The sequence below is a fragment of the Streptococcus cristatus genome (assembly GCF_003943815.1).
Lineage (GTDB): Bacteria > Bacillota > Bacilli > Lactobacillales > Streptococcaceae > Streptococcus > Streptococcus cristatus_F.
Genome location: NZ_RJNA01000002.1, coordinates 1 through 115,343 on the forward strand (window position 1 = coordinate 1; position 115,343 = coordinate 115,343).

The 115,343-nt window shown below is 43.6% G+C and carries 114 protein-coding genes, 1 tRNA gene, 3 pseudogenes and 1 riboswitch; of the genes and pseudogenes, 19 read left to right on the forward strand and 99 right to left on the reverse strand.

What is annotated here, in order from left to right; translation table 11 throughout:
• Nucleotides 1-185: IS110 family transposase (locus tag D8872_RS01195; protein WP_142999572.1), on the reverse strand; the 185-nt coding region annotated here is incomplete at its 3' end.
• A gap of 439 nt (nucleotides 186-624) precedes the next feature.
• Between D8872_RS01195 and D8872_RS01205 the strand changes: the two are divergent.
• Nucleotides 625-810 (forward strand): annotated as a pseudogene (locus D8872_RS01205) (transposase); the annotation flags it as partial.
• 92 nt (nucleotides 811-902) lie between these two features.
• Here the strand turns inward: D8872_RS01205 and rpsI are convergent.
• The 5 genes from rpsI to D8872_RS01230 all read right to left on the reverse strand — a co-directional run bounded on the left by rpsI (nucleotide 903) and on the right by D8872_RS01230 (nucleotide 4,636).
• Nucleotides 903-1,295 (reverse strand): 30S ribosomal protein S9, encoded by a 393-nt coding sequence (gene rpsI, locus D8872_RS01210; RefSeq protein WP_002902303.1) that lies wholly within the window; start codon nucleotides 1,293-1,295, stop codon nucleotides 903-905.
• 18 nt (nucleotides 1,296-1,313) lie between these two features.
• Nucleotides 1,314-1,760, reverse strand: a complete 447-nt coding sequence (gene rplM / locus D8872_RS01215; RefSeq protein ID WP_003026230.1) for a 50S ribosomal protein L13 — start codon at nucleotides 1,758-1,760, stop codon at nucleotides 1,314-1,316.
• Nucleotides 1,761-1,943: 183 nt separating this feature from the next.
• Nucleotides 1,944-2,807, reverse strand: a complete 864-nt coding sequence (locus tag D8872_RS01220) for a DegV family protein (RefSeq protein WP_125389675.1) — start codon at nucleotides 2,805-2,807, stop codon at nucleotides 1,944-1,946.
• A 157-nt stretch (nucleotides 2,808-2,964) separates the two neighbouring features.
• Entirely contained in the window at nucleotides 2,965-3,696 is a 732-nt protein-coding gene (gene rlmB / locus D8872_RS01225) for a 23S rRNA (guanosine(2251)-2'-O)-methyltransferase RlmB (protein WP_125389676.1), read from the reverse strand.
• Nucleotides 3,697-4,267: 571 nt separating this feature from the next.
• On the reverse strand, nucleotides 4,268-4,636 hold the full coding sequence (locus D8872_RS01230) for a hypothetical protein (protein ID WP_185761363.1): 369 nt from the start codon (nucleotides 4,634-4,636) through the stop codon (nucleotides 4,268-4,270).
• 215 nt (nucleotides 4,637-4,851) lie between these two features.
• Here D8872_RS01230 and D8872_RS01235 point away from each other — a divergent pair, with 215 nt between their 5' ends.
• A complete protein-coding gene (locus D8872_RS01235; RefSeq protein WP_125389678.1) occupies nucleotides 4,852-5,742 on the forward strand; it encodes a helix-turn-helix domain-containing protein in 891 nt (296 codons plus the stop codon).
• Between the two features lie 174 nt (nucleotides 5,743-5,916).
• Here D8872_RS01235 and tig read toward each other — a convergent pair whose 3' ends face one another.
• From tig to truA, 5 genes are all read right to left on the reverse strand, one after another.
• Nucleotides 5,917-7,200 carry a trigger factor gene (gene tig / locus D8872_RS01240; RefSeq protein ID WP_048763290.1) on the reverse strand — a complete coding sequence of 428 codons (1,284 nt, stop codon included), beginning with the start codon at nucleotides 7,198-7,200 and terminating at the stop codon, nucleotides 5,917-5,919.
• A gap of 428 nt (nucleotides 7,201-7,628) precedes the next feature.
• Nucleotides 7,629-8,192 carry a TIGR01440 family protein gene (locus tag D8872_RS01250; protein WP_125389679.1) on the reverse strand — a complete coding sequence of 188 codons (564 nt, stop codon included), beginning with the start codon at nucleotides 8,190-8,192 and terminating at the stop codon, nucleotides 7,629-7,631.
• Nucleotides 8,193-8,204: 12 nt separating this feature from the next.
• On the reverse strand, nucleotides 8,205-8,687 hold the full coding sequence (locus tag D8872_RS01255) for an ECF transporter S component (RefSeq protein ID WP_125389680.1): 483 nt from the start codon (nucleotides 8,685-8,687) through the stop codon (nucleotides 8,205-8,207).
• Nucleotides 8,677-9,438 (reverse strand): bifunctional hydroxymethylpyrimidine kinase/phosphomethylpyrimidine kinase, encoded by a 762-nt coding sequence (locus tag D8872_RS01260; protein ID WP_125389681.1) that lies wholly within the window; start codon nucleotides 9,436-9,438, stop codon nucleotides 8,677-8,679. The genes D8872_RS01255 and D8872_RS01260 overlap by 11 nt, the downstream gene beginning before the upstream one ends.
• Nucleotides 9,428-10,177 (reverse strand): tRNA pseudouridine(38-40) synthase TruA, encoded by a 750-nt coding sequence (gene truA, locus D8872_RS01265; RefSeq protein WP_125389682.1) that lies wholly within the window; start codon nucleotides 10,175-10,177, stop codon nucleotides 9,428-9,430. The genes D8872_RS01260 and truA overlap by 11 nt, the downstream gene beginning before the upstream one ends.
• A gap of 121 nt (nucleotides 10,178-10,298) precedes the next feature.
• On the opposite strand from truA, the gene D8872_RS01270 reads away from it, so the two are divergent.
• Complete coding sequence (locus tag D8872_RS01270; protein WP_221760744.1) at nucleotides 10,299-10,790, forward strand: NUDIX hydrolase; 492 nt, start codon at nucleotides 10,299-10,301, stop codon at nucleotides 10,788-10,790.
• A gap of 146 nt (nucleotides 10,791-10,936) precedes the next feature.
• On the opposite strand, the gene D8872_RS01275 is transcribed toward D8872_RS01270, so the two are convergent.
• The 7 genes from D8872_RS01275 to D8872_RS01305 form a co-directional block, all read right to left on the reverse strand.
• Complete coding sequence (locus D8872_RS01275; RefSeq protein ID WP_125389683.1) at nucleotides 10,937-12,088, reverse strand: FtsX-like permease family protein; 1,152 nt, start codon at nucleotides 12,086-12,088, stop codon at nucleotides 10,937-10,939.
• A gap of 3 nt (nucleotides 12,089-12,091) precedes the next feature.
• Nucleotides 12,092-12,772, reverse strand: a complete 681-nt coding sequence (locus D8872_RS01280; RefSeq protein WP_125389684.1) for an ABC transporter ATP-binding protein — start codon at nucleotides 12,770-12,772, stop codon at nucleotides 12,092-12,094.
• Nucleotides 12,769-13,347, reverse strand: coding sequence for a TetR/AcrR family transcriptional regulator (locus tag D8872_RS01285; protein ID WP_125389685.1), 579 nt, complete (start codon nucleotides 13,345-13,347; stop codon nucleotides 12,769-12,771). Before D8872_RS01285 ends, D8872_RS01280 begins: the two co-directional genes overlap by 4 nt.
• 279 nt (nucleotides 13,348-13,626) lie before the next feature.
• Nucleotides 13,627-14,982: a bacteriocin secretion accessory protein gene (locus D8872_RS01290; RefSeq protein WP_125389686.1), complete on the reverse strand. Its 1,356-nt coding sequence runs from the start codon at nucleotides 14,980-14,982 to the stop codon at nucleotides 13,627-13,629.
• A 14-nt stretch (nucleotides 14,983-14,996) separates the two neighbouring features.
• Nucleotides 14,997-17,150 (reverse strand): peptide cleavage/export ABC transporter ComA, encoded by a 2,154-nt coding sequence (comA, locus tag D8872_RS01295; RefSeq protein ID WP_125389687.1) that lies wholly within the window; start codon nucleotides 17,148-17,150, stop codon nucleotides 14,997-14,999.
• Between the two features lie 352 nt (nucleotides 17,151-17,502).
• On the reverse strand, nucleotides 17,503-17,727 hold the full coding sequence (locus D8872_RS01300) for a hypothetical protein (RefSeq protein ID WP_223367933.1): 225 nt from the start codon (nucleotides 17,725-17,727) through the stop codon (nucleotides 17,503-17,505).
• Between the two features lie 68 nt (nucleotides 17,728-17,795).
• The gene (locus D8872_RS01305; RefSeq protein ID WP_125371132.1) at nucleotides 17,796-17,969 is read right to left on the reverse strand and encodes a class IIb bacteriocin, lactobin A/cerein 7B family; all 174 of its coding nucleotides are present in this window, start codon (nucleotides 17,967-17,969) and stop codon (nucleotides 17,796-17,798) included.
• A gap of 225 nt (nucleotides 17,970-18,194) precedes the next feature.
• Between D8872_RS01305 and rnhC the strand changes: the two genes are divergently transcribed.
• The 3 genes from rnhC to recD2 all read left to right on the forward strand — a co-directional run bounded on the left by rnhC (nucleotide 18,195) and on the right by recD2 (nucleotide 22,177).
• Nucleotides 18,195-19,079, forward strand: a complete 885-nt coding sequence (rnhC, locus tag D8872_RS01310) for a ribonuclease HIII (RefSeq protein ID WP_125389688.1) — start codon at nucleotides 18,195-18,197, stop codon at nucleotides 19,077-19,079.
• Between the two features lie 3 nt (nucleotides 19,080-19,082).
• Nucleotides 19,083-19,715, forward strand: a complete 633-nt coding sequence (gene lepB, locus D8872_RS01315; protein WP_125378937.1) for a signal peptidase I — start codon at nucleotides 19,083-19,085, stop codon at nucleotides 19,713-19,715.
• A gap of 77 nt (nucleotides 19,716-19,792) precedes the next feature.
• Nucleotides 19,793-22,177 carry an SF1B family DNA helicase RecD2 gene (gene recD2, locus D8872_RS01320; RefSeq protein WP_125389689.1) on the forward strand — a complete coding sequence of 795 codons (2,385 nt, stop codon included), beginning with the start codon at nucleotides 19,793-19,795 and terminating at the stop codon, nucleotides 22,175-22,177.
• A gap of 100 nt (nucleotides 22,178-22,277) precedes the next feature.
• On the opposite strand, the gene dinB is transcribed toward recD2, so the two are convergent.
• Nucleotides 22,278-23,342, reverse strand: coding sequence for a DNA polymerase IV (gene dinB, locus D8872_RS01325; protein ID WP_125389690.1), 1,065 nt, complete (start codon nucleotides 23,340-23,342; stop codon nucleotides 22,278-22,280).
• Nucleotides 23,343-23,734: 392 nt separating this feature from the next.
• Here dinB and pflB point away from each other — a divergent pair, with 392 nt between their 5' ends.
• From pflB to D8872_RS01340, 3 genes are all read left to right on the forward strand, one after another.
• Nucleotides 23,735-26,050 (forward strand): formate C-acetyltransferase, encoded by a 2,316-nt coding sequence (gene pflB, locus D8872_RS01330; RefSeq protein ID WP_005591101.1) that lies wholly within the window; start codon nucleotides 23,735-23,737, stop codon nucleotides 26,048-26,050.
• A gap of 118 nt (nucleotides 26,051-26,168) precedes the next feature.
• Nucleotides 26,169-26,942 (forward strand): threonine/serine exporter family protein, encoded by a 774-nt coding sequence (locus D8872_RS01335; RefSeq protein WP_125389691.1) that lies wholly within the window; start codon nucleotides 26,169-26,171, stop codon nucleotides 26,940-26,942.
• Between the two features lie 4 nt (nucleotides 26,943-26,946).
• The gene (locus D8872_RS01340) at nucleotides 26,947-27,405 is read left to right on the forward strand and encodes a threonine/serine exporter family protein (protein ID WP_045498515.1); all 459 of its coding nucleotides are present in this window, start codon (nucleotides 26,947-26,949) and stop codon (nucleotides 27,403-27,405) included.
• 16 nt (nucleotides 27,406-27,421) lie between these two features.
• On the opposite strand, the gene D8872_RS01345 is transcribed toward D8872_RS01340, so the two are convergent.
• The 22 genes from D8872_RS01345 to fabM form a co-directional block, all read right to left on the reverse strand.
• Complete coding sequence (locus tag D8872_RS01345; protein ID WP_125389692.1) at nucleotides 27,422-28,702, reverse strand: hydroxymethylglutaryl-CoA reductase, degradative; 1,281 nt, start codon at nucleotides 28,700-28,702, stop codon at nucleotides 27,422-27,424.
• A complete protein-coding gene (locus D8872_RS01350; protein ID WP_125389798.1) occupies nucleotides 28,699-29,877 on the reverse strand; it encodes a hydroxymethylglutaryl-CoA synthase in 1,179 nt (392 codons plus the stop codon). Before D8872_RS01350 ends, D8872_RS01345 begins: the two co-directional genes overlap by 4 nt.
• 288 nt (nucleotides 29,878-30,165) lie before the next feature.
• Nucleotides 30,166-31,476 carry a ribosome biogenesis GTPase Der gene (der, locus tag D8872_RS01355; protein ID WP_125389693.1) on the reverse strand — a complete coding sequence of 437 codons (1,311 nt, stop codon included), beginning with the start codon at nucleotides 31,474-31,476 and terminating at the stop codon, nucleotides 30,166-30,168.
• Between the two features lie 42 nt (nucleotides 31,477-31,518).
• Nucleotides 31,519-32,235, reverse strand: coding sequence for an NADPH-dependent oxidoreductase (locus D8872_RS01360; protein ID WP_125389694.1), 717 nt, complete (start codon nucleotides 32,233-32,235; stop codon nucleotides 31,519-31,521).
• Entirely contained in the window at nucleotides 32,232-33,131 is a 900-nt protein-coding gene (dnaI, locus tag D8872_RS01365) for a primosomal protein DnaI (RefSeq protein ID WP_125389695.1), read from the reverse strand. The genes D8872_RS01360 and dnaI overlap by 4 nt, the downstream gene beginning before the upstream one ends.
• Nucleotides 33,132-34,286 carry a replication initiation and membrane attachment family protein gene (locus tag D8872_RS01370; protein ID WP_125389696.1) on the reverse strand — a complete coding sequence of 385 codons (1,155 nt, stop codon included), beginning with the start codon at nucleotides 34,284-34,286 and terminating at the stop codon, nucleotides 33,132-33,134. It lies immediately after the preceding gene.
• 6 nt (nucleotides 34,287-34,292) lie between these two features.
• The gene (gene nrdR / locus D8872_RS01375; RefSeq protein ID WP_005591110.1) at nucleotides 34,293-34,766 is read right to left on the reverse strand and encodes a transcriptional regulator NrdR; all 474 of its coding nucleotides are present in this window, start codon (nucleotides 34,764-34,766) and stop codon (nucleotides 34,293-34,295) included.
• 148 nt (nucleotides 34,767-34,914) lie between these two features.
• Nucleotides 34,915-36,246, reverse strand: a complete 1,332-nt coding sequence (locus D8872_RS01380; protein WP_125389697.1) for an alanine/glycine:cation symporter family protein — start codon at nucleotides 36,244-36,246, stop codon at nucleotides 34,915-34,917.
• A gap of 90 nt (nucleotides 36,247-36,336) precedes the next feature.
• Nucleotides 36,337-36,426, reverse strand: a riboswitch (glycine riboswitch).
• Nucleotides 36,427-36,854: 428 nt separating this feature from the next.
• Nucleotides 36,855-37,403, reverse strand: coding sequence for a carboxymuconolactone decarboxylase family protein (locus tag D8872_RS01385; RefSeq protein WP_009659051.1), 549 nt, complete (start codon nucleotides 37,401-37,403; stop codon nucleotides 36,855-36,857).
• Between the two features lie 183 nt (nucleotides 37,404-37,586).
• A complete protein-coding gene (locus D8872_RS01390) occupies nucleotides 37,587-38,357 on the reverse strand; it encodes an acetyl-CoA carboxylase carboxyl transferase subunit alpha (RefSeq protein WP_062003937.1) in 771 nt (256 codons plus the stop codon).
• The gene (gene accD / locus D8872_RS01395) at nucleotides 38,354-39,217 is read right to left on the reverse strand and encodes an acetyl-CoA carboxylase, carboxyltransferase subunit beta (RefSeq protein ID WP_062003939.1); all 864 of its coding nucleotides are present in this window, start codon (nucleotides 39,215-39,217) and stop codon (nucleotides 38,354-38,356) included. The genes D8872_RS01390 and accD overlap by 4 nt, the downstream gene beginning before the upstream one ends.
• A 65-nt stretch (nucleotides 39,218-39,282) precedes the next feature.
• Nucleotides 39,283-40,650: an acetyl-CoA carboxylase biotin carboxylase subunit gene (locus tag D8872_RS01400; RefSeq protein WP_125389698.1), complete on the reverse strand. Its 1,368-nt coding sequence runs from the start codon at nucleotides 40,648-40,650 to the stop codon at nucleotides 39,283-39,285.
• An 18-nt stretch (nucleotides 40,651-40,668) separates the two neighbouring features.
• A complete protein-coding gene (fabZ, locus tag D8872_RS01405) occupies nucleotides 40,669-41,091 on the reverse strand; it encodes a 3-hydroxyacyl-ACP dehydratase FabZ (RefSeq protein WP_008809611.1) in 423 nt (140 codons plus the stop codon).
• The gene (accB, locus tag D8872_RS01410) at nucleotides 41,088-41,585 is read right to left on the reverse strand and encodes an acetyl-CoA carboxylase biotin carboxyl carrier protein (protein ID WP_125389699.1); all 498 of its coding nucleotides are present in this window, start codon (nucleotides 41,583-41,585) and stop codon (nucleotides 41,088-41,090) included. The genes fabZ and accB overlap by 4 nt, the downstream gene beginning before the upstream one ends.
• Nucleotides 41,586-42,818 carry a beta-ketoacyl-ACP synthase II gene (gene fabF / locus D8872_RS01415; protein WP_125389700.1) on the reverse strand — a complete coding sequence of 411 codons (1,233 nt, stop codon included), beginning with the start codon at nucleotides 42,816-42,818 and terminating at the stop codon, nucleotides 41,586-41,588.
• A 51-nt stretch (nucleotides 42,819-42,869) separates the two neighbouring features.
• Entirely contained in the window at nucleotides 42,870-43,604 is a 735-nt protein-coding gene (fabG, locus tag D8872_RS01420; RefSeq protein WP_125389701.1) for a 3-oxoacyl-[acyl-carrier-protein] reductase, read from the reverse strand.
• A gap of 12 nt (nucleotides 43,605-43,616) precedes the next feature.
• Nucleotides 43,617-44,537: an ACP S-malonyltransferase gene (fabD, locus tag D8872_RS01425; RefSeq protein WP_061422234.1), complete on the reverse strand. Its 921-nt coding sequence runs from the start codon at nucleotides 44,535-44,537 to the stop codon at nucleotides 43,617-43,619.
• A complete protein-coding gene (gene fabK, locus D8872_RS01430; protein WP_005591707.1) occupies nucleotides 44,530-45,504 on the reverse strand; it encodes an enoyl-[acyl-carrier-protein] reductase FabK in 975 nt (324 codons plus the stop codon). The genes fabD and fabK overlap by 8 nt, the downstream gene beginning before the upstream one ends.
• 130 nt (nucleotides 45,505-45,634) lie before the next feature.
• A complete protein-coding gene (locus D8872_RS01435; protein WP_005591706.1) occupies nucleotides 45,635-45,859 on the reverse strand; it encodes an acyl carrier protein in 225 nt (74 codons plus the stop codon).
• Between the two features lie 53 nt (nucleotides 45,860-45,912).
• Nucleotides 45,913-46,887, reverse strand: coding sequence for a beta-ketoacyl-ACP synthase III (locus D8872_RS01440; RefSeq protein WP_125389702.1), 975 nt, complete (start codon nucleotides 46,885-46,887; stop codon nucleotides 45,913-45,915).
• Complete coding sequence (fabT, locus tag D8872_RS01445; RefSeq protein ID WP_005591704.1) at nucleotides 46,887-47,321, reverse strand: fatty acid biosynthesis transcriptional regulator FabT; 435 nt, start codon at nucleotides 47,319-47,321, stop codon at nucleotides 46,887-46,889. Before fabT ends, D8872_RS01440 begins: the two co-directional genes overlap by 1 nt.
• 117 nt (nucleotides 47,322-47,438) lie before the next feature.
• Nucleotides 47,439-48,230, reverse strand: a complete 792-nt coding sequence (fabM, locus tag D8872_RS01450; protein WP_125389703.1) for a trans-2-decenoyl-ACP isomerase — start codon at nucleotides 48,228-48,230, stop codon at nucleotides 47,439-47,441.
• A 247-nt stretch (nucleotides 48,231-48,477) separates the two neighbouring features.
• On the opposite strand from fabM, the gene D8872_RS01455 reads away from it, so the two are divergent.
• Entirely contained in the window at nucleotides 48,478-49,845 is a 1,368-nt protein-coding gene (locus D8872_RS01455; protein WP_125383417.1) for an aspartate kinase, read from the forward strand.
• 66 nt (nucleotides 49,846-49,911) lie between these two features.
• Here the strand turns inward: D8872_RS01455 and D8872_RS01460 are convergent, their stop codons facing one another.
• The 10 genes from D8872_RS01460 to D8872_RS01505 all read right to left on the reverse strand — a co-directional run bounded on the left by D8872_RS01460 (nucleotide 49,912) and on the right by D8872_RS01505 (nucleotide 59,938).
• Nucleotides 49,912-50,823 carry a DMT family transporter gene (locus tag D8872_RS01460; RefSeq protein WP_125389704.1) on the reverse strand — a complete coding sequence of 304 codons (912 nt, stop codon included), beginning with the start codon at nucleotides 50,821-50,823 and terminating at the stop codon, nucleotides 49,912-49,914.
• 103 nt (nucleotides 50,824-50,926) lie between these two features.
• Complete coding sequence (locus tag D8872_RS01465; protein WP_260471658.1) at nucleotides 50,927-51,139, reverse strand: hypothetical protein; 213 nt, start codon at nucleotides 51,137-51,139, stop codon at nucleotides 50,927-50,929.
• A 128-nt stretch (nucleotides 51,140-51,267) separates the two neighbouring features.
• A complete protein-coding gene (locus D8872_RS01470) occupies nucleotides 51,268-51,624 on the reverse strand; it encodes a hypothetical protein (protein ID WP_125372541.1) in 357 nt (118 codons plus the stop codon).
• 90 nt (nucleotides 51,625-51,714) lie between these two features.
• Nucleotides 51,715-53,148 carry an Asp-tRNA(Asn)/Glu-tRNA(Gln) amidotransferase subunit GatB gene (gene gatB / locus D8872_RS01475; protein WP_005591698.1) on the reverse strand — a complete coding sequence of 478 codons (1,434 nt, stop codon included), beginning with the start codon at nucleotides 53,146-53,148 and terminating at the stop codon, nucleotides 51,715-51,717.
• Complete coding sequence (gene gatA, locus D8872_RS01480) at nucleotides 53,148-54,614, reverse strand: Asp-tRNA(Asn)/Glu-tRNA(Gln) amidotransferase subunit GatA (RefSeq protein WP_125389705.1); 1,467 nt, start codon at nucleotides 54,612-54,614, stop codon at nucleotides 53,148-53,150. Before gatA ends, gatB begins: the two co-directional genes overlap by 1 nt.
• Complete coding sequence (gene gatC / locus D8872_RS01485) at nucleotides 54,614-54,916, reverse strand: Asp-tRNA(Asn)/Glu-tRNA(Gln) amidotransferase subunit GatC (protein ID WP_005591696.1); 303 nt, start codon at nucleotides 54,914-54,916, stop codon at nucleotides 54,614-54,616. The genes gatA and gatC overlap by 1 nt, the downstream gene beginning before the upstream one ends.
• 202 nt (nucleotides 54,917-55,118) lie before the next feature.
• A complete protein-coding gene (aspS, locus tag D8872_RS01490) occupies nucleotides 55,119-56,855 on the reverse strand; it encodes an aspartate--tRNA ligase (protein ID WP_125389706.1) in 1,737 nt (578 codons plus the stop codon).
• A gap of 311 nt (nucleotides 56,856-57,166) precedes the next feature.
• Entirely contained in the window at nucleotides 57,167-57,724 is a 558-nt protein-coding gene (locus tag D8872_RS01495) for a cysteine hydrolase family protein (protein ID WP_125389707.1), read from the reverse strand.
• Nucleotides 57,724-58,512: a GTP-sensing pleiotropic transcriptional regulator CodY gene (codY, locus tag D8872_RS01500; protein ID WP_005591692.1), complete on the reverse strand. Its 789-nt coding sequence runs from the start codon at nucleotides 58,510-58,512 to the stop codon at nucleotides 57,724-57,726. The genes D8872_RS01495 and codY overlap by 1 nt, the downstream gene beginning before the upstream one ends.
• A gap of 211 nt (nucleotides 58,513-58,723) precedes the next feature.
• The gene (locus tag D8872_RS01505) at nucleotides 58,724-59,938 is read right to left on the reverse strand and encodes a pyridoxal phosphate-dependent aminotransferase (protein ID WP_125389708.1); all 1,215 of its coding nucleotides are present in this window, start codon (nucleotides 59,936-59,938) and stop codon (nucleotides 58,724-58,726) included.
• A 258-nt stretch (nucleotides 59,939-60,196) separates the two neighbouring features.
• Between D8872_RS01505 and D8872_RS01510 the strand changes: the two genes are divergently transcribed.
• Nucleotides 60,197-60,652, forward strand: coding sequence for a universal stress protein (locus D8872_RS01510; protein WP_048763464.1), 456 nt, complete (start codon nucleotides 60,197-60,199; stop codon nucleotides 60,650-60,652).
• 113 nt (nucleotides 60,653-60,765) lie between these two features.
• On the opposite strand, the gene uvrA is transcribed toward D8872_RS01510, so the two are convergent.
• Nucleotides 60,766-63,591, reverse strand: a complete 2,826-nt coding sequence (gene uvrA / locus D8872_RS01515; protein ID WP_125389709.1) for an excinuclease ABC subunit UvrA — start codon at nucleotides 63,589-63,591, stop codon at nucleotides 60,766-60,768.
• A 122-nt stretch (nucleotides 63,592-63,713) separates the two neighbouring features.
• Here uvrA and D8872_RS01520 point away from each other — a divergent pair, with 122 nt between their 5' ends.
• Together D8872_RS01520 and D8872_RS01525 are read left to right on the forward strand one after the other, a co-directional pair.
• Nucleotides 63,714-64,658 (forward strand): magnesium transporter CorA family protein, encoded by a 945-nt coding sequence (locus tag D8872_RS01520; protein ID WP_125383408.1) that lies wholly within the window; start codon nucleotides 63,714-63,716, stop codon nucleotides 64,656-64,658.
• Nucleotides 64,659-64,676: 18 nt separating this feature from the next.
• Nucleotides 64,677-65,351, forward strand: coding sequence for a DUF1129 domain-containing protein (locus D8872_RS01525; RefSeq protein WP_125389710.1), 675 nt, complete (start codon nucleotides 64,677-64,679; stop codon nucleotides 65,349-65,351).
• 31 nt (nucleotides 65,352-65,382) lie between these two features.
• Here the strand turns inward: D8872_RS01525 and D8872_RS01530 are convergent, their stop codons facing one another.
• The 11 genes from D8872_RS01530 to gla all read right to left on the reverse strand — a co-directional run bounded on the left by D8872_RS01530 (nucleotide 65,383) and on the right by gla (nucleotide 73,981).
• Nucleotides 65,383-65,892, reverse strand: coding sequence for a GNAT family N-acetyltransferase (locus tag D8872_RS01530; protein ID WP_125389711.1), 510 nt, complete (start codon nucleotides 65,890-65,892; stop codon nucleotides 65,383-65,385).
• A gap of 97 nt (nucleotides 65,893-65,989) precedes the next feature.
• Nucleotides 65,990-66,229, reverse strand: a complete 240-nt coding sequence (gene rpsR / locus D8872_RS01535; RefSeq protein WP_000068664.1) for a 30S ribosomal protein S18 — start codon at nucleotides 66,227-66,229, stop codon at nucleotides 65,990-65,992.
• 40 nt (nucleotides 66,230-66,269) lie between these two features.
• Entirely contained in the window at nucleotides 66,270-66,764 is a 495-nt protein-coding gene (locus D8872_RS01540; RefSeq protein WP_125389712.1) for a single-stranded DNA-binding protein, read from the reverse strand.
• Between the two features lie 11 nt (nucleotides 66,765-66,775).
• Complete coding sequence (rpsF, locus tag D8872_RS01545) at nucleotides 66,776-67,066, reverse strand: 30S ribosomal protein S6 (RefSeq protein WP_002896497.1); 291 nt, start codon at nucleotides 67,064-67,066, stop codon at nucleotides 66,776-66,778.
• Between the two features lie 176 nt (nucleotides 67,067-67,242).
• Nucleotides 67,243-68,247 carry a type 2 isopentenyl-diphosphate Delta-isomerase gene (fni, locus tag D8872_RS01550; protein WP_125389713.1) on the reverse strand — a complete coding sequence of 335 codons (1,005 nt, stop codon included), beginning with the start codon at nucleotides 68,245-68,247 and terminating at the stop codon, nucleotides 67,243-67,245.
• On the reverse strand, nucleotides 68,231-69,250 hold the full coding sequence (locus D8872_RS01555; protein WP_125389714.1) for a phosphomevalonate kinase: 1,020 nt from the start codon (nucleotides 69,248-69,250) through the stop codon (nucleotides 68,231-68,233). The genes fni and D8872_RS01555 overlap by 17 nt, the downstream gene beginning before the upstream one ends.
• Nucleotides 69,240-70,187 (reverse strand): diphosphomevalonate decarboxylase, encoded by a 948-nt coding sequence (gene mvaD, locus D8872_RS01560; RefSeq protein WP_125389715.1) that lies wholly within the window; start codon nucleotides 70,185-70,187, stop codon nucleotides 69,240-69,242. The genes D8872_RS01555 and mvaD overlap by 11 nt, the downstream gene beginning before the upstream one ends.
• Nucleotides 70,169-71,047, reverse strand: a complete 879-nt coding sequence (gene mvk, locus D8872_RS01565) for a mevalonate kinase (RefSeq protein ID WP_125389716.1) — start codon at nucleotides 71,045-71,047, stop codon at nucleotides 70,169-70,171. Before mvk ends, mvaD begins: the two co-directional genes overlap by 19 nt.
• Nucleotides 71,048-71,226: 179 nt before the next feature.
• Nucleotides 71,227-72,159: a serine hydrolase domain-containing protein gene (locus D8872_RS01570; RefSeq protein ID WP_125389717.1), complete on the reverse strand. Its 933-nt coding sequence runs from the start codon at nucleotides 72,157-72,159 to the stop codon at nucleotides 71,227-71,229.
• Entirely contained in the window at nucleotides 72,156-72,893 is a 738-nt protein-coding gene (locus D8872_RS01575; RefSeq protein ID WP_125389718.1) for a CppA N-terminal domain-containing protein, read from the reverse strand. The genes D8872_RS01570 and D8872_RS01575 overlap by 4 nt, the downstream gene beginning before the upstream one ends.
• 191 nt (nucleotides 72,894-73,084) lie before the next feature.
• Entirely contained in the window at nucleotides 73,085-73,981 is an 897-nt protein-coding gene (gene gla / locus D8872_RS01580) for an aquaglyceroporin Gla (RefSeq protein ID WP_048764115.1), read from the reverse strand.
• Nucleotides 73,982-74,084: 103 nt separating this feature from the next.
• Between gla and D8872_RS01585 the strand changes: the two genes are divergently transcribed.
• The gene (locus D8872_RS01585) at nucleotides 74,085-76,376 is read left to right on the forward strand and encodes a Xaa-Pro dipeptidyl-peptidase (protein ID WP_125389719.1); all 2,292 of its coding nucleotides are present in this window, start codon (nucleotides 74,085-74,087) and stop codon (nucleotides 76,374-76,376) included.
• 36 nt (nucleotides 76,377-76,412) lie between these two features.
• Here the strand turns inward: D8872_RS01585 and D8872_RS01590 are convergent, their stop codons facing one another.
• Nucleotides 76,413-76,826: a glycosyltransferase gene (locus D8872_RS01590; protein ID WP_185761364.1), complete on the reverse strand. Its 414-nt coding sequence runs from the start codon at nucleotides 76,824-76,826 to the stop codon at nucleotides 76,413-76,415.
• 169 nt (nucleotides 76,827-76,995) lie between these two features.
• Here D8872_RS01590 and D8872_RS01595 point away from each other — a divergent pair, with 169 nt between their 5' ends.
• Nucleotides 76,996-77,295, forward strand: a complete 300-nt coding sequence (locus D8872_RS01595; protein WP_125378975.1) for a YbaB/EbfC family nucleoid-associated protein — start codon at nucleotides 76,996-76,998, stop codon at nucleotides 77,293-77,295.
• Nucleotides 77,296-77,412: 117 nt separating this feature from the next.
• Here D8872_RS01595 and purH read toward each other — a convergent pair whose 3' ends face one another.
• The 22 genes and pseudogenes from purH to rsgA all read right to left on the reverse strand — a co-directional run bounded on the left by purH (nucleotide 77,413) and on the right by rsgA (nucleotide 102,553).
• A complete protein-coding gene (purH, locus tag D8872_RS01600) occupies nucleotides 77,413-78,960 on the reverse strand; it encodes a bifunctional phosphoribosylaminoimidazolecarboxamide formyltransferase/IMP cyclohydrolase (RefSeq protein ID WP_125389720.1) in 1,548 nt (515 codons plus the stop codon).
• A gap of 41 nt (nucleotides 78,961-79,001) precedes the next feature.
• Nucleotides 79,002-79,714, reverse strand: a pseudogene (locus D8872_RS01605) (suppressor of fused domain protein).
• A gap of 60 nt (nucleotides 79,715-79,774) precedes the next feature.
• The gene (gene purN, locus D8872_RS01610; protein ID WP_125389721.1) at nucleotides 79,775-80,326 is read right to left on the reverse strand and encodes a phosphoribosylglycinamide formyltransferase; all 552 of its coding nucleotides are present in this window, start codon (nucleotides 80,324-80,326) and stop codon (nucleotides 79,775-79,777) included.
• On the reverse strand, nucleotides 80,323-81,345 hold the full coding sequence (gene purM / locus D8872_RS01615) for a phosphoribosylformylglycinamidine cyclo-ligase (protein WP_125389722.1): 1,023 nt from the start codon (nucleotides 81,343-81,345) through the stop codon (nucleotides 80,323-80,325). The genes purN and purM overlap by 4 nt, the downstream gene beginning before the upstream one ends.
• A 32-nt stretch (nucleotides 81,346-81,377) precedes the next feature.
• Nucleotides 81,378-82,820, reverse strand: coding sequence for an amidophosphoribosyltransferase (gene purF, locus D8872_RS01620; RefSeq protein WP_125389723.1), 1,443 nt, complete (start codon nucleotides 82,818-82,820; stop codon nucleotides 81,378-81,380).
• Between the two features lie 12 nt (nucleotides 82,821-82,832).
• Entirely contained in the window at nucleotides 82,833-86,558 is a 3,726-nt protein-coding gene (locus D8872_RS01625) for a phosphoribosylformylglycinamidine synthase (protein WP_125389724.1), read from the reverse strand.
• 55 nt (nucleotides 86,559-86,613) lie between these two features.
• A complete protein-coding gene (gene purC / locus D8872_RS01630) occupies nucleotides 86,614-87,321 on the reverse strand; it encodes a phosphoribosylaminoimidazolesuccinocarboxamide synthase (protein WP_125389725.1) in 708 nt (235 codons plus the stop codon).
• A 184-nt stretch (nucleotides 87,322-87,505) separates the two neighbouring features.
• Complete coding sequence (gene glnA / locus D8872_RS01635; RefSeq protein ID WP_005591666.1) at nucleotides 87,506-88,852, reverse strand: type I glutamate--ammonia ligase; 1,347 nt, start codon at nucleotides 88,850-88,852, stop codon at nucleotides 87,506-87,508.
• A gap of 30 nt (nucleotides 88,853-88,882) precedes the next feature.
• Entirely contained in the window at nucleotides 88,883-89,248 is a 366-nt protein-coding gene (locus tag D8872_RS01640; RefSeq protein WP_005591665.1) for a MerR family transcriptional regulator, read from the reverse strand.
• A gap of 76 nt (nucleotides 89,249-89,324) precedes the next feature.
• Entirely contained in the window at nucleotides 89,325-89,849 is a 525-nt protein-coding gene (locus D8872_RS01645) for an FUSC family protein (protein WP_005591664.1), read from the reverse strand.
• A gap of 430 nt (nucleotides 89,850-90,279) precedes the next feature.
• A complete protein-coding gene (locus tag D8872_RS01650; protein WP_125389726.1) occupies nucleotides 90,280-91,479 on the reverse strand; it encodes a phosphoglycerate kinase in 1,200 nt (399 codons plus the stop codon).
• 244 nt (nucleotides 91,480-91,723) lie between these two features.
• A complete protein-coding gene (gap, locus tag D8872_RS01655; RefSeq protein ID WP_125389727.1) occupies nucleotides 91,724-92,731 on the reverse strand; it encodes a type I glyceraldehyde-3-phosphate dehydrogenase in 1,008 nt (335 codons plus the stop codon).
• A gap of 239 nt (nucleotides 92,732-92,970) precedes the next feature.
• Nucleotides 92,971-95,049 carry an elongation factor G gene (gene fusA / locus D8872_RS01660; protein WP_125389728.1) on the reverse strand — a complete coding sequence of 693 codons (2,079 nt, stop codon included), beginning with the start codon at nucleotides 95,047-95,049 and terminating at the stop codon, nucleotides 92,971-92,973.
• A 278-nt stretch (nucleotides 95,050-95,327) separates the two neighbouring features.
• Nucleotides 95,328-95,798, reverse strand: coding sequence for a 30S ribosomal protein S7 (gene rpsG, locus D8872_RS01665; protein ID WP_005591659.1), 471 nt, complete (start codon nucleotides 95,796-95,798; stop codon nucleotides 95,328-95,330).
• 19 nt (nucleotides 95,799-95,817) lie between these two features.
• Entirely contained in the window at nucleotides 95,818-96,231 is a 414-nt protein-coding gene (rpsL, locus tag D8872_RS01670; RefSeq protein WP_005591658.1) for a 30S ribosomal protein S12, read from the reverse strand.
• A 303-nt stretch (nucleotides 96,232-96,534) separates the two neighbouring features.
• A complete protein-coding gene (locus D8872_RS01680) occupies nucleotides 96,535-97,152 on the reverse strand; it encodes a hypothetical protein (RefSeq protein ID WP_125371182.1) in 618 nt (205 codons plus the stop codon).
• Nucleotides 97,153-97,167: 15 nt separating this feature from the next.
• A complete protein-coding gene (gene purR / locus D8872_RS01685) occupies nucleotides 97,168-97,983 on the reverse strand; it encodes a pur operon repressor (RefSeq protein WP_005591656.1) in 816 nt (271 codons plus the stop codon).
• Between the two features lie 200 nt (nucleotides 97,984-98,183).
• Entirely contained in the window at nucleotides 98,184-99,128 is a 945-nt protein-coding gene (locus tag D8872_RS01690; RefSeq protein ID WP_045500508.1) for a 3'-5' exoribonuclease YhaM family protein, read from the reverse strand.
• Nucleotides 99,118-100,374 (reverse strand): DNA recombination protein RmuC, encoded by a 1,257-nt coding sequence (locus D8872_RS01695; protein ID WP_125389729.1) that lies wholly within the window; start codon nucleotides 100,372-100,374, stop codon nucleotides 99,118-99,120. The genes D8872_RS01690 and D8872_RS01695 overlap by 11 nt, the downstream gene beginning before the upstream one ends.
• 1 nt (nucleotide 100,375) lies before the next feature.
• Nucleotides 100,376-101,008, reverse strand: coding sequence for a thiamine diphosphokinase (locus D8872_RS01700; RefSeq protein WP_125387284.1), 633 nt, complete (start codon nucleotides 101,006-101,008; stop codon nucleotides 100,376-100,378).
• Nucleotides 101,001-101,660 carry a ribulose-phosphate 3-epimerase gene (rpe, locus tag D8872_RS01705; RefSeq protein WP_125387283.1) on the reverse strand — a complete coding sequence of 220 codons (660 nt, stop codon included), beginning with the start codon at nucleotides 101,658-101,660 and terminating at the stop codon, nucleotides 101,001-101,003. The genes D8872_RS01700 and rpe overlap by 8 nt, the downstream gene beginning before the upstream one ends.
• Nucleotides 101,661-101,674: 14 nt before the next feature.
• Entirely contained in the window at nucleotides 101,675-102,553 is an 879-nt protein-coding gene (rsgA, locus tag D8872_RS01710; RefSeq protein ID WP_125389730.1) for a ribosome small subunit-dependent GTPase A, read from the reverse strand.
• 99 nt (nucleotides 102,554-102,652) lie between these two features.
• Between rsgA and D8872_RS01715 the strand changes: the two genes are divergently transcribed.
• Nucleotides 102,653-102,735 (forward strand) — tRNA-Leu (locus D8872_RS01715).
• 119 nt (nucleotides 102,736-102,854) lie between these two features.
• Here the strand turns inward: D8872_RS01715 and rsmA are convergent.
• The 5 genes and pseudogenes from rsmA to D8872_RS01740 form a co-directional block, all read right to left on the reverse strand.
• The gene (gene rsmA, locus D8872_RS01720) at nucleotides 102,855-103,727 is read right to left on the reverse strand and encodes a 16S rRNA (adenine(1518)-N(6)/adenine(1519)-N(6))-dimethyltransferase RsmA (protein ID WP_125389731.1); all 873 of its coding nucleotides are present in this window, start codon (nucleotides 103,725-103,727) and stop codon (nucleotides 102,855-102,857) included.
• Between the two features lie 12 nt (nucleotides 103,728-103,739).
• Nucleotides 103,740-104,500: pseudogene (locus tag D8872_RS01725) on the reverse strand (dimethyladenosine transferase).
• A gap of 121 nt (nucleotides 104,501-104,621) precedes the next feature.
• Nucleotides 104,622-105,476: an SDR family NAD(P)-dependent oxidoreductase gene (locus tag D8872_RS01730; RefSeq protein WP_125389732.1), complete on the reverse strand. Its 855-nt coding sequence runs from the start codon at nucleotides 105,474-105,476 to the stop codon at nucleotides 104,622-104,624.
• An 11-nt stretch (nucleotides 105,477-105,487) separates the two neighbouring features.
• Nucleotides 105,488-106,084, reverse strand: a complete 597-nt coding sequence (gene rnmV / locus D8872_RS01735; protein WP_125389733.1) for a ribonuclease M5 — start codon at nucleotides 106,082-106,084, stop codon at nucleotides 105,488-105,490.
• Nucleotides 106,050-106,820, reverse strand: coding sequence for a TatD family hydrolase (locus D8872_RS01740; RefSeq protein ID WP_125389734.1), 771 nt, complete (start codon nucleotides 106,818-106,820; stop codon nucleotides 106,050-106,052). The genes rnmV and D8872_RS01740 overlap by 35 nt, the downstream gene beginning before the upstream one ends.
• Before the next feature lie 234 nt (nucleotides 106,821-107,054).
• Here D8872_RS01740 and D8872_RS01745 point away from each other — a divergent pair, with 234 nt between their 5' ends.
• From D8872_RS01745 to D8872_RS01755, 3 genes are read left to right on the forward strand one after another with little or no spacing between them, the layout of a single operon-like run.
• Entirely contained in the window at nucleotides 107,055-107,531 is a 477-nt protein-coding gene (locus D8872_RS01745; RefSeq protein WP_125389735.1) for a DUF2975 domain-containing protein, read from the forward strand.
• A gap of 8 nt (nucleotides 107,532-107,539) precedes the next feature.
• A complete protein-coding gene (locus tag D8872_RS01750) occupies nucleotides 107,540-107,758 on the forward strand; it encodes a helix-turn-helix domain-containing protein (RefSeq protein ID WP_005591644.1) in 219 nt (72 codons plus the stop codon).
• Between the two features lie 2 nt (nucleotides 107,759-107,760).
• Nucleotides 107,761-109,179 (forward strand): DUF4153 domain-containing protein, encoded by a 1,419-nt coding sequence (locus D8872_RS01755; protein WP_125389736.1) that lies wholly within the window; start codon nucleotides 107,761-107,763, stop codon nucleotides 109,177-109,179.
• A 424-nt stretch (nucleotides 109,180-109,603) separates the two neighbouring features.
• Here the strand turns inward: D8872_RS01755 and rpmH are convergent, their stop codons facing one another.
• The 8 genes from rpmH to gltX all read right to left on the reverse strand — a co-directional run bounded on the left by rpmH (nucleotide 109,604) and on the right by gltX (nucleotide 115,274).
• Nucleotides 109,604-109,738, reverse strand: coding sequence for a 50S ribosomal protein L34 (gene rpmH, locus D8872_RS01765; protein WP_000831905.1), 135 nt, complete (start codon nucleotides 109,736-109,738; stop codon nucleotides 109,604-109,606).
• Between the two features lie 139 nt (nucleotides 109,739-109,877).
• Nucleotides 109,878-110,510, reverse strand: a complete 633-nt coding sequence (locus tag D8872_RS01770) for a ribonuclease P (RefSeq protein WP_125389737.1) — start codon at nucleotides 110,508-110,510, stop codon at nucleotides 109,878-109,880.
• Nucleotides 110,511-110,561: 51 nt separating this feature from the next.
• Nucleotides 110,562-111,572 carry a Jag family protein gene (locus D8872_RS01775; protein WP_125389738.1) on the reverse strand — a complete coding sequence of 337 codons (1,011 nt, stop codon included), beginning with the start codon at nucleotides 111,570-111,572 and terminating at the stop codon, nucleotides 110,562-110,564.
• An 18-nt stretch (nucleotides 111,573-111,590) separates the two neighbouring features.
• Nucleotides 111,591-112,406: a YidC/Oxa1 family membrane protein insertase gene (locus tag D8872_RS01780; protein WP_005592102.1), complete on the reverse strand. Its 816-nt coding sequence runs from the start codon at nucleotides 112,404-112,406 to the stop codon at nucleotides 111,591-111,593.
• On the reverse strand, nucleotides 112,390-112,749 hold the full coding sequence (rnpA, locus tag D8872_RS01785; RefSeq protein WP_005591639.1) for a ribonuclease P protein component: 360 nt from the start codon (nucleotides 112,747-112,749) through the stop codon (nucleotides 112,390-112,392). The genes D8872_RS01780 and rnpA overlap by 17 nt, the downstream gene beginning before the upstream one ends.
• 328 nt (nucleotides 112,750-113,077) lie before the next feature.
• Nucleotides 113,078-113,512: a DUF6287 domain-containing protein gene (locus tag D8872_RS10970; protein WP_514132999.1), complete on the reverse strand. Its 435-nt coding sequence runs from the start codon at nucleotides 113,510-113,512 to the stop codon at nucleotides 113,078-113,080.
• 21 nt (nucleotides 113,513-113,533) lie between these two features.
• Nucleotides 113,534-113,719, reverse strand: a complete 186-nt coding sequence (locus tag D8872_RS10975) for a hypothetical protein (RefSeq protein WP_260471660.1) — start codon at nucleotides 113,717-113,719, stop codon at nucleotides 113,534-113,536.
• 97 nt (nucleotides 113,720-113,816) lie between these two features.
• Entirely contained in the window at nucleotides 113,817-115,274 is a 1,458-nt protein-coding gene (gltX, locus tag D8872_RS01800) for a glutamate--tRNA ligase (RefSeq protein ID WP_125389739.1), read from the reverse strand.
• Between the last annotated feature and the right edge of the window lie 69 nt (nucleotides 115,275-115,343).

The window sequence follows — 115,343 nt, forward strand, 5'->3', positions numbered from 1 at the left end:
CGAGAATAGACGCCTGTAGCCTCAAATATAATCTCAGGGTTATGAACAGTTTTCAAGTCGCCCAACAGGCGATTGAATCCAATGGCATCATTGAGTATGGTGTAGCCATGAACCTTCTCACCGTTGACTAAAATGGCCACCTCAGAACTTGTTTTACTGCCATCAATTCCAAATACTACACGCATGACATTACCTCTTTTGTCTTGAATAATTCCATGTTTTAGTGATTTTATTTTCAATACGCGACGTTTAGCGTCCCACATACTTTGATCAAACTCCACCTAAAACAAGGTGTCTTGCCAGTTTGTCAAACGACGTCTAGCGCCATAGAGCCCCACGACTTTACAAGACACCACTACTTTAACATAAAGAAAAAGTAGTGAGTACTCTCTCGCGTCGGAGATTTCTTCACTACTAATCTTAGTATGTTTTCTACAACAAAATAGACTCTATAATTCCTATGGTGGCTTTACCTACTACAGAAATTATAGAGCCAAGAACTTTAGCTTGCATACCCAATAGCTAAAGTTCTTTTGGTAGTGTAAAATAAGTTGTGTAAACACAAAAAGGAAGAAATCCGTTATAGTAGAGTTACGAAACATTACTAGAACGAGGTTTATTCCTATGACTCAGTTTACCACAGAACTACTTAACTTCTTAGCCCAAAAGCAAGATATTGATGGATTTTTTCGTTCATCCCTTGAAACAGTTATGAACGATCTGCTTCAAGCAGAGTTATCAGCCTTTTTAGGGTATGAGCCTTACGATAAAGCTAATTATTTTAAAGCCAACAGTCGTAACGGAACGTATTAAAGGAAATTCAAGGTTCAAATATTTGGGGTGAACAGAAAAAGCATCCCGTATTTTTGATACGAAATGCTTTCAATAAGTGTAAATAAGTTTTAACGTTTACTAAATTGTGATGCTTTACGAGCTTTCTTCAAGCCTGGTTTCTTACGTTCTACCATACGAGCATCACGAGTAAGAAGGCCTGCGCGTTTCAATGAATCACGGAAGTCTGGGTCTACTTGAAGAAGGGCACGAGCGATACCGTGACGGATAGCTCCTGATTGACCAGCGTAACCACCACCATCAACGTTTACAAAAACGTCGTATTGACCAACAGTTGAAGTAACTGCGAATGGTTGGTTGATAACCAAACGAAGGTCAGCGTGTGGGATGTACTCTTCAACATCTTTTTTGTTTACAGTGATTTTACCAGTTCCTGGAACAAGGCGAACGCGTGCAACAGCGTTTTTACGACGTCCAGTACCTGCATATTGTGCTTGTGACATACTTTATTGTTCCTTTCCTTAGATAAGTCCTGAAATATCAAGAACTTCTGGTTGTTGTGCAGCGTGAGTGTGCTCAGCGCCTACAAATACTTTCAACTTCATACCTTGAGCGCGGCCAAGAGTATTGTGTGGAAGCATACCTTTAACTGATTTTTCGATCAAACGAACAGCGTTCTTAGAGCGAAGTTCACCAGCAGTGATAGACTTCAAACCACCTGGGTACATTGAGTGAGTGTAGTAAACTTTATCAGTTGCTTTTTTACCAGTCAATTTAACTTTTTCAGCGTTGATAACGATTACGAAGTCACCTGTATCAGTGTGTGGTGTGAATGTTGGTTTGTTTTTTCCACGAAGTACGCTTGCTACAACTGCAGAAAGGCGTCCAAGAGGTACATCAGTAGCGTCTACTACATACCATTTGCGTTCAACTTCACCTGGCTTAGCCATGTATGTTGTTTTGTTCATGATTTCTCCTATATGAATATCGTTTTTGTTTACAGGGCGGATGTTCCGGTCCGCGGGTTATTTGAAAGGTTCCGGGGCCTTACAAATGGGGTAAACAATACCGCCTACTATCATACCAAATTTTCTAACCAAAAGTCAATATATTTGATGCAATTATTTATAAAATAACGATTTCATTTCTATTTAGTCTGAAAGTTCACTGCCAATGCTAAAGAGTCCTAGAGTACCTGGGCCGGTATGCGTAGAAATAACCGGACCAAGAGGCAGGATAAGGACTTCTGTGACCTGTCCAGAAGCTAAAAGTTGCTCCCTGACATTTTCAGCGACTTCTTTATCGCCTGCATAGGCAATGACTACAAGTGGCTCAGAAATGGTCTCTAGAGTCATCCGAACCACCTCAGCCTGCGCCTTCTTCTTGCCTCGCACCTTAGCGACCGAATCCAGACTTCCATCAGCTGTCACCGCGATGATGGGCTTGATATTGACCAAGCTTCCCATGAGAGCCGCTGCCTTGGAAATACGGCCACCCCGCATAAGGTGGTTGAGGTCATCCACCAAGAAATAGGTCTTTACTCTAGGCACTAGACTTTGAAGCAAGTCTGCCGTCTGCTCTAAGCTTTGACCTGCTGCTCTCGCTTCTACAGCCTTCATGACCAAGAGCCCTTCACCCATCGAAGCTGCCTTGGTATCAAGGATGGTGATGATCGCCTCAGGATAATCCTCTAAGACCATCTCCCGCGCCATGACTGCACTTTGGTAGGTTCCAGACAAGGCTGAAGCAAAAGCCACATAGAGAACTGCTGTGCCCTCCTGAGCATACTGGCGGAAAACATCTTCAAATTGGCCAACATTGATCTGGCTGGTAGTCGGCTTGCTGCCCGACTCCATCTTGGCTAAAAGCTGCTCACTGGTCAGCTTATCCGATCCGACAGTCTCGTAGGTTTGCCCGTCCAGCTGAATGGTCAAGCCCAGAACCTGCACATCATGTTCTTGGGTCCAGCTTTCTGGCAAGTCTGCTGTCGAATCCGTTAAAATTTTAAAGGTCATTATTTTTCTCCATCATTTTTCAGTTCCCACAGAGAGGTTACCTCCATGGACATAAGCGGGTTAGTAGTGGTGCTTTGACTGCCACCATATCGGGACTGGCTACTGGAAATTGCTTACTTCTTAGGAAAGCTATTTCGCTCGGTCAGTCTAGGATACATTAGCCCACCCGATTTCTAAAGACTTCATACATGAGAATGGCTGCTGCGACGCTGGCATTGAGGCTTTGGACATGACCATTCATGGGAATGGTCAACATCTCGTCCACCTGCTTCTTGATGTTGCTGGAAATGCCCTTACCTTCGTTGCCGATGATGAGGGCTAGCTTACCTGCCGTATTCCACTTATGAACAGGCGTTCCCTGCATATCCGTCCCAAAAATCCAGAAGCCAGCTTCCTTGAGCTTGTCCAGGGTCTGGCTGAGATTGGTCACACGGGCAATGGGAATGTGCTCGATAGCGCCTGTAGAGGTCTTGGCCACAACTGGTGTCACGCCGACTGCTCGGTGCTTAGGAATGATCACTCCCGTGACATTGGTCGCGTCAGCCGTGCGCAAGATAGAGCCTAGATTATGCGGGTCTGTCAAGCCATCCAAAATCAACAGCAGAGGATTCTCTTCCTGCTCCGCTTTTTTCAAAACATCCACCAAATCTGCATAGGCAAACTCCGATACCCGCAAGACAAAGCCTTGGTGAACGGCTCCATCCGTCATCTCCTGCAAGGTTTTCTTGGGGGTCCAAGAGATAGAGACCTTCTTTTCTGCAGCTAGATCTTTCAGCTTGCTCACGTTTTTCCCACGCAAGTCGTCCTGAATGTAAAGTTTATTTCCCGTATTGGCCATCAAGGCCTCGGTCACAGCATGCACGCCGTAAACAATATCATTTTTTTCCATACTAACAGTATATCACAAGCTCCCCAAAAAAATCTGTCTAAAAACTAAATATCTCTCTATGACAGCCGAGCATTTCTCAGCAATCAGCTAAAAACTGCATTTTAGTATCCTATTTATTTTTGAAACAATTCCTTATCTGAGACTTAGAAACCAGCTAGACTAGCCAGTTCCGCTAGCCGTTTTCCAAACAAGAGATATCCCTTCTCGTCAAATACTTACTTTTGGCCAATAGTTAACAAAAAGTATCATTTACCTCAAAAACTAAAGGAAAGTAACCGGCCGAGGCCTAGATTGCCACGAATCTATAGGAAAAGTGACCAGCCGAGGCCTAGGTTGCCATGAATCTATAGGAAAAGTGACCAGCCGAGGTCTAGGTTGGCATTAATCTATAGGGAAAGCGATTAGCCGAGGCTTAAGCTAGACATACTTCCTCTAAGCGGTCACTCCAATAGGTCAAGCTTTTTATCATAGAGCCCAAAATCTAAACATGCAACAAAAAAAGTTCCACTTTTCAGTGGAACTTTTCTCTCTAATTCAGCAACTAGCAATTAACATCAGCAAGTTGTCTGATTTAGTTATTCTTAAGTGCTTCTTTGATTTCACCAACTGTTGCAGCAACACTTTTATCTTGGAAAGATTTTAATTCTTTATTGCCATTCTCATCAGTTGTCTCTACTGGATTACTGTAGTCATCTGTAGAGCTAGTTGTAAAACCACCTGATTTGTCTGCAATGATCAGTTTACTGTCTGATAAACCTGAAAAGTAGTCATTAATTTCTTTTTCAGATTTACCTTTTAGTAAATTCTTATAAATTGAAATCGTCTGATTTTCGTTTGTTTTACCGATTGTTGTTTCTGCAATAACTGGTTTCAGCAAAGCATATGAAGCAATTCCTAATGCTACGACTGATAAAGTTAACAGCATCTTTTTCTTAGCCATTTTTTGACCTACTTTCTTATTTCTAAGTTCTATATTCTACACAGTTCTCTAGCCTAACATAGAGTTTAGTAAGAATATATAAGAAAATGACACAACATAATTTACGACTTGAAATTTTTATATTTCTTTGCATTCCTCCTTACTAAATTATATAATGTAGTCAGAATCATGTAGTATTGTTTTAACTATTTTCAAGTTTTTTTGGAGATTATGATATGAGATATGATTTTGGAAAAGTTTATAAAGAAATTAGAAAGTCTAAAAATCTCACTCAGTCAGATGTGTGTGGCAATGTACTGTCTCCTACAACACTCTCTAAAATAGAGAATGGACTTGNCGTTCCAAAGTATGAGAACATGGCTTTTTTACTTCAGCAAATTAATATGAGCTTTGATGAATTTGATTATATTTGTAATCTTTACCATCCTAGTGAACATACCCAACTATTAAATCAAATCAGCAATATTCATTCAATTAGTGGAGTAGGAGAACTTGAAACTATTTATAAAAAATGTGAATCTTATCTAAAAACTCATTGGGATATCTCTATCCAAAAATTGCACCAATCCTTGACAGTCATACTTCAAGTCAGAAAGAATGGAATTTCAAACAGAGATAAGGTGACACAAGATATCGTTGACATTTTATGGAACAATCTAAAACACCATGACACCTGGTATGCATCAGATTTCAACATTTTAAACTCCATTCTTTTTGTCCTTCCTACGGAGACTATTCTAGATACCACTCAATTAATTCTTCACAGACTAGAAAAATACTCTGATTTCCAAAATATCCTTCCCATAAAACTAGCCCTCCTATCAAATTTATCCACCTTTTATTTTTATTACAAACACTTTCCGATGTGCAGTCATATTTGTTCGATTGTTATTAAAACAGCAAAATTACTTAAACGATATGATGCAATTGCATTTCATTCGGCCAGAATCGGAATTTGTGATGCTGATGAAGAGCTAATACAAAAGAATCTTGAAATATTACGTTTACTAGAGGAAGATGAGTTATTAAAAATTATTGAAAACGAAATAGCTGCATTTCATGCTACTAAAGCATCAAACGAAATGGGTATTCCATGGATGTTGTGATATGAGCTCTATAATTTTTACAGTGGTTCACTCCTTGTAGGAATTGTAGAGCTTATTTTAATGTAGAGATTAGTTTTCCTATTTTTAAACTATCCCTCCAACATCAAAAAAGAGAGAACAAATCGTTCTCTCTTGTGCTTGCATTTGTCATCCACTAGGGCTGACTAGAAGCTATTATTTTACTTTAGCAGTGCTTGTGATGACTTCAACTGCTTTTTTAACAGCGATATCATGTTTAAGCATTTCTTCTGAAAGCAATTGGCGAACGCGGTCTGCTTCCATGTTGTAGTCTGTTGCCAATGAAGTGATTTCTGCTTCAACTTCTTCAGCGCTAGCTTCAAAGCCTTCTGCTTTCGCAACTGCTTCTACAACAAGGTTCGTCTTAGTGCGTGCTGCAGCATCTGCTTCATATTGTTTGTGAAGGTCTTCTTGAGTTGTACCAGTGATTTGGAAGTACATATCAGGAGAGATACCTTGACGTTGCATGTTGCCGAGGAATTCGTTCACAGCGCGATGAACTTCTTCGTGAATCATTTCTTCTGGAAGGTCAACGATTTCTGCGTTTTCTACTGCAAGGTCAATCGCTGCTGCTTCAACTGCATCGTTGTAAGCTGCTTCTTTCGCTTCTGCTAATTCTTTACGGTATTTTTCTTTCAATTCAGCAAGAGTTTCAACTTCTTCGTCGATGTCTTTTGCAAGTTCATCATCAAGAGCTGGAACTTCTTTTTCTTTTACTTCATGGATTGTTGTAACGAATTTTGCTTCTTTACCAGCAAGGTCAGCTGCTTGGTAGTCTTCTGGGAAAGTTACAACAACGTCTACTGTTTCACCAGCTGAGTGACCAACCAATTGGTCTTCGAAACCTGGGATGAATTGACCTGAACCAAGTCCAAGTGAGAAGTTGTCACCTTTTCCGCCGTCAAATTCAACACCGTCAACAGAACCAACAAAGTCGATGACAACTGTATCACCTTCAGCTGCTGCTCCATCTTTCAGAACCAATTCAGCCAAGTTGTTGCGTTCACGCTCAATGCGCTCATCAACTTCAGCATCAGTCACTTCCTTAGAAACTTCTACAGATACTTCAAGGTCTTTGTAAGCACCCAATTTCACTTCAGGTTTTGTCACAACTTCAGCAGTGATCACCCATTCTTGACCTTTTTCCATTGAAGTCACATCAATTTTTGGTTGTGCAACCACTTCAAGACCAGCTTCTTTTACAGCTGCTTCATAAGCTGCTGGAAGCAATGCATTCAAGACATCTTGATAAAGTGATTCTTCACCAAAACGTTGGTTGAAGACTGGACGAGGAATATGGCCTTTACGGAAACCTGGTACAGCGATATTTTTCTTAACTGCATTAAAAGCACGATCCAAAGCAGGTTTGATTTGGTCTTGACCGATAGTAAAAGTCAATACTCCACGATTTGTTTCTTTGTTTTCAAATGATACAGACATTCTGTCAGTTCTCCTTCAAATTTTTTGCATACAATCCATTATAACATAAGTAGCAGTTTTTTCAAGCGACACCTTTTATTTTTCGCCTTTTTCCCCTTTCATACGCTGAAATCCAAGCTACTTTTTACTCTTTTTTGACCATTGACCAGCTCTTAGCAGACAATATTCTCCTATCACTGTGGGTTTATTTCCCTCACCAGCACGAGAATCAACTGGCAAAGTATGCCATTTGGGAAAAGAGAGTGAGACAGAAATCGGTCATTCGTTAGAATTCGATTTCGTCGTCCCACCTCCGCACAGTTGAGTAGGGCTGTAAAAGCTTATGAAATCAGCGTAGTAGAGCCCACTCAACCACTGCGTCTTGCTCGACATCTCAAAGACAATTGAGAGGCTAGGACTTTTGTCCCAGCCTCTCCTCCTCTATCCTACTAGGATTTTCGAATTCTATCTTCGATATAAGACGCTCTAGCTCCACCAATCAACTTAGGACGACTGGCAAGGGCGGTAACGTGAGCCTGACCCAAACTGCGTAGCTGAGGGCGAATCGGAACCTGAACATGCTTGACATGCATACCAATAGCCGTATCTCCCACATCCAAGCCAGCATGGGCTGTGATGAACTCAACTTCCACAGGATCTTTCATATAGTCAAAAGCCGCTAGCTGGCCACTCCCGCCTGCATGTAGACTGGGCAGGACATTGACAATCTCTAGGTCTTTCTTTTCTGCCAATTCTCGCTCCACGACTAGGGCACGATTGAGGTGCTCACAACCTTGAACAGCCAAGTAAATCCCCCGAGCTTGCAGAATATCCAACAAGGTCTTGACAATGACCTGACCGACTTCCCTACTAGAATGCTGGCCAATGTGTCCCCCCATGACTTCACTAGAAGATAGACCTAGGACAAAAATATTTCCCTTAACCAAACCCGCCTTGTCCAAGACATCTGTAGCGATCTGTCTGGTCTCCTTTTCAAGCTTCTCTAAATCCATCTCTTACCTCACTTACTCTGGCTGAACGGCTCTTTTCAAGACAAAGGGAAAAGCTCTGTAAAGGGCATAGCCAACCACCAAGCCAAAAATATTTTGCATGACATTGCCCCAAATCGCTGCGATAGCTGCACCCGGTCCACTCAAAATGCTACCAAAGAGAGCATAGCCGCCGACCATGGCAAGTCCAGCAAAGAGCAAGCCGATATAACGCTGCTTGCCAGTGAAGCCGGCAAAGTAGCCTTGAAGGCCATGACAGATGAGGCTAAAGACCATCCACTGAGGATAGCCCGCCACCAAGTCAATCAAGAGACCGGACAAGCCACCAACCAAGGCTCCTTCCTTACGACCAAAATAAAATGCGGTAAAGTAAATCCCTGCATCTAGCAAGGTTAGAAAACCAGTGGGCGTAGGGATTTTGAAAAAATTCCCTAAAACAATGGATAGGGCTGTAATGACAGCCAGCAAAGCGATTTTTCTTGTCTGATTATTTTTCATATTGAATAACTCCATACTGATCTGAGCGCTGGATAGCGCGGTAAACAAAATCTTTTGAATAGTTGACGGCTTCAAGAGGTGATTGACCTGTCAAAAGCTGACTAGCTATGCTAGAAGCAAAGGTACAGCCGGCTCCTGTATTATTATTTGGTAAAACAGGGCTTTCCAACAACACAAAGTCTCTGCCATCGTAAAATAAATCAAGGGCCTGATCTTGGCTGAAACGATTTCCTCCCTTGATGACGACATTTTGAGCTCCTAGTTCATGGAGGGTCACAGCCGCAGCCTTGAGGTCATCCAGACTCTTGATCTCTGACCGGGTCAGGATCTCTGCTTCTGGTAGATTGGGCGTGATAATGGTCGTATAAGGGAAAAATTTGATCAATTCATCTCGGAGGGCCGAAACTTCCACATCGTGGGTTTCCTTGCAGACTAAGACAGGGTCTAGCACGACTGGTATGCCCGCTTGCTTTTTGATGAAGTCCAGAGCCTGATCTGCAATGGCAACCGTTGGTAACAAGCCCAACTTGATAGCCGAAAACGGCACATCTTTGAGCGAAGAGAGTTGCTGCGCAAAGACCTGCTCGTCGGTCGGAAGAACTTCAAAGCCCTTGTCCGTCATCGCAGTCAAGCAAGTCACCGCTACAAAGCCATGCAGGCCATGGACCGTATAAGTAGCCAGATCCGCATGAAGACCACCACCACTAAAAATATCATTGCCAGAAAGGGCTAAAATCAGCTTATTCTTCATAGATAATCTCCTTTAGATAAAGACCATTAGGTGCTGCGGTTGGCCCTGCTAGCTGCCGATCCTTTTCTTCTAAAATCCGTTCGATTTGATTGACTGGCATCCGCTTATTTCCAATCTTGAGCAGAGTTCCCACCATGTTGCGGATTTGCTTATAGAGAAAGCCATTGCCCGAAAAAGTAAAGACTAGAAAATTACGCTGCGCATCAAAGGTCAGACGAGCCTTTGTAATCGTGCGAACCTTATTTTCCACACTGGTACCTGAGGCTGTAAAGCCCGTAAAATCATGCGTTCCCTCCAAAGCTTTAATGGCCTGCTCCATCAGAGGAATTTCCAAAGGATAGGGATAGTGGGTCGCATAGTGGCGCATCATCGGATTTTTTGGACGACCAATATCTACCAGAAACTCATAGGTCTTGCTGTGCGGCTTGTAACGGGCATGAAAATCTTCCGTCACTTCCTCCACAGAAATGACATCTATATCCTCTGGCGTCTGGGTATCCAAGGCAAAACGCAGCTTTTCTTCATCCCTAGCTGACGGGAGGTCAAAGTGAATGACCTGCCCAAGCGCATGAACGCCGCTGTCGGTCCGACCAGCTCCGTGGATGACAATGGGCTGGCCTTTGTTAATACGAGTTAAGGTTTTTTCAATTTCTTCCTGAACGCTCCGAGCATGAGGCTGGCGCTGAAAGCCAGCAAAGTCATGTCCGTCGTAGGAAATAAGGGCTTTATAACGAGTCATGCCACTATTTTAACAGGAAAAAAAGCCTGTCGCAAGAGAGAAAGAATATAACTGTCTGGGTACAGAAAGCATTGACAGAAAGAGCGAAATCAAGTAAACTAAAAAATGCAAGGAGGATACTATGGCAAAGGATATTTCTTATAGGCAAGGGCAGGAGCGCTTTCGTTATCGGGCTGCTGCACTCATCATTGAGGAGGAAGCCCTCTGTGTCATATCTTCTCCTAGCGAGGATTATTTCTATTCAGTGGGAGGGGCAGTCAGATTTGGAGAGACTTCTAAAGAAGCTGTCCAGCGAGAAGTTTTCGAAGAAACCGGACAAACGTATGAGATTGAAAAGCTGGCTTTTGTCCATGAAAATTTATTTTCAAACTCAACCGGCGTCCTCAAGGGACTAGAATGTCATGAGATTTGCTTCTATTACCTGATGAAGTCTCACGGCAAGCAATTTGACTACCAACATAACCAAGAACAAGTCTATTGGATTCCCCTGACAGACTTGGAGAACTATAAAGTTTTTCCAAAGGACATCACACACATCCTCAAGCACCTCCAGATAGGCATCCAGCATATCATCAGTAAAAAGAGAGTGGGACAGAAATCGGTCATTCGTTAGAATTCGATTTCGTCGTCCCACCTCCGCACAGTTGAGTAGGGCTGTAAAAGCTGATGAAATCAGCGTAGTAGAGCCCACTCAACCACTGCGTCTTGCTCGACAATCCAAAGACAATTGAGAGGCTAGGACTTTTGTCCCAGCCTCTTTTATTCTCTCAACATGACTTGCTTAATAGTCAGTTGATCTAGCCTCCTGTTGGATAAATAGATTAAACTTTCATAGACTAAGACAAAGACTAGCAAAGTCATCAGGCAGACTCCAAAATCAAAATCATAGTCAACTTTCTGAGCTATGGATTTTTCCATCAATCTGAGTAAAAGCTGCATAATCCCGTATTGATAGCCCGTTCCTAAGACGAAGCCCAAAAAAGCAAGAAAGCGGTAGGGAGCAAACAAACTCTTATGGCACTCATTTCTGCTATAACCAAAAACCTTCATAATAGCTAGGGTTTCTTGATTTTCCTGCAGGAGTACTCCCAGAGACAGATAGAGGATTGCTACTGATAGGACAGTACCGATTGACATCATCATGATCTGAATGGTCTCATCTGTCAATTCTTTCATACCAAATGATAGTTGAATCATAGCTGAAAAGCACATGGAACCGAAAACGACAAAGAATATTAATAATTTTCTAGACCAGAGCAGGCTGGCAGAAAGGTCTGTTAAAAAGGGGCGGTCTTTCCTTATTTGCTTTACTGTTTTTCTTTTTGGTGACTTTTTACGAGAGCTGACCCGCTTGAGCAAGTCTAGAGCAGGCAAACGTAGACAATAACTAGCGTAGAGAACGGCTAAAACAGCAAAGGCAAGAGTCGGCAAGACAACGAGAAACAAGAAGAGGGGCCAATGTTGCCGGATGGTAATTTCAGGCAAAACTCCGCTTTGATTACGCAACTGATAAAAATGTGGCATCATGACAAACGAAGAGAAATAGCCAATGCTCGTTCCCAAACCAATTGGAAGACTAAAAAGCCAAAACTTTCGAGCAATTTCCCAGTTTTTATAGCCTAGAGCCTTTAAAACTCCTAATTCTGGCTTATGCTGGTCAATAAATTGCCGAATGTAAAAGAAGAGGAGGAGTATCGATGTTAGGGATAAAACAGCTCCGCTAATTGATGCAATCAACCAAGAAATCGCAACTTGAGCATCGTAAGCAGCTCGAATCTCAGGCAACCAATTTGTTTGATCTAGTAAACGGATATCCAGATAAAAATTTAGGAAGAGATTGGTCACAAAGACCGCGCAAAAGCTAATAATTGATACAACGACTAATCTATACAAATCTTTTATTGAAAACATAGCTTACCATCCAATCTCATAGGCTGTCTTGGGCTGGCTATTTGTCTCTAAGCTTTGAATCTGACCGCTATTGATATGAACCACAGTCTTAGCCATCTGAGCAATATTTGCATTGTGGGTCACCATGACCAGCGTAAAACCTAGCTCCTCTTGAAGACTTGAAATATAGGCTAGAATCTGACGACCTGTTGCTTCGTCCAAGGCTCCAGTCGGCTCGTCCAAAAAGAGGACACGCGGTCTTTTAGCTAGGGCTCGTGCAATAGCCACCCGTTGCTGCTCACCACCTGACAGCTGACTTGGATAATGCTGAAGTTTATCACCTAAACCTAAAGCCTCCAAAATACGGACATAATCTTGATTGCCTGCTAGATTAGCACCCATTTTGACATTTTGCTCCACTGTAAGATTTGGAAGTAAGAAATACTGCTGAAAAATAAAGGCAATCTTCGCTCGACGAAAAGCCGTCAATTGAGCTTCTGTCAGCTGAGATAGATCTTCCTCACCGTAGTATACATGACCACTGTCTGGTTTTTCTAGGCCTGATAAAACGTTGAGCAAGGTTGACTTTCCAGATCCAGAAGCTCCCAAAATGACCAAGTAATCTTGGTCAGCAATCTCCAAGTCGATCCCTTTTAAAACTTCTCTTCCATTGTAGGACTTACGAATTCCCTTTAATCTAATCATTCTTGCTTTCCTTTCATTTCCTTTAAGAAGGCAGTAAATACTTGCGTTAAGCGTTCTGTCACTTCCTCCTGACTAAAAGAATAAATACCCGATGCTATCATGCTAGCCAAACCATGAGAATAGATAAATAAATGCTGATAAACAAACTCTGCACTCTCTATGGACATGGGATAGTCCTCCACAATCGACTCTAATATCTGCTGATAACTATGGTCTTTCTGAGGTAAAAAGTCCTTGAAAGACTCAATGGGGTGCTTGTGAGGATTTAGATAGAGAATTTTAAAAAGCTGAGGTTCCTGACTGGCAAAAAGGATATAGGCCATGCCAACTGCTCTGAAAGGCTTGGCTCGCTCCAAAGCCGAACGGATATATTGGACCAGAACGAATTCAGCCGCCCGAACAACCGAATGACTTAGATCCTCCATATTTTCAAACTGACCGAAAATAACCTTGGGGCTAGACTGTAATCGTTCCGCCAGAGAACGAGCAGTCAAACCAGTCAAACCGTCTTCTCTGACAATCCCTAGAGCTGCTTGGATAATTTCATCACGAGTAAATTTATTTTTAGGTGGCATCAAAACTCCTTTTAGATACAATTGTTGCGCAACATTTGTTTCTTAAAATATAATATCACACAAAACATTAAAAAACAAGTATAAAAAGAAGCCTTTCGGCTTCGATTTTTTATATGATAAATCGCCAAATAAAACGGGATCCTCATTTAGTCAACAAGAGGGTAACAAACAAACTCTTTTCCTCTATCTTTTAGGGATCTGTAAAAACCATGGTTGTACTTTGGTTTTTCATGTTTACGAGATAATAACTTCAATCAAAACTTATTGACCATTCTTTCTTTAGTCTCTTCTCAAGAATTGATCCAAGTAGTAGTCAAAGTAGGTTTTGCTTCCTGTGATGACTACTGCACGACCTTCAATACCGTAACGTATTTTCTTGGCTTGGGCATCCGTTAAGCTTATTTCAGCTTCCACCTTAAAGAAGTTGCCTTTTTCCGTTTTCGTCGCATTGTTGTCAATGTTTGAAATTTTAGATTTGAGAACAAATTCTTTATTATTTCCATCCATTGCAGTGAAACGCAGAGTCTCACCTTTTTTCAGACTAGCAACATCTTTTGAAGTCACATAGGTTGTAATAACGACCTTTTTTTCTTTGGTCAAAACAGGATACAATTGAGCTAGCAACTTCCCTTCGGGAACCAGATTCGCTCCCGCTGTTTCAGGATTTAGATGGAGAATACCATCTTCAGTAGCTGTGATCATGCCTTTTTGAGTGATACCACCTTGAACCTTGAGATTGTTTTCAACTTCTAAAATCTTTTGATTCAGAGCCGTCAATTCTTGACCAACTTTAGTCAATTGTTGAGCTTTCAAGGATTCAAGCTGGCTATCCAAACTTCCAGAATAGGCTTGCTGAGCACCGGAACCTGCATACTGCACCCGATAACCCGAAAGAGCTGATTCAAACTGCGAAATCTGATTGTCAATCTGCGACAGAACTTGGCTCTTTAGCTGACCTTGACTATCAGCAGCGGCTTGCGCCTCATAAGCCTGATAAATGCTATAGCCAGCATTGGTCGAAGGAACACTTGTCCCATTTTGAATAGCATTTCTAAGCGTTTGATAATCCGCCAATTTTGCATTGGTTTCATTGATCAAATTTCCCAGCTCCGCCTGTGAATTGCTGGCCGCTGAATTTTGAGAAGCAATGGTCGAATTCTGTTGTTCGGTATTACTACGGATGCTAGCAGCTTGACTCTTATAGTCATTAAAGGCCTGCTCATAGCCGAAGCGATCTTCTCCTGAAAACTGGCTAGTCCCCGTCTTCAGACTTTCTTGCAGCAGCTCCAACTGCCGTTTTTGCTCCTTCAAGCTTTCTACTTGAGAGGAGAAGGTTTCTTTTTGAGTATTTTCACTATCAGACTTATACTGAACTAAAAGATCCCCCTTTTTTACAACCTTATTTTCCTTCAAATTATTGGTGACAATCGCATTGTTACTGGTTGATTGGATGCTGGCCAGAATTTTGCTAGGCTCAATAGAGGCTCCTGAAGTAATAGTGATTTCTTTTTTAGCAAAGAGGGAGAATAAGACCACAAAAATCAACAAGAAGAAAGTCGGTAAAATCACGCGCACAGAAAAGCTAGAATATCTACGGTTATAAAATTCGGCACTCTCTAAGTAATGTTCTTCCATCTTCTTTCTCCTTTCTAACTATTCACCAGATGAGCATAGAAGCCATCCTGAGCAACCAACTCTTCATGTGTTCCTTGCTCCACGATTTCACCCTTGTCCAGAACAACCACTTTTTCAGATCGCTCCGCAATAGTCAATCGATGGGCAATGAAAATAATGGTCTTGTCCAACTCTAAAAGGTTGTCAATAATCTTTTTCTCTGTCAAGATATCCAAGTTGCTGGTCGCCTCATCGAGAATCAAAACAGGAGCATCTGTCAAAAGAGCCCGAGCCAAGGCCAAGCGCTGACGCTGACCACCTGAAATCCCTGAACCATCTGATGTCAATTCTGTTTGGTAATTCAAAGGCATCCGTTCAATATCTTCACGAATTTCTGCAATTTCCAGCGCTCGAATGATCTCTTTCTGAGTCGTTCCAGGCTTGGCACCTAGGAGAACATTCTCCAAGATGGTACCATTAAAAACATAAGGCTGTTGCGGCAAGTAATTGATATGACGACGCAAGACATGCTTGTCAATCTGATTAAGGTTGATATTATTAACCAGAATTTCTCCCTCGTTCGGATCATAGAAATTCACAATCATCTTAGCAAGGGTCGTCTTTCCAGAACCAGAAATTCCGACAAAGGCCACCTTGCTGCCTCTTTCAATGGTCAAATTAATATCCGACAGAACGTTTCGTCCATAGCCATACTTATAGCTAACATTTCTCAACTCAATATCGCCCTTGGTCATGCTCAAATCACGGATCGCTTTTTTATCCATAAATTCAGAGTCAACCAGATAAACCTCGTTCAAGCGATTATTGGCAACTTGTGCTGTCTGAAGCTTAGTTTGTAAATTGATAATGTTTTCCAGCGGATTTGTGAAATAAACCAACAAAGTATTATAAGTAATCAGCTGCCCCAAGGTCATTTTGTTGTCCATAACCAAAAGGGCTCCCATCCAAAGGATTGCAACATTCAGCAAGAGCTGAGCTGTCTTCTTCAAACCAATTTGGATATTCTCCATCCGACTATAAGCGAATGATTTCTTCAAATAATCCACAAATTCTCTATCAATCTTTTGATAGCGGAAATCTTCACTTGTCAAGGATTTGATCGTCTCAATCCCATTGATATCTTCGATAATAGAAGAAGACAGAATGGCATTGGATTCCATGGTATCGCGATTCATTTTTTCAAATGGCTTCATGAAAGCGAAAATCACGACGATATAGATCGGCAGCGAGAGCAAACTGANAAAGAACAAGNAAAAGTTTTGCGANAACAAAACAACCGCCATGACGACAACGATAGACACATCCAAAAAGATGGACAGAATAGTACTAGCCAAGGCATCAATGATACTATTAGCATCGTTGAAGCGCGATACGATTTCCCCTGTCCTTCTTGTCGCAAAAAAAGACATCGGTAGATGAAAGACATGCTTAATATAGGACAAAATCACATCAATCGAAAGGCGTTGGCCTAAAATAAGAAGCAGATAGCTCTGAGCATAAGTTAGGACCTGTTGCAAAATGTAGACAACTATTAGACCGAGAGAAATAATTCCTAAGGTATTCCTCATCTGATTCGGTACGTAAGTATCAATAATCCCCTGCATGTAGTAAGAGCCCACGATATTGATAATCGTCACCAACATCGTTGCAATAACGATATTGGCAATCAGTCCCTTTTGTTTCATTAAAATCGGAACAAAAGACCAGAGACCGTTTTTCTTTTCCTTGTGTGGTCTATATTCTGGCGCTGGGGCGATGAAAATAGAGACACCTGTCCACTCTTGCGCAAACTGTTCCTTAGAAAGTTTGGTCATTTTTACAGCCGGATCCGGATCTGCAATATAAACCGAATGTTTATCGTGCCCAGTCACAACATAATAGTGAAGCAATTTCTTGTCTTTGATAACATGGGCGATAAAAGGATAAACGATCCCCTTCATGTCAAATAAAGACATATCCGCTTTAAAGGCTCGTGTTTCAAAACCTAACTCTTCCGAAACCTTCACTAGCCCAAAAGCAGTTGTTCCTCTTAAAGTTGTCTTAGCCATTTCACGCAAACTAGCCAAAGAATAATAGGAACCATAATAACCATATATCATTGCTAGCGCTGCTACACCACAATCTCTCGCGTCAACTTGAGCCCTATAATGACGCTTTGTAAATCTCATACAAACTCCTTTATTCACAAAAGTGTAAATTTGCTTTTATGGAGAACGACCCTCGCATAAAAACTCCTAATTAGTAAACATGCTATTCAACACAAACTGCTTGTCAACTTTATCCATAGCGGTTCTCTCCAGCAAAAAACAAGTATAAATTAGGAAGAAGAACTTTCATAACAAGCAAAAAATAGATATCTCTATCATACACTAATGTGGCGTATTTTTCCAATGGTATCAGTCGTTTTACTCCTTGTAAACATAAAATTACTTAAAAAACAGACATAAAGTAACTTTTACACTAAAAAGCCTCTTGTCCAAATCAAGACGAACAAGAGGCTCTATGTCGAAACACAAAATATTAGTTAAAAACGTCTGGGCTTGCAGCACCACCGTTGTTAGCGCCACCACGATTGCTAGAGCCAGAACGTGATCCAATTCTAGAACGAATACGACCATATGCACGAATAGCAAGTCCACGTACAGTGCGACCAACTTCACGACCGATATCAAATACGGCACGTACAAGGTCACCACCGACCCATCCACCTTCTACTTCAACCAATTCAGCTTCAGTAAGAGGCATAAATTTTTGATCTAATGATTTAAAATCTTTGTTCATAAAATTCACCTTCTTCTATTTGAAATATTAAATTAGTTGAAAAGTCCTACTAAGAAACCTGAAACCAATGAGCCACCCAAAATAGCCAATGATACTGTGAAAATATCAACAGGGATACCGTAGAATGCCCATCCACCGTCGATCATCATCATTTCTTCTTCAGTCAACGCAGCAAATTGGTTGTCCATCATAGCAAAGTTTTCCATATGTGTTCTCCTTTTTTACAAGGCTTCCTTAACCTTGTTAATATATTGTTTGTGGTCAGTTTTATTCAAACATCGCTTCAACACCTATATTATACAACAACCCTATCGGGTTCAACATGACATTGATGTCATGTTTGGAAGAAAAATATGTAATTTTTTTATAATATTTGAAATATCCTCTTTTTCCCATTCTCCCTAGTTTCATTTTGTGGTACAATAGGGGCTATGGAAAGTATTACTTTAAGTCCTAAACGAGAAGAAATTCAGGCTTTTGTCCAGAAATATCAAGACAAGCTTGTGCCCAGTAAAAATCAGTATATCCAATATCTACTGAAATTGAACCAGGCAACTGTCAGTATCTATACTTCTGGCAAGGTTCTTTTCCAAGGAGAAAAAGCTGGTCACTATGCTGCTTTTTTCGGTCATCAAGCCGAGGAAACAAGCAAGATCGATCAGAACATTTCCCTTATCGGTACTGATGAGGTCGGAAATGGCTCTTACTTTGGTGGTTTAGCAGTTGTTGCTTCCTTTGTCAGCCCAGAACAACACACTTTCCTGCGTAATCTGGGCGTGGGCGACTCAAAGACCTTGACCGACCTTAAGATTCGGCAGCTGGCTCCAATTCTGAAAAAAGAAATCCAACATCAGGCTCTGCTCTTGTCACCAGAAAAATATAACGAAGTGATTGCCTCTGGTTACAATGCTGTGTCTGTCAAGGTAGCTCTTCACAATCAAGCCATTTATCTACTGCTGCAAAAAGTGTTGACACCAGAAAAAATTGTCATTGATGCCTTTACCAGCCAGCAGAATTATGACAAATACCTGAAAAATGAGAAGAATCATTTCCCAAATCCCATTAGCCTCATTGAAAAAGCGGAAGGAAAGTTTCTAGCTGTCGCCGTTAGCTCCATTATAGCTCGCGATCTCTTTCTGGAAAATCTGGAAAATCTGAGTCAAGAGCTTGGTTATACTCTTCCGAGCGGGGCTGGGAGTAAGAGTGATCAAGTTGCTTGCCTGATCCTCCAAGCCTATGGAATGGCTGGTCTCCAGCATACCGCTAAACTTCATTTTAAAAATACAGAAAAAGCTAAAAAGCTCTTAGAAAGGTAGACTATGAAAAACAAACGCTTTGACTTCCGTGCCTTCCTCAAGGAGTGGGGAGTCTTTACCCTGATTATCTCTGCCATCTTGCTCACTCGCTGGCTGCTCTGGGCACCTGTCAAGGTAGACGGTCACTCTATGGATCCAACCTTAGCCAATGGTGAGTATTTGATGGTTTTGAAACACCAGTCTATTGACCGTTTCGATATTGTTGTAGCCTCCGAAAAGGATGACGATGGCAAAAAGAAAGAAGTCGTCAAGCGGGTGATTGGCCTTCCGGGTGATACCATTCAATACGAAAACGACACCCTCTATATCAATGGTAAGAAGACTGATGAACCTTATTTAACAGATTACATCAAGAAATTCCAAAAGGACAAGCTCCAGTCTACCTATGTAGGCAAGGATTACACGGACAACGGAACTTTCTTCCGCAAGCTAGCTTCTCAAGCCCAGGCCTTTACCGTGGACAAAGAGGGCAGCCCTGTCTTTACCATCAAGCTCCTAGATGACGAGTATCTGCTTTTAGGTGACGATCGAATCGTGTCCAAGGATAGCCGTCAAGTAGGTGCCTTTAAATCCAGTCAGATTCAAGGCGAAGCTAAATTCCGCATCTGGCCAATCCTACCTTTCAAGACTTACTAATACTTAAGAGTATACTCCATCCAAACTCAGTTGACTACTCAGCTGGGTTTGCTTTTTAAAAAGCACATATAGAAACAATGACAGAATTTTATTTTTCAGGCACTATTGAGCGCATCATTTTTGAAAATCCCAGCAATTTCTTTCGAATCCTCCTCTTGGATATCCAAGACACGGATTGTGAAGATTTTGATGATTTTGAGATTATCGTGACCGGAACCATGGCCGATATTATCGAAGGCGAGGATTATACATTTTGGGGCAACCTAGTCCAACATCCAAAGTACGGACAGCAACTAAAAATTTCCCGCTACGAGAGGGCAAAACCGACTAGCAAGGGGCTGGTTAAATATTTTTCCAGTGACCACTTTAAAGGTATCGGGGTCAAGACAGCTCAAAAAATTGTGGAACTCTATGGGGACGAAACCATTGATAAAATTTTAGCTGAGCCAGAAAAACTTAAAGAAATCACTGGCCTTTCCGCCAAGAACCGAGAATCCTTTGTGGCCAAACTGCAACTCAACTATGGAACAGAGCTGGTCTTAGCTAAGCTGGCTGCCTACGGCATTCCCAACAAACTAGCCTTTCAGATTCAGGAAACCTACAAGGAAGAAACGCTGGAAATCGTCGAGCAGTATCCCTACCGACTGGTTGAAGATATCCAAGGTATCGGCTTTAAAATCGCCGATCAGCTGGCCCAGCAGTTGGGAATTGAAAGTGATGCTCCTGAGCGTTTTCGAGCTGGCTTGCTTCATACCCTTCTGACCCAGTCCATGGAAACTGGCGACACCTATTTGGAGGCTAGAGACCTATTGGCTCATACGATTGAGCTTCTGGAAAGTTCGCGCCAAGTAGAGCTAGACCCTAGTCTGGTAGCCGATGAATTGGCTCACCTGATTGAAGAAGACAAAGTCCAAAATGTTGAGACCAAGATTTTTGAAAACAGCCTCTTCTTTGCCGAGGAAGGCATCCGCAGCAATCTGGTCCGCCTCTTGGAAAAAGGCCATCAGGATCGCTTTGAAGACGAAAAAATCCTCAGTGCCATCAGCCAAGCTGAAGATGACCTAGGCATCCACTATGATCAGATTCAGAAGCAGGCTATTTTCGACGCTATCACACAAAAAGTCTTTATCCTGACGGGTGGACCAGGAACAGGAAAAACAACCGTCATCAATGGTATCATCTCCGTCTACAGCCAGCTTCGCGGCTTGGATCTGCGAAAGGTCAATGATCTGCCGATTCTGCTAGCGGCTCCCACTGGTCGTGCTGCTCGGCGCATGAACGAATTGACCGGTCTTCCTAGCGCCACTATCCACCGCCATTTGGGGATGACCGGAGATGATGATACCAGTCATTTGGATGATTATCTGGATGCTGACTTTATCATCGTGGACGAGTTCTCCATGGTGGACACTTGGCTGGCCAATCAGCTCCTCAGCAATATCTCTTCCAATACCAAACTGCTTTTGGTGGGCGATGCAGAGCAGTTACCCTCTGTCAGTCCTGGGCAGGTATTAGCTGACCTACTGCAAATACCGAGCATCCCCCAAACCAAGCTAGAAAAGATTTACCGTCAGAGCCAAGATTCGACCATTGTCACTCTGGCTAGTCAAATCCAAAAGGGACTGTTGCCAGAAGATTTTACCGAGAAAAAAGCGGATCGATCTTATTTTGAAGCTCGAAATGAACACATCCCGCCCATGATTGAACGAATTGCTAGCGCAGCGATTCGCAGTGGTATCCCAGCTCAAGATGTGCAAGTGCTGGCTCCCATGTACCGCGGACAAGCCGGTATTGACCAGATTAATAGCCTCATGCAAAATCTCATCAATCCTGTGGAAAAAGACCAGCTGACCTTTGAAGCACCCGATTGCCAATATCGACAAGGAGACAGGGTTATCCACTTGGTCAATGATGCCGAAAGCAATGTCTTTAACGGTGACTTAGGCTACATCGTCGACCTGCTCCCAGCTAAGTATACCGAATCCAAGCAGGACGAATTAACCATCAACTTTGACGGCAATGAAATTAGCTACCAGCGCAGCGAATGGTACAAAATCCGCCTAGCCTATGCCATGAGCATCCACAAGTCTCAAGGTAGCGAGTTTCCCGTGGTTATTCTTCCCATTACCCGAAGCAGCCACCGCATGCTCCAGCGCAATCTGGTCTACACTGCTATTACCCGAGCCAAGAGCAAACTGATCTTACTTGGGGAAAAGTCAGCCTTTGGCTACGCTGTAAAGAATACTGGAACAGCCCGCAAAACCTATCTGATTGAACGTTTTGGAGATGTAGAATCCCCTCAAGAAATTATCCACATTCCTGTGGATAACAGCGAATCGCCTGTGGGAAACTATATCCTGACGGAGGAAAATATCCTAACAATCGATCCTCTAATCGGACTGACCGAGGAAGATATCAACAGTATATTTGGCAATGACAACCAAATAGAAACAGATGCCTAGGTCTACCTTTGAAGCTGTCCTAACAGTTTACAGAGTGCCTTATCAAATATTTCCCATAAAAATAGAGTCTGGGACAAATTGCCTAAGACTCTTTTCTATCTTATCCAAACCCCGTCACTGTCAGTCCTAATAAGCGAACGCCTCGCGGCTGCTCTTCCAGGCTGTCATAGATTTCATGACTAACCCGCTCAATCATTTCTCCTTCTTTCGTTTCTTGCTCCAAGGTCCTCCTTTTGGTTAGGGTTGAAAAGTCAGCATAGCGGATTTTTAGGACAACCGTCTTGCCAGCTTTCTGGTGTTTCTCTAAGCTGAGAGCGACCTTAGCTGCCAAACGAGATAGTTCTTTTTTTATATCCTCCTCGCCATGGAGCAATTTGGCATAGGTTCGCTCCTTACCGATAGACTTACGGATACGATTGGACTTGACGGGACTATTGCTGATGCCACGCACTTTTCGGTAAAGATCAAAGCCGAAGCGACCAAACTTATCAATCAAGGTCATTTCCGGTATCTTGAGCAGATCTGCACCAGTATAAACTCCCATTTCATGCAGTTTTTCAACGCTCTTCTTACCAACTCCGTGAAACTTAGCAATGTCCATGGACGCCAGAAAGGCCTCTGCCTCCTCGGGTAAAATAACCGTCAGACCGTGCGGCTTCTCATAATCACTGGCAATCTTGGCTAGAAACTTATTATAAGAAACGCCTGCCGAAGCCGTCAGCTGCAATTCATTCCAGATATCGTGCTGGATCAGCTTGGCAATTTTGACTGCAGATTTGATACCCAACTTATTTTCCGTCACATCCAGATAAGCCTCATCTATGCTCATGGGCTCAATTTTATCCGTGTAGCGCTTGAAAATCTCTCGAATCTGCAAACCAACTGTTTGATATTTTTCATAATTTCCCGAGATAAAAATCCCCTGCGGGCACCGCTCATAGGCTTCCTTGGAACTCATAGCTGAATGAACTCCGAACTTTCTGGCTTCATAATTACAAGTCGAAACCACACCACGTCCACCCGTCTGACGCGGATCACTACCTATAATCACAGGCTTTCCCTTGAGCTTAGGATTGTCCCGCTCTTCGACCGAAGCAAAAAAAGCATCCATATCAATATGAATGATCTTTCGCGATGTGTCATTAATTAGCGGAAAAATTAGCATGCCGTCTCCTATAAGTTAGAATAGCTCTTTAGCAAATTTTATCATTTTTAAAGCAAGTTTCAAAGGATTTTTATTCAAAAGCAAGACCGGAAAATGTGAGAAACTTTCTGAGGTGCATAGACAAAGTATTAAAATAGGAATTTCAGTATTGGACACATTTCTACATAGTAACGTTCAAAGCAAGTACAAAATAATTCAACTTATCAGCTTCTTTCTACTATTTTCATTTACCATTTTCAAAATTATAAAACAGTTTACAACAAAATATCAATCTGTATTATAAAAGAAAGCCTCTTTTAGCACTGAAATTCGTTTGTGAAACCGATTACCTTATGATATACTTTAATTATAAATGTAACAGTTTATGTTGCTAGAATAAAGAGGAAAATCTAATGGTTGTTAAAACAGTTGTGGAAGCTCAAGATATTTTTGACAAAGCTTGGGAAGGCTTCAAAGGTGAAGATTGGAAAGAGAAAGCAAGTGTTTCTCGCTTCGTTCAAGCCAACTACACACCTTATGATGGAGATGAAAGCTTCTTGGCGGGTCCTACTGAGCGCTCACTCCACATCAAGAAAATCGTAGAAGAAACAAAAGCTCACTACGAAGAAACTCGTTTCCCAATGGACACTCGTCCAACATCTATTGCAGATATCCCTGCTGGTTATATCGACAGAGATAACGAACTAATTTACGGTATTCAAAACGATGAACTCTTCAAATTGAACTTCATGCCAAAAGGTGGTATCCGTATGGCTGAAACAACTTTGAAGGAAAATGGTTATGAACCTGATCCAGCTGTTCACGAAATTTTCACAAAATATGTGACAACTGTTAACGACGGTATTTTCCGTGCTTATACTTCTAACATCCGCCGCGCTCGTCACGCTCACACTGTAACTGGTCTTCCAGATGCCTACTCACGTGGACGTATCATCGGTGTTTACGCACGTCTTGCTCTTTACGGTGCAGACTACTTGATGCAAGAAAAAGTCAACGACTGGAATGCAATCAAAGAAATCGACGAAGAAACAATCCGCCTTCGTGAAGAAGTAAACCTTCAATACCAAGCATTGCAACAAGTTGTTCGCTTGGGTGATCTTTACGGAGTTGATGTTCGTAAACCAGCGATGAACGTTAAAGAAGCGATCCAATGGGTTAACATCGCCTTCATGGCTGTCTGCCGTGTTATCAACGGTGCTGCAACATCTCTAGGACGTGTGCCAATCGTATTGGATATCTTTGCAGAACGTGACCTTGCTCGTGGTACATTTACTGAATCAGAAATCCAAGAATTTGTTGATGATTTCGTTATGAAACTTCGTACAGTGAAGTTTGCTCGTACAAAAGCTTATGACCAATTGTACTCAGGTGACCCAACTTTCATCACCACTTCTATGGCTGGTATGGGTAACGACGGTCGTCACCGTGTTACTAAGATGGACTACCGTTTCTTGAACACTCTTGACAATATCGGTAACTCTCCAGAGCCAAACTTGACAGTTCTCTGGACTGACAAACTTCCATACTCATTCCGTCGCTACTGTATGCATATGAGCCACAAACACTCTTCTATCCAATACGAAGGTGTAACAACAATGGCTAAAGACGGATACGGAGAAATGAGCTGTATCTCATGCTGTGTGTCACCACTTGACCCAGAAAACGAAGATCAACGTCACAACATCCAGTACTTCGGTGCTCGTGTGAACGTTTTGAAAGCCCTTCTTACTGGTTTGAACGGTGGTTACGACGATGTTCACAAAGACTACAAAGTATTTGACATCGATCCTATCCGTGACGAAGTTCTTGAATTTGAATCAGTTAAAGCGAACTTTGAAAAATCTCTTGACTGGTTGACTGACACTTATGTAGATGCTTTGAACATCATCCACTACATGACTGACAAATACAACTACGAAGCTGTTCAAATGGCCTTCTTGCCAACTAAACAACGTGCTAACATGGGATTCGGTATCTGCGGATTCGCTAACACTGTTGACACATTGTCAGCTATCAAGTACGCTACAGTTAAACCAATCCGTGACGAAAATGGCTACATCTACGATTACGAAACAATCGGTGAATACCCACGTTGGGGTGAAGATGATCCACGTTCAAACGAATTGGCAGAATGGTTGATCGAAGCTTATACAACTCGTCTACGTAGCCACAAACTTTACAAAGACGCGGAAGCTACAGTATCACTTTTGACAATCACATCTAACGTTGCTTACTCTAAACAAACTGGTAACTCACCAGTCCACAAAGGTGTATACCTCAACGAAGATGGTTCTGTGAACTTGTCGAAACTTGAATTCTTCTCACCAGGTGCTAACCCATCTAACAAAGCGAAAGGTGGCTGGTTGCAAAACTTGAACTCACTTGCTAGCCTTGACTTTGGTTACGCAGCTGACGGTATCTCATTGACAACTCAAGTTTCTCCACGCGCTCTTGGTAAGACTCGAGATGAACAAGTTGATAACTTGGTAACAATCCTTGATGGCTACTTTGAAAACGGTGGACAACACGTTAACTTGAACGTTATGGACTTGCAAGATGTTTACGATAAGATCATGTCTGGCGAAGATGTTATCGTACGTATCTCTGGATACTGTGTAAACACTAAATACCTCACTCCAGAACAAAAAACTGAATTGACACAACGTGTCTTCCACGAAGTTCTTTCTATGGATGATGCATTGAGTTAAGCCTCTTTCCTAATTGTAAAACCAGCTGATTTTCAGCTGGTTTTCTTTTGCTTTGGAGAGATAGCTTTGAGCATTTATGTTATAATAGAGTTATTGTGAAATGAAAAAAGGGGATATAATGGCTGAGAAAATGTCTACAGATGAAAAAAATCTTAATCTGGCCGTCGATGTTATCATGCTAGCTGGGACCTTGCTATTACAAAGCGGCTCAGAGATTTATCGGGTCGAAGACACCATGATTCGGATTGCCCATTCGCAAGGCATCCTGGACTGCAATGCCTTAGCCATGCCCGTTGCCATATTCTTTTCAATTGAAAATACTAATATTTCTCGAATGAAGCGAAATATCCATATGAACTACAATATCGAGAAAGTCTGCGATGTCAATCAGGTTTCTCGGCAACTGGTTAGTGGAGCCATCAATCTGGAAGAAGCGCTTGAACAACTAAAGGAACTTAAAATAAAAAAACTTCCTTATAGCAAAAAAGAGCTGATTACGGCTGCCACACTCAGTGCTCCTTTCTTTTCTATCATGTTCGGTGGAAATTTCTACGATGCTCTTGGAGCCGGCATCGCGACTCTGTTTGGCTTCTCTTTCTCTCTTTATGTCGATAAATATATTCGAATTCCTTTTGTTTCAGCCTTTGCTGGAGCTTTTGTCTTCGGATTATTAGCCCAGATTTGGGCTCACTATTCGGGCTTCGATTCAACAGCAGACTTGATCATCGCAGGAGCTGTTATGCCCTTCGTCCCAGGAATCGCTCTGACCAACTCAGTTAGAGATATCATGACCAACCATATCAACTCTGGAATGAGCAAACTATTTGAATCGCTTCTCATTACCCTTGCTCTCGGTGCCGGTACCTCTGTCGCCCTCATTCTTATGAAATAAGCCTATGACAATCTTGACCTTCTTACTACAAGCTCTGGCCAGCCTACTGGCTATCATCACTTTTCTAATCGTTCTAAATGTCCAGCGTAGTATGCTGATTCCTGGCGGAGTTTTAGGAATGGCTACTTGGCTACTCTATCTCTTGCTCAAGGGACCGACCAATGTCATCATTGCAACCTTTGTGGCTGCTATCATTGGTTCCTGTGCCAGCCAAATCCTCAGCATCATCTACAGAACGCCAGCTGTCGTCTTTATTTTGGCTATTCTAGCGCCTCTAGTACCCGGATATATTTCTTACCGGACAACTGCTTTCTTTGTGACAGGTGATTACAGTCATGCTATGGTCAATGCTACCTTGGTCGTCATCCTAGCCTTGGTCATCTCTATCGGCATGGCTAGCGGGACGGTTGTCTTAAAGATTTATAGCTACCTGAAGAAACATCCTCTTCACTATAAAAAATGAGTCAATACATATTGACTCATTTTTCTTTACGCATTTTGGTTAGAATTTCCTTAGCTTTTGCCTGATTAAATTGCTTCTCTTTGAGAAGTTCTGCAACAACAGCTGCAATCTCATCTTCCTGAGCACCTGCCAATAAAGCTAGAGATTTGGCTTGGAGCTTCATGTGGCCAGCCTGAATTCCCGTGGTCACCAGCGCTCTTAAAGCTGCAAAATTTTGCGCTAAGCCGACAGAAGCGATAATCGAAGCTAATTCTTTGGCTGTCGGTTGCCCCAATAAATCAAAACTGGCGACAACCATTGGATTAAGACCGATGGAGCCTCCCTTAGCCGCAACCGGGATGGGTAGAGTCAACTGGCCATAGAGTTTTCTTTCCTCTAAATTGGCCTCCCAGTTACTCAATCCTTGATAACGGCCATCGCGAGCAGCATAGGCATGGGCCCCAGCTTCAATGGCCCGCCAGTCATTACCTGTCGCCAAAAGAACTGCATCAATTCCGTTGAAAATACCTTTATTATGCGTGCTGGCCCGATAAGGATCCTGCTTTGCAAACTGACTAGCTAAAGCGATTCTTTGAGCAGTTCGTTCAGCTTCTGCCTTGTCTCGACTGAGTGAGTGGAAATCAATTTCGCAAGAGGCTGTTACAAGCGCTTCAGTCGCATAGTTAGATAAGATAGCCATCAAGCTCTGTCCACCTGTTAACTCCTCTAACCGTTCTTTTAGGGCTTCTAGCATTGTATTAAGGATATTGGCACCCATGGCTTCCTGAGTGTCCACGACAAGGTAGACAACTAGAAAGTCCGTCTCTCCCTCCAGGAAATCCGTTCTCAAATCACGCGCCCCACCTCCTCGCTTGACGATGGAAGGATGGGCTTGATTTGCCAATTCTAATAAAGCTGACTTCTCATTTTGGATTTGCTCTAAGGCTTTAGCTACATCGGGCACATCATAGAGTGCGACCTGCCCAACCATCTGCCGATTATGAATCTTGGTCTTGAAACCGCCGTTGCGCTGAATGATTTTTGCTGCAAAACTAGCAGCAGCAACGACAGAGGGCTCCTCTGTTGCAAAAGGTACCTGATAAACCTGCTCATCTATGAGAAAGTCCGGTGCAATCGAATAAGGCAAAGCCAGAATAGAAAGCACATTTTCACTCATTTGATTGGCTGTCTCCAGCGGTAAATGGCTTTGATTAGCAAGGTTTTGCCAATTCTCAGTCTGGAGTAGCTCATGGGCTTTCAGAAACTCTAGCCGCTCTGCAGGCGTTTTTTTAGAAAATCCGGTCCAATTTATTTTCATGATGATTTCTCAACTTTGATATACTTGCGCTGGTGTTGATCGATTTGAACCAAGGCGTAAACTTGGTCATCGTAGTCAGAAAAAACAGCTGAGCCGTTTTCATCCAGCTGAGCTTCTGCAAAGAAAAGCTCTTCATAAGCAGCAACTGTCAGTTCTTGACGTTGATTTAATTTCTCCAAACGATTAGTCGTCAGCTGTTTCTCATAACCTTCTACCAGATTGGCACTGAAAATCTCAGCGACAGCACCACTACCATAACTAAAGAGAGCAATCTTGTCACCAGCCTTAAGATTTTCAGAGTTTTCTAAAAGGGACAAGAGCCCCAAAAAGAGCGAGCCTGTGTAGATGTTTCCGACCTTTTGGCTATAGAGAATAGACTTATCAAAGTTTTCTTGCAGGCCTTTTTGCTCCTCCTGAGATAAGCTTTTATCCATAATTTTATTCAGCCCCTTCAGCGCCAATTTGGGATAGGGAAGATGAAAACAAATCGCTGCAAAGTCGGCTAAAGCTAAGCCATGACGCTTTTGATATTCCTTCCATGTTGTCTCAAGGCAATCCAAATACTGCTGGGTTGAGTAGACACCATTGACATAAGGAGTCGTAGAATAATTTGGTCGCCAGAAATCCATAATATCACGAGTCTGGGCCACATTGTCATCGTTGAACTCCAGGATTCGTGGATTTTGACTAATCAGCATAGCGATTGCGCCTGCACCTTGAGTCGGCTCGCCTGGCGCCTCTATCCCGTATTTTGCAATATCACTAGCGATGACCAAGACCTTGCTTTCTGGATATTGTTTGATATGTAGCTTGGCATAGTCTAGAGCAGCAGTTCCAGCGTAGCAGGCTTCCTTCATTTCAAAGCTACGAGCAAAGGGCTGGATCCCCAAAAGACCGTGAATAAAGACCGAAGCCGCCTTACTTTGGTCGATGCTAGACTCCGTTGCGACAATGACCATATCAATGACCTGCTTATCCTCTACGGTCAAGATTTGTTCAGCTGCTGTCGCGCCCAGAGTGACAATATCCTCAGTTAAAGGAGCAATGCTGATCTCCTTCATCAACAATCCCTTACTGAGTTTATTAGGATCAATACCCCGCTTCTCAGCCAGATAATCTAATTTTAAAACATAATTGCTGGTCGCAAAACCGATTTGATCGATTCCGATTTTCATCATAAAGACCTCATTCAATTCATTTGATAGCTAATAGTATTCAGACACTATTTTACCATAATTAAGGCTAAAACTCTTTTAAAAACCATTTTTTAAGCTCAAATCCGACTTGAGACGGAGAAAGCTCATCATCAAAAAATGAGAGAAACTCAATTTTTCCAATTCAGTTTCCCTCATCAGTCTATTCCAAATTTTGAGCTAGCAAGTTTATGGATTTAAGGATAAGCTTCTCTCCATAAACTCCTTGCAATATCCCTTGTTTTCTTTGTAAACAAGCTGAAGCAAGTCCTACTTCCGCTTCCTTGCAATCAAGTGAATCGGTGTTCCTTCAAAGACAAAGGCCTTGCGGATTTGATTTTCCAAGAAACGCAGGTAAGAGAAGTGCATAAGCTCTTCTTCGTTGACAAAGATGACAAAGGTCGGCGGTTTGGTCGCAACCTGAGTCGCATAAAAAATCTTGAGACGTTTGCCCTTGTCAGTCGGTGTCGGATTAATGGCGATAGCATCCATGATGACATCATTGAGTACCGCTGATGGAATACGCGTGTTTTGGCTTTGACTGATTTGCTTAATCATAGCCGGCAGCTTATGGAGGCGCTGCTTGGTCAGAGCAGAAACAAAGATAATCGGCGCATAAGACAAGTACTGGAACTGGTCGCGGATATCCTCTTCCCAGTCTTTCATAGTATGGTTGTCTTTTTCCAGTGTATCCCACTTATTTACGACGATGATCATTCCTTTTCCTGCTTCATGGGCAAAGCCAGCAATTCGCTTGTCGTACTCACGAATTCCTTCTTCAGCATTCAGCACCATCAGAACGACATCTGAGCGATCAATTGCCCGCATGGCCCGCATGACAGAGTATTTCTCCGTATTTTCATAGACCTTGCCTGACTTGCGCATACCAGCCGTATCGATCATGGTAAATTCCTGACCTTCACTGTCCGTAAAGACCGTATCAATCGCATCGCGTGTTGTACCAGCCACTGGACTGGCAATGACCCGATCCTCACCCAAGATAGCATTGATCAAGCTAGACTTGCCGACATTGGGACGGCCAATCAAGCTAAACTTAATCATATCAGGATTTTCAGCCACTTCCTCATGAGGAAGATTCTCAACGATCGCATCCAGAACATCCCCTGTACCAATCCCATGGACAGAAGATACTGGGAATGGATCGCCCAAGCCCAGTGCATAGAAATCATAGATTTCATTGCGCATCTCGGGATTATCCACTTTATTAACCGCTAAAATAATCGGCTTGTGGGTCTTGTAGAGCATGCGAGCGACATACTCGTCCGCATCCGTGATGCCTTCCTTGCCAGACACGACAAAAACGATGACATCGGCCTCGTCCATAGCGATTTCAGCTTGGTGCTTGATTTGCTCCATAAAAGGTGCATCAACATCGTCAATTCCGCCCGTATCAATGATACTGAACTTACGATTCAGCCAATCTGCCGTCGCATAGATTCGGTCTCGGGTAACCCCTTCCACGTCTTCGACAATGGAAATCCGCTCTCCCGCAATCCGGTTAAATAGCGTTGACTTGCCGACATTGGGACGGCCGACAATGGCAATAGTTGGTAAAGCCATGTTTTCCCTCTTTCATTCTTTGGGACAGAGCTGAGCTCCGCCTTAGTTTTCTAATTTCTTTTCTTTGAACAGTTGGTCGATCGCTTGATTTGGCTCCTGACCAAATTGAGCTGCCAAACGCTGGCTCCAAGTATCCTGTGCCCGCTCGCCAGCATACTCAGCCTGCACACGGTCATAGGCCTCGATGACTGAGCTGAGTTGTTCACGGTATTCTTCCTCAAAGACCACCGCTTCATACGGCAGGCGTGGCTTGACAGCATAGTTTTGATTAGGCTTTCCTAAAGCCATGCCGAAAACTGGATAAGTATAGTCTGGCAGATTAAAGAGCTGGGCTATTTTTGAAGCCTCATAGCGAACTAAACCAATAATAACACCGCCATAACCCAGACTTTCAGCTGCTAAGAGGGTATTTTGCCCTGCCAAAGCAGCATCTACCGAGCTAATGAGGATATTTTCTGTTCCTTCAGGATAAAAATCTTCTGTATGTAGGGCAGCTCCCTTTTCAGCTCGATTGAGGTCGCCAACAAAAAGTAGGAAGGCCGAAGACTGCCGAATGGCTTCTTGGGGAACCAAATCAAAGAGGGCTTCTTTTTTCTCTTTGCTGCGCACCACGATGACAGAGTAGGACTGGAAATTCTTCCAGCTGGAAGCAGCACGTCCAGCATCGATCATAGCGCGTAGTTCTTCATCTGAGATCTGCTCTTCCGTAAAGCGCCGAACAGACGTATGAGCCTTCATCAAGTTAATTGTTTCATTCATCGACGATTCTCTCCTTCTAGGTGTACTTCTTGAGCTAAAAACTTAATCCGCTCCATAACTCGCTTAGCCTGCCAAGTCTCATCGCCATTCTTAGAGTTGGCAAAGTGACGCTCCAAATCCGCAAAACTAAAGTTAGAAGTGAAGAAAGTTGGCAGATTTTCCTGCATACGGTGCTGGAGGATAACTTGTAAAATCTCATCTCTCATCCATGGGCTAGACTGCTCTGCACCGATATCGTCCAAAATCAGCACTTGAGCTGTCTTGACTTGGTCAATCTTTTCCTTTACCAAGCCAGAACTGATAGCATTCTTAACATCCAAAACAAAGCTCGGATAGTGGAGAAGAGTCGTTGACACACTGCGTTTTTCTGACAAATCATGTGCCAGCGCAGCCATCATGTAGCTCTTACCCACGCCGAAATCTCCGTAGAGATAGACAGCCTTCTGATAATGCGGAAATTCCGCAACAAAACTGGTCAAGAGCTCGAAAGCTTTGTAGCGACCGACATCATCTAAATCCACTTTGGCCAAACTAGCCTCTTTTAAACTAGCTGGCAGATTGATAAGGTTGAGACGGCTTCTAATCGCTTCCTGTCTCTCCTGCTCAATCAACTCAGGCGTCTCTTCATAGGCAACATCCGCATAGCCTTCATTTTTCACTAAAATCGGCTTATAACCCTTGGCAATATAGTTCTGATCTTCTAGCAGGAAGCGATCTCGTTCGGTAATGTATTGATTGAACTTAGAAATGCTCCGCTGAATTTCAGTTGGAGACAGTTGTTCTCGACTGATAAAGTTAGCGATATCTGGATCTGCTAAAATCTGCTGGACCAATTTTTGATAATCAAACTGCTTCACTTTATTCATATGAGGCATTGCCTGTCCTATTTTTTCCATTTAATCGCCTCCCTCTTCCAGTCTCGCTAAAAGCCTTCTTTTTTGTTCTTCTAGTTCCGCTTGTTTTTCTAAGCTGGTTTCATTCTTGTAATCCGGCTGACTCCAGTTCGGCACATTGCTTTTAGCAGAAGCTGGGCTGACTTGCGCAGGACGATTATTCGTCTGCTGGTTGCGCTCGCGGATTTTCAGGACCGCCTCTTCAGCCGAGGTCACCTTTTGATAAGAAAAGTCATTGGCCACCTTGAGGGCATACTTCTCATTGAGATTGGCCGAATCCACCTTATTAAAAGTCAATAGCAGGATGATATTGATAACTTCATCCAAAAGCCCCATCTCTGCCAAATCCTGAATCAGCTTCCGTTCACTACGCGTAATGGCCGCTTGACGGGTTTTCTTGATCTCGGCCAAAAAGAGTAGTGGCTGCTTGCTTTTGGCCTCACGAATAATAGACTGCTCTTGCGGAGAAAAGTCTCCCGAAACTAGCTTTTGCTGAATTTTTTGCTGCATCCTTTTCGTTGAAATCACATGTGACACAGCCGTTTCACGCGCTAAGACATAGGTCTCGTACCAAGTCCATTTCTTCTGCTCCGCAATGGTAAACAAGTCCAAGAGGTCCGCTTTTTCATCTGCAAAACGCAAGCCATCCTGAGCCATTCTCTGTTTAAAATGCGTCAAGTCAAAATCATTCTGGCGACTGTTTCTCATCGGACTGACCTCTTCCATGCCATAGATCTGGCTAAAAGAAGCACCGATTTTTTGCCCAGCTGGATTTTCCGGTCGTAGCTTATCTACTGCCGCCTGACCAATCTTTTTCTCCAAAAGACTAGTGTACACATGATGAGCAAAGAAGTCCTCAGCGGACAAGGTTGGATAGAGTCGGATGAAAAATCCCGTCTCCGTCTGGAAAAGCTCTAGCAAGCCAATAGCTGATAGGCGCTCCAAGCTTCTCTCCAACACTTCCATACCAAAATCAAGATGATTCAAAATATGGCTGAAAAGTCGCTGCTGAGCTCCATTATCCCAAAAAGAAACTAGATAAAGATAAAGCGCGACTGCATCCTTGCCCACAATGGGTAGGTAATAACGGGTCAGTCCGCTCATATCTTGACTGACCTGGTTATTAGACAAGAAAGAAAAATGATCATTTGGTTTCATAAGCCATTATTTTTCCTTTTTCTTCTTAGAACCCTTGGTAATCTGCTTCAAAAGGCTTTCCAGCTCGCCAACATCCTTAAAACTCCGATAAACACTGGCAAAACGGACATAGGTAATTTCATCCAGCTCGGCCAGCTCATCCATGACTAGAGAGCCAATATATTCGCTGGCAATTTCATTTTCGCTCTGACTGCGAAGTTTTTGCTCAATCCGATTGACCAATTCTTCGATCTCATCACTTGATACCGGACGCTTCTGAGCGGAGCGGATGATTCCATTAAATATCTTATCCCGAGAAAACTGCTCACGCGTTCCATCTTTTTTGACAACGACTAGGGTTCTTTCTTCCACGCGCTCATAAGTTGTAAAACGATGCTGGCATTCCTCGCATTCACGGCGACGACGGATTGTATTTCCATCTTCTGCCTGCCGGCTGTCAACCACACTTGATTTGCTTCCGCCACATTTGGGACAACGCATGTCATTTCCTCCTAGAATCTTAATACTTCATTATACCATGTTTTGACCAATAACAAAAGACGAGAGATTTCTCGCCCACAAAAAAACTAAAGCTGACAAAGCAGCTTTAGCAAGAAAATCTTCTTTCAAAAATCCAGCAAATGGAAACTCAGCCCTTCTTGTCAAAATACTTTTTGGTCTCAGCAATAATAACAGGAGATAAGGCCAAAAGAGCAATCAGATTTGGCAAAGCCATCAAGGCATTGACAATATCGGCAATGACCCAAACTGCTTCGAGCTCAATAAAACCTCCTAAGAGCACCATGGCGACAAAGATGATTCGGTACAAGCGAATATATTTAACACCAAACAGGAACTCAAAGCAGCGCTCACCGTAGTAGTTCCAGCCTAAAATAGTGGTAAAAGCAAACAGAACTAGAAAAACGGATAGAAGGATTGGACCAAAATTAGCAAAGACAGTCGCAAAGGCTGCCTGAGTCAAGGATACACCATTGAGATTGCTATCCCAAACTCCTGTGATTAAAATTGTTAGACCTGTCAGACTACAAATAATCAGAGTATCGATAAAGGTTCCCGTCATCGAAATCAAGCCTTGCTCGACAGGTTCCTTAGTCTTAGCTGCCGCCGCTGCAATGGGCGCTGACCCTAGACCAGATTCATTTGAAAAGACGCCACGAGCTACCCCATTTTGAATAGCCATCTGGATGGTTGCACCAGCAAAGCCACCAACAGCAGCTGTCTGACTAAAGGCAGAACTAAAGACTAGCTGAAGAGTTGGCAGCAAACGATCTATATTGACTGCTAATACAGTCACAGTCCCCAAGATATAAATAGCCGCCATAAAAGGCACAATCTTGGTCGACACTCGAGCAATCGACTGAATACCGCTAAAAATAACTAGAGCCACCAAAATAGCCAAGATAGAGGCAGTCACAGCTGGAGGCAACTGAATGGTATTCTGCATAGCTTCTGTAATGGAATTCACCTGCGTAAAGGTCCCAATCCCTAAAAGAGCCACCAATACACCCGCTACAGCAAAGAAGATAGCCAGCGGACGCCATTTTTCTCCCATTCCCAACAAAATATAGTGCATGGGACCACCAGCAACTGCTCCGTGGGCATCCTTGGAACGATACTTAATCGCTAATAAACCTTCGGCATACTTGGTTGCCATTCCAAAGAAAGCAGCTAGCCACATCCAAAATAAGGCACCCGGTCCACCAACTTTTATGGCCGTCGCAACACCGATAATATTCCCCGTTCCAACCGTGGCTGCCAAAGCTGTACAAAGAGCAGCAAAGCTTGACACGTCTCCATGATGATCCTCTCCAGATACAAAAATTAAGCGAAAGGCGCGAGAAAGGCGCGAAATCTGTAGCAACCTCAGACGAAGCGTCAGATAAAGCCCTGTTCCAACTAATAAAATCAAGAGGGGAGGCCCCCAGACCAAAGAATCAATTTGATTCAGCAACTTCAACATAAGTCTTATGCTCCTTTTCCACACCGAGAAAAAGAAAAGTACATGTTTACACATGTACTCTGGATGCCTGAGAATGACCGTTTCCTGTCCTTCCCTTGCTCTGTCCTTTTACCTGAGAGTTTGAGCAGTTGCCTGCCTTGCCCCTTCGGTGCCAATCATGGTCTCTCCAGAGTTCCGTCCATTTCACAGTCATAAGGCTCAAACGCTTATTTCTGAAAAACTTCATTCGGTGTTTATTCTAAATTTTCTATTATTTTAAAATAATATTCGGTTTTTGTCAATGTTTTATGAAAAATTTTGAATATTCTATTGACCCCAAAAGGTTAGATAGATAATTTATTCAAAGGTAAGATGATAGTAGCTCATAGAATCTCCTTTATTACCTGTTGATGTAGTTATTTATGGTTTACACTGTTTGAAGTTCTGTAAGTTTTTATTGCACTATATTTTACAATTTTTCATTCCTTAAAGTATTGATGACATTCTTCCAAGAGTTAGTCAAGAAAAATTTTAGAAAGTTCTGCTAGTTCAGCACTGGTTTCTTGCTTGACTTGTAGTCAATGAAAAAGAATGGGTCGTTCTAAAAAGCCCTTTCACCTCCTCAAAGGCTAAGCATAAGGCTGCAACTCCGGATTAATTGGTGTGTTGGCCAGATTATTGGCATAATTGCAAAGGGTCGCAAGGCTGACACCCAGAACTACATCCAGAGCATTCTCATGTGTATAGCCTGCTTCTAGGAAGTCTGCCAAAGCCTCATCTCCGACCCGTCCCTTAGTATTGATGACAGCAATGGTAAACTTAGCAAGCGTATCTAGCTTCGGATCGGTGTCAATCGGAGTACGATTGCGCAGAGCCTCCAAAAGATCATCATTCATTTGAATCTGCTTGATTGAAAAGGCTGTATGGCCTGCTACACAGAAAGCACAGCCATTAGTGACCGCAGCCGTTATCTGCACTACTTCACGCTCAGTTGGTGTCAAGCTGTTTCGACGATTGATGGCTCCAACCGTCCGATAAGTTTCCAAAGCCGTTGGCGCATTGGCCAAAAGACCGATAAGATTTGGAATGTAGCCACCGTTATCTTTTTGAACCGTTTCTAAAACCTCTTTCACCTCAGCTGGCGCGGACTCAATCGTATGGATAGTAAATTCTGACATATGAAACCTCATTTCTTTTGATTAGCAACTATCTTAACATAGGTCTGACAGCTTGTATAATATATATTTTATATGACCTCTATAAAGAGAATATATTGCTACATATCAAACCAAAATATATTACCCATCTTAATTGCCTCCATACCTCTCTCAAGCAAGAAAAAGAAGCCCTAAGGCTTCTGGCTAATATTTTCTAAAACGTTGATAGCGATCTTCCAAAAGTTGCTCGAGAGAAAGTTTAGAAAGTCCCGCTAGTTCAGTACTGATCTCTTGCTTGACTGCAGCTAGGAGCTCATTTTTATTAAATCCGCGTTCGGGGATGACCTTATCAACGACACCCATCTGCAAAAGCTCATGCGAGGTGATTTTCATCATCTCAGCCGCCTCCATTGCTCGGCTGCCATCTTTCCATAAAATCGAAGCAAAGCCTTCAGGACTGAGAATGGCATACATAGAGTTTTCCAGCATCCAGACCTTATCAGCAACTGCCAAGGCTAGCGCCCCACCAGAGCCACCCTCGCCGATGATAATGGCAATAATGGGCACTTTCAAATCACTCATTTCCATGAGATTACGGGCAATGGCTTCACCCTGTCCACGCTCCTCAGCACCGACGCCAGGATAGGCACCAGCCGTATTGATAAAGGTCACGACTGGACGGCCAAATTTTTCAGCCTGCTTCATGAGACGCAAGGCCTTACGATAGCCTTCTGGATGAGGCTGACCAAAGTTCCGCCGCAAATTATCCTGCAAATTGCGACCTTTTTGAATGCCGACCACTGTGACTGGCTGACCATTTAAGGTTCCGATACCGCCAATGACAGCACCATCATCACGAAAACCACGATCTCCGTGCAATTCCACAAAATCATCAAAAATTCCTTGGGCAAAATCCAGAGCCGTCAAGCGGGACTGATCACGCGCTGCTTTGATAATCTGACTGATTTTTGTCATTGGTCACCTCCATGAAATCTCAAGAGAGTAGCAATCCGATCCCGCAATTCACCACGCTTGACAATCGCATCAACAAAGCCATGCTCCAGCAAAAATTCTGCCTTTTGAAAGTCATCTGGCAACTTTTCTCGTACAGTAGACTCAATAACTCGACGACCAGCAAAGCCTACCAGAGCCTGCGCTTCTGCCAAGATAATATCCCCTTCCATAGCAAAAGAGGCTGTGACACCGCCTGTAGTCGGATCTGTCAAAACGGTCAGGTAAAAAAGACCAGCCTTTGAATGACGTTGTACAGCAGCAGAAGTTTTAGCCATCTGCATCAAGCTCATGATACCTTCCTGCATGCGGGCACCACCAGAAGCCGTAAAGAGGACGACTGGCAGCTTATGCTCTGTCGCATACTCAAAGAGGCGGGTAATCTTTTCACCCACAACCGTTCCCATGGAAGCCATGATAAAGTTGGAATCCATGATCCCAAGAGCTAATTTTTGGTCTTTTATCAGAGCGGTTCCAGTCAAAACAGCCTCATCTAGACCAGTCTTTTCCCGCATCTTTGCCAGTTTTTCTTGATAATTTGGAAAATGTAAGGGATCTGTCGTCTCAATACCAGCGAACAATTCCTCAAAACTTCCTTGATCCACCGTCAAACTCAGGCGCTCAAAAGCTGAAATTCGAAAAGTGTAGCCACAGCTTGGACAGACACGCTCTGCCCCCAAATCTTTTTGATAAATGATATGCTTACAACCTGGACACTTAGAAAAAAGCTCATCTGGAACTTCTGGTTTTGGCTGAGGCAAAGCACGAGAGGAACGATTAGGATTGATTCGAATATATTTATCCTTTTTTGAAAACAAAGGCATTGCTTACTCCTTCATTAAATTTTAGAGTGATTCTGCTTCTTTCAAACAAAATCACTCCTTGTCATCTATTTTTTCTCTTGATAAGCCGGAAGGAACTTCTCCATGAGAAAGGCTGTATCATAATCACCAGCAATCACATTAGGATCTGAAATCAGATCCAGTTGGAAACTGCTATTGGTCACGACACCGTCGATTTCTAGCTCATAGAGAGCCCGCTGCATCTTCATCAGGGCATCAAAGCGATTTTCCCCGTGAACGATGATTTTGGCAATCATACTGTCATAGTAAGGAGGAATGGTGTAGCCAGGATAGACCGCCGAATCCACGCGCAATCCCACTCCACCACTTGGCAGATAAAGATTGGAAATCTTGCCTGGGCTCGGTGCAAAGTTAAAGGCTGGATTTTCAGCATTGATCCGACATTCAATCGCATGACCGCGAATTTCAACATCTTCTTGACTGAAGGATAGCTCTTGACCATCCGCAATCTTAATCTGCTCTTTAACAATATCCACACCGGTGACAAACTCAGTCACTGGATGCTCTACCTGCACCCGAGTGTTCATCTCCATAAAGTAGAATTCACCCTTGGCTTCATCCAGCAGAAACTCAATCGTTCCGGCATTTTCATAGTCGACAGACTCAGCTGCTCGAACAGCTGCTTCCCCAATCTTCTGGCGCAGGGTTTTCCCAATTGCCACAGATGGACTTTCTTCCAGCACCTTCTGATTATTCCGCTGCAAAGAGCAATCCCGCTCACCCAAGTGGACTACATGCCCCTGCTGATCTGCCAAAATCTGCACTTCAATATGGCGCGCTGGATAGATAACTCGCTCCATATACATGGCACCATTCCCAAAGGCCGCTTTGGCTTCACTAGAAGCAGACTCAAAGGCCGCTACTAAATCCTCAGGCTTTTCGACCTTACGAATCCCCTTGCCTCCGCCACCAGCAGAAGCTTTGAGCATGACTGGATAGCCAATCTTTTCGGCTACTTCCAAGGCTTCTTCCGAGGTATGAACTTCTCCATCAGAACCTGGGATAACCGGCACTTTGGCCTTAATCATCTGAGCCCGAGCATTAATTTTGTCCCCCATCAAGTCCATAACAGCACCTGAAGGTCCAATAAACTTAATGCCGACTTCTTCGCACATGGTCGCAAATTTAGAGTTTTCACTCAAAAAACCAAAACCAGGGTGAATGGCTTCTGCACCTGTCAGAACAGCAGCAGACAGGACAGCGTTCATATTCAGATAAGAATCCGTAGACTTGGCTGGCCCGATACAAACCGCCTCATCAGCCAGTAGGGTGTGGAGTGCTTCCTTGTCAGCCGTTGAATAAACAGCGACAGTATCAATTCCCAACTCGCGGGCTGCACGAATAATTCTGACCGCAATTTCCCCACGGTTAGCAATTAAAATTTTACGAAACATGGTGAAATCTCCTCTTTCTTATTGACCAATCGCAAAGGTCAAGGTTCCGCTGGCTGCAAGTTTACCGTCAACTTCGGCCTTGGCCTCTACCACTGCAATGGTTCCGCGACGCTTGACAAACTTGGCCGTCATAATCAGCTGGTCACCTGGCACAACTTGCTTCTTGAACTTAACCTTGTCCATGCCAGCATAGAAGACCAGCTTGCCCTTATTTTCTTCTTTAGACAATTCCAGCACACCAGCCGTTTGAGCCAGTGCTTCCATGATTAAGACACCCGGCATAACTGGATACTGAGGGAAATGTCCGTTAAAGAATGGCTCGTTGATCGTCACATTTTTCAAAGCGACAATCTCATCTTCGCTGACTTCCAATACACGGTCCACCAACAACATAGGATAGCGGTGCGGAAGCGCCTCTTTTATTGCATTGATATCAATCATTTGATACGTACCAGCCCTTTCCCAAACTCAACCATTTCTTCATTCTGAACCAGAATTTCTGTAATCAGACCATCTTTCGGTGCTGGCACTTCATTCATGACCTTCATGGCTTCAATAATCATCAGAGTTTGACCTTTTTTAACTTGGTCTCCTACACTGACAAAAGCTGGTTTATCTGGACCTGCAGCTAAGTAAGCCACGCCAACCAAAGGACTTTCCACGACATCACCCTCAGCAGCTGGTGCCGGAGCCTCTGGAGCCACCTCAGGTGCTGCAGTTGGAGCTGCTTGGGAAACTGTCTCAGATACAGGTGCACTTTCTGGCTGCACAGGAGCTACAACAGGAGCTACACTGACTGATGGAGTTGCTGCGACTGCGGCAGAACTTTCATTCTTGCTGAAAGTCAATTCATCACTTTGATTTTTATAAGAAAATTCACGCAGGCTTGATTGGTCAAACTGAGCCATCAAGTCTTTAATTTCATTGATATTCATCTAGCCCTCCCAACGCTTGAATGCCAGAACAGCATTGTGACCGCCAAAACCAAATGTATTGGAAATCGCATAAGGAATTTCTTGCTCCAAGCCTTGTCCATAAACGACGTTCGCTTCAATATAGTCTGACAATTCACTTGTTCCAGCTGTTTTTGGTACAAAGTTATGGCGCATTGCTTCGATTGTAGCGATTGCTTCCACTGCTCCTGCAGCCCCAAGCAAGTGTCCTGTGAATGACTTGGTTGAAGATACAGGTACTTCTTTACCAAGAACAGCTACGATAGCACCACTTTCTCCTTTTTCATTAGCAGGAGTTGAAGTACCGTGGGCATTGACATAAGCCACTTGCTCTGGAGAAATCTCTGCCTCTTCCAAAGCCAATTTAATAGCCTTAATCGCACCTTGACCTTCTGGATGTGGAGAAGTCATGTGGTAGGCATCACAAGTATTGCCGTAGCCAACTACTTCAGCCAAGATAGTCGCTCCACGTTTTTCAGCGTGTTCCAGACTTTCAAGCACCAACATACCAGAACCCTCTCCCATGACAAAGCCGTTACGGTCTTTATCAAATGGAATAGAAGCACGGGTAGGATCTTCTGTCGTAGAAAGAGCTGTCAGAGCTTGGAAACCAGCAATGGCAAATGGAGTGATAGAAGCTTCTGATCCACCAACTAACATGACATCTTGGAAACCAAACTTGATAGAGCGGAAAGCATCCCCAATCGCATCATTTGATGAGGCACAAGCTGTATTGATTGATTTACAAATCCCGTTTGCTCCGAAGCGCATAGCAACATTTCCTGAAGCCATATTTGGCAAAGCTTTTGGCAGAGTCATTGGCTTAACGCGTTTTGGACCTTTTTCATGCAAACGGATAACTTGATCTTCGATTTCCTTGATACCACCGATACCAGAAGCCACGATGACACCAAAGCGGTCTTTATCGATTGATTCTACATCAAGATTGGCATTTGTCACCGCTTCTTGAGCTGCATACAAGGCATACAAAGAATAGTTGTCAAAACGATTAGTATCTTTCTTGATAAAGTATTTATCAAATGGAAAGTCTTGGACTTCAGCCGCATTATGAACAGCAAAATCGCTGTGATCAAACTTGGTGATGGGACCAATTCCAATCTTACCTTCTTTTAAACTATTCCAAAATTCTTCTGGTGTATTTCCGATGGGAGAGGTTAAGCCATAACCTGTCACAACAACTCGATTTAGTTTCATAGTGAACTCCTTTATGATAATTGGTAAACTGTCAAATCCAAATGCATGCAATTACTGCATAGTCAATCCGCCATCAATCGCGATGACCTGACCAGTGAGGTATTCCTGACCTGCTAAGAATAGGGCGACATCTGCTACTTCTTCGGTATTGCCGAACCGTTTCATTGGGATTTGAGCCAGAGAAGCTTCTTTGATTTTTTCAGAAAGCCCGTCTGTCATATCCGATTCGATAAAGCCTGGGGCAATCACATTGACACGGATATTGCGCCCAGCCACCTCACGAGCAACTGACTTAGAAAATCCAATCAAGCCAGCTTTAGAGGCTGCATAGTTGGCCTGACCGACATTACCAGTCAAACCGACAACACTTGATAGGTTGATAATTGCTCCCTGACGAGCCTTGGTCATTGGTTTCAAGACAGCTTGCGTCATATTGAAGGCTCCAGTCAGATTGACCTTCAGCACTTGCTCGAAGTCTTCCTCTGTCATCTTGAGCATAATCTTATCGCGGGTAATTCCAGCATTATTGACCAAGACATCTACAGAACCCAAAACTGCAATCGCCTCTTCAATCATTCGCTTAGCATCAGTACCATCAGACACATCGCCTGAAATAGCCACGACTTTGACCGGATAGCCAGCAAACTCAGCCAAAACTTCGTCTGAAATTTGACCACGACCGTTCAAGACAATATTGGCACCTGCACTTGCAAACTTATGGGCAATAGCCAGACCAATCCCACGGCTAGAGCCAGTAATAAAAACATTTTTATTCTTTAATTCCATTGGTATTCCCCATTATTTTTCCAGTAGGGCTGTTAAAGTCTCCACACTTTCAACATGATAAACAACTGCTGATTTATCAATTTTTTTCAGAAAGCCAGACAATACTTTCCCTGGACCAATCTCGATAAACTCAGTCACACCAGCTTCCTGCATTTTAGCGATACTATCGTAGAAACGAACCGGCTCCATGACCTGACGAGTTAACAATTCCTTAATTCTGCCAGTTTCCATGATATCCGCCTCTGTATTGCCCACTAGCGGAAGCTGAAAATCAGCAAATTCTGTTTCAGCCAAAACCTGAGCTAATTGCTCACTGGCTGGTTTTAAGAGTGCTGTATGGAAAGGACCTGAAACATTCAGCGGAATCAAGCGTTTCACACCTGCTTCCTTGAGGAGTTCTACCGCTTTATCCACCGCTGCCACATCTCCCCCAATGACGATTTGACCTGGAGTGTTGTAATTGGCAGGAGAGACCACTCCTAGCTGACTAGCTGTCTGACAGGCTTCCTCGATAAGAGCCACGTCCGCATTTAGGACCGCAACCATCTTTCCAGAACCAGCAGGAGCTGCTTCCTCCATGAAAGCTCCACGTTTTGCGACTAGAGCTACCGCTGTTTTAAAGTCCAGCGCGCCAGCAGCTACCAAGGCAGAGTATTCACCTAGAGAGAGGCCAGCCACCATATCAGGCTGGATGCCTTTTTCTGCCAACAGGCGATAAATAGCAAGAGAAGTTGTCAAAATTGCTGGCTGAGTATAGCGAGTTTGGTTGAGTTTTTCCTCATCCTGGTCAATCAATGCCCGAACATCATAGCCCAGAACTTGACTCGCTTCCTCAAAAGTCGCCTTAACCACATCATACTGCTCATAGAGGTCACGAGCCATTCCCAGATATTGGGCTCCCTGACCAGCAAATAGAAAGGCTGTCTTAGTCATTTCTAGTTACTCCTGCCCAACGTTTTGCTTCCTGCTGAATCTTTTCAGCAGCGCCATAATAGATATCCTTGAGGATTTCTTCGACCGTTTCTTCCTTGCTGACTAAGCCGGCAATCTGACCGGACATGACGGAACCATTTTCCACATCGCCACGGACAACTGCATTGGCCAAGGCACCAGCACCTAGATTTTCAAAAACAGTCAAGTCTGGATTTTCTTGCTTGAAGGCTTCTTTTTCAGCCTTTTCAAAATCGCGAGTCAGCTTATTCTTGAGCGCACGAACCGCATGACCGAAGTGTTGAGCAGAAATTGTCGTATCGATATCACGAGCTTTCAAAATCATATCTTTATAATTTTGATGGGCATTTGATTCCTTAGCTACAACGAAGCGTGTGCCGACCTGAACCGCTTCTGCTCCCAACATAAAACCAGCCGCAGCACCAGATCCATCCGCAATACCACCAGCCGCAATAACTGGAATGTTAACTGCTTCTACAACCTGACGAACCAAGGTCATGGTCGTTAACTTACCGATATGACCACCAGCTTCCATTCCTTCAGCAATAACGGCATCTGCTCCGATTTTTTCCATCCGTTTAGCCAAAGCCACACTTGGTACAACAGGAATCACAGTAATACCTGCTTCGTGGAAACGAGCCATGTACTTGCTTGGATTGCCCGCACCAGTCGTTACCACTTTTACACCCTCTTCGATCACCAAATCCACGATGTCATCTACAAAAGGCGACAAAAGCATGATATTGACTCCGAAAGGACGATCCGTCAAAGACTTAATCTTGTCAATATTAGCTTTCACCACTTCCTTAGGAGCATTTCCGCCACCGATGATCCCAAGACCACCAGCCTTTGAAACAGCACCAGCCAAATCACCATCTGCAACCCAGGCCATACCACCTTGGAAAATAGGATATTTAATATCTAATAATTCTGTAATTCGTGTTTGCATAATACCTTCCTCATAATCATTGCTTAAGTAATAGCTTGAGCCCAAACCGCTAGATAGCAACCTTTTTACTTTGAAATTCAAACTATTACCTAAACAAGAGAGAATATCTTGCGATACTCTCAAATCTTTATTATTTTGTTTTTTCTTCTACGTAGGCAACCAAGTCACCAACTGTTTTCAAGCCTTCTTCAGTTTCGATTTGGATGTCAAATGCATCTTCGATTTCTGAAATTACTTGGAACAAATCCAATGAATCTGCTTCAAGATCATCGAAAGTTGACTCAAGTGTAACTTCTGATGGCTCTTTACCAAGTTCCTCAACGATAATTTCTTGTACTTTTTCAAATACTGCCATGGATAGACTCCTTTAAAAATATATTTTTTATCTATGTGTTTCCACATGATTAACTAAATTGTAACAATAAGCGTGCCCCATGTCAAACCTCCACCGAAACCTGACAATAAAATAGTCTGATCTCCGTTCAGTTTAATCAAGTCCTGTTGGACACACTCAGATAATAAAATCGGGATGCTAGCTGCACTAGTGTTGCCATATTCCATCATATTAGCAGGTAGTTTTTCCCGAGAAACTCCGAGTTTCTTAGCCATTTTATCTAAAATTCGGATATTAGCCTGATGCAAGAGCAGATAATCAAGCTCCTCCACTGAAAATGGACTCTCTTCAATGGTATTTTTGATAGACTGTGCCACATCACGAATAGCGAAATCAAAGATTGCTCGGCCTTCCATTTTCAAATAGCGATCATCAACTTGCTTTTCCGAAAACGGAGAGGACAAACCAAGTCCACCACAAGTCAGACTCTGACCTCTCAAGCCATCAGTAAACTGACTTTCAGCCCAAAAATGCTGCTTTTCTGCCGCTTCAAGCAAGACTCCTCCAGCCCCATCACCAAACAAGACTGACGTCGCACGATCCGACCAATCAACGACTTTCGAAAGCGTTTCGCTACCGATGACCAAACCTCTTTGATAGCGACCAGAGGAAATGAACTTTTCTCCAGTTGATAAGGCAAAGATGAAGCCACTGCAAGCTGCCGTCAAGTCAAAAGCAAAAGCCTTGGCAGCTCCAATATTGGCCTGCACCCTAGCTGCAGTTGACGGCATCATAGAATCCGGAGTGATCGTCGCAATAATGATAAAATCAAGCTGATCAGCAGACAGTTGGGCCTTTTCTAGCAATTGCTCAGCAACCTTTGTAGCTAAATCACTGGTTGACTCAGTCCGAGATAAATGTCGCTGTTTGATACCTGTTCGACTTGAGATCCATTCATCGCTTGTATCCATCATCTTGGCCAGATCATCATTTGTGACAATCTGCTCTGGAGCATAATGAGCTACTTGAGTGATTCTTGCATAGTTCATTATTTCAACTCCTCTAAAAAATTATACAAGTTCTGCAAACCTTTTTGCATTGCATTTTTTTCTTCTGGGGACATTCCTTCCACTACTTGCATGACCATGCGATTGTGGAATCGTTTATGAAGGCGATACAAGAGCCTCCCCTTCTTAGTCAAACTCAGATGAACTACACGACGGTCAATGGATGAACGGCGACGCTCGATATACCCTTTACGCTCCAAGTTATTCAAGCTGGTTGTGACAGTCCCCAAAGTGACTAACAATTCCTTTGAAATATCGCTTGGAGTCGCATTAGGCATGGTACCAATAACATCAATAGTGTGCATTTCTTTAATGGAGACGTCTTTAAATTGACTGCCTCGGAGGCTGGACTCTTCAATAACCAAAACATTATTAAAAATGGATGTTAAATAATCATTGACTAATTGATAATTCAAACCAACACCTCCTTCATAAATACTTTGACATTCAAATTTTATCAGATCTCAAAATAATTTGCAAGTCCCTTTGAAAATTTATTTGATTTTCAAACAATTTTCTTATCCTGCAAATCCTTACTTACCTGTAAATTGTGGACGACGCTTCTCAGTATAAGCTTGGACACCTTCTTTGAAGTCCTCAGTGAAAGCAAGAGACTTCTGTAAAGATAACTCCAACTCCGCATATTCTTTCCAACCGCTGAAAAGGCTCTTCCAGACCATTTCTTTCATAGCTCTGTAAGAATTCAGCGAACCACGTTTTAACTTCTTCAGCAACTGTTCCGTTGTTTTTTCCAGTTTTTCTGCTTCACAAACTTTATAGAGCAAACCATAATCCAGAGCCTTCTCTGCTGTCAGGGCCTCTCCTGTCATGACCAAATGAGTCGCTCGAGTCACACCAATTGCCCGAGTCAGAAGATAAAGCCCACCGGCATCTGGCGCTAAGCCAACTCCCACAAAAGCTTGTATGAAGCGAGATTTTTCTGTCGCAATGCAGAAATCGGCAGCCACGACCATATTGGCAGCTGCACCAGCAACAGGGCCATCCACACTCATAATAACTGGCTTGGGTAGCCGTTTCATGGCAAAGGAAATGTCATTGACCAGCTCTGCAATTTTTACCAAGGATTGAATATCGTCAGCACTGACAGCTCTTTGCATCTCTGCTAGGTCGCCACCGACAGAAAATACTTTCCCATTAGCATTGAACACTAAAAACTTTACTGCCTCATCATTTGCGGCCAGCTCAATCGCTTCTAAAATCTCCTCACACATGGGGATATTGAAACCATTTGAAACTTCAGGGCGATTGAAGGTAATAGTCGCCACTTCATCAACTACCTTATAAAGAATACCATTAAAAGTCATTCTAACTCNATTCCAGACTGGGTACTTACAGTCATTTTATTTCATAATTAAATAATTTGATAGTCAAATTACATTTATTCTAGCATAAAAGATGTAAGAAAGAAAACAAAAACTGGAAAATTTGATTTTATATTCGTTTTTTGCTTTTTTTTTTGAAACAAATTTACATAAAGCAGTGCTTCTGATAGATTTGCAAAATTTTCAGAATTTTGTTATAATTTTTCCTAAATCATGTTTAGGAGTTTCTATGAAAGTTGTAAAATTTGGCGGAAGTTCACTTGCTTCTGCTTCACAATTAGAAAAAGTCTTACATATTGTAAAGTCTGATGCTGAGCGTCGTTTCGTCGTCGTTTCCGCACCAGGAAAAAGAGATGACCAAGATACAAAAGTCACCGATGCCCTGATTAAGTATTATCGCCAGTACATTGCAGGAAATGATGTCTCCAAGGAGCAAAATTGGATTATTAAGCGCTACTCCGATATGGTCTCTGAGCTAGGTCTAAAATCTGCAATTATTGAAAAGATCTCTAAGAGCATCATCTCCCTAGCTACTCTGCCAATTGAGAATAATGAATTTCTTTACGATACTTTCCTAGCAGCTGGTGAAAACAACAATGCTAAGCTCATCGCAGCTTACTTTAACCACAATGGCATTCCGGCTCGCTACGTGCATCCTAGAGAAGCTGGACTAGTGGTTTCAAGCGAACCAGGTAATGCTCGGATCCTTCCTTCAAGCTATGATAAATTGGAAGAACTAATCCATTCCGATGAAGTCCTTGTCATCCCTGGCTTCTTCGGTGTCACTCAAGATGGACAGATCTGTACTTTTTCTCGTGGTGGCTCAGATATTACAGGGTCAATTATTGCAGCTGGTGTCAAAGCTGATGTCTATGAAAACTTCACTGATGTAGACGGCATCTTTGCTGCTCACCCTGGGATTATTCATAAGCCACGCTCTATCGCTGAGCTTACTTACCGTGAAATGCGAGAATTAGCCTATGCAGGTTTTACTGTCCTTCACGATGAAGCTCTGCTTCCAGCCTATCGCGGAAAAATTCCACTCGTTATCAAAAATACCAACAATCCAGAGCACCCTGGTACTCGCATTGTCCATAAACATAGCGAAGATCATCCTCCTGTTGTAGGAATCGCTGGTGATTCTGGCTTCGTAAGTATTAACATGTCCAAGTATCTCATGAACCGAGAAGTTGGATTTGGCCGAAAGGCGCTTCAGATTTTGGAAGATTTAAATATCGGTTGGGAGCATATGCCAACAGGAATCGATGATCTTTCCATCATTCTTCGCGAACGTGAATTAACTCCAATTAAAGAAGAAGAGATTCTACGCCAGCTTGTACAAAAAGCAGAAGTAGACTACGCTGAGATTGAGCATGATCTTTCTATCATCATGATTGTCGGCGAAAAAATGAAAAGTCATATCGGGGTAACTGCTACTGCGACTAGAGCTCTTTCTGACAACAAAATCAATATCCAAATGATGTCACAAGGTTCCAGTGAAGTTTCTATCATGTTTGTTGTCAATAAGAACCAAGAAAAAGAAGCCATCCGTGCTTTATATAAAGCATTCTTTGGCAACTCAGAAAGCAATGAATAAACCGAATAAATAAACAACAAAGACCTAGCTCTATGTGGAGCCAGGTCTTTCCTTATTCTTTCTTGCTTATAATAAACCTTTTTTCTTTTCCAAGATCAGGTCTTTGACAGATATCAACAGGACAGCCAGCAAAATCATGCCCATACCTACAAAATCAAGCAGATAAAAGCGTTCATTCATAATGACAAAGGCAAAGAAGACCGCTGAAATTGGCTCAATCGAGGCTAGGAGGCTAGATTTGACAGGACCGACCAAGCTTGTTCCCTTCAAAAAGACGGTGTAAGCAAAGATTGTTCCAATGACAATGATGCCGACCAAGGCCAGAAGGATATCCGAACGGACTTGCCACTGATGCTGGAAAATACCGCTAAAAGGAAGGAGCAAGATACCTGCAATGGTCATGCCAATCCCGATGACCAGCATGCTTCCCCACCTTTTAATGAGCTCAATCGGCAACAGAATATATAGCGCGTATGTAAAGGCCGAAAAAACACCTAAAAATAAGCCTTTTGGCGTCATCGAGAGCTGATTGACCTGACCGTGGGTCGCAATCAGAAAGGTTCCACCTATGGCTAGAATCATTGAACAAATCTGAGCCACAGTCGGTGCTACTCTGTCTTTGATACAAGTGTATGCCAAAACACCAACAGGACAGAGATATTGTAAGACCGTTGCTGTTCCTGCATTCGTCTCATGAATGGCCGCTAAATATGCATATTGATTGATGAATAAGCCTAAGACTGCAAAAATTAAAATGTGTAGTAGAGAATTCTTGTCTTTCCAAATCTCCTTAAAAGAATCTTTATTTGTCGCATAAGCCAACATCATCAAAACCAAACCCGCTAGCAACAAGCGCACATTGGTCAAGCTCAGTGCCGAAAAACCATGCACCATCAGATATTGACCACTTGTTCCCGATAAGCCCCAAGCAATTCCCGCAGCCAAGGTATAAAGGGTTCCCCTTAAAACTTTTGACATCCCAAACCTCTTTCTGTTAGCTTTGATCATTATAACATAAACCATAAAGAAAAATCAGTCTGTTTCGACTGATTTTTTATGATTTAGCTGAGCTTAAAGATGTTTAATTCTCTATCTCAAGAAGTAGATAAGGCAGACCTAAGATATGCCCAATAATTCCTAGCATAGCCCGCATTCCAGAAGCTGTAACGAGTACTTTCTGGCCATCTTTCACTTGAATCTTATGAGATTTCATAAAACTTTGTCCAACCTGTAGTTCAGCACTGTCTCCCTCAAAAGTCAGCGTTTTACTTTCATCATTCGCAAGTTTATCCACAAGTTGACCATTAGATATACCGCAACATTTTGGGCAACTCCAACTATACCCGTAGAACGCGTAATTGTAAATTTTGACATCAAAGACTCCCTTACTTCAATCCAGCCTATCAACAAAAACTTTTCAGTTTATTCTTCAATCCTAGCTGAGTAAAAAGGCAGAAGAAACATTAAAGCCATAGCAAGAAGCAATAAAATTGCACGCACTAGGCCACCAAAGAACAGGCCGAGCAATAAAACTCCTAGACAGCTAGAAAAATTCGTAAAATTCGTTTCAACCAACAAGGTTTGCCCTGCTTTAACTGTCACTGGCTTGGTTCTCATAGGAGCAGCTCCTACACGAACAACAGCTTCTTCTCCCTCAATAGGAAAGACAGCCTCGTCACCATTCTGGATTGTACCAACCTTTTGACCATTGATTAAAATTGGAAAATTCCCAATAATCCCTACAAAACCTGTTCCACGTTTTACTTTAATTTCTGACATAAGGACTCCTTTATTTTTTATCTATTTTACCATAAGTTCCATTCAAATAAAAGGTAAAAACCAGCCTCACGACTGGTTTTCCCCTTATTTCTAAAGTTTTTCCAACTCTTCATTGAGCAATTTTTGTGCTACTTGCGGGTTGGCTTGACCCTTGGTAGCCTTCATCAATTGACCGATCAAGGACTTGGCCGCATTCTTGTTTCCGCCCTTATAGTCATTGATGGCTTTTTCATTATCCGCAAAGACTTGCTGGATAATAGGAAGAAGTTGAGCAGGGTCTGAGATTTGAATCAGGCCTGCTTTTTGTACATATTCCTTAGCAGAACCGCCATTTTTAGCCAGATGGACAAAGACCTTCTTGGCAATCTTAGAGGAAATTGTGCCATCTGCAATCAGCGCAATCATCTCAGTCAGGTTCTCAGGTGTCAGCTCAATCTCAGAGATGGTCTTGCCTTCGGCATTGAGGTATTGAGCCACTTCTCCTTGGAGCCAGTTAGAGACAGATTTAGCATCGCCACCTGCCGCAACAGCTGCTTCAAAGAAGTCTGACACAGCCTTCGTAGCTGTCAGCTGCTTGGCATCGTAGTCAGACAGACCGTAGTCGCCCACATACTTGGCACGGCGCTCTTTTGGAAAGGCTGGCAGGCTACTGCGCACTTGCTCAATCCAAGCATCTTCGATCTCAAAGATAGGCAGATCAGGCTCTGGGAAGTAACGATAGTCAGCCGAACCTTCCTTGACCCGCATGAGCAGAGTTTCGCCAGTTGCTTCATCATAGCGACGGGTTTCCTGACGGATTTGACCGCCACTGCGTAGGATTTCTGCCTGGCGTTTTTCCTCAAATGCCAGACCCTTACGGACAAAGTTGAAGGAATTAAGGTTTTTCAGCTCAGTCTTAGTACCAAATTCTTCCTGACCGTAAGGACGGATGGAAATATTGGCATCGACCCGCATGGAGCCCTCTTCCATCTTGACATCCGAAATGCCCGTGTACTGAATGATTTCCTTGAGGGCAGTCAGATAGGCATAGGCTTCTTCTGGACTGCGCATATCCGCTTCGGATACAATCTCAATCAGAGGCACCCCTTGACGGTTGAGGTCCACATAAGAATAGCCGTCACTACCGTGGGTATTTTTTCCTGCATCTTCTTCCAAGTGGGCCCGCTCGATACGGATTTTCTTGGTCGTGCCATCTTCTAGCTCAATCTCAATCCAGCCATTGTAGCCAATCGGCTCATCAAACTGAGAAATTTGATAGGCTTTTGGATTGTCCGGATAGAAGTAATTCTTGCGGTCAAAGTGCATCTTCTGGTGAATATCCATGTTCAAAGCCAGAGCAGCCTTGATACCATAGTCAATGACACCCTTATTCATAACAGGTAGAACACCTGGGAAGGACCAGTCAATGATATTGGTGTTGGCATTAGGATCTTCACCGAAGTGAGCTGGAGCTGGTGAGAAAATTTTTGAATTGGTCTTCAATTCAACATGGACTTCCAGTCCGATAACTGTTTCAAAGTTCATTATTTTTCACCTCCAAAGATAACTGGCTGCTGTTTGTGATAGTCAGTCGTCGCTTCAAATGCTGCGGCTGCCTGATAGATGGTCGCTTCATCGAAGTGGTTCCCAATCAGCTGCAGGCCGACAGGAAGACCATCTGCAAAGCCAGCTGGGATTGAAATGCCCGGCAGGCCAGCCAGATTGACTGGAATGGTCAAAAGGTCAGCCAAATACATGGCCACAGGATCCTGGTTTTGGCTGCCCAAGTCATAAGCAACCGTTGGTGCAGTTGGACCTAAGATCAAATCATATTTTTCAAATACCTTGGCAAAATCTTGCATAATCAAGGTACGAACCTGACCAGCTTTCTTGAAGTAAGCATCGTAGTAACCAGATGACAAACTGAAAGTACCCAGCATGATGCGGCGTTTCACCTCTTCACCAAAGCCTTCGCTACGAGATTTGACATAGACATCTTCTAGATTTTCAATTCCTTCTGCGCGGTAGCCATAGCGAATACCGTCAAAGCGCTGCAGGTTAGAGCTGGCTTCAGAGGAAGCGATGATATAGTAAACAGCCACGCCATACTTGCTGTGGGGCAGGCTCACTTCTTCAACAATCGCACCTAGACTTTCCAAGTGCTTGGCTGCTGCCAAAATTGTTTCCTTGACCTTGCTGTCAATTCCCTCACCCATGTATTCCTTAGGCAAGGCAATCTTCATACCCTTGATGTCTTGGCCAATTTTGCTAGTAAAGTCTGGCACTGCTTCTTGTGATGATGTCGAATCCTTAGGATCATTACCAGAAATAACATTCAAAAGCTGGGCATTTTCCTTAACCGTCTGAGAGAAAGGCCCAATCTGGTCTAAAGAAGAACCAAAAGCAATGAGACCAAAACGAGAAACCCGTCCGTAAGTTGGTTTGAGGCCGACTACACCGTTAAAGGAAGCAGGCTGGCGAATAGAACCACCCGTATCTGAACCTAGTGATAGACGAACCTGACCAGAGGCAACTGCTGTCGCTGAACCACCAGATGATCCGCCAGGAACCTTGCTACTGTCCCAAGCATTCTTAGTCGTCTTAAAGTAAGAGTTTTCGCTGGAACCACCCATGGCGAACTCGTCCATGTTGGTCTTCCCGACGATAATCATATCCTTACCATAGAGCTTTTCTACACTGGTTGCATCGAAAATCGGCTTATAATTGTAGAGTATCTTGGAGGCAGCCGTCGTCAAGATTCCCTTGGTTGAGATATTGTCCTTAACTGCCAGCGGAATCCCGCTCATGAGATTGTCAGCATCAATGCCCTTGGCATCCAGAGCCGCAGCCTGTGCCAAAGCTTCTTCTTCGCTGATAGTGATGAAACTGTCCACGGCAGCTTCACGTTCTTTGATGTCTGCCAAAGTCGCCTGAGTTAACTCTACTGCAGAAATTTCTTTCTTGACCAGCAAATCATGCAACTCTTCAATGGTCTTGTGATTAAAAGTCATTAGGCATCTCCTCCGTCATCTAGGATGGCAGGCACTTTGATGTAGCCCCGCTCTTTTTCAGGTACATTTTGGAAAAGCTCTTCCCGGTTCCAGCCTGGCTGAGCCACATCTTCTCGCATATAGTTGATGTTAGCTGCCACATTGGAAGTGAAAGGCACACCCTCCGTATCCACTTCATTGAGCAATTCGACCATGTCGACAATTTTAGACAAGGTTGTCGCAAACTCAGCTGTCTCTTCTGGTGAAAAAGCCAGTTTTGACAGTTTTGCAACGTGACTTACTTCTTCTTGAGTAATCTTCATCTCTGATTCCTTTCATAAGATAGACGAGCATGAATACCGACCGAAAACGATAAATCTAAGAAAGATCTTTGTTTTCGAAGTATTTAACTCGCATTGTTTTGCTAAGATAGAGGCACTAAGCTCTCTTAGCTGCGACCTCTTTCTTTGACTTCTTCCTGATTTCTTCAGGAATTCACATCATTTCATTTTACCATATTTCCGGCTAATTCTTCAATTCCAAATACAGTTCTTTAAGCTGTCTTTGGTTCACCAAACTCGGACTTTCCAACATAGGGTCAAAGCCAGTACCATTTTTAGGAAAGGAAATGACCTGGCGGATATTTTCTTCCCCAGCCAAAATCATAACTAGACGATCTAAGCCCAGAGCCAAGCCACCGTGTGGTGGGAAGCCGTACTCCAAGGCTTCTAGGAAGAAACCAAAGTCCCGCTCATAGTCTTCTCGGCTCATGCCCAATAGCTCAAACATCGCTTCCTGATCCTTCCGATCATGAATCCGCAGACTCCCACCGCCAATTTCATAGCCATTCAAGACGATGTCATAAGCGTGACTGCGGAATTGGTCTGGCTCCTGACCTTCTTCAAAAATACCCTGTGTGAAAGGATGGTGCATGGCTTGATACCGGTTTTGGTCTTCATTCCACTCCAACAGCGGCCAATCCACAACCCAGAGGAAATGAAGTAGGCTTGGGTCAATCAAATCCAAAGTTTTTGCGACTTCTATGCGCAGATGTCCCAAAGCTTCCTGAGCCCGACGCTTCTTGGCCATGACTAGCAGAATCAAGTCTCCATCCTTGGCCTCAAAACGTGCTAGTAAATCCTGACTCTCAGCCTCAAAGGTGCTAGCCAAATCTCCAACCAACTGGCCATTTTCAACTTTTAGACTGGCAAAACGACTGCAGCCAAATTCCTTCATTTCCTGATAGTAGTGACTCAGCTGTTTCTTGCTAAAAGCACTAGCTGCATCTGGCACACAGATTCCCATCACTTCCTCTTGGCTATCCAAGGCTTTCTTGATGAGAAGCGAGTCATTGGACTGGCACAAATCCGTCAAACTCTTCAGCTCTAAACCAAAGCGTGTATCTGGCTTGTCAGAGCCGAAGCGGCCCATAGCCTCTTCATAGCTGATAGTTGGAAAAGCTTCCGTCAGCTCTAAACCATGAGTTTTCTTAACGACAGCCTTGAGCATAGCTTCAACCAGAGCTCGGATTTCTTCCTCGCTGGCAAAACTCAGCTCCAAGTCCACCTGAGTAAACTCTGGCTGACGATCGCCCCGCAAGTCTTCATCGCGGAAGCAACGAACAATCTGATAATAACGCTCAAGCCCAGCTCCCATCAGCAACTGCTTGAGCATCTGTGGACTCTGTGGCAAGGCGTAGAACTGATTTTTAAAGACCCGACTAGGAACTAAGAAATCCCTAGCCCCTTCTGGTGTTGACTTGGTCAGATAAGGCGTCTCCACTTCCAAAAAGTCCAAACCGTTTAAATATTCCCGAATGGTTGAGGTGACCTGATGGCGCAGTTTGAGGTTATGTGTCATCTTCTCACGGCGCAAGTCCAGGTAGCGGTATTTCTGACGCAGATCTTCCCCTGTATGGGCATGCTGATCCAACTCAAAAGGCAGAGGCTTACTGCTAGCAATAACCTCAATCTTTTCAGCCCTCAGCTCAACCTTACCAGACTTGATGGACTTATTGACAAAACGCTCTTCCCGCTGAACGACTTTCCCCGTCACTGCAATGACATCCTCTTTGCCAATGTCTTCCAGCTTAGCAAAATCTTCAATCTCACCGCCAACGAAGACCTGCAGCAAGCCCTCACGGTCCCGTAATTCAATAAAGGCTAGCTTGCCGTGATTGCGGATATTGGCTACCCAGCCAGTTGCGGTCATGGTCTGTCCGACCTGCTCTAAACCGTAGTTTCCGATAAAAATTTCTTTCATATACTTTCCCTCTCACATCAATTTGTAGCTTCGCCCTGTTGTTCAGGATATTACCACGTTCTTCCATCGTCTTCACTTGAATAGCGGCAAAAGAAAAGGGCCTCCGTCTCTGAAACAGACGAAAGCCGTGGTACCACTGTTATTCGCTACCCTAAAAGGCAGCCTCTGAGCTCGTAACGTGAGCGACGTTTATGCTTAATCACACAAAAGATCACGAAGCATGTTCTTCGGTTTTTGCTTTCTTGGTACTGCTCTCAGCTATCAGTACTCTCTGTGCAAGTCAGCAAGCCTACTCTGCTTCTCTTTTACTCTTAAATTGTATCTATTATAGTCGAACCCAGAACATTTTGCAAGTGGTTTAAGGCAAATTTGTGATTTTCCTCTGAAATCGAAGCCACAGCCGTTTCTACAACCTGAATCTGATAACCAAGATTATAGGCATCAATCGCTGTATGCAGGACGCAAATATCCGTCAAGACTCCTGTCAAAATAACTGTATCTACCTTTCTTTCCCGCAGGCGGATATCTAAATCCGTGCCAGAAAAAGCAGAATAATGACGTTTATCCATCCAAAAGACCCGAGGGTCTGCTTGATGCTTCTCATAAAAATCAGCCAAAGGACCATAAAGATTACGACCACTGGTTCCTTTGATATTATGAGGTGGAAACAGCTTGCTCTCAGGATGAAAGGCATCATTTTCATCGTGGGCATCAATAGTAAAGAAGATATAGTCGCCCCGATCAAAAGCTGCCTCGGTTACTTGAGCAATGGCTTCAGAAATTGCCTGAGCTGGCGCTCCTGCTGTCAGCTTGCCCTCATCTGCAACAAAATCAACTGTATAATCAATGGAAATCAGCGCTCTTGCCATTAGTAATCCCTCTTTTTAATTTCCTCAAAAACATCTGGAATCAGGACTTTCAGATAAGTTCCCTTCATCCCCAGCGAGCGGCTTTCAATAATCCCCGCACTTTCCAGCTTGCGCAAAGCATTGACAATCACTGAGCGGGTAATTCCGATGCGGTCAGCAATGACAGAAGCCGTCAGTTGCCCTTCATTGCCATTGAGCTCGCCCAGAATAGCTGAAACAGCTCTTAGCTCTGAGTAAGACAGAGTATTGACCGCCATGGTCACAGCTGTCCGGCGACGGATGTTCTTCTCGTCCTCTTCCCGCTGGAAGTTAAGCAGCTGGATACCGACCACTGTGCTGGCAATCTCAACCAGAATCAAGTCATCATCCAAAAATTCTTTATCATTGCGCCAGATAATCAGCGAGCCCAAGCGAATTCCTGAAACATGAATGGGAGCAATGGTAGTCAGGCCATCTGGAAATTCATCCTTGGTTTCCACTGGGAAAATGGTTAAATCGTGAGTTACAGGCAGATTAGCCTCCGTCTCATACACCATGTTTGCTTCTTGGACGTATTCTTTGGGGAATGTCTTGTCTTGGAAAAAGGCTTCTACACGATCATTATTTGTCTTGTAGCGCATGAAATAGCCCAAGAGACGACCCTTGCTGTTGATGATGCAGGCATTGCAATGAATAATATCAGCAAGCTGGCGAGTGATCGCATTGTAAGGAAGTTCCTCCTGAAGTTGCTCTTCTGAACGTTTCAAGATAGAAGTAATCTTCCTTGTTTTTTCTAATAGTTTTGCCATACATTTACCTCGTATTTAGTCTCCTTGATTGTACCATAATCGACCGAAATTTTCAATAATTATCTGAAAATTGTGTATTGAAAAAAAATTCGCTACAATTCTGAAAGATTCAGAATTTAATGATTGCGAAAAAATCACTTCATCAAAAAAACCATTTAAAACAATTCTTAGACGAATTTATTTTAAACGGTTTATGACTTGTATTTTATGCTTATCTGCGGTATTGGCGCAGGAAGCGCGTCATTTTTTCTTGGATTTGAGCTAGCTCATCCACCCGCGGCAGATAAACGATTCGGAAATGATCTGGATCCTTCCAGTTAAAGCCTCGTCCATGGACAAGGAGGACTTTTTCCTGCTTGAGGAAATCCAAGACAAACTGCTCATCATCATCGATACGGTACATTTCTCGATCAATCTTCGGGAAGATGTAAAGACCCGCCTTAGGTTTGACTGCAGACAAACCTGGAATATCTTGAATGGCATTGTAAATGAAGTTTCTCTGTTCATAGATACGGCCACCTGGCAAAAGCAGTTCATCCACCGACTGGTGACCTCCAAGCGATGTTTGGACGACCTGCTGGGCCAAGACGTTGGAGCACAAGCGCATATTGGAAAGCATATTAAGACCTTCGATATAGCCTTTAACATGCCGCTTAGGACCAGATAGCACCATCCAGCCAACTCGGAAGCCAGCGATACGGTGGGATTTTGACAAGCCATTCATACTAACGCAGAAAACATCAGGAGCCAGACTAGCTACAGGCGTATGCACATGTCCATCCATCACCATGCGGTCATAAATTTCATCCGCGAAGATAATAAGATTGTTCTGGCGCGCAATTTCCACAATCTCTAACAAAAGGTCGTCAGGATAAAGTGCTCCTGTTGGATTGTTAGGATTGATGATAATGATAGCCTTAGTATTAGAGGTGATTTTTGACTTGATGTCGTCAATATCTGGATACCATTCTGCCTGCTCATCACAGACATAGTGAACAGCATTCCCACCAGCCAGACTAACTGCAGCCGTCCAGAGCGGGTAGTCCGGCATCGGTACTAAGACCTCATCTCCATCATCCAAGAGTCCCTGCATAGACATAACAATCAGCTCGCTGACTCCATTTCCAAGATAAATATCATCGATATCAACATTAGGGAAATTTCTGAGCTGACAATACTGCATAATGGCCTTACGGGCTGAGAAAATCCCCTTAGAATCAGAGTACCCCTCACTATCACGCGCATTCATAATCAAATCATGAATGACCTCGTCTGGAGCAGTGAAACCAAATTCGGCTGGATTTCCTGTGTTCAGGCGGAGAATTTTTTCTCCATTAGCCCGCATCCGCATCGCTTCATCCAAAACCGGTCCACGAATATCATAGGCTACATGCTCCAGTTTGCTGGACTTATTAAATTCTTTCATCCTATTTTCCTCAATTCATCTGAATGATTTTATTATACCACCAGAAAAAAAGATTGACAATCAGGAAGAATTTGGGAAAGCTCGTTTGAATTAAAATATATCTTATAACTTAGGAAAATACACGTATCCATCACAATAATTTCACTTGATTTCTGAATTTCATTTGCAGCTTTACTTTTTTTCTGAAAAGGTTTACAATATAAGTGAAGATATTAAGAAGCTCGAATCTAGGATTCGACAAAAGATGGAGGTAGCTTTATGACTCAACAAAAATATGAAAATATCATGGTCGCTGTTGACGGCTCTCGCGAAGCAGAACTCGCTTTTGAAAAAGGAGTTAATGTAGCGCTGAGAAATGCTTCTCGTTTGACAATTGCTCATGTGATTGATACACGGGCTCTCCAAAGCGTCTCAACCTTTGACGCTGAGGTCTACGAAGACCTCCAAGAAGAAGCACAAAAGTTGATGACAGAATACAAGGAAAAGGCGCAAAAAGCAGGGGTCAAATACGTTGATATCGTCATTGAATTGGGCAATCCCAAAACCCTCCTGTCAACTGACATTCCTGACGAACACAAGGTTGATTTGATTATGGTCGGAGCTACCGGTCTCAATGCCTTTGAACGCCTCCTAGTCGGCTCATCATCTGAGTATATCCTTCGCCACGCGAAAGTGGACTTACTGGTCGTTCGTGACAAAGAGAAAACATTCTAAAATATCTAGTAGGTTGCTGCGATAGCTATGCCCTACTTCCCTCATAACTATAAGTTAAAATCCCTCATTAGGTTAGCCTAGTGAGGGATTTGTGTTTTAGAACAATAAAAATCTTATTTCAGCTTACCTTTCAAATACCGGCCAGTGTAGCTGGCTGGATTGGCTGCAACCTCTTCTGGTGTACCCGTCGCAATAATCGTACCACCACCGACACCGCCTTCTGGGCCTAGGTCGATGATATGGTCAGCTGTCTTGATAACGTCCAGATTGTGCTCAATGACGAGGACTGTATTGCCATCGTCCACGAAGCGAGCTAAAACCTTGAGCAAACGAGCAATATCCTCTGTATGAAGCCCTGTCGTCGGCTCATCCAAGATATAGAAGGACTTACCAGTCGAGCGCTTGTGAAGTTCGCTGGCCAGCTTCATCCGCTGGGCTTCACCACCTGACAAGGTCGTGGCTGGCTGCCCTAGAGTCACATAGCCTAGTCCCACGTCCTTGATGGTCTGGAGTTTACGGGCAATTTTCGGAATATGCTGAAAGAACTCTACCGCATCATTGACCGTCATGTCCAGAACCTGAGCGATATTCTTCTCCTTGTAGTGGACTTCCAGAGTCTCACTATTATAGCGAGTGCCGTGGCAGACCTCACAGGCCACATAGACGTCAGGTAGGAAGTGCATCTCAATCTTGATAATCCCATCACCCGAGCAGGCCTCACAGCGACCGCCCTTGACGTTAAAGCTGAAACGGCCCTTCTTGTAGCCGCGAATCTTGGCTTCATTGGTCTTGGCAAACAGATCGCGAATATCGTCAAAAACTCCAGTATAGGTAGCTGGATTCGAACGCGGTGTCCGGCCAATCGGGCTTTGGTCAATATCAATCAAGCGGTCCACATGCTCAATGCCACTGATTTTCTTGAACTTACCTGGTTTGGCAGAGTTGCGGTTAAGTTTTTGAGCAATGGCTTTTTTAAGAATAGAGTTGACCAGCGTTGACTTACCGGATCCAGAAACTCCTGTCACAGCGATAAATTTGCCCAAGGGGAATCTAGCCGTGATATTCTGCAAGTTATTCTCCTGAGCCCCTGTCACTTCAATAAAGCGGCCATTACCTACACGGCGGTCCAATGGTACGGGGATCTCGCGCTTACCTGACAAGTATTGGCCAGTAATAGACTTCTTATTCTTAGCCACTTGCGTCGGAGTGCCGGCTGCAACGATTTCACCACCGAAAACACCAGCTCCTGGTCCCACATCAATCAGCCAGTCCGCCTCCCGCATGGTGTCCTCATCGTGCTCGACCACAATGAGGGTATTGCCCAGGTCGCGCATCTTCTTGAGGCTGGCAATCAGGCGGTCATTGTCACGCTGGTGCAAGCCAATAGAGGGCTCGTCCAGGATATAGAGGACCCCACTCAAGTTAGAACCAATCTGAGTCGCCAAGCGAATCCGCTGACTCTCACCTCCTGATAGAGTCCCAGCCGAGCGAGACAAAGTCAGGTAATTAAGACCAACGTTATTGAGGAAGGTCAGGCGGTCATGAATTTCTTTAAGAATAGGCCGCGCAATCGTAGCTTCATTGTCAGTTAAGCTAAGCTTGTCCAACTGGACCAAATGATCTGCAATAGACAAGTCTGAAATCTCACCGATATGCAAGCCATCTTCACCGCCAACCTTGACAGACAGAGCCTGAGGGCTGAGTCGATAACCATGGCAAGCCGCACAAGTCAGCTCATTCATATATGTCCGCATCTGCGTCCGAGTAAAATCACTATTGGTTTCATGGTAGCGACGGTTGATATTGGTGACAACCCCCTCAAAGGGAATGTCAATATCGCGTACGCCGCCAAATTCATTTTCATAATGGAAATGGAACTCCCGTCCATCTGAGCCAAAGAAAATCAACTGCTTTTCTTCCTCAGTCAGCTCCTCAAAAGGCTTGTTCATATCAATGCCAAAGGCTGCCATAGCCTGCTCCAGCATCTGTGGATAGTAGTTGGAGGAGATGGGGTTCCAAGGCGCTAGCGCTCCTTCGCGCAAGGTCTTGCCAGCTTCTGGCACGACCACATCTAGATCCACTTCCAGTTTAACTCCCAGACCATCACAGTCTGGACAAGAACCAAAAGGCGCATTGAAAGAGAAGAGACGTGGCTCTAGCTCAGGCACTGTAAAGCCACATACTGGACAGGCATAGTGCTCAGAAAAGAGTAGTTCTTGACCGTCCATGGTATCAATCACCACATAGCCCTCAGCAATCCGCAGAGCTGCTTCAACCGAGTCAAAGAGGCGGCTGCGCACTCCTTCCTTGATGACAATTCTGTCCACCACGACTTCAATATCATGCTGCTTGCTCTTAGAAAGCTCTGGCACTTCTGTTACATCGTAGACATCGCCATCCACGCGCACCCGGACATAACCATCTTTCTGAATCTTATCAAAAACGGTCTTATGCTGTCCCTTTTTCTTGCGAATGACCGGCGCTAAAACCTGCAGCCGCTGACGCTCTGGCAATTCTAAGACCTTGTCGACAATCTGTTCAACAGACGAAGCCTTAATAGCTCCATGTCCATTGACACAGTAGGGCGTTCCAACACGCGCATAGAGCAAGCGCAGGTAATCATTGATTTCAGTGGCAGTTCCCACTGTTGAGCGCGGATTTTTACTGGTCGTCTTCTGGTCAATGGAAATAGCTGGGCTGAGACCATCAATCGAGTCCACATCCGGCTTTTCCATATTGCCCAAAAACTGCCGAGCATAGGCCGACAGACTCTCTACATAGCGGCGTTGCCCCTCAGCATAGAGGGTGTCAAAAGCCAGACTGGACTTGCCCGAACCAGACAGACCAGTCACCACGACCAGCTTGTCTCGGGGGATTTCTACATCAATATTTTTTAAATTATGAGCTCGCGCTCCATGAATCACAATTTTATCTTGCATCTCTTCCACACTTTACCTTTAGACTTCTTCTATTATAGCAAATTTTTCTGCAAACTTTTTCCCAAAAGACTAGAATTTGTAGTATAATAAGACGGTGCTTATAAACGATTCTAGGAGGAGATATGAAGCAAGTATTTTTATCAACAACAACCGAGTTCAAGGAAATTGATACACTTGAATCAGGAACTTGGATAAATATGGTCAATCCTTCCCAAAATGAATCTTTAGAAATCGCAAACGCCTTTGGCATTGACATAGCTGACCTACGAGCACCCCTCGATGCCGAGGAAATGTCTCGTGTCACCATCGAGGATGAATACACACTGATCATCGTAGACGTACCCATCACCGAGGAGCGGAATAATCAGACTTACTATGTCACGATCCCGCTTGGTATTATCATCACAGAAGAAGCTATCATCACAACTTGCTTGGAAAAGCTGCCCCTGCTGGATATCTTTATCCACCGTCGCTTGCGTAACTTTTATACTTTCATGCGGTCACGTTTTATCTTTCAGATTCTCTACCGCAATGCCGAGCTGTATCTTACGGCCCTGCGTTCCATTGACCGTAAGAGCGAGCAGATCGAAAGCCAATTGCACCAGTCGACTCGAAACGAAGAACTGATTGAGCTCATGGAGCTAGAAAAGACCATCGTCTATTTCAAAGCTTCCCTCAAAACCAATGAGCGCGTGATTAAAAAACTAACCAGCTCTACTAGCAATATTAAGAAATACTTGGAAGATGAGGATTTGCTGGAAGATACCCTGATTGAGACCCAGCAGGCCATCGAGATGGCTGATATTTATGGAAACATCCTCCACAGCATGACAGATACTTTTGCGTCCATTATTTCCAACAACCAGAACAATGTCATGAAGACACTTGCTCTGGTAACCGTTGTTATGTCTATCCCGACCATGCTCTTCTCAGCCTACGGGATGAACTTCAAAGATAATGAACTGCCTCTAAACGGCGAGCCCAATGCCTTCTGGATTATCATGTTTATCGCCTTTGCTCTGAGCGGCTCTCTAACCCTCTACCTCTTCCATAAAAAATTATTCTAACCACCAGAAAGGACGCTTATGTCACAAATAGTATCAGACAAACTAACCAAGAAAAACAAGGAATTTCTCCACATTGCTACTCATCAACTCCTCAAAGATGGCAAATCCGATGAAGAAGTGAAGGCAATCTTAGAGGAAATCATTCCAAACATTTTAGAAAATCAAGCCAAGGGTATCCCTGCCCGTGCTCTCTATGGGGCACCAACTTACTGGGCTTCTTCTCTCACTGCCAAAGAGCGCTATGATGCCGAGCATCCCAAGCAAAATGATGATCCTAAATGGATGATGCTGGATTCTGTCCTCTTCATTTTCGGTTTCTTTACCGTTCTGACTTCCATCGTTAATTTGGCATCTTCTCGACCATCTGTTTACGGCATGACGACACTTGTCTTTGGTAGTATTGTCGGGGGTCTCGCTTTCTACGCCCTCTATCATTTCGTTTACCGTTTTTACGGACCAGACACTGACCGTAGCCAACGACCACACCTACTCAAATCAATCCTTATTATGCTAGCAGCCATTGGGCTTTGGACCCTTTCAATCATTGGTTCTAGCTTACTGCCTGACTCTCTCAACCCACATTTTTCAAATATCGCCGTTGCCATCATCGGAGGGATCACCCTAGCACTCCGTTTCTACCTCAAGAAGCGCTTCAATATCAAGAGTGCGACTATGGGACCAGCGAAATATTAAACAGCATAAAAAAGAGGTTTTGCAACCTCTTTTATTTTGCCCTTTTTGAAAAGTATAAGACCAAGTCGTCGTTATTCTCGCACGAAGCATAGGACGTGAGTGGCTGATTTTGAAACCAAACTCCTGACCCATCTGGCATATAACCACGACCCACATACAGTCGTTGTGCTGGACCATAGCCTTTATGTAGCCCAACACCCAAGCTGACCACATCTGAATAATGCTGCGCTGCTTGCTCAGCTTTGTCCAATAAAGCTGTCCCAATTCCTCGCCTTTGGAAACTTTCAAAAACATTAAAATCCGTTAACTCAGGATAAAGGCCAGCAAAAGGTCCATGCTTTGCCAATGGGATGACTGTAATGTAGCCAGACAAAAATTCCCCAACAACCGCCACCAAAACTTGGCGCTCACCCGCCTCTTGCTCCAGAAAGTAGTTTTTTAAAATCTCTCTCCGACCAGACCAACCTTGCTGGATAAAAGCATTCGATAAGCCTTCAATATCCTCAAAAAGCATCTTTCTGATGGCTAGTTCTTCTGTCATGGCAAACCTCCCATATCTTGATGGTTTCTTCTATTATAACACTGTCCCTTTCTATCATCAAGACAGCAAAAATCCCTGCTAGAAGCAGGGATTCATATTAGTCTTCATTTACGAAAGGCATCAAAGCCATTACGCGAGCGCGTTTGATAGCTGTTGTTACTTTACGTTGGTTTTTAGCTGAAGTTCCTGTTACACGACGAGGAAGGATTTTCCCACGTTCTGAAACGAAACGGCTAAGAAGCTCAGTATCTTTGTAATCAACATATTCAATCTTGTTTGCTGCGATGTAATCAACTTTTTTACGGCGTTTGAATCCGCCACGACGTTGTTGAGCCATGTTATTCTCCTTTATATTATAGTTCTAGTTTTGTCCATTATTAGAATGGTAAATCATCGTCTGAGATATCCATCGGGTTTGAATTGCCGAATGGGCTTTCTTCACGAGAAAAGTTCGGTACTTGGTTGAATGAGTCAGCATTACCATAGCTTGATGCAGAATTTCCACCGAAGCCACCGCCACCAAAGCCAGCTGAAGGATGCCCTTCACGGCTTGCACGACTTTCCAGAAGCTGGAAGTTGTCTGCAACGACTTCTGTGACATAGACACGCTGGCCTTGCTGATTGTCGTAGTTACGAGTCTGGATGCGACCAGTAATTCCGATCAAAGCGCCTTTTTTGGCCCAATTAGCAAGATTTTCTGCCTGCTGACGCCAGATAACAACATTGATAAAGTCCGCTTCACGCTCACCACTTTGGTTTTTAAAGTTGCGATTAACAGCCAGAGTAAAGGTTGCGACCGCTTGGTTTTGCGGTGTATAGCGAAGTTCAGCATCACGGGTCATACGTCCCACAAGTACAACGTTATTAATCATAATTTACCTTCTTAAGCGTCAAGTTTGACGATCATGTGACGAAGAATGTCAGCGTTGATTTTTGAAAGACGGTCAAACTCTTTAAGAGCTGCATCGTCGTTTGCTTCAACGTTAACGATGTGGTAAAGTCCTTCACGGAAATCTTGGATTTCGTATGCAAGACGACGTTTTTCCCAGTCTTTTGATTCAACAACAGTTGCACCGTTGTCAGTCAAGATAGAGTCAAAGCGTGCTACCAAAGCGTTTTTAGCTTCTTCTTCAATGTTTGGACGAATAATATAAAGAATTTCGTATTTAGCCATTGATATGTTCCTCCTTTTGGTCTAATGACCCCAAGACGCTGCAAGGGGTAAGTGAGGTTCACTCACAAATAATAATTATACTAGATTTCCTTGCAAATAGCAAGAATAAATTTCGATTTTCTTTGAATGATCTGCTAAAGCATTTTATCAGCTAGACAAAGCATACCAGCAAGTGATTATTGCACCTGTTCGGCTCCTTCTTTTAAGCGACCGTAAAGCAGATAGGGAACGGATGTTAATTCTTCAAGGTTGCGGCAGGATAGGGCACACATCAGCAGACGTAAATCTTCTTTCCAGCCATTTACAATAGCAATGGCCTCTTCGACTGAGTGTTTTTCGACCAAGTCTAACATAGTCCGAGAAAGGCCGACTGCCTTGGCACCGAGAACTAAGGCTTTAACCATGTCCAGAGGATGGCGAATGCCACCGCTTGCCAGCAACTCCACCTTGTCCACCCAGTCCTGCGCTGCTAGTAAGGCTTGAGCTGTGGTCTGTCCCCAAACGTTAAGATAGTCTCGCTGACCGCTCCGCCGATTTTCAATATAGGCAAAGCTCGTTCCGCCACGACCAGAAATATCAAAGGTTGAAATACCTAGTGCCTGAGCTTCCTCAATCGTTTTCCGATCCATGCCAAATCCTACTTCCTTGAGGACAAGGGGAACTGGAAAATCTTTTCCATAGGCTTCCAAATGCTGCTTCCAAGTTCTGAAAGTCCGCTCTCCCTCAGGCATTAGCAATTCTTGCATGACATTGACATGTAGCTGGAGAAACAAAGGTTTCAAATCCGACACCGCCTGCAAGCCTGCTGCTACTGGTTTGTCAAGACCGATATTGCTGGCCAAGAGTAGACTAGGCTTATCCTTTGCCACAGCATAAGAATCATCATCTGGATTTTTCAGAGCTGCACTGTAGGAACCTGTCACAAAGAGGATGCCACAGGCCTCCGCCACTTTGGCCAGTTTTTCATTGATTTCTCGCCCTTTTGGACTTCCACCTGTCATGGCATTGATATAAAAGGGAAAATCCCAGTCACGCCCAGCGAAATGAGTGGATAAATCAATCTCGGCCAAATCATAGGCTGGCAGAGAGCAATGGATTAATTCTATATCATCAAAGCTATTGTAGCCAAGGGGCTGTTCTAGGGCGTAGTTGATATGATCATCTTTACGACTTTGGCTCATGAGCACCCATCCTTTCTTGGTAGAGTAATTCCAGACCAGCTTCTTGCCAGCGTTGGATCAAGGTTTGGCTATCTTCAGTAGCAAAAGACAGGGCGAAGCCACAGTCTCCACCGCCAGCCCCACTACTTTTAGCGACACAATCCAAGCCCTGACTCGCCTCTCTTAAGGCCTGTAATTTCTCCGTATAAATCAGCGGACTGAGGCTGTCTAATAACTGACTGACAGCCGATAGACTACTCTTTACAGCTGTCTTATCAGCAGACTCAAGAGCTTCTTTCAGACTGTCCACCTGAAGCTGGGTTTGAGTCAGGAAATCTTCGTTTAAACTCGATTTAACCTGCTTGACAAGGTCACTCGAAATAGCCGGTTCTCTCGTCCAACCAACCAGAAAATCACAGGATAAAGCAGGATGGATAGGCTTGATTTCATAGCCCCAATCTTGCTCTAAAATTTCTAATAGACTTGTGTCGACCAATCGCTGACGGATTGCCATCCGATCAAAAGAGCGGTAATAAACCAGTTGTTCATAAGCAATGCAGGCCAAATCACCCATGGAGCCATTATCCCCCCGCTTGAGAAGCACTACTGCAGCTAGTCTAAAGAGGAGGTCAGAGCTTAGTTTCAGTTGATAAAAAGCGGCCATCGCCTTGATCGTCAGGACAACAACGCTGCCACTGGAACCCAGCCCAAACTTGCGCCCGCCTTTCTCCATTTTTCCCCTGATAGTCAAAGCAAAAGGGCTCGATGGATGTTGCAGCAAGCTGAGATAGTCGTTCATCAGCTGAATGGTCTCCTGAATCAAGGCATAATCCGCATCTGGTGCTAGACTGGCTTTATGGCTAAAAAGATCCGAATCCAGTTCATAACTATCTGCCGCCTCAATTTCTGCCCGCATATAAATTGGAATATTCTTAATCAAAGCCGCATGACCAGGACTCAGGACAGCATATTCCCCGGCTAGATAGAGCTTTCCGCAGGTCTGGACTTGCATCTTAGTTTCCATCAGGCAATTCCTTCGTTTTGGAGACAATCAGACGGTACTGATCCGCAAAGAGGGGCACCAAGTCTTCCAAGTCCTCTTCAAGACAGAGAACCTTAACATTAGGGCCAGCGTCCATGGTGAAATAGCAACGATGCCCCTGGTCTCGGAGCTGGCGAACAAAATCCATTGCAGCATAGCTTTCCTCCGTCAGATAAGTAAATGGAGGCGTGGCTGTCTCTGTCGTTGCATGCATCCGCAGGGCATTCTCCTCGGTCAACTGCCCAACTTTCTCAAAATCATTATCCTTTAGGTAGACTAGCATATCCTGATAGTCCTGAGCTGACTGGTCAATCCAAGCCTGAAAATTTTTGGACGTTTCGGCACAGAGCTGCATGCCAAGTCGACTAGAAATCGGCTTTTTCTCATCATGAAGCACCAACATAATCATGGCTAGCTTAAGATCGGTTTGCACAGGATAAATCGCTCCGCTATCCTTGTCCCATGCTGCCAAAGGGCCAAAAAAGGAGCGGGCTGACGAACCTGAAGCAAACTTGGCCAACTGAGCCAGCTCCTCAGTATTGTAATGAGTTTCAAAATAAGCATCACAAGCCTTGACCAGAGCAGATAAACCGCTGGAACTAGAGGATAAACCTGCTGCTGTCGGCATATTGTTACTGGTATCAACCCGCACCCAATCACTTGGCTCCGTCCGAAAACGATCAATAATCCGACTGACCTTAGCATGCTCTTCTGGGCTTTGCAGTTGCCCATCGATATAAAATTCATCGCCAGCAGCCTCAGCCGAAAGCGGACTTAACTGGGTTTGGGTGTACATATTCTCTAAAGTCAAGGAAATACTGCTAGTGGAAGGAATCATCCGCTCAGCATCTGCCTTGCCCCAATACTTGACAATAGCAATATTGGCGTAAGACTTGACACTTACAGGCTTTCTATCCATATATTGCTGGCTCCTTTCTCTCTCAAAAGACGGGCTAGGTCTTCCGCCTCTTTCTTTTCTTTGATTAGCACAATCACGCAGCCGCCTAGGCCGCCGCCGCTCATTTTGGCTCCTAGAGCCCCATTTTCAAGTGCCAGCTCGACCAAGTCATCAGATAGCTGGCAGGAAACTCCCAACTGGGCTAGTTTGCCGTGAGCCTTGGTCATGGCCTGTCCCATGGTTAGCAAATCCTTGAGCTGGATCGCCTTCTCAACGATTTTTGTCAGATTTCCCAGCTCCTGTAAGAGGGGCAGAGCCTCCTGACCTAAGCTTTCCACCTTTTTGATGGCTTCCCGCGTGTGTCCGTGAATGCCCGTATCCGCAATTAGCAGATGAGCGCCCAAATCTAACTCAATCTCTGAAAATCCGACATTGCGGATAAACTTGATGGCTACATCACTAAGGCAGGTCTTGGCATCCAGACCGCTTGGATTCATATGAGCAATCATCTCTGCTCGATTAGCCAAAATTTCCAGCGTTTCATGGTCCAAGGATTCTTCAAAGTAATCAAAAACCGCACGAATGGCTGCAATGCTGACAGCTGCAGACGAACCCATGCCCCGCTTTTCTGGCACCATGGAATTCACCTGACAACGAATCTGAGCACCTTGCTTCCCCAAGTGCTCCAGACAGGCAAAAACAGCCATGGACAAGGTATCTTCCTCATAGAGAGTCCAAGGCTTCTCAGAAGGAAATACCTGACAAGTCACTTCGATATTATTGAGAGGCAAAGCCAAGGCTGGATAGCCATAGACCACCGAATGCTCCCCCATCAGAATAATCTTGCTATGTGCCTTGCCGACACCCTTCTCTTTTGTCATATTTTCTCTCTATTTCTTCCTTCTATCTTCTATATTTTAATATACTTTTGGAAAAAAAGCGATCTTTTCCTATCTTGACTGACAAAGTCACGTTAAGCAGTCAAAAACTCCAAGCAAAAGCCGGAGTTCTATCCTATTTTATCATCAGTGACTGACCTTTGGCTTCGGTAGGGAGGAGGCTACCACTCTCTTCTGATTAGATCCATCAGTTCATTGCGGTCTAAAATCCACTGGGCACGTTCATCCTTTTCATAGGTACGATTGGAAAGAAAGATTGCGGCTTTCTGTTCCGCCCGATTGTACATGATAAAAGTACCCGTATAGCCAGTATGATCCAGCCATTCCCCTTCTAAATTCCAAGCTAGACTGCGTGTCTTGCCCGGCTCTAGAGCAAAGTTTTGGCTCAATCTCTCTGCAAATTCGTCCTGCAAATAATGCTCTAAAAAGATCTGCAAATCCTCAAGTCTTGAAAAAAGTCCAGCACTACCGGCATGATGGCCTAAGACACGCGCTTTGGGATCATGAACCACCCCTGCTTCAACGCCACGAACAGTCGGCACCGCAGAAACTACTGGCCCAAAGCTAGTGTTCTTCATCGCCCACGGCTTAAAAATCTTGTCTTCAAATAAACGGTCCAAAGCTTCCCCGTACAGCTCCTCCAGCATAAAGCCCAGCAAGAGAAAATTAACATCTGTATAATGGAAGGTTTTGTCATCCAGCACTGTTAAACTATTTAAAGCCGCCTTTAATTCTTGAGCATTGAGCCTATCCCGGTTAGGAATAAAGGGATCGAGCCCAGAGGTATGGGTTAATAGCTGGCGCAGAGTCACCCGATCATCATGAAAGGCTGGATAGTATTGCCGCAAAGGGGCATCGATATCCAAGTCGCCAGTCTGAAACAAAAATACCACCAAGGTTCCTACGCCAACCACCTTACTAACACTGGCCAGATCATAAACCAGACCGGCTCGCGTTGCTGATTGATTGGCCGGGTCTGCCAAGCCCAGATAAAAACTCTGCCAGTGTCCATCACGATAAAGAGACAAACTAGCCCCAGGATAAAGCCCCACAGCAAGCTGCTGATCGATCTTTTCTAAAATCCGCTGGGTCATAGTTGCTCAAACCATAGTTCAATATTATTTCGATCTTGGCTGACTAAGAATTTTTTAGATTTAGGTACAAAAAATTCCTGTGTCGCAAAAATCGATGACAATTTTTCCACATCAAAGTCTGCCACCAAACATTTGAGCATAGCCAGATCCCAAGTTTTCGTATTATCAGCTTGCAAATCTTCTCCTTTGGCTTCCTGCACATCTAGGAAATCCAAGACATTGCTCACTGGCTGATAGAAAGTTTTGACAGCCTGTAAATCGGGGACACGAAGCTCAATCTTTTCCACATCAAATTGACTCAAGCCGATAAAATCGTCCTGCCCTTCAAATGCAGGAGTTTTTTCGACTGGTTGTAAGCTACTCAGATCCTCTTCCGCATGGAGTAAGATGCGATCGCCTTCTGGGGAAGTCGCTTCAAATGCATAACCTTTCTCCCCACGATATAAACTGTCAACTTCAATCCCTCGAGCCAACAAAGCCTCAATTTCTGACGCTTTTGTCACCTTGATCACTAAGCGAGCCAATTTCTTTGCCCCTTTCACTCGACGAGAGCGCATGCTTGGAGATTCTTCTAAGATCAATCTTTCTGTTTTGGTTTGATCGCCCAAAGACAACTGGGCTCCTTCTTCTAATAGGGATTTCATCCCTAGCGTTTTGCTATAGAAATCTTGATTTAGGTTCCGATTATTTACTTTTATTACTGGAACAATTCTTGCAACATGATTCACACTCATAACTTCCTCCAAACTATTTTATTGTAATAAATTTTCATTTTTTTGACAAGAAATTATGCGCAAACCAACAATTTTCAGAACATTTCCACTATCCTAATCTAACAGATCAAAAATATAAAACAAATCGAATTTTTCTATTAGTCAAAAGCTAACAAAAAAGACCGAGATTTCTCTCAGTCTTTTGATAAATATTATCCGTAAATCGCTTTAAACAAAGCTACTGCTGCAATACCAGCTGCAATTGGTGCTACAACCGGTACCCAAGAATACCACCATTTTGAATCACCCTTGTGTTCACCAAGGATTGATTTTGGCAAGATAAAGTGCAAGATACGAGGTCCGAGGTCGCGGGCTGGGTTAAGACCTGGTCCAGTAGGACCTCCAAGTGAAGTTACCAAAGCCATGACAAGGAAACCAAGTGCCAAGTGAGCGACAGCAGATGATCCATTTGTTGCTTGTGCAAATGTATTGTGAATAAGACTTTGAACATCAGATTCTGCTACTTTCTGACCAGCTTGAGCTGCTTGAAGAGCTTGTTGTTGTACATTCTTCTCAATAAGAACCTTCAATTCCGCACCGAAGTGAAGTTTAGTCATGCCCATCGCTGCAAAGAAAAGAACAAAGGAACCAACAAACTCATTGATAAAGCCATTGATTGTTGCTGCTTTACGAGATTCAGGTGTTCCGTGATCTAGACTTGAAATGGTTGAGAAAGTACCCAAGATATTGTTTGGATTTTCTGTTTTCAAGTAGTAAGGGCGGTGTGTAGCTACGACCAAAGCCTGTCCGAAGATAGCACCCAAAACTTGAGCAAGAATGTAAGGTGCTACATGCGCCCATGGGAAGTAACCACTAATCGCAAGTGCTAAAGTGAAGGCAGGGTTGATGTGGTTACCTGAGGTATTTCCAAACATCAAAGCTGGAATCATAACCCCCATACCGTAACCAACAGCAATGACCAACCAGCCACTTTGATGACCTTTAGTTCCTTTTAATTCAACATTGGCAACAGCACCATTCCCCAAAATGATAAGGATAGCTGTTCCTAAAAATTCCGTGGCATATTTAATAGCCCAACTGAAATCCATCTAATTTCTCCTTTTAAATTTTTTTAGACAATCTATATTTTATCAAGTATAATGGATAATGTAAAGGTCATTTTAAATAAAAACCAGAAAAAGAGGGAAAAATATGCGCTTTAATCAGTATAGTTATAGCAAGACAAATCCAGACACTATGCGCCAAGAATTAGCCGAGTTGGGCTTCATCTATGAGCCGCACCTTTCTGACAAAGACAATCTCCAAAGCTTCCTACGACGCTGTTTCTTTCTCTATCAGGATACTGACTACTTGCTTCGAGCTTGGGCAGCTGATAGCGAAACTGACCTATTGACCTTCTTCGAGTCAGACCGTGAACTGACAGCTGAGGTCTTCTACATGACTGCCTTTCAGCTCTTGGATTTTGTACCTTTTGTTGATTTCACCGATCTTGAGAAATTCCGAACGGAAAGCAACTTCCCTATCGTTTATGGCGATCTGCTAGAAAACCTCTACCAACTGCTCAATACTCGGACAAAAAACGGCAATTTGCTGGTTGATAAGCTGGTCAGCGAGGGTTTGATCCCTGAGGACAATACCTACCACTACTTCAACGGTAAGAGTTTGGCAACTTTTACCAGCTACGATGCCATCCGTGAGGTGGTTTATGTGGAAAGCCGAGTTGATACTGATGGAGATGGCCTGCCAGATCTGGTCAAAGTTAGCATTATCCGTCCTCGTTACCAAGGGCAAATCCCTGCTGTCATGACCGCTTCTCCTTATCATCAGGGAACCAACGACCCTGCCAGCGACAAGGCTCTCCATAATATGAATGTGGACTTAGTAAAAAAAGAGCCACATCAAATCACAGTACAAGACCCTGAGCTCAAATTGCTCCAACTGGATTCGCTAGCTCCTGTCCAAGAAGTCTCTGAAGCCGAGGAAAAATTAGGCCATATCGGCACCTACACGCTCAATGACTACTTGCTACCCCGCGGTTTTGCCAATCTCTATGTGTCTGGCGTGGGAACCAAAGACTCCGAAGGACTGATGACCAGCGGCGACTATCAGCAGATCGAGGCTTATAAGAACGTTATCGATTGGCTAAACGGCCGCTGCCGAGCCTTCACCGACCACACTCGCCAACGGGAAATCAAGGCCACTTGGTCCAACGGAAAAGTGGCTACGACCGGTATCTCCTATCTGGGCACCATGTCCAACGGTCTAGCTACGACTGGTGTAGACGGGTTGGAAGTCATTATCGCAGAAGCTGGGATTTCTTCTTGGTACAACTACTACCGCGAAAATGGCCTCGTCACAAGTCCAGGCGGCTACCCAGGAGAAGACTTTGAATCCCTGACTGAACTGACCTATTCCCGCAACCTGAGGGCTGGTGACTACCTGCGTCATAATGATGCTTATCAGCAAAGCCTGGAGCAACAGCGCAAAGACCTAGACAGGCAAACTGGAGATTACAATCAATTTTGGCATGACCGCAACTACCTGCTCCATACAGATAATGTCAAGGCCGAAGTCGTCTTCACCCACGGCTCTCAGGATTGGAATGTCAAGCCCCTCCATGTTTATAATATGTTCCGAGCTCTGCCAGCTCACATCAAAAAGCACCTCTTCTTCCACAATGGTGCCCATGTTTACATGAATAACTGGCAGTCCATCGACTTCCGCGAAGCCATGAATGCCCTTTTATCTAAAAAATTACTTGGGCATGCTTCAGACTTTGAACTGCCATCAGTCATCTGGCAGGACAACAGCCAAGCTCAAAGCTGGCTGACCTTGGAAGACTTCGGTGGACAGAAGAACTACGCTCATTTCCATCTAGGTAAAGGCACTCAAGAGATTCAAAACCAGTATTCAGAAGAAGACTACAATCGTTTTGCCAAAAACTACCAAAGCTTTAAAAACGAACTCTTTGACGGCAAGGTCAACCAGATTACTCTGGATTGGACTTTGGAAGACGACCTCTTCCTCAACGGAGCCACCCAGCTCAAACTGCGCCTCAAATCCAGCACCGATAAGGGACTGATTTCTGCTCAATTGCTGAACTTCGGACCAGCTAAGCGCCTCACTCCAATTCCGACACCGCTTGAGCCTAGAGTCATGGACAACGGCCGCTACTATATGCTGGATAATCTGCTTGAGTTGCCTTTTGCCGAAACGCCACACCGTGTCATCACCAAAGGCTTCCTCAACCTGCAAAATCGGACAGACTTGCTGACGGTAGAAGAAGTTACTCCTGACCAATGGATGGAATGTAGCTTTGAGCTGCAACCAACTATCTACAAGATGAAAAAAGGCGACCAACTGCGTCTCGTCCTCTACACCACCGACTTCGAACACACCGTCCGTGATAAGACCGACTATCAGCTGACGGTAGATCTAGAGCAGTCCAGCCTAGACTTGCCAATCATGACATCACTGTCATAAAACCTAAAAGACGCTGAAATTCAGCGCCTTTTTCTTTTATTGTAGATTGAAATATTTCTCTGCATATTTTTTATAATCTGGCTTTTCCTTGCGGTTCATAGCAAAGAGCATACTGCCTGTGAGATAATCATCGTCTGAATCAGGAATTAGCATAATAGCAACATTTTTATCTTTCTCAGGAAAGACGATAGAAAATATTTTGCCATTATCTTTCCGAGTCAGGCCATAATAACTCACCCCATTTTTAAAACCAACAGCATTTTGAGTATACTTATACTCTTCTTCGTTGATAATGATGGTTTTCTCTTTTATTTCAATGGTCGTTTGTTCACCGCTAGCGTCCTGCACATTCCATTTCCCCTGAATTTTAGGGCTACCACTACAACCGATTAGGATGAAGAGGGATGAGAGCACTACCAACAGCAAACCTTTTATCTTCTTGTTTTTCAAGTTGTCTTCTCCTTGGGATATAGATTCATGACCATTCTACTATAAGTGCTAAATCTTTGTCAAATCTTCTAGTAATGTTCTTCTTGCCACTTTCCCAAAAAATGATATAATTGAAGAGTGAGGATTACTAAGGGGCTTAGCCCTTGCAAGAGAAAGGAAAGAAAATCTTATGATGAATATGCAAAACATGATGAAGCAAGCCCAAAAACTTAAAAAAGAGATGGACATTGCTCAAGCAGAATTAGCGGCAACTGAATTTATTGGAAAATCTAGCCAAGATTTAGTCGTAGCAACTCTTACTGGTGATAAAAAGGTTGTCAAAATTGACTTTCAGCCTGCTATCGTAGATCCAGAAGATACAGAAACTCTGTCTGATTTGACTAGCCAAGCTATCAATGCTGCTATCGATCAAATCAACGAAGTAGCTAAACAAAAACTCAGCGCTTTCCAAAGTGGACTTTCTTTCTAATTCTGTTAAGTCCCTATAAAAATCAACTCCCAAAAGATGAACCACTCATCCTTTTGGGAGTTTTTTTGCGCAAAAAATTGGAGAAAAAATCTCAGCATTTCTCCAATATAAATCTTCTTAATGTCTAAAATGTCTCACTCCTGTGAAGACCATGGTCAAGCCGTATTTATCCGCAGCTTCGATAGATTCTTGGTCACGGACAGAGCCACCTGGCTGAATGATGGCCTTGATGCCGGCTTTGGCGATTTCTTCCACGTTATCCGCGAATGGGAAGAAGGCATCGGAAGCAAGCACAGCACCGTCAAGACGGTCTTTAGCTTGGTCAATCGCAATACGAACAGAAGCCACACGGTTGGTTTGACCAGGGCCCACACCAAGTGTCATGTGGTCGTTGGTTACGATGATTCCGTTTGATTTGACGTATTTGATAGCTTTCCAAGCGAACTCAAGGGCTGTCGCTTCTGTCTCGGTTGGTTGGCGTTTGGTCACCACTTGCCAGTCAGCTGGGCTTTCCTTGACAACGTCTTGGTTTTGAACGAGGAGACCACCAACCACGCCTGTGTATTCTGCTTCCACTTCGCTGGCTTCTTGAGCGTCAAATGGCAAGGCAAGGATACGCAAGTTTTTCTTTTTGTTGGTCAAAATGGCTAGCGCTTCATCTGTATAGCTCGGTGCGATGATGATTTCAAGGAAAACGCCGTGCATCTTCTCAGCTGTTTCAGCATCCACCTCACGGTTGAGAACGACAATCCCACCAAAAATTGATACTGGATCAGACTCATAAGCGTAATCCCAAGCAGTCTCGATGTCGTCAGCTTGACCAATTCCACATGGATTCATATGTTTCAATGCTACAACGGTTGGACGATCTTTGAAATCACGGATAATGCGGATAGCTGCATCCGCATCGCGGATATTATTAAAGGACAATTCCTTCCCGTTGAGCTGCTTCGCTGATGCAATTGAATAGTCCGTTGGCAAGGCTTTTTGGTAGAAATCGGCATCCTGTTGAGGATTTTCCCCATAGCGCATAGCTTGTTTGAGATCATAAGTCAAGGTCAGTTTTTCAGGCTTACTTTCGCCGACCTGAGCTGTGAAATATTCTGCAATCAAGGCATCATAAGCTGCTGTGTGACGAAAAACCTTGGCTGCCAACCGTTGGCGAGTTTCATAAGTCGTTTCGCCGTTTGCTGCCAATTCGTTCAAAACCACAGCATAGTCATCAGGGTCTACCACAACTGTCACGCTAGCATGATTTTTAGCTGCTGAACGAAGCATAGATGGCCCGCCAATGTCAATATTTTCCACCGCATCTGCATAGGTCACATCTGGTTTGAGAATCGTTTCCTTAAAAGGATAGAGGTTTACCACTACAAGGTCGATGAGTTCAATCTGATTGTCCTTAGCAGCCTCTAAGTGGCTAGCCAAGTCACGACGAGCGAGGAGCCCACCGTGGATATTTGGATGAAGAGTCTTGACACGACCGTCCATCATTTCTGGAAAACCAGTCACATCATCGATGGCAATAGTCTCCACCCCAGCATTATCAAGGGCAACCTTTGTCCCACCTGTCGAGATGATGTCCCAACCGAGTTTTTTAAGTTCTTGGGCAAATTCAACAATGCCCGTTTTGTCTGAGACGCTGATTAAGGCGCGTTTAGTCATGTTATTTCCTTTCATTGTATCAAGAGGTGCTTTCACATCATTTAAACCAAAGACTGGCGACTATAATCTGTAAGCTGATCTCCAAGTCCTTGCAACAATTTCCTGACCTCCAGCTTACTTGTTTCACTTTCATAAATACTTCGCAGTTCGGCGTCTGTCGCACCAATTAAGGTTACAAATTCCACTTTTCCATGTGGAGTATCTAAAGGCTTAGCTAAATCATCAGCAGCAGTCAAGAATCCTGTCAAATTAGATTTCTGTTGGGCATCAATTCCTAGCGTTTGCTTGGTTTGGTATAGATGTATTCTTCTGGCAAAACCACTTTACCCGTTTTAAAAATATATCTTGCCACATACTGTAGCAAACCACAGCCATTTTTAATTTCTTCTTCGTCATTATTTGATTTCTTTAACTTAAAGGTTAATTCAATCCCATAACCACTGTATTCAAGATCTTCGCTTTCTTTGGTATATAATTCTGACAAGCCATAACTAACAAAATGCCAAAAATCTCCTGCATCGTAAACACTGATGCCATCAAGTGGATCTGGACCGCCTAGCATATACTTGATAACTGTTCCATAATGAAGAGGACTAGGCTGATCAGGGTATAAACGATTAAATTCTGCATCAATCGCTTCCCATCCTGGAGCGCTATCATCTGTATTTTCAACTTTAATAACAATCTTGTCCTTATCTTTAGTCGGCGTCTCTTTGCTAGAAGGTTTTTTCTTAAAAAAATCAAACAAACCCATAAATTTCTCCTTAGCAGATGACTTTTAATCCTTGCCACAAAATCAGCTATGATTTCCTTCTTATTTTCGTGCAACTCCCAAGCTATCCAACACTTCTGGATACAGCTTGTACTCCGCTTCATGAATGCGAGCTTCAAAGCTTTCGATGGTATCATCAGCTAGCCTTGGTACACGGACCTGCTTGATAATCTTTCCAGTATCTACACCTGAGTCCACCCAGTGAATGGTCACTCCACTCTCAGTAACACCAGCATTCCAAGCATCTTCAATCCCATGAGCTCCTGGAAATTCTGGCAGGTAGGCTGGATGAATATTGATGATTCGGCCCTCATAAGCTGACAATAAAGTTGGCCCAACGATTTTCATGTAGCCTGCTAGACAAACCAAGTCAATCTGGTGTTCTTCCAAAAGCTCGACGAGGGCTGCTTCGTAGTCTGCCTTGTTCTCAAACTCCTTGAGTTCAAAAGCATAGGACAGGACGCCGAGCTTTTCTGCACGCTCTAGCACATAGGCGTCACGATGGTCTGAAAAGACAAACTCCACGGGAAATTCTTCGGCAATCACCTGAAAGTTTGAGCCGTTACCAGAGGCAAAAACCGCTATTTTTTTCATTTGATGATGACACTTTCGTTTTCTTTCTTGACGATGCGACCAATTTCATAGACTGCTTCATCCAGCAATTCCTTGACACGACCTACATTTTCAGGCTTGACTGCCAGCATGAGGCCTACACCCATATTGAAGATTTCAAACATTTCTTGGTGCTTGATCTGACCGTATTTCTCAAGAGCTTTGAAAATCGGAAGCACTGGGACTTTGTCTTCCTCAATCTCAGCAGCTAGGTCATCCGCAAACATACGAGGGACATTTTCGATAAAGCCACCACCTGTAATGTGAGCAATACCGTTGACCAACTCTTCCTTGATGAGTGGTAAGACAGCCTTGACATAGATACGAGTCGGCTCAAGAAGGACTTCCTTGAGTTTCTTGCCTTCCAATTCTGGCAAGACTTCCTCACCTGTATAGTCTGCAAAGACACGACGGACAAGAGAGTAACCATTTGAGTGGATCCCACTTGAAGCAAGTCCGAGAAGAATATCACCTTCAGCTACTTTTGAACCGTCTATGATTTGAGATTTTTCAGCCACACCGACCGCAAATCCAGCCAAGTCATAGTCATCTTCGCCGTACATACCAGGCATTTCAGCCGTTTCCCCACCGATAAGGGCTGCACCAGCTTGTACACAACCTTCTGCCACACCAGCGACGACTTGTTCTAGTTTAGCTGGTTCATTCTTCCCAGTTGCTACGTAGTCGAGGAAATAGAGGGGCTCAGCACCTGCAGCAATGATGTCATTAACACACATGGCCACACAGTCTTGACCGATGGTGTCGTGCTTGTCATACTTGATAGCCAGCATGAGCTTGGTTCCGACACCGTCAGTCCCTGAGATTAAGACAGGCTCTTTGACCCCAGTCTTTGAAAGGTCAAACATGCCACCAAAGCCACCCAGAGCTCCCATGACACCTGCACGCTCCGTACGAGTTACGTGCTTTTTGATCCGTTCAACAACTTCATAACCCGCTTCAACATCCACACCGGATTGCGCATAAGCATTTTTTTTTGTCATTTGTTCATTCCTTTTCTTTTATGAAGAATCGCTTATTTGTAAAAACTGGTCTTTTCTTCCAAACTTCTACGATAGTCTTCTTCATAGTCGTAGAGAGGAGTTGGGTAGTCACCGTCAAAGTAAGCGACACAGAGACCACCATTTGGCGCATCTGTTTCAATCCCGATAGAGTTAATCAAGCCATCAATCGAAAGATAGGTCAGGCTATCCGCACCAATGATTTGGCAGGTTTCTTCGACCGTATGATTGGCAGCAATCAGCTCCTGACGGGTCTGGATATCAATACCGTAGAAACATGGATAAGCTAGCGCTGGACTGCCAATGGCAACGTGAACCTCCGTCGCCCCCGCTTCTTTCAAAAGCTGAACGATACGTCGAGAGGTCGTCCCGCGGACAATGGAATCATCAATCATGACCACACGTTTGCCTTTGACAACGCCTGAAACAGCAGACAGTTTCATCCGCACCCCTTGCTCCCGCAATTCTTGAGTCGGTTGGATAAAGGTGCGTTGCGTGTATTGGTTTTTGATCAGTCCCATTTCATTTGGCAAACCAGACTCCTCCGCAAAGCCCATGGCTGCGCTGAGCGAGGAATTCGGCACACCGACCACGATATCCGCTTCATGCTTGAATTCACGCGCCAATTGAGCTCCCATACGTTTGCGAGCTGTATGGACATTGACCCCATGGATGTTAGAGTCAGGGCGAGCAAAATAGATATACTCCATAGAACAAATCGCCAACTGGGTATCATTCGTATAACTATCGTACTGGATACCATTGTCATCCACGATCACAATCTCTCCTGGTTTTACATCGCGAATCCACTCCGCACCAATGACTTCAAAAGCACAAGTTTCAGAGGAAACAACCACCGCTCCATTTGCCATTTTCCCAATAGAAAGCGGACGGAAGCCATTAGGATCAAGAGCCGCAATCAACTTGTCCTCAAACAGCAAGATATAAGCAAAGCCACCTTTGACGAGACTGAGTGCCTCCTTGATTTTGCCCATAAGACTTGGATTGTGACTACGGCGAATGAGGTGAGCCAAGATTTCCGAATCGGAAGTCGAGCTGAAAATAGCACCTCTTTGTTCCAGTTCTTTCTTGAGCGACGATGCGTTGGTCAGGTTCCCATTATGAGCCAGCCCGAACTGCATATCATGAAAGCGAAAAATGAATGGCTGGATGTTATCTACAGAAGCTTCTCCTGCGGTCGCATAGCGCACATGTCCAATCGCGCTAGTCCCCGTCAGTTTATCCAATTTGGTAGGATTTTTGAAAACTTCTGATAGAAGCCCCATATCACGATGGCGCTTCAATTTCCCTTGGTCATTGGAGAGGATCCCTGCCCCCTCCTGACCACGGTGCTGAAGACTGTGGAGCCCAAAATAGGTCATTTTAGCAGCATCCGGATGTCCCCAGATACCGAAAACACCACATTCTTCATTAAGAGATTTTACTTCGTATGTCATTTTTTATACCTTTTATTTCCCTGTGAAATAACGCACAGCTGACGCAAACAGGTGCTGGTCTTTATTTCCTGGGATATTTTGGAAGAGACCGTCTTCATAACGTTCTGAGTGGCCCATCTTACCGATGATTTGTCCGTTCTTACTGGTAATTCCTTCGATGGCATTGACAGAACCATTAGGATTATACTTAGAATCCATGCTTGGTTTGCCCTCAAAGTCAACGTATTGGCTAAAGATTTGACCATTGTCACGGAGCTCTGCAAATTCCTCAGCCGTCACAACAAACTTCCCTTCGCCGTGCGATACTGGAATGGCATGGATATCGCCCACTTGTACACCAGCCAACCATGGTGAGTTGGTATTGGCAATTCGAGTTTCCACCATCTTGGCCACGTGCTGGTTGGCATCATTGTAGAAGAGGGTTGGACTAGTACTGTTAGCATCTTCAAAGTTTCCATATGGAAGAAGACCTGATTTGACCAAGGCTTGGAACCCATTACAGATACCAATAATCAAGCCACCACGAGCGATAAAGCTATCAATGGCTGCACGCACTTTTTCATTAAGAAGGATATTGACGATAAACTTAGCTGATCCATCCGGCTCATCCGCAGCTGAGAAGCCACCTGCAAAGAAGAGGATATTGGCCTTGCTAATATTATCAACCATGGTTTCAACTGACTTGACAATAGCTTCTTCGTTCAAGGTCACGAATGGCACCAAGTTGACCTCTGCACCTTCTTTTTCGAAAGCTTTTGCTGAGTCATATTCCGAGTTGGTTCCTGGGAAGACTGGGATGTAAACCACTGGTTTTTCAATAGTTTCTTTAGCTTTGATGACTGCGTTAGAAGCGACAGCTGGAACTTCATCCAATTCTTTAGCCTGTGCAAATTCAGTTGGATAGACTTCTTCCAGTTTTCCTTGGAAAGCACTGTCAAGCTTGTGTCCATCCAGATTCACACCGTTGACAGTTAGTGTAAAGTCTGGTTGCGTTTGACCGATTTTCTCTACTCCAGCGATTTCTTGAGGAGAGGTGAAGACAAATCCGCCTAATTGAGCTGTCAAAGAACTTGCAAGTTCAGACAAGGTTACCTCTGCACCAATATGGTTCCCAAAGGTAGCAAGTGCCAAACTTTCAACGACACCACCATATTTAACAGCTGATGCAGATGTTACTTTGTGATCAGCTTGGATGGCTTCAAATTGAGCAAAGTTTTGCTTAATCAAGTCAAAATCAATCTCTGTAGAGAGAGCTTGACCTGGGATGTAGTAGATGTTTTCACCAGCAGCCTTGAACTCAGGAGAAAGCACCTTCCGGCTATCTGCCGTCGTCACCCCAAAGGCAACCAAGGTTGGTGGTACGGTTAATTCTTCAAAGGTACCAGACATGGAGTCCTTCCCACCGATAGATGGCAAGCCAAGCTGGATTTGTGCTTCGATAGAACCTAGGAGAGCTGCTACTGGCTGACCAAAACGCTCAGCTTGTTTGTCCATCCGCTCGAAATATTCTTGGTATGAGAAACGAGCCTTGGACCAGTTTGCACCAGCAGCCACTAAACGAGCAGTTGCTTCGATAACCGCATAAGCAGCACCATGGTATGGAGACCATTCTGCCACATAAGGGTTAAATCCTTGCGCCATGACTGATGCAGTATGAGTCACACCATGTTGAACTGGCAATTTCTGCACAGAAGCCTCAGTTGGTGTGAGTTGGTAGCGACCGCCAAGTGGGTGATTGACCGTTGAACGACCGACCGAGCAGTCAAAGATAGTTTGCAGACCTTTTTGACTCGCATGGTTGAGGTCAGACAAGACCGCAAGGGTATCTGATTCAAACGTGTCAACGCTTGTTGTGCGTTCTTCTGGAAGTTCGACATCCTTGTCTACAACCTTGACATCAACGACCACACGCACACCGTTTGTATCAAGGAAACGACGTTCCAAGTCGACAATCGTTTCGCCATTCCAGTGCATGACAAGATTTGGTTTTTCAGTTACTGTCGCCACCACAACAGCGTCAATATTTTCTTTATTACATTCAGCAACGAAGGCATCTACGTCTTCAGGACGCACCACAACTGCCATCCGTTCTTGTGATTCAGAGATGGCAATTTCTGTACCGTTCAATCCTTGGTATTTAAGAGGAACCTTGTTGAGGTCGATTTCAAGACCGTCTGCCAATTCACCGATAGCCACACAGACACCACCAGCACCAAAGTCATTGGACTTCTTGATGAGACGAGTGACATCTCCATTACAGAAAAGACGTTGAATCTTGCGTTCTTCGATGGCATTCCCTTTTTGAACCTCAGCTCCAGCAGTCTCTACAGACTCAACTGTTTGAACCTTAGAAGATCCTGTCGCACCACCGACACCATCACGTCCAGTCTTACCACCGAGCAAGATAATCACATCGCCCGCTTCAGGTTTTTCACGGACTACATTGCCCTTGGGAGCAGCACCAACAACAGCACCCAACTCCATGCGTTTGGCTACAAAGCCTGGGTGGAAATACTCACGAACGTAGGTCGTCGCAAGACCAATCTGGTTCCCATAAGAAGAGTAACCGTGAGCCGCTGTTTTAGAAATGACTTGTTGTGGCAATTTCCCAGCACGCGTTTCTGAAATCGGAGCTGTAATATCACCCGCACCAGAGATACGCATGGCTTGGTAAACGTAGGAACGACCTGACAATGGGTCACGAATGGCTCCACCGATACAGGTAGCCGCTCCACCAAATGGTTCAATTTCCGTTGGGTGGTTGTGGGTTTCGTTTTTGAACATAAGGAGCCAAGGTTCCTTGACACCATCAACGTCCACTTCGATTTCGACTGAGCAAGCGTTAATCTCGTCTGACACTTCCATATCGTCCAAACGCCCATTGGCACGCTCATAACGACCGAAAATAGTCGCCATATCCATTAAGGTTTGTGGTTTCTCCGAACGCCCCAACTCCTCACGCATGGCAATATACTTGTCATAGGTCGCCTGCAATTGCTTTTGGAATTTTGAAGCTGAAAAGTCGATATTTTTCAACTCGGTCTCAAAAGTCGTGTGACGGCAGTGGTCAGACCAGTAAGTGTCCAAAACCTTGAGCTCTGTTTCCGTCGGCACGCGTCCGATTGACTTAAAATAGTCTTGGATAAAGAGCAAATCATCCACTTCCATGGCCATCCCTTGTTCGGCCTTGTAACGGGCAAAGTCTTCTGCTGTATAGCTTTCAAAGAAAGTCAATTTAGGAATGGTCTTGTCTGACTCTGAAAATTCCTGCTTGGCAATCCCTGTCGTGATGTCCTTGAATCGAGAATCAACTGGATTGAGCAGGTAGTTCTTGACCGCTTCCAACTCATTTGCATCAATATCTTTATTCACCAAGTAAAGTTGGGCTGTATTGACTGTCACATCACTAGAGCTTCCCAGCAAAAGCAAGGCTTCTTGCGAAGAAGCCGCACGTTGGTCAAACTGCCCTGGCAGGCTTTCAATAGCAAAGAAAGCATAGTTGGCAAGATCCGCCTGCACAGCCGCTTCATCCAAGACATGGTCTGTCACCTGCTCAGAGAAAATGTGCTTCTCTGCAGGCGCAAACAAGTCCTCTGCCAAATCAAAGACATCATAAACCTGCACAATGCGAATACTTTTTAAAGTTGAAAGTCCCAAGTTATGCTGGAGCTCTCTTACCAAACTCTCTGACTTGACCTGAAAATCAGCCTTTTTTTCAACAAAAATACGTTTATCCATCAATTCTTATTCCTTTATTTCAGCTCTTACAATGTCTCTAACGACCTTGAGGTTGTTATTTCAACTCCTGCAATTTTTCCCAGACAATCTCATAAACGTCTGTCAATTCACCCAAGCCACGGCGGAAAACATCCTTGTCCATGTGGTTGCCATCTGCGTCCCACAAGCGGCAATTATCTGGCGAAAATTCGTCTGCCAAGATAATCTTGCCATCCTTGTCAAAACCGAACTCTAGCTTAAAGTCAATCAATTTGAGACCAATCTCAGCAAACCAGGCTTTCAAAAATTCATTGATACGACGCGTTTCTTCCTTCAAGTAGGCAATCTGCTGGTCATCCGCAATTTTAAGGAATTTCACATGCTCATCATTGATGAACGGATCATCCAAATCATCATTTTTATAGTAAAATTCAACGATCGGCTCTTCCAGCTCGATTCCTTCTTCCACACCAAAACGTTTTGAAAAGGAACCAGCTGTGTAGTTGCGAAGTACGACTTCCAAGGGAATAATGTCAACTTTTTTATTAAGCTGATCTGTATCTGAGATTTTCTCGATAAAATGCGTTGCTACACCGGCAGCGTTCAACTTTTCAAAGATAAAGGCTGAAATCTGATTATTTAACACTCCCTTGCCCGCAATCTGCTCCTTCTTGACACCGTTAAAAGCAGTCGCCTGATCCTTGTAGCGGGACAAAATCACCTGCTCATCTTCTGTCGCAAAAATATCCTTTGCTTTTCCCGAATATAACAACTTGTTTGACATTTTATTATTCGCCTTTCGTGTTTTTATGCTTTAAGTGTATCACTTTTAAATATATTTTACAAGTTTTCCCCGTACATTCTGGATACAAAAGCATGAAAAAGATTGGAAATACAACATTTAAAAACTGGAAATATCTTGTTTCCATACAAAAACAGGACTTTTTCAAGCCCTGTTCTAGAATTCATTAATATAAGTCCAAATAATTATCAATTTCCCATTGGGAAACGAAGGTCGCATAGCTAGCCCATTCAATCCGCTTGGCTTCAACAAAGCTAGTGTAAATATGGTTTCCTAAAGCTGCCTTGACTACCTCATCTTCAGTTAAAGCCTTAAGGGCATTGTGGAGAGTAGACGGCAGGTCTGTAATACCAGCTTCCTTGCGCTCCTCAGCTGTCATCACATAGATATTTTCCTCGATTGGAGCTGGCGCTTCGATTTTATTTTCCACTCCATGCAGTCCCACTTCTAAGAGCACCGCCATAGCGATATAAGGATTGGCCATAGGGTCTACTGAACGCAACTCCAAGCGAGTTCCCATACCGCGCGATGCCGGTACTCGAACCAAAGGTGAGCGATTTTGCCCAGCCCAAGCGATGTAAACTGGCGCTTCAAAGCCAGGCACCAAACGTTTATAAGAGTTGACAGTCGGATTCATGATAGCTGTATAGTTATAGGCATGCTTAATCAAACCGCCCAAGAAATAGTAGGCTGTCTCAGACAACTGCATTCCTTTTGGATCCTCTGGATCATAAAACGCATTATTTCCATCTTGGTCAAAGAGGGACATATTGCAGTGCATACCAGAACCAGCAATACCAAACTTGGGCTTAGCCATAAAGGTCGCATAGAGGCCGTGCTTACGAGCGATGGTTTTCACCACCAACTTGAAAATCTGAATCTTATCACAAGCACGAAGCACTTCATCATACTTAAAGTCAATCTCGTGCTGACCGACTGCCACCTCATGGTGACTAGCTTCCACTTCAAATCCCATCTTAGTCAAAACATTGACAATTTCCCGACGAGTATTGTCTGCCAAGTCTGTCGGCGCCAAGTCAAAGTAGCCACCCTTGTCATTCACTTCCAGTGTCGGATCACCATTTTCATCCAATTTGAAAAGGAAAAATTCTGGCTCAGGACCAAGATTAAAAGACTTGAAGCCCAGTGCTTCCATATGTTTGAGAGCTCGCTTAAGGTTACTACGAGGATCTCCTGCAAAGGGAACATGTTCTGTCGTATAAACATCACAGATCAAGCCTGCTACACTGCCATTTTCATCTCCCCAAGGAAAAACTGTCCAAGTATCCAAATCAGGATAAAGATACATGTCAGATTCATTGATCCGAACAAATCCCTCAATGGACGAACCGTCAAACATAGCCTTATTTGATAAGACCTTTTCAAGCTGCTCATCCGTTGCTGGAATTTCAACGTTTTTCATGGTTCCCAAAATATCAGAGAACATCAGACGGATGAAAGTGACGTTTTTTTCTTTTACTTCGCGACGAATATCAGCTGCTGTAATGGGCATGGGTAACTCCTTATAGTTTTAAAAAATAGTTTATGGTCGACGCATGTGACCAAAGGTTGGCAGAGAAGAGCCAAAACGACCTTGCTGTAAAATATCATTGTGGAGAGCTCGACGGACTTCCTTTTCGCTAATCGTTTTGTGGGATTTAGCTTCACGCTCAGCATATTTCTTTTTGATAGCAGCGATATTATAACCTTCAGAAATATAATCCTTAATTTCCAAAAGGCGGTCCATATCATTCAGGGAATACATTCGGCGATTGCCCTCATTCCGAAGGGGAGTGATGAGGTTTTGCTCCTCATAATATCGAATCTGACGGGCAGATAAGTCCGTCAACTTCATAACGCTACCTATGGGAAAGACTGCCATATTTCGGCGAAACTCTTTTTCCTTCATTTTTTTCCTCTCTATGCACTATTATAACTAATTTTTTTTGTATGTCAACAATCAATGTGAGATTTTCTTACACATTTTAATTTATAGACTTAAAGAAATTCTTAATTCTATCCACATCCGAATTTACCACTATCGCGACAAAGACCCCCATAAAGGTTTCAAAAACTCTAGCAAAAACGTATAAAATAGTATCTTCCGGACTAATGGAGAGAGTGATAATCAGCATAGCTGAAACACCACCAATCACCCCAGCCTTATTGTTCATAGCAACATTGGTCATGATCGTCAGCATCGTACAGATTGGCACAAATACTAAGGTCACCCAAAATTGGCCGTTCAATAAATTTCCCAACAGATAGAATAGCAAGGCATAAAAGCCCCCGACACTATTTCCTAAAATACGAGAAGTTCCGAAATGAACACTTTTATCAAAATCTTCTCGCAGGCTAAACACCGCTGTCAAAGCCCCAATTTGGAGCCCCTTCCAGCCAAACATACCAAAAATAAGTAGGACAATAAAGACTGCTATCCCTGTTTTCATCGTCCTCATACCCAAGCGAAATTTTGATTTATCGAATTTATACTTACTAAAATAGCTCATGCTTTTTCCTTTTTAAAAGTAAACTATCTTTATTCTAACATATTTTCTAACAAAAAGGCTCTGTCCATCGAGTTTATTGTCTATATCCTACAAGGATGCATAGCCAGCTTCTACTGTATTTCTAACTATATTTCCCATTATTGATTACTCATTAGGAAAATAGAAGCCAAAAATCCATTTCCTCAGAAGCCTACAAGGACAAAAGAAAAAGAGTTGGTTACCCAACTCTTTCCGTTTCAAAGATTATTTTTCAGTCAAAGCTGCAAGCCCTGGAAGAACTTTACCTTCAAGGAGTTCCATTGAGGCACCACCACCGCGTCACAAATACCTCCACTACACAAAAAGGTGACATAGCCACCTTTTCGTTAACGTTTCAGTTTTGTTCCTTTTTCTACAAAATCAGGATTTTGTAGAGACTAACGGGCTGAAATTATTTTTCTGTAAGTGCAGCCAAACCTGGCAATACTTTACCTTCAAGAAGCTCCATAGAAGCGCCTCCGCCCGTACTAATCCATGAGAACTTGTCTGCACGACCAAGGTTGATGGCTGCGGCAGCTGAGTCACCACCACCGATGATTGATTTCACGCCTGGTTGTTTCACGATAGCGTCCATCACACCGATTGTACCAGCTTGGAAGTCAGGGTTTTCAAACACACCCATTGGTCCGTTCCATACAACTGTTTTCGCATCAGTCAAGGCTTCGTCAAATTTAGCGATAGATTTAGGACCGATATCCAAACCAAGGAAGCCTGGATCTACTGCTTCACCTTCAGTATCTTTCACTTCAGTGTAGTCTGCAAATGCGTTTGCTTCTTTTGAGTCAACTGGTAAGATCAATTTGCCGTTTGCTTTTTCAAGAAGAGCTTTAGCAACATCCAATTTGTCTTCTTCTACAAGTGAGTTACCGATTTCGATACCTTGCGCTTTGTAGAATGTGTAAGTCATACCACCACCGATAAGGACTTTATCAGCTTTTTCAAGCAAGTTTTCGATAACACCGATCTTGTCTGAAACTTTTGAACCACCAAGAATGGCTACGAATGGGCGTTCTGGAGCTTCAACTGCTTCTTGGATGTAGGCAATTTCGTTTTCAAGAAGGAATCCAGCAACAGCTTTTTCAACGTTTGCTGAGATACCAACATTAGATGCGTGTGCACGGTGAGCTGTACCGAATGCATCGTTTACGAAGATACCATCTCCAAGTGATGCCCAGTATTTACCAAGTTCAGGATCATTTTTAGATTCTTTCTTGCCATCAACATCTTCGAAACGAGTGTTTTCAACCAAGAGAACTTGTCCATCTTCAAGAGCGTTAACAGCTGCTTCCAATTCAGCACCACGTGTAACGCCTGGGATAAATTTAACTTCTTGACCCAATTTAGTAGCCAAATCAGCAGCTACAGGAGCAAGTGATTTACCTTCTTTATCTGCTTCTTCTTTTACACGTCCAAGGTGAGAGAAGAGGATAGCACGTCCACCTTGTTCAAGGATGTACTTGATAGTTGGAAGTGCTGCAGTGATACGGTTGTCGTTAGTAATCACGCCATCTTTTACAGGAACGTTGAAATCAACACGAACGAGAACTTTTTTCCCTTTCAAGTCAACGTCTTTAACAGTCAATTTTGCCATTAGATATGACTCCTTCTTTTTTTATACGTGTTAATTATATCACAAAATCTACAAAAGTGATAGTAAAAATTCATGGCTTTTCCTTTTCTCCAATCAAAGATAGATGAAAGACTACACGATTCACATTTTTCTGATAAATGCTAATGATGTTGCATGAGCAGGGTGATTTCCAATAGCCACTCCTTCAAGCTGTTCTGTAAAACAAAAAAGAGATCCATTCGGATCTCTTCTACATACAATTGAATTATTTAGCGATTTTTGCAAAGTATTCAAGAGTACGTACAAGTTGTGCAGTGTAAGACATTTCGTTGTCGTACCATGATACAACTTTAACCAATTGTTTACCGTCAACGTCAAGAACTTTAGTTTGAGTTGCGTCGAACAATGAACCGTAAGACATACCTACGATATCTGAAGATACGATTGGATCTTCTGTGTAACCGTATGATTCGTTAGCTGCTGCTTTCATAGCTGCATTTACTTCATCAACAGTAACGTTCTTTTCAAGAACTGCTACCAACTCAGTAACTGATCCAGTTGGTGTTGGAACGCGTTGTGCAGAACCATCAAGTTTACCGTTCAATTCTGGGATTACAAGACCGATAGCCTTAGCAGCACCAGTTGAGTTAGGAACGATGTTAGCAGCACCAGCGCGAGCACGACGAAGGTCACCACCACGGTGTGGTCCGTCAAGGATCATTTGGTCACCAGTGTAAGCGTGGATAGTAGTCATCAATCCTTCTACAACACCAAATTTGTCTTGAAGTGCTTTAGCCATTGGAGCCAAACAGTTTGTAGTACATGAAGCACCTGAGATAACTGTTTCAGTACCATCAAGAACGTCGTGGTTAGTGTTAAATACGATTGTTTTAACATCGTTTCCACCAGGAGCAGTGATAACAACTTTCTTAGCTCCACCTTTAAGGTGTTTTTCAGCAGCGTCTTTCTTAGCAAAGAAACCAGTTGCTTCAAGAACGATTTCTACACCGTCAGTAGCCCAATCAATTTGTTCTGGATCACGTTCAGCAGAAACTTTAACGAACTTACCGTTAACTTCGAATCCACCTTCTTTAACTTCAACAGTACCATCGAAACGACCTTGAGTTGTGTCGTATTTCAACAAGTGTGCAAGCATAACTGGATCTGTAAGGTCGTTGATGCGAGTAACTTCAACACCTTCTACGTTTTGGATACGACGGAAAGCAAGACGACCGATACGACCGAAACCGTTAATACCAACTTTAACTACCATTAGTGATTTCCTCCTTATGAAAATCAAAAAAAATTTTATGTGAAAAGAGTAACTTGAATCACTACAAATCACCTTTCAACATATCTATTATATACCTTATTGAGCAAAATTGCAACTGATTTCATTATTATTAACAAGTAACAAATTTTCTTTCATGTATTTTCGATATTTTTCATAAATTCCATATTTTGATTCCATAAAGAAAAAACGCCCGCTAGAAGCGAGCGTCATGTAGTGAATTATTCACCACGGTGTTTCTTAATGATTTCTTCTTGTACTGATTTAGGTACATCTTCGTAGTGGTCAAATACCATCATGAAGGTACCACGTCCTTGTGTTGCAGAACGAAGAACAGTCGCATAACCAAACATTTCAGCAAGTGGAACATAAGCACGAACGATTTGGCTGTTACCATGTGCTTCCATACCGTCAACACGTCCACGACGAGCTGTTACGTGACCCATAACATCACCAAGGTTTTCTTCGGGAACAGTGATGGTTACAAGCATCATTGGCTCAAGGATAGCTGGTTGTGCAGTCTTAGCAGCTTCTTTCAAAGCAAGTGAAGCCGCAACCTTGAAGGCTGTTTCAGATGAGTCGACATCGTGGTATGAACCATCGTAAAGTTTAGCTTTCACGTCAACGATTGGGTAGCCAGCAAGGACACCATTCGCCATTGACTCAATCAAACCTTTTTCAACCGCTGGGATGAATTCACGAGGAACCACACCACCGACGATAGCATTTTCAAACTCGAAGCCTTTTCCTTCTTCGTTTGGAGTAAATTCAATCCATACATCACCGAATTGACCTTTACCACCAGACTGGCGTTTGAAGAATCCACGTGCTTGAGTAGAAGCGCGGAATGTTTCACGGTAAGATACTTGAGGAGCACCTACGTTTGCTTCAACCTTGAACTCACGACGCATACGGTCAACAAGGACATCCAAGTGAAGCTCACCCATACCAGAGATAACTGTTTCACCAGTTTCAACGTTTGTTTCAACGCGGAATGTTGGATCTTCTTCAGCCAATTTTTGAAGGGCAATACCCATCTTGTCTTGGTCTGCTTTAGATTTTGGCTCAACCATCAATTGGATCACTGGTTCTGGAACGTTGATTGACTCAAGGATGATTTTAGCTTTTTCATCTGTCAATGAATCACCAGTAGTTGTATCCTTCAAACCAATAGCAGCTGCAATATCACCAGCATAAACGGTTTCGATTTCTTGGCGACTATTGGCATGTAATTGCACAAGACGTCCGATGCGCTCACGTTTACCTTTCGAAGTGTTCATTACGTAAGAACCTGATTGAAGTACACCTGAGTAAACACGGAAGAATGTCAAACGACCTACGAATGGGTCAGTCATGATCTTGAAGGCAAGAGCTGCGAATGGCTCTTCATCAGATGCAGGACGAGTTTCTTCTTCGTCTGTATCTGGGTTGATACCTTTGATCGCTGGGATGTCAAGTGGGCTTGGAAGGTAATCGATAACCGCATCAAGCATCAATTGAACACCCTTGTTCTTGAAGGCAGAACCACACAATACTGGGAAGAATTCAACATTGATTGTTGCTTTACGGATACCAGCTTTCAATTCTTCGTTAGTGATTTCTTCACCCTCAAGGTACTTCATCATCAATTCTTCATCAGTTTCAGCAACTGCTTCCACCAATTTTTCACGATATTCTTGAGCTTGGTCAAGGTACTCAGCTGGAATATCTTCTTCAAGAATATCTGTACCAAGGTCGTTGGTATAGATTTCAGCTTTCATCTTGATCAAGTCGATGATACCACGGAAGTCATCTTCAGCACCGATTGGCAATTGAATTGGATGAGCATTTGCTTGAAGACGGTCGTGAAGAGTGCTTACTGAGTAAAGGAAGTCAGCACCGATTTTGTCCATTTTGTTAGCAAATACGATACGTGGAACTCCGTACTCAGTTGCTTGGCGCCAAACTGTTTCAGTTTGAGGCTCAACACCTGATTGTGAATCAAGAACGGTAACCGCACCATCCAATACACGAAGAGAGCGTTGTACTTCGATTGTGAAGTCCACGTGTCCTGGTGTGTCGATGATGTTTACGCGGTGGTTGTTCCATTGAGCTGTTGTCGCAGCAGATGTGATAGTGATACCACGTTCTTGCTCTTGCTCCATCCAGTCCATTTGTGACGCACCTTCGTGAGTTTCACCGATTTTGTGGATTTTACCAGTATAGTAAAGGATACGCTCAGTTGTAGTTGTCTTACCAGCATCGACGTGAGCCATGATACCGATATTACGAGTTTTTTCAAGTGAAAATTCGCGTGCCATGAGGTTAGTTTCTCCTATTTTTTTATTTTACAATCTATTATAACATTATTTAGAAAAAACGGATAGGCAGGACCTACCCGTTCTCAATGTTTATCTTGTTTTTTGTTGGTTTCAACTTACAAGACGATCAGTTGAATTATAGCTCAGAATAATATTTTTAGCTAATTTGAACCCGAGCGAGGCCCTGCGCAAAAAAGACAAACTGCTTTGTGTTCTTCAAACACTGCATCAGTTTCCTATTTTTGCCTTGTGCCTTTAGCGCCCTTGGTATCATGATCTTACCAACGGAAGTGTGCGAAGGCACGGTTAGCTTCAGCCATACGGTGAGTATCTTCGCGTTTCTTAACTGCTGCACCAGTGTTGTTAGCAGCATCCATGATTTCTTTTGCAAGACGATCTTGCATAGTATGTTCACCACGACCACGTGAAATTGTTACCAACCAACGAAGTCCAAGTGTAGTACGACGTTCTGGACGAACTTCAACCGGTACTTGGTAGTTTGAACCACCGACACGGCGTGCACGTACTTCAAGAACAGGCATGATGTTTTCCATCGCTGTTTCAAATACTTCAAGTGCATCATTTCCAGTAGCTTCTTTGATTTGCTCAAAAGCTCCGTAAACGATAGAAGCTGCTGTACCACGCTTACCATCAAGCATAACGCGGTTGATAAGACGAGTAACTAATTGTGAATTGTAAAGCGGATCTGGCAATACTTCGCGCTTAGGCGCACGGTTTTTACGACTCATTTATCTTTATCCCCTTTCTTTATGCTTTTGGACGCTTAGTACCGTATTTAGAACGGCCTTGCTTACGGTCAGTAACACCTGCTGTATCAAGTGCACCACGAACGATATGGTAACGTACCCCTGGAAGGTCTTTTACACGTCCACCACGAAGAAGCACTACGCTGTGCTCTTGCAAGTTGTGTCCGATACCTGGGATGTAAGCTGTAACTTCGATCAAGTTGCTCAAACGTACACGGGCAAATTTACGAAGGGCTGAGTTAGGCTTCTTAGGTGTCATAGTTCCGACACGAGTTGCAACACCACGTTTTTGTGGTGAAGATACGTTTGTTTGAACTTTTTTGTGGCTGTTGTAACCAACGTTCAAAGCTGGTGATTTAGATTTTTCTACTTTTGATTTACGCGGTTTGCGAACCAATTGGTTAATTGTAGGCATCTACATTCTCCTGTATTTTTTTAATTTTGGTGATGATACACTTGGTGACAGCTACCATCTGTGTGTACTTTTGCAACATTTGTCAGCACGTCTCTGTACACTTTTGAGAGACCAAAAGTAAAAAGTACCGTTTATCATTGTAACACAGAAGCATATCCTCGTCAATAGGTTTTCTTAATTTTTGACTTATCTTCACTTCTTAATCAACCTTTTGCTTGATTATTATCATCTTAAAGATCTGAAAATATGCTACAACAGATTGTTGATAAACACTTAAATACTAATCAAAATATGTATTCAATTCTATTTTTCACTTGAAGTCTGGGAAGGAACCACCGTATTTGAAGAGGCGCCCGAAGTATCTGAAGACGGGCTTGGTATCTCCGAAGATGGACTTGGGGTAACTTCTGGACTAGAGGATGGTGCAGGAGTCGAACTTTCTTGTGGCTGTATTCGTGGTTCGATGGAGATGGCAGGTGTTCGATAAACTGGCGCAACAGGCGTAGGAGAGAACGACTGCTGCTGGTCTGAATCAGGTTCAGTGGATTCCTCAGGTGTCTTCATTGCATCTTTTACGGCTTGAATTCGACCTTGGAACTTAGCTTTGGCTTCCTCATCTTTTACCTTGTCAACCGCTGCTTGTGCTTGAGTCACACTTTCATCGGTACGCTCTTCTTCTAACTTTTTAACAGCTACTTCAGCATCCTGAATCGTATTATCTTCTGACGATGTTTTCTTAGTAGAACTAGCTTTACTGGAGCTTGAACGTCTACTGTAACTAACTGTTTTGGCGGAGCCCGTATTCTTCTGAGCTGGTTTTAAAAATATAAGTCCAGAAACCAAGATAAGCAGCATTATTGCCAGGATCCCTAAACGAACAAGGTTAGAAGCTCTCTCTAATTTATCAAAAATATTTCTCATAATTTTTTCCTAAAGTTAATCAAATATATTCCCAATCTCAACATCAATCGTATTTGATTTAACGTCGATATTGGTCACCTTTAACAGTGATTTGTATTCTAGATGATCGCGATTGGCTTGCGCATTGTCTGCAAAGACCGCTACTCCTGCCAACTCCGAATCAAACTCAGACAGAAGGCTAATCATCCCATTAACCGTTCCGCCTCCCTTGAGAAAGTCATCAACAATCAGTACCCGACTGCCAGCTTTTAGGCTACGTTTTGAGAGGAACATTTTCTCAATCCGATCTCCGCTAGAGCCAGAGACATAGTTGACACTGACCGTAGATCCCTCGGTGATTTTCAAATCGCGACGGACAATGACAAAGGGAACATTCAAGACATTAGCGACAGCATTGGCCAAGGGAACCCCCTTGGTCGCCACTGTCATAACGGCATCAATCTTTTGATCTTTAAAAGCTTTGGCAATGATGCGGCCAATATTATTGAGGATAGATGGCGTACTGAGCAAATCTGATAAGTAGATATAGCCGCCAGGAAGGATTCGATTACTCTCAGACAGCTGATCGCGGAGGTCTTGAACGATAGCCTTGGCCTCCTTTTCTGAAATGGAAGGAGTGAAGACGACACCTCCTCCAGCACCGGTAATTGTCTCAATCGTACCAATTTCGATTTCTTCAAAGGCACGTTTGATAATCACGATGTCTTCTGAAATGGAAGACTTGGCAGACTCATATTTTTCTGCAAATGTGTTTAAACTTGTTAATTGGTAAGGATGGTTAATCAAGTAATTGGAAATAACCACCATGCGCTCACTTCTTCTTAATTTCATTTTTTCACCAATTCGACTCCATCAAAATCAGCCACAAACTAATCTGAGAACCTAGCTCTTCTCGCATAGAGCAGTATATCAGCTCTTTCAATTCAAAGTTTGGAGTGATTTCTATGAATATTTATTTTATTTTTTTCATTATATCATACTATATCAAAAAAACGAACATTATACTAAATATAATGCCCATTTTTCGTATTTCACTTATCAATTTTTGGTTTATAGAAGGAACGATTTTCCAATGCGAATATTTTATTGGTCATTTCTCCCGGAGCAACGAGAGACAGAGCCGTGGTCATCATCATCATTTCCGCATCCAGATTGTCAATCATGTGTAGGATTTCTGCTTCCATAATCTTTGGACGAACGGGACTGCCGTATTCGAGGAGACCGTGATGACTGAGGAGGACGTGGCGCAAAACAATGACATCTTCCTTGGTATCATCAATTTTCAGCTCTGCCAAGGTTTTGGTCAATTCTTCGTCAATCAGCGCAATATGGCCAATCAGATTGCCTCGCACGGTGTATTCCGTATTTTCTGGACCGCTCAACTCAATGACTTTGGCTAAGTCGTGCAACATAATCCCCGCAAAAAGAAGGCTCTTATTAAGCTGAGGATAGATGTCACCAATCGCATCTGCTAGCTTGACCATGGTAGCTGTATGAAAAGCGAGTCCTGATTCAAAAGCATGGTGATTGGTTTTCGCTGCTGGGTAAGAATAGAATTCCTTATCGTATTTGCTGTAAAGGGAGCGCACCACGCGCTGCCAGACTTGATTTTCAATCTTGAAAATCATTTGCGCCAGATATTCCCGCAGTTCTTTTTGATCAACAGGTGGTTTTTCTTTGAAATCAGCAGGATTATTAGGCTCGCCGGCCTTTGGCAGACGTAAAGTCAGCTGATTAACCTGAGGGGTGTTATTGTAGACCTCGCGGCGTCCTTGCATGTGAACGACTTTCCCCGCTGTAAATTCCGCCACATTATGGGGCTGGGCATCCCATAATTTCCCCTCAATCACTCCAGTGTCATCTTGGAAAGTGAAGGCGAGGTAATTCTTCCCAGCTCTAGTCTGTCGGACTTCTGCTGACTTAATCAGATAAAAGCCTTCAAACATCTCATCTTTTTTCATTTGATTAATTTTCATAGTCTTCCCTTTCATCTGGAATATCGAGCAAGTGTAAATGAAGGTCTTGGTCAGACAATTCAATATGCCGCAGCGTTCTTTCAATGGCATTGGTTCGTCGAGTCAGTAGCTCATCAATGCTGCCAGAAGCGTTCTTCAGATGTTTCTGAGCCTTGGCTAGAATACCGCCAAACTTATTGAATTCCAGCTTGACACTGCCCAGAACCTTGCTGATGTCATCTGCGCTACGTTGGATGTTTAGGGTTTTAAAGCCAACTGAGAGAGAGTTGAGCAGGGCTGACAAGGTAGACGGTCCAGCTACGACAATCTGCTCATCTCGCCGCAAACCGTCGAAAAACTCTGGATTGCGAACTACTTCAGAATAGAGACCTTCCGTTGGCAAAAACATAATCCCAAAATTAGTCGTAGCTGGCGGAGCTAGATATTTACTGTTGATGTCCTTGGCAAAACGCTTGACGCTAGCCAACAGCGACTTGCGATAAAGTTCAATCTCTTCCTTGTTGCTCGATTCATAAGCCTCTTCCAAGCGGTAATAATCCGCCAGAGGAAATTTGGAATCGATGGGCAGGTAGACATAGTCCTGATCCGTCTGTCCCGGCAATTTGATGGCATACTCCACGCGCTCACTAGAACCTGCCACTGTGGCAAATTCTCGCTCATACTGGCTGGGTGTCATGATGTCTTCGATAATTTGTCCCAGCTGGAGCTCGCCCATAATACCGCGGGTCTTGGTATTGGAAAGAACCTTATTGAGACTGCCAACATCCCGAGCCACTGTCTGCATCTCTCCTAAACCACGATTGACAGATTCTAGCTGCTTGGACACCGTCTCAAAGGAGGTCTGTAGGCGACTCTTCAGAGTCTTCTCCAATTTTTCCTCAACGGTCTGGCGCATCTGCTCCAGCCGCAGGTCATTGGACTCCTGAATCTGACGCATCCGCTCATCGGTTTTGTCTCGATTTTTGCTGAAACTATCCGCCATTTCGGTTCGCAAATCCGTCAAATGGAGATGCAAATCTGTTCGAACTTCTGCTAGCCGATCGCCCAGAACCAGTTCTAGCTCTTTTTGCCGAAGAGCTTCCTGCTGCCTTTCCTGCTCAAAGCGATAGTCCAGCTGGTCGGACAGATGATCTTCCTGCTCTTCTAGCAAGACTTTGATTGCCTGCTCCTGCTGCCCCTGTCTCTGCCAGAAGAAATAGAGAAAGACCAGATTGATGATAAGCAGGATGATGATGATATATTCCATATCAACTCCTATCTTTACTGTAAATAACAACCGTATAACCCTTGTCAAAGGATAAAAATACAGGTCTATCTATAAATTCGTTAGAAGCATAGACTTTTTTAAAGAAAAAATTCCTTTCATTTAAAGGATATTTAGCTCCTTCAATGGTCAAAGGAACATCCTCTGTCGGCATAAAGGCTAGATAGTCCATCCCTTCCACTGGCTTGATTTCATGACGGCCAGAAGGCACATAGCGGATGCAATTCTGGGCATCAACTAAGATCAGCTGCTCCATATAGGGAGCGATCTTATCGTTGCTGGGTAAGAAAATGTTGGCCAGAGCATGGTCTAGACGACCGCCAAAAGCGCCGAAAATCGTCAGATAAGCATCTGGATAGCGCTCAAGACAAGCCAGAACGGCCAATTCCAAGTCCGTATCATCCTTTTCAGGCTGAGCCTGAATTACTTCCTTGGCACCAGCTTTTATGCGCAGCAATTCTTCTTCAGATACAGAATCAAAATCACCAACCGCTAAGTCCAGAGGCAATCCCTGCTTTAGCAAATAAAAGGCGCCACGATCAACTCCGACAAAGATATCAAAATCCCTATTGAGCTCAGTCAAATCACCGCCAGCAAACAGAGCAATCCTAGGCATCTAACGCATCCCTCAAGGTCTGAACTTGATGACTGACATCACCTTTGAAGACATAGCTACCGGCCACAAAAATATTGGCGCCAGCTTCTCTAGCCAGCTGAATCGTCTTATCGTCAATCCCTCCGTCAACCTCAATATCAAAGTTCAGCTGATTGGCCTCTCGCAAAGCGACCAGTTCACGAATCTTATCCATGGTTTCTGGCAGAAAAGCCTGACCACCAAAGCCTGGATTGACTGTCATGACTAGGACCTGATCCACTAGATTCAAGACATTTTTAATCGCTTCAACTGGCGTTCCTGGATTGATAACAACGCTAGGCTTGACACCTGCTGCACGAATCTTCTGCAAAGCCCCATGAATATGCGGAGTCGCTTCAACATGGATGCTGATAATATCTGCACCCGCCCGAGCGAATTCCTCGATATGATGCTCAGGATTGGACACCATGAGATGACAATCAAAAACCATCTTGCTGTGGGGACGCATACTTGCTACAACACCGGCACCAAAGCTGATATTAGGGACAAAATGGCCATCCATGACATCCAAATGGGCATACTCCGCCCCGCTAGCTTCTAGCTTTTTCAACTCAGTCTCAAAATTAGCATAATCCGCACTCAAAACAGAGGGAGCAATTTTAAATGTTTTCATGATAGTTCCTTTCTCTATTTAGGAAGTTTTTTAGCTGTCTTTTTATAGGTTTCACGGCGATTCTCGATTTCACTGAGAAATTGCAGGTAATTTTCGAAACGAAAAGCAGCAATTTGCCGGGCTTCTACGGCTGGTTTGACGGCACAAGCCGGTTCATGTGTATGGGTACAAGTGCGGAACTTGCAGTCCCGGCTGATTTCGGCAATTTCTGGAAAGGCGGCATTCAGGTCTTCTGCCTTGTCTACTTCATAGTCTAAGGAAGAAAAGCCCGGAGTGTCCGCAATCTTTCCACCATTTAGGTTATAAAAGCTGACCGCCCGTGTCGTATGGCGACCCCGCCCCAGACTTTCAGAAATCTCTCCTGTCTCTAATTGCAAATCTGGTGCAATTTTATTGAGCAGAGTGGACTTCCCAACACCAGTCTGACCCATGAAAACTGTAATTTTCCCCGTCAGCAGTGGCAATAAATCCTCGACAGACCGGACCACCTGATAGCCAATCCGCTGATAGGCCTGAACATAAGTATCCAAGCTGGCTTCATCCTCCAACAGATCCAACTTACTCAGATAGATGAGAGGGTGGATGCCCTTGTGCTCCAGAAGCACCAGAAAACGATCCAAGAGATTGTCATTGAAGTCTGGCTCCTTGGCACTCATGATGACAACTGCCTGATCAATGTTGACAATGGGTGGCCGCACCAAACTATTTTTACGCTCGGCTATTTTTAAAATGTAGCCTTCGGAATCCTTGTCCGCTGAAAACTCAACATGATCGCCAACATAAGGCGTTTGTCCTTTTTTGCGGAAATTCCCACGCGCTCTGGTCTGATACACCTGCCCATCTGACTCTACATAATAAAAGCCAGCCAAGGCTTTGATAATTATTCCTTGCAAGACTGCTCCTTTAAAGTTAATACAATTATTATATCAAAAAAACATATATTTGGCTTTTACTATTGGCATTTTCAAAAAATATGTTATAATAAAAAGCAAGCGGAGGTGGTGGAACGGCAGACACGCATGCTTCAGGCGCATGTGCCCGTACGGGTGTGAGGGTTCAAATCCCTTCCTCCGCATCGAACAGGAACTCTTGTCCAAGTTGACAAGAGTTTTTCTTTTAAAAATTCACAAAAGCACCTTGCAATTTATTTCAGAAAAACCAGCCATTTTCAAAAAAGGGCTGGTTTTCAATATCTTATAGACCTTGCGCCTTCAAAGCATCCGCCAGACGGGCAAAGTCTGCCAAAGTCAAGGCTTCTCCCCGAACACTTGGAGATAAGTCAGCTCGTTCTAAAGCTGCTGTCAGTTTGCCTTTAGTCTCCTCTGACTTCCCAAAATAACTGGTCAGGTTATTCCAGAGAGTCTTCCGACGGTGGACAAAACTGGCCTTGGAGACCTTGAAAAAGAATTTCTCGTCCTGTACCGCAACTGCAGGCTGGTCTCTGCGCACCATCTTGAGAATAGCCGAATCCACATTTGGTGCTGGCACAAAGACTGTCCGCGGCACGATAAAGGCAACCTTGGCCGTCATGTAATACTGCACCGCAATCGACAAACTGCCGTAGGCCTTGGTATTCGGCTGAGCTGATATCCGATCTGCCACTTCTTTTTGCATCATAACGACGAATTCACTAAAAGGAATTCCGCTTTCAATCAAATGCATGAGAATCGGCGTCGTGATGTAGTAGGGCAAATTTGCCACTACCTTGATAGGCAGGTCTGGATTCTTAAACTCTGCTATGTACTGAGCCAGATCAACCTTGAGAATATCCTGATTGACCACTGTCACATTGTCAAAATCGCGCAGAGTATCCGCCAAAATCGGCACCAGACGGTCATCAATCTCAAAGGCCATAACCTCTGCAGCACTTTCCGCCAAAAATTCTGTCAAAGCACCAATTCCGGGACCAATTTCGATAACATTGACCTTTTTATCAATCTCGGCTGTATCCACAATCTTCTGGAGGATGTTGGTATCCGTCAGGAAATTCTGACCGAACGATTTTTTAAAGGTGAAACCGTGACGCTCCAGAATGGCACGGGTCACACTATAGTCTGCAATTCTCATTTTCTCTCTTTCCTATCTCTTAGCCATCATATAAAAAATCAACCGAATTACTAGTGCCAATAAAAACAAATATATGACCCCATTACCTCGCTTGTTCTCTTTTGCTTCGACCCCAGTCTCATCAAGCACTTGATCATCTTCTTGGACTTGCTCTTGTTTAGGTTTAGCTTCTTGACGTTGTACTAGCTTATCTTCTTGAACTTGGACTTGCTCAGCTTCTTGGACTTGCACTTGTTTATCTTTTGGGCGTTGCATTTTCTTCAACTCATCTTGGTATGCAACCGAGTCTAGAATATTGTCTTCTGGCAACAATTTTGAGGCATAATAATCAGGAAACCCCATGGCAAGCCCAATCAAGTTCGTACCTGTTAAAGAAAAATCCAATTCTTGGGGTTGATTTCCCTGAATTGCTCGGATGTTTTTTAAAAGCTTACGCGAAGCTATAGACAATCCGTCCATAGAAGCAACTTCTAAAATATCAAATCCTAGCATGTCACCATCTTTGACATTTGCAAGAATATAGCGAACAAAATCATCATATAGTTGCAAGGCCTGAGGGGCATTCTTTTCTAAAAAGGTCCGATTTTTGAGGGAATTTTTCTGGAATTTTTCAATAGGAAGTAAGATGTTAAATTTTTTCCATAGAATACTAGGCATTCGCAAATCTTTTTCATCCCAAAATAATTGCCAAAAAAAGGAATTGTGTAAACGCCCTCCGTTAGAATACGTGCCTCATCGCCGTTTTTTAAATAAATATAGCTTCTATTTGCCATGTCATCTCCCTTCACAATTTTTTATTAAAGTTTAAATTTCCGTTAAAGTCACACCAAACAGTTCCAAACGCTTGAGTCGCCTCTGTTTCCACCATTACCAATACAGATGCTTGCTAATTCGTTATTCGTTATCTTTTAAGGAGGTCATTTGCTCAAGTAAGGTGTAAAGTTTTTTCTGTCCTTCTTCCTCGTAAGCAAATGCATTAGCCTTAACTTCTTTGCATTTCTCGTCATACAAAAATCCCTCATAGCCATCTTCTATAGATAATGCTGTATAGACTTTCGCCATTTCTTCAGGACTCATCGAAAATCTTGACTTAATTTTATACAGATTTTTCATAAAAACGCTGAGGCGATCATAGCGGCGCATATCTACTTTGACATTGGTCACACGGACCGCCTGAACCTTGATACCTTTCCAATGTTTCCGCATATAAAGCGACAGCATCAACAAGGCCAGTTTATTCTGATAATAGGTCTTAGCGGGACTATAATGTTTTTGACCGGATAAATTTTCAAAATCAAGCTTCATGAAAGGATAAAGCACCAGCCCTTGGGAAGAAATATTAATAATCCGACCACTTTCTGACTTTTCCAACAAGCCTCTCAACAAGGTAGAAAGCAAGAAGGGAGCTACCACATTGGTTGCAAACTGCTTCTCCAAACCGTCTTTGGTCAGAATCGGCTTTTTGATTGATAAGTCAAAATCGGCCGCATTGTTAATGAAAACATCTAAAGTCTGTTCTTTTTGGATGTACTGTTCTACTGCTTTCCTGACGCTCTTCATATCAGATAAATCAACCAAGATGTAATCTACATGCGGATTTCCTGTTTGTTGACGGATTTTTTCACAGGCTTGCTCAGCAGCTTCTTTTCGCCGACAAAACAAAGTCACTGACCAATCCTTTTCAGCCAACTGTTTCGCAGCCTGATAGCCAATACCGCTATTGCCGCCCGTAATAATTACTTTTTTCATTTCTGACTCCGTTAGAATGAATATTTAAGCATGGTTTCTTCCACTTCCGCCAAGGTCACGCCAAACAGTTCCAGCCGCTTGAGTAGCTGCTTGCCGTTAGAATAACCGATACGAAGCTCTTCTCCTAGATACTCTCGACGCTGACGGCTGTCGCTTCCTAGGAGCAATCCCAGCCGCATAAGGTCATTCTTTGTTACATCAAAATCACTGCTTGACTCAAAATGGCTGGTCACCCCAGTGAGGGCTGTTTTTAAGTCTTCAAAACTCGCATGCTCAATGCCTAATGAGCGCCCTTTGGTCTTGGACTTAGGAGCTGCTTCGTCACGTTTGAGAAAGGCATGTTGGACAGTAGGAATTTCCGTCATAATCAGACGGCGAATCCGCTCGCCATTGAAATCAGGGTCTGTAAAGACAATGACACCATGTAAGTCCTGCAAGCGACGAATCCGTTCGATATCGGCATCGCTGATAGCGGAGCCTCTCGTTTCATAAGTCTCAACATCAAAATAGCGCTTGAGATTGGCTGTGTCATCACGCCCTTCCACAACGACCACTTGCGGGATTTTTATCTTTTCAGTCAAGCCCAAACACCTTCTTTGCATTTTCATAGGTCGCCTGCGCTACTTCTTCGACCGCCAACCCACGCAGTTCAGCAATTTTCTCCACAACATAGCGAGTATAGGCTGTTTTGTTTTCTCGGCCGCGTTTGGGAACAGGCGCCAAGTAAGGTGCATCCGTCTCGACGAGGATTTTGTCCAAAGGCAGATTCTGCGCAGCCTCCTGAATATCCGTTGCTTTTTTAAAGGTGACGACTCCAGAAAAGGAAATCATCATCCCCAGCTCGATAAAGCGCTCTGCCATTTCCAAAGAACCCGAATAAGAGTGCATGATACCGCCACGAGGGCCTACACCCTCACTTTTGATAATCTCATAGGTGTCCTCTAAAGCGTCGCGCGTGTGGACGACAAAAGGCAGGTCTAACTCTTTGGACAGCTGGATTTGTCGGCGAAATACTTGCTCTTGCACTTCCTTGGGCGCTGTCATCCAGTGATAATCCAGACCAATCTCGCCCAAAGCCACTACTTTTGGATGAGCAAGCTTGTCCAGCAGATAGGCTTCCACCGCCTCATCATAAGTCCCAGCCTCAGTCGGATGCCAGCCAATCGTAGCGTAAATCTGCTCATAATTGTCGACCAACTCCAAGGCGCGCTCAATGGTCGGCCGGTCAAAACCGACAACATTCATATTGCTGACACCCATTTCTGCAGCTAGCTGGAGCTCCTCTGCCTCTCGACCAGCAAATTCTTCCACATTTAAATGCGTGTGTGTATCAAAAATTTTCATGCTTTACTTCCTTGTATTTCCTGCCTTTCATTATACCAAAAAAGTCAGTTAAAGGGGCAAGAGCTTTACTTTCTCTCCATCTATTCCAGCGGGTATTTACTATTTTTTCAACGCCTATAAAAAATAATTTTACTGTTTCTTGATAATTTTTTATTATTTTTCGATATTTTATTATTGATTATCGATATATTTTGTGATATAGTAAATAAAAATAGAAATTATTTGGAGGAATCCATGTCAAAGACAAGACAAAAAACAGCTGAAGATATAAGCATTGTGCTTACAAAAATCAGCCTCAGCATTTTATTTATTGCTTCCATTGTCCTGATAGCCATCGGACCTTGGGTAGTCAGCCTAGTCATCGAATTTCCCTCTCCTTTCTTTCAGGGAGAAAGTCGCTATTGGATATTGTTGCTTCTAGGCTATGTCTTGGGCTGCCTGGCTCTGACCTGTATCGTACATCTCTATCGGCTCCTCAGCCGCATCGGGAAAAATCAGGTCTTTATCAGACAGAATGTACAGTATATGCGCTATCTGGGCTGGGAAGTCGGAATGGTCTCCCTCATTTCTTTCTTTATGGGCTTGACAGTCTATATGCCCATGCTCCTCGTAGCCGTTTCTTGCTGCATTTTAACCTTGATTATTCGGGTTATCCGCAATGCTTTTGGCAAGGCAATTGAGCTGCAAGAAGAAGTAGACTACACGATTTAGGAGGGACTATGATTCAGATAAATTTAGACCTTGTCATGGCTCAAAAACGGATTAGTGCTGGACGCTTAGCAGAATTGATTGACCTCACCCCTGCCAACTTGTCCATCTTGAAAAATAACCGAGCCAAGGCAATACGCTTTTCAACACTTAATGCCCTTTGTCGGGAATTGGACTGCCAGCCCGGCGATATTCTTGAATATATCACAGATGAAACCGAGGAGGAATAAACATGGAAACACCATCACAAGGACAGATGACGGGGCAACCCTACCTTCCTTTTGAAAAAGACGAAGAGCGAAAAAGCATCTTCTCAGCTTTAAACATAAAGGAACTGAAGAATTTTAGAATCAGCTCCCTCATTCTCTATTTTTTAGCCTACTTTTATACAGTTGCTATTGACGGTAACAAGAGCATTTACTTTTTTCCTATTGCGATTGGTTTGATTAGCTTGACCGAGTGGTTAGTAAGAAAAACGCCGAAAAGCTTGCCTCAAATCGAAAGGGATGCCTCTGCTGGACTCGAGTCCAATCTTTTCCTGATTCTCAGCCTGACTCAGGCACTGGCTCTCAGTATCTGGGGCTTTCACCCGCAATTAGAGATTTTTCAAGCTTTGACTCTTCACATCTCCTTTTCTTTTTATATCCTATCACGGACGGGTTGGCTCAATCAAGGTCGCTTGGGAATCATGGTTTGGTACGATAGCATTCAGGCCTTTGTCATTCTACCTTTTAGAAACTTTTTCGCTGGTCTTCAAGTCTTTGCTCGGACTGGCAAGACTTCAGATGCGACTGCTGAAGACGGCGATTCTTCTAAAAAAGCAGTCCAAAGCACGATGATCGCAAGTAGCCTTCTTATTGCTGGTATGCTTGTCTTCTTCGTTTGGTCACAACTTAGCCAAGTCTCTGATCGATTTGCTCTTTTCTTTAGTATTACAGCTGAGGTTCTGCAGTCTATCTTTGACTTGATTTTTGCAAATCTGGATACAGACGCCATCGCCCTTCGCCTCTTTTTGGCTCTACCTATTGGCCTCTATCTCTACAGTCTGATTGTTGGCAGCTTACTGAATCAAAAAAATATCAAAGTTACCTACCAAAGTTTCCAAAATAAAATTCAGCCACTGCGGATGTTTCCTGCTTTTACAGCCTATATCATCATCGGCAGCCTCTGCCTGACCTACGCTCTCTTTTTCCTCGTTGGTTTAGGAGAATTAAGCGAACTCCTTAGTGCTGGTACTAGCCTCCAAACCATTTCTCCACAAAATGCCTCAACCGTTGCTGTTGCTGGCTTCTGGCAACTCGTTCGTGTATCACTTCTAAATTTCGCTGTGCTAGCCGCCTTTTATTTGCTGGCCCAAAAACCTCTCTGGGACCAGAAAGGTACTCGTCTAGCCAGCACTGTCCTCTTTATTTTCGCCTTTTTATTGGCCTTGCTTGCCGGCTGGAAACTTTTTGGCATCTACATCTATCTCTACGGTCCAACACCATTGCGCCTGATCTCCGCTTGGTTTATCCTCGTTCTACTGGTCTGGTGTATTCTGACCCTGATTCGCTTCTACAAGCCCATCCAAGCAACCCGAATCGGTATCTTCTACGCCCTTATTAGTTTCACGTTGCTCTGCTATCTCTATCCCCTGCTCTTAGCTGCTTGATAGAGAGCGTACTTACATTCCAAATAATCATCAAAAAGAGGCTGGGACGAAAGTCCTAGCCTCTCAATTGTCTTTGGATTGTCGAGCAAGACGCAGTGGTTGAGTGGGCTCTACTACGCTGATTTCATCAGCTTTTACAGCCCTACTCAACTGTGCGGAGGTGGGACGACGAAATCGAATTCTAACGAATTTCCGATTTCTGTCCCACTCTCTTTTCTTTTATTCAAACTAGCTAATAGACACGCGAAAACCCCACCTAGACCAAGCCCCCTTGCTTACCCTTTCAAGCAAAGTTCCTATCCTGCACAGACTCTTTCATAGCAATACTAGCTATCCTTAAAGCATAGAAGCCTATTCTATCAAAAGCAATAGAAAAACCAGCGGTCTCGAGTCTCCACTGGTTTCTTTATGGTAATCGTTTGGATTATGCAGCCAAAACTTTGCGTCCTTTACGACGACGAGCTGCCAATACGCGACGACCGTTTTTAGTTGACATACGGTTACGGAATCCGTGTTTGCGCGCACGACGAAGTTTACTTGGTTGATAAGTACGTTTCACGATGAATACCTCCTCATAGATTTTGTATTCGTTTAGCCGGCTATAAAGTGATCAGTTACTAAACATACTTTACTATTCTATCTGATTCTCTCCTGTTTGTCAATAGTATTGGAAGAATTGTTTCCTTTTGGAAGCGAAATCATTCAAATCGTGTCGCTTCATAGAAGGGAATCAAGGCTGTCATAGCCTGCTCAAGCTCCGACAGAACTTGTTGCTTGCTCGTAGCCTCGGAAAGATTGACATCATATTTGATTAAAACCTTGCGGACTAATCCTGTAGCCACCTGCTGGCTTAGATACTGTCTATTTACCTCCGTAGCTTCGAAGCGTTGACTCACACCATCTATCTGGGCAAAATAGTAAGCTGGCGGTTGAATAGGCAGATTCAGTATCCGATTTTGCTTGCTGAGACTGTGCTCGTCTTTCTTGCGCTCCATGAAGCTCACCTCTAGCGAGACCCCAAAATCTTCTGCAGTCCCATACAAGCGCAGGGCGAACATAGGCTCTGTGATGTCCCCATAGCCTTTTAGATAATTCCAAAAATGTGGGCGTAAAATCTGAGCCTGATTCAGCCAATTGCTGGTCCGCTCCAGACTCAGCTTGGGATAGAGAGCCTGAAAGTCTCGGACCAAGTTCGCAAACTCCTGCCGAGCGGCCTGACCTCTAGCTTTCAAATCCAACATTGTCTCTCGCAGTTCTCCTGCCTTGTCTGGTGAAATGTATTTACTTCCTTGAACAGTCAAAAATGACTCAATAGCTGGAAAAAGTGACATAGAATTTTCTCCTTTCTGTATCTAAAAACCAGCTAAGCAGCTGGTTAAGATTTATTCCGAATCAATATCTACAACAACATAGCGGTTAGGCTCATCGCCTTCTGAATAGCTAGTCACACCATCAATTCTTGAGATAATCCGGTGGATGATTTTACGTTCACTATTAGACATAGGATCCGTATGCTGGCTGCGACGGTCTTCTAGAGCACGCTGAGCCAATTTTTGCGCATAGCTTTGCAAAACTTCTGCCCGATGCTCCACATAGTCATTTACATTGATAGAAATGTAGAAGCTCTTAGAATATTGATTATAAAGATAATTCTGAGCCAACAGCTGCAAAGCTTTCAAGACTTTACCGTGGTAACCAATCACGCGCCCTGGCTCATTGGTATCAATTTGCATATTAATCGTTCGGCGATTGTGGCTGCTAGAAAGAGTCGCTTCAACATCCATTTCATCCACAATCTTTTGCACATATGCGGTCACACTTGCGACAACTTCTTCAATATTACAATCATCCTCAACCTGGATCCCCAAGTCAAAGAAGGACGACTCAGCTGTCTCTTGCTGACTAGCTGCCACTTCTGCTAAAGAGCTATCTTCCTCTGAGTCTTTCAAAGTTTGTACTTCATCAATCGCTTGACTGGTCTTTAAGAAATCAATTGCACCTGTTTCTTCCAGAATGGTACTGGCGTCTTTATCGTTTTTAAGAATTTCAGCCTTGATTTTTTCTGAAACAGCTTCACCTTCGTCTTCGGCCTTCTTGATAGCCGTCACCACTCGCCCTAAGTCGACTGTTGCTTCACTAACACTCTGTACCGGCTCGTTTTGTGCATTGATTTCCTCAGGAACTCCTTTTACCGCCTGTTGGTTGGCCTTGGCCACAGTCGTTTCAGCAATCGGTTCCACATCTACCTGCGCAGGCTTCTTACCAAATAAACCGAGAAAACCTTGCTTTTCACGCGAAACAACGGTAATATGTGCTCTCATTCGTGGGATATCCAGCGTTTTTAGTCCATTTTGAATCGCTTCTTCAACACTTGCTCCTGTAAAAATAACCATCTGCAAGAGTCCTCCTTTTTACTTTTTCTTTTTCTGTGCTTTTTGAAGGGCACGTTTTTTCTTCATTTCCAATTGGCGCTCTGCCTTTGCCTTTGCTTCACGTTCAGCAATAATCTTAAAAGGATTGCTCAAAAGTAGGGTCTGACCGACTTGATAAGCGTTAGAAACTGTCCAGTAAAGAGCGACCCCGCTGGCTGCATACACCGCAAAGAAGAAAATCAATACCGGCATTAGGTAGGTCATCACTGCCGTCCCACCATTTTTCTCTGGCAAAGCCTTATTAGATAGCCAAGTGCTAAAGAAAGTAAAGAGAGCAGCGAGAATAGGTAGGATAAAGGTCGGATCTGTTGTTCCTAGATTAAGCCAGAGGAAGTGACCTGTTTTCAAAAATTCAACCCGTGTCAGAGCTTGAAAAAGTGCTACAAGCACTGGCATTTGGATAAAGAGCGGAAGGAATGCAGCATAGGGATTGACTCCCATTTCTTTATAAAGCTTGCTGGTTTCCTCTGCCAAAGCTGCTCTACTATCCATATCTTTGCCCGGATATTTTTCCTGAAGCTTCTTGATATGAGGCTGAACTTCCTGCATCTTTCTGGATGAGGTCGTCTGAAATTGAAAGACTGGCAACAAGACTGTCCGAATAATCAAGGTAAAAAGAATAATCCCGATTCCTGTACTTCCATTGAAGGACAAGAATTGAATCATCTCCGCAAAGAAATAAACTAATTTCTCCCAAAAATCACTTGAATTAGCGGTCACTTCGCTGGTGCCACAAGCCGTCAGAATAAGCAGCGAAGCCGCTAAAAGAAATCCTATCTTACTCTTCTTTTTCACAAACAAATCCTTCCTGATAAATTCTTGCAACTTTTAAGACATGCAATAAATTTTGTTCCACTTGATGGTAGTCTAGAGTTTCAACTCCCTTACGAGCAATAACAACAAAGTCATCCTTGGTCAAGTCTGCCCGATGCTGAATCAAGACATGACGAATCTTTCTTTTGATACTATTACGGACAACTGCATTGCCCAGCTTTTTACTGACTGAAATCCCCACTCGAAAATGGCGCTGTTCTTTTTCTAATTTATAAACGACAAACTTTCGATTGGCAAAATTCTGCCCAGCTTTAAAAATCGCCTTGAAATCTTTTTCGCTCTTGACGCGATAGTTTTTTCTCAAAACTCAACTCCATCCACCAAAATTAACTCTATTATACCATATTTTCCTAAAAAGCCAATAAGGGCTAGGTGCAAGACGAGCCCTCTTTTTGAATAGTTTTACCGAATGAAAGAAGTAGTTTGGAGAGAAGAAACCGGCCGCTCAGCTCCAAAAAAGAGTCTGGGACAAAAGTCCTAGCCTCTCAATTGTATTTGGATTGTCGAGCAAGACGCAGTGGTTGAGTGGGCTCTACTACGCTGATTTCATCAGCTTTTACAGCCCTACTCAACTGTGCAGAGGTGGGACGACGAAATCGAATTCTAACGAATTACCGATTTCTGTCCCACTCTCATTTTACACGGTAAAAAACGTCTGGGTGCTCTGAGATGCCTTGGGCAATGATGAAGCGATCTCGACTACTATCAGTCGGATCCTGTCCGCTAACAGTCTCTCCTGCTGGCAACTTTTTCTCCGCTGGAATAATAGACAAGGCAGCACCTGTAAGATTATGCCAACGAATATTTGTACGATACATTCCATTTTCATCCAGACCAGCGTAAACCAGCTCCAACTTGGCAACATCTGATACAAGTCCCTTGGCATCAAAGGTATAAGTGACGCCATTGGCATCCCGCCAAGTACCAGCCATGCTAGAAAAGTCCCCAGAAGCAATGGCCTGCATATCTAAACTAGAGGTAGCGGCAGGCTCTCTTTCCCCCTTGCTTTCTGACTTAGCAGAAGACTCCTTAGTTGCTGGCTCCGAAGGCTCCTGACTGCTAGAGATAGAAGTGTCCGAACTACTTGTTTAAGTAGACAGCTCTGTCGAACTTTTGCTCGTCTCAGACTTTTTGGAAGAAGCTGAGCTGGTCGAGGTCGAGCTAACTTTGGAACTACTAGAAGGCGAAGTCGGCTGGTCTTTCTTTTGACCGCAGGCCACTAACATAGATGATGCTACCAGAGTTCCAGCCAAGAGAATCATCCATTTTTTCATCTTTAGCACCTCGCAATATTTTCCTGTTCTTGTAACATTATTGTAACATAAATACAGCTTTTTAGAAAGCAAAAACCAGCTCGAAAGCTGGTTTATTTTATTGAATTTTTTTCAATATATTGTCGATATGCTGGATGGATTTTTCGCGGCCTAATAGATAGATGGTATCTGGCAATTCTGGACCGTGCATTTCGCCAGAAACAGCGATACGGATTGGCATAAAGAGGTTTTTACCCTTGATACCTGTTTCTTTTTGGACTGCTTTGATTTGTGGGAAGATGTTTTCTGTCACAAATTCTTCATCTGTCATAGCTTCCAGTTTTGCTTTGAAGGCTTCCAGCACCACAGGAACAGTTTCACCAGCCATCACTTCTTTCTCAGCTTCCGTCAACTCTGGGAAGTCTGAGAAGAAGAGGTCTGTCAATGGCACAATCTCATCTACTGACTTCATTTGTGGTTTGTAGAGTTCTACCATTTTTTCAGCCTTGTCGGTCAAGCGTCCTGCTTCCTCCAAGAATGGTTTTGCCATTTCAAAGATTGTCTCAAAATCCGCATTCTTGATGTACTCATTGCTCATCCAGTCCATTTTTTTCTGGTCAAAGGCCGCTGGAGATTTGCTGAGGCGATTTTCATCAAAGAGTTTGATGAGTTCTTCACGAGAGAAGATTTCGTCTTCCCCACCAGGATTCCAACCGAGAAGAGCGATAAAGTTAAAGACTGCTTCTGGCAGGTAGCCTTTCTTGCGGTAATCCTCGATAAACTGGAGAGTGTTAGTGTCGCGTTTAGACAACTTTTTACCCGTTTCAGAGTTGATAATCAGGGTCATGTGACCGAACTCTGGCGCTTCCCAACCAAGCGCTTCATAAACCATAAGCTGTTTTGGAGTGTTGGCAATGTGGTCGTCTCCACGAATAACATGGGAAATTTGCATGTCGTGATCATCGATGACAACGGCAAAGTTGTAAGTTGGGTAACCATCTTTCTTTTGGATCACCCAGTCACCACCAATATTGCCACCTTCAAACTCGATGTCGCCCTTGACCATGTCCGTCCACTTGTAGATACCAGCTTCATTGACAGCCAGACGAACCGTTGGAATGATGCCTGCTGCTTCGCGTTCTGCGATGTAAGCTGCTTTTTCATCTTCGCTCATGCCAAGGTATTCGTTGATGTAGCGAGGTGTTTCACCAGCCGCTTCTTGGCGCTCGCGCTCAGCAGCCAATTCTTCTTCTGTAACGTAAGATTTGTAAGCCTTGCCTTTAGCTAGTAGTTGGTCGATGTATTTCTGATACAATTCCAAACGCTCTGATTGGCGGTAGTTTTCATGAGTTTCTGGACTTTCATCCCAGTCCATACCCAACCAACGAAGGTTTTCAAGCTGTGAACGCTCCCCATCTTCGACATGGCGTTTGCGGTCTGTATCTTCAATACGGATGATAAAAGTTCCACCATGATGGCGTGCGTAAAGGTAGTTAAAGAGCGCCGTACGCGCATTTCCGATGTGTAAAAGTCCTGTTGGACTTGGTGCATAACGCACTCGAATATCTTTTGTCAATTTTCGATCTCCTATTTGGGAATAGCAGGAGTGTCTTGCCCCTGCTTTCGTATTCAAACGTTATTATTA

Bases quoted from the DNA above. Each gene is read 5' to 3' on its own strand.
- rpsI (WP_002902303.1), bottom strand. From the start codon at position 1,295: ATGTCACAAGCACAATATGCAGGTACTGGACGTCGTAAAAACGCTGTT.
- rplM (WP_003026230.1), bottom strand. From the start codon at position 1,760: ATGAACAAAACAACATACATGGCTAAGCCAGGTGAAGTTGAACGCAAA.
- D8872_RS01220 (WP_125389675.1), bottom strand. From the start codon at position 2,807: ATGACCTTTAAAATTTTAACGGATTCGACAGCAGACTTGCCAGAAAGC.
- rlmB (WP_125389676.1), bottom strand. From the start codon at position 3,696: ATGGAAAAAAATGATATTGTTTACGGCGTGCATGCTGTGACCGAGGCC.
- D8872_RS01230 (WP_185761363.1), bottom strand. From the start codon at position 4,636: ATGGCTAAGAAAAAGATGCTGTTAACTTTATCAGTCGTAGCATTAGGA.
- tig (WP_048763290.1), bottom strand. From the start codon at position 7,200: ATGTCTGTATCATTTGAAAACAAAGAAACAAATCGTGGAGTATTGACT.
- D8872_RS01250 (WP_125389679.1), bottom strand. From the start codon at position 8,192: ATGGATTTAGAGAAGCTTGAAAAGGAGACCAGACAGATCGCTACAGAT.
- D8872_RS01255 (WP_125389680.1), bottom strand. From the start codon at position 8,687: ATGAAAAATAATCAGACAAGAAAAATCGCTTTGCTGGCTGTCATTACA.
- D8872_RS01260 (WP_125389681.1), bottom strand. From the start codon at position 9,438: ATGAAGAATAAGCTGATTTTAGCCCTTTCTGGCAATGATATTTTTAGT.
- truA (WP_125389682.1), bottom strand. From the start codon at position 10,177: ATGACTCGTTATAAAGCCCTTATTTCCTACGACGGACATGACTTTGCT.
- D8872_RS01270 (WP_221760744.1), top strand. From the start codon at position 10,299: ATGGCAAAGGATATTTCTTATAGGCAAGGGCAGGAGCGCTTTCGTTAT.
- D8872_RS01275 (WP_125389683.1), bottom strand. From the start codon at position 12,088: ATGTTTTCAATAAAAGATTTGTATAGATTAGTCGTTGTATCAATTATT.
- D8872_RS01280 (WP_125389684.1), bottom strand. From the start codon at position 12,772: ATGATTAGATTAAAGGGAATTCGTAAGTCCTACAATGGAAGAGAAGTT.
- D8872_RS01285 (WP_125389685.1), bottom strand. From the start codon at position 13,347: ATGCCACCTAAAAATAAATTTACTCGTGATGAAATTATCCAAGCAGCT.
- D8872_RS01290 (WP_125389686.1), bottom strand. From the start codon at position 14,982: ATGGAAGAACATTACTTAGAGAGTGCCGAATTTTATAACCGTAGATAT.
- D8872_RS01300 (WP_223367933.1), bottom strand. From the start codon at position 17,727: ATGCCTCTTACTGAAGCTGAATTGGTTGAAGTAGAAGGTGGATGGGTC.
- D8872_RS01305 (WP_125371132.1), bottom strand. From the start codon at position 17,969: ATGGAAAACTTTGCTATGATGGACAACCAATTTGCTGCGTTGACTGAA.
- rnhC (WP_125389688.1), top strand. From the start codon at position 18,195: ATGGAAAGTATTACTTTAAGTCCTAAACGAGAAGAAATTCAGGCTTTT.
- lepB (WP_125378937.1), top strand. From the start codon at position 19,083: ATGAAAAACAAACGCTTTGACTTCCGTGCCTTCCTCAAGGAGTGGGGA.
- recD2 (WP_125389689.1), top strand. From the start codon at position 19,793: ATGACAGAATTTTATTTTTCAGGCACTATTGAGCGCATCATTTTTGAA.
- dinB (WP_125389690.1), bottom strand. From the start codon at position 23,342: ATGCTAATTTTTCCGCTAATTAATGACACATCGCGAAAGATCATTCAT.
- pflB (WP_005591101.1), top strand. From the start codon at position 23,735: ATGGTTGTTAAAACAGTTGTGGAAGCTCAAGATATTTTTGACAAAGCT.
- D8872_RS01335 (WP_125389691.1), top strand. From the start codon at position 26,169: ATGGCTGAGAAAATGTCTACAGATGAAAAAAATCTTAATCTGGCCGTC.
- D8872_RS01340 (WP_045498515.1), top strand. From the start codon at position 26,947: ATGACAATCTTGACCTTCTTACTACAAGCTCTGGCCAGCCTACTGGCT.
- D8872_RS01345 (WP_125389692.1), bottom strand. From the start codon at position 28,702: ATGAAAATAAATTGGACCGGATTTTCTAAAAAAACGCCTGCAGAGCGG.
- D8872_RS01350 (WP_125389798.1), bottom strand. From the start codon at position 29,877: ATGAAAATCGGAATCGATCAAATCGGTTTTGCGACCAGCAATTATGTT.
- der (WP_125389693.1), bottom strand. From the start codon at position 31,476: ATGGCTTTACCAACTATTGCCATTGTCGGCCGTCCCAATGTCGGCAAG.
- D8872_RS01360 (WP_125389694.1), bottom strand. From the start codon at position 32,235: ATGAATGAAACAATTAACTTGATGAAGGCTCATACGTCTGTTCGGCGC.
- dnaI (WP_125389695.1), bottom strand. From the start codon at position 33,131: ATGGAAAAAATAGGACAGGCAATGCCTCATATGAATAAAGTGAAGCAG.
- D8872_RS01370 (WP_125389696.1), bottom strand. From the start codon at position 34,286: ATGAAACCAAATGATCATTTTTCTTTCTTGTCTAATAACCAGGTCAGT.
- nrdR (WP_005591110.1), bottom strand. From the start codon at position 34,766: ATGCGTTGTCCCAAATGTGGCGGAAGCAAATCAAGTGTGGTTGACAGC.
- D8872_RS01380 (WP_125389697.1), bottom strand. From the start codon at position 36,246: ATGTTGAAGTTGCTGAATCAAATTGATTCTTTGGTCTGGGGGCCTCCC.
- D8872_RS01385 (WP_009659051.1), bottom strand. From the start codon at position 37,403: ATGTCAGAATTTACTATCCATACGATTGAGTCCGCGCCAGCTGAGGTG.
- D8872_RS01390 (WP_062003937.1), bottom strand. From the start codon at position 38,357: ATGACAAAAATCAGTCAGATTATCAAAGCAGCGCGTGATCAGTCCCGC.
- accD (WP_062003939.1), bottom strand. From the start codon at position 39,217: ATGCCTTTGTTTTCAAAAAAGGATAAATATATTCGAATCAATCCTAAT.
- D8872_RS01400 (WP_125389698.1), bottom strand. From the start codon at position 40,650: ATGTTTCGTAAAATTTTAATTGCTAACCGTGGGGAAATTGCGGTCAGA.
- fabZ (WP_008809611.1), bottom strand. From the start codon at position 41,091: ATGATTGATATCAATGCAATAAAAGAGGCGCTTCCGCACCGCTATCCT.
- accB (WP_125389699.1), bottom strand. From the start codon at position 41,585: ATGAATATCAATGAAATTAAAGACTTGATGGCTCAGTTTGACCAATCA.
- fabF (WP_125389700.1), bottom strand. From the start codon at position 42,818: ATGAAACTAAATCGAGTTGTTGTGACAGGTTATGGCTTAACCTCTCCC.
- fabG (WP_125389701.1), bottom strand. From the start codon at position 43,604: ATGGAATTAAAGAATAAAAATGTTTTTATTACTGGCTCTAGCCGTGGG.
- fabD (WP_061422234.1), bottom strand. From the start codon at position 44,537: ATGACTAAGACAGCCTTTCTATTTGCTGGTCAGGGAGCCCAATATCTG.
- fabK (WP_005591707.1), bottom strand. From the start codon at position 45,504: ATGCAAACACGAATTACAGAATTATTAGATATTAAATATCCTATTTTC.
- D8872_RS01435 (WP_005591706.1), bottom strand. From the start codon at position 45,859: ATGGCAGTATTTGAAAAAGTACAAGAAATTATCGTTGAGGAACTTGGT.
- D8872_RS01440 (WP_125389702.1), bottom strand. From the start codon at position 46,887: ATGAACTATGCAAGAATCACTCAAGTAGCTCATTATGCTCCAGAGCAG.
- fabM (WP_125389703.1), bottom strand. From the start codon at position 48,230: ATGACTTTTAATGGTATTCTTTATAAGGTAGTTGATGAAGTGGCGACT.
- D8872_RS01455 (WP_125383417.1), top strand. From the start codon at position 48,478: ATGAAAGTTGTAAAATTTGGCGGAAGTTCACTTGCTTCTGCTTCACAA.
- D8872_RS01460 (WP_125389704.1), bottom strand. From the start codon at position 50,823: ATGTCAAAAGTTTTAAGGGGAACCCTTTATACCTTGGCTGCGGGAATT.
- D8872_RS01470 (WP_125372541.1), bottom strand. From the start codon at position 51,624: ATGTCAGAAATTAAAGTAAAACGTGGAACAGGTTTTGTAGGGATTATT.
- gatB (WP_005591698.1), bottom strand. From the start codon at position 53,148: ATGAACTTTGAAACAGTTATCGGACTGGAAGTCCATGTTGAATTGAAG.
- gatA (WP_125389705.1), bottom strand. From the start codon at position 54,614: ATGACTTTTAATCACAAGACCATTGAAGAGTTGCATGATTTGCTGGTC.
- gatC (WP_005591696.1), bottom strand. From the start codon at position 54,916: ATGAAGATTACTCAAGAAGAAGTAAGTCACGTTGCAAAACTGTCAAAA.
- aspS (WP_125389706.1), bottom strand. From the start codon at position 56,855: ATGAAAGAAATTTTTATCGGAAACTACGGTTTAGAGCAGGTCGGACAG.
- D8872_RS01495 (WP_125389707.1), bottom strand. From the start codon at position 57,724: ATGGCAAGAGCGCTGATTTCCATTGATTATACAGTTGATTTTGTTGCA.
- codY (WP_005591692.1), bottom strand. From the start codon at position 58,512: ATGGCAAAACTATTAGAAAAAACAAGGAAGATTACTTCTATCTTGAAA.
- D8872_RS01505 (WP_125389708.1), bottom strand. From the start codon at position 59,938: ATGAAAGAATTTAATAAGTCCAGCAAACTGGAGCATGTAGCCTATGAT.
- D8872_RS01510 (WP_048763464.1), top strand. From the start codon at position 60,197: ATGACTCAACAAAAATATGAAAATATCATGGTCGCTGTTGACGGCTCT.
- uvrA (WP_125389709.1), bottom strand. From the start codon at position 63,591: ATGCAAGATAAAATTGTGATTCATGGAGCGCGAGCTCATAATTTAAAA.
- D8872_RS01520 (WP_125383408.1), top strand. From the start codon at position 63,714: ATGAAGCAAGTATTTTTATCAACAACAACCGAGTTCAAGGAAATTGAT.
- D8872_RS01525 (WP_125389710.1), top strand. From the start codon at position 64,677: ATGTCACAAATAGTATCAGACAAACTAACCAAGAAAAACAAGGAATTT.
- D8872_RS01530 (WP_125389711.1), bottom strand. From the start codon at position 65,892: ATGACAGAAGAACTAGCCATCAGAAAGATGCTTTTTGAGGATATTGAA.
- rpsR (WP_000068664.1), bottom strand. From the start codon at position 66,229: ATGGCTCAACAACGTCGTGGCGGATTCAAACGCCGTAAAAAAGTTGAT.
- D8872_RS01540 (WP_125389712.1), bottom strand. From the start codon at position 66,764: ATGATTAATAACGTTGTACTTGTGGGACGTATGACCCGTGATGCTGAA.
- rpsF (WP_002896497.1), bottom strand. From the start codon at position 67,066: ATGGCTAAATACGAAATTCTTTATATTATTCGTCCAAACATTGAAGAA.
- fni (WP_125389713.1), bottom strand. From the start codon at position 68,247: ATGAGCCAAAGTCGTAAAGATGATCATATCAACTACGCCCTAGAACAG.
- D8872_RS01555 (WP_125389714.1), bottom strand. From the start codon at position 69,250: ATGGAAACTAAGATGCAAGTCCAGACCTGCGGAAAGCTCTATCTAGCC.
- mvaD (WP_125389715.1), bottom strand. From the start codon at position 70,187: ATGGATAGAAAGCCTGTAAGTGTCAAGTCTTACGCCAATATTGCTATT.
- mvk (WP_125389716.1), bottom strand. From the start codon at position 71,047: ATGACAAAAGAGAAGGGTGTCGGCAAGGCACATAGCAAGATTATTCTG.
- D8872_RS01570 (WP_125389717.1), bottom strand. From the start codon at position 72,159: ATGACCCAGCGGATTTTAGAAAAGATCGATCAGCAGCTTGCTGTGGGG.
- D8872_RS01575 (WP_125389718.1), bottom strand. From the start codon at position 72,893: ATGAGTGTGAATCATGTTGCAAGAATTGTTCCAGTAATAAAAGTAAAT.
- gla (WP_048764115.1), bottom strand. From the start codon at position 73,981: ATGGATTTCAGTTGGGCTATTAAATATGCCACGGAATTTTTAGGAACA.
- D8872_RS01585 (WP_125389719.1), top strand. From the start codon at position 74,085: ATGCGCTTTAATCAGTATAGTTATAGCAAGACAAATCCAGACACTATG.
- D8872_RS01595 (WP_125378975.1), top strand. From the start codon at position 76,996: ATGATGAATATGCAAAACATGATGAAGCAAGCCCAAAAACTTAAAAAA.
- purH (WP_125389720.1), bottom strand. From the start codon at position 78,960: ATGACTAAACGCGCCTTAATCAGCGTCTCAGACAAAACGGGCATTGTT.
- purN (WP_125389721.1), bottom strand. From the start codon at position 80,326: ATGAAAAAAATAGCGGTTTTTGCCTCTGGTAACGGCTCAAACTTTCAG.
- purM (WP_125389722.1), bottom strand. From the start codon at position 81,345: ATGACAAAAAAAAATGCTTATGCGCAATCCGGTGTGGATGTTGAAGCG.
- purF (WP_125389723.1), bottom strand. From the start codon at position 82,820: ATGACATACGAAGTAAAATCTCTTAATGAAGAATGTGGTGTTTTCGGT.
- D8872_RS01625 (WP_125389724.1), bottom strand. From the start codon at position 86,558: ATGGATAAACGTATTTTTGTTGAAAAAAAGGCTGATTTTCAGGTCAAG.
- purC (WP_125389725.1), bottom strand. From the start codon at position 87,321: ATGTCAAACAAGTTGTTATATTCGGGAAAAGCAAAGGATATTTTTGCG.
- glnA (WP_005591666.1), bottom strand. From the start codon at position 88,852: ATGCCCATTACAGCAGCTGATATTCGTCGCGAAGTAAAAGAAAAAAAC.
- D8872_RS01640 (WP_005591665.1), bottom strand. From the start codon at position 89,248: ATGAAGGAAAAAGAGTTTCGCCGAAATATGGCAGTCTTTCCCATAGGT.
- D8872_RS01645 (WP_005591664.1), bottom strand. From the start codon at position 89,849: ATGAGCTATTTTAGTAAGTATAAATTCGATAAATCAAAATTTCGCTTG.
- D8872_RS01650 (WP_125389726.1), bottom strand. From the start codon at position 91,479: ATGGCAAAATTGACTGTTAAAGACGTTGACTTGAAAGGGAAAAAAGTT.
- gap (WP_125389727.1), bottom strand. From the start codon at position 92,731: ATGGTAGTTAAAGTTGGTATTAACGGTTTCGGTCGTATCGGTCGTCTT.
- fusA (WP_125389728.1), bottom strand. From the start codon at position 95,049: ATGGCACGCGAATTTTCACTTGAAAAAACTCGTAATATCGGTATCATG.
- rpsG (WP_005591659.1), bottom strand. From the start codon at position 95,798: ATGAGTCGTAAAAACCGTGCGCCTAAGCGCGAAGTATTGCCAGATCCG.
- rpsL (WP_005591658.1), bottom strand. From the start codon at position 96,231: ATGCCTACAATTAACCAATTGGTTCGCAAACCGCGTAAATCAAAAGTA.
- D8872_RS01680 (WP_125371182.1), bottom strand. From the start codon at position 97,152: ATGAGAAATATTTTTGATAAATTAGAGAGAGCTTCTAACCTTGTTCGT.
- purR (WP_005591656.1), bottom strand. From the start codon at position 97,983: ATGAAATTAAGAAGAAGTGAGCGCATGGTGGTTATTTCCAATTACTTG.
- D8872_RS01690 (WP_045500508.1), bottom strand. From the start codon at position 99,128: ATGAAAATTAATCAAATGAAAAAAGATGAGATGTTTGAAGGCTTTTAT.
- D8872_RS01695 (WP_125389729.1), bottom strand. From the start codon at position 100,374: ATGGAATATATCATCATCATCCTGCTTATCATCAATCTGGTCTTTCTC.
- D8872_RS01700 (WP_125387284.1), bottom strand. From the start codon at position 101,008: ATGCCTAGGATTGCTCTGTTTGCTGGCGGTGATTTGACTGAGCTCAAT.
- rpe (WP_125387283.1), bottom strand. From the start codon at position 101,660: ATGAAAACATTTAAAATTGCTCCCTCTGTTTTGAGTGCGGATTATGCT.
- rsmA (WP_125389731.1), bottom strand. From the start codon at position 103,727: ATGAGAATTGCAGACTATAGTGTGACCCGTGCCATTCTGGAGCGTCAC.
- D8872_RS01730 (WP_125389732.1), bottom strand. From the start codon at position 105,476: ATGAAAAAAGTAATTATTACGGGCGGCAATAGCGGTATTGGCTATCAG.
- rnmV (WP_125389733.1), bottom strand. From the start codon at position 106,084: ATGAAAATGCAAAGAAGGTGTTTGGGCTTGACTGAAAAGATAAAAATC.
- D8872_RS01740 (WP_125389734.1), bottom strand. From the start codon at position 106,820: ATGAAAATTTTTGATACACACACGCATTTAAATGTGGAAGAATTTGCT.
- D8872_RS01745 (WP_125389735.1), top strand. From the start codon at position 107,055: ATGTCAAAGACAAGACAAAAAACAGCTGAAGATATAAGCATTGTGCTT.
- D8872_RS01750 (WP_005591644.1), top strand. From the start codon at position 107,540: ATGATTCAGATAAATTTAGACCTTGTCATGGCTCAAAAACGGATTAGT.
- D8872_RS01755 (WP_125389736.1), top strand. From the start codon at position 107,761: ATGGAAACACCATCACAAGGACAGATGACGGGGCAACCCTACCTTCCT.
- D8872_RS01770 (WP_125389737.1), bottom strand. From the start codon at position 110,510: ATGTCACTTTTTCCAGCTATTGAGTCATTTTTGACTGTTCAAGGAAGT.
- D8872_RS01775 (WP_125389738.1), bottom strand. From the start codon at position 111,572: ATGGTTATTTTTACAGGAGCAAGTGTTGAAGAAGCGATTCAAAATGGA.
- D8872_RS10975 (WP_260471660.1), bottom strand. From the start codon at position 113,719: ATGAAAAAATGGATGATTCTCTTGGCTGGAACTCTGGTAGCATCATCT.